Genomic DNA, 115,343 nt, shown 5'->3' with positions numbered 1-115,343 from the left:
TAAATGTGTTGCTACTGGTAACGCCTTTGCTATGGCTAGTTGGGGTCGGTACTTGGTCGGTTGCGATTGGAGGTAAGCAGAGCTTATACGAATGGAGTTTCCTGGGGGCTGTGCTGGCACCCATCGCGATGATCAGGTTGGAGTTAGAGACTACGCTGTGGCCATTCGTTTTGGGGATGGTCATCATGCCCGGAATGATGGCGCTTTGGTATTACGCAACAAAGACCATCAGAAGGTTGAGCTCGGCCCGGGACATTACGCTGTCGATATTTGCGGTGCTGTTTGTAACCGCAGTTCCCATTTTGGGATTAATCGGGATTCACCCGTCTACCATGCTCTTGCCCTCTTTCGCTTTCTTTGTGTACTTGCTGTTTGAGCTTATTCGGGTCGGAGTCATCTTCTATAAGCGCGGTAACAAACAGCGGGCAGCGCGGAATATTGCCGGTGCCCTGTTCCTCTTTTACTTGATGATGTTTGTAGTTGACGGGCCGACTCCTGCTCGAAATATCCTGTTTCATCGATTCCCTAAAGTGGGGTGGGATTCGGTGCCCGAAAAGCTCTTCGCCAGCGCTACTCTCTACATGCCCTATGGCGGTGTAAGGGCGCTTTCTTTCTACGGACTCGTACTTGTTCTTCTTATAGCTGCTCTGTTTGTTGCGTATCGGCGGCGCCGCTGGATTATGCTTGCCGGCTGGCTATCGCAGTGGCTTCTTGTGATTGGAACATTCTTCCCGATTCCCGGATTGAGCCGCATTACCAGCCTCTACTACAACTATCCAGACCGACCTAAGGCGGCGCTTGCTATTTTCGTAGTTCCGCTGTTCGCTCTTCTTGCGGACACGATTTGGAACAAGTTGGTGGCTACAAGAGGTGCCGGGGCAAACCGCTACAGGGGGGTGGCAGTAATGCTGTCCACGCTCCTAATGTATGCCTGGATAGCGCCAGCAATCGCGCAAAGCGGGCAGCAGGCTTTCCACCCAGACCGCGACAACGTTCGCTTTTTAGCAGATGAGGCCGAAATCGCGATGATTAAACGAGCGAAGGACACGCTTCCGCCAGGTGCTGTAGTCATGGGTGATCCCGCTGCCGGAGCGGCCTTGCTACAACCTTTATCTAACGTGAAAACAGTGTGGCCATACCCCAACAGTCCTGAAAACCGCGAAGACGTTCTTTTATTGCAAAATTTCAAAGACATCAAAGAAAACGCGCGTATCTGCGAAATTCTTGAAGAGCACAATATCGAGTATTTCTACGCGGATAAGCCATCCTTCTACAACGGGCAAGACACAGACATGATGCGTCCAGGGCTCTACGGAGTGCCCCTAAACTCGGGGTTCGAAAAAATCGACGAGGGGGGCAGCGCGGCGATTTACAAGATCAACTTCTGCTCATCGGCCGAGCGCCCCGACTACTACCCGTTCCAACGCACTGCTTCCACCTGCATCTTGCAAGGCACGCAGGGAGCTTGCGTCGAGTAGTCATTTTGTTATCGCAGCACCGAACTAGCTGACAGGCTCGGCTCCCTCAGTCAGATGCGCTTTAGGCTTACGTAACCGAGCTACCAGACCCGGAGTGCACAGCAGGAGGATAGCCAGAGCGGATATTCCGATTCCAGCTCTAAACAGTGGGGGAGTGAAACTGCAGTGTACCGTCGTTGAACCCGAAACGGTTGCGGATAGCAAACCAGCTCGACTCGACACCGGAATCGGCTTGCCATCAGCTGAGCAAGACCACCCATCAATCGCCGGGGTAGCCAAGACGAACTCGCCAGAAACCGGTTGCGTAAAAGTAGCCGTGACCTTTTCTGCCTGAATCACAAGGTCAGATGGGCGCGCAATTTTCTCTGTGCCGCGCAGGTACTCAGAAATATCGGCGCAACCAACAAACAGGTTTTGATCTAGTGTTCTGTCCGCTGTCATATGTAGCGTGAAACTCTGGGTGGCTTCCGTAGCCTGACCGATCTCGCCTAGCAGGCCGTTTGAAGAAGCAGTGACGCCGTTAGCTTGTTCAATTTGGTATCCCGTGGGAGCTTCGGAAATCCTCTCATAGCGATGTACTCCGGCAAATACCGTTGTGCCCGGCTGGCAAGAGGTGGAAAACAAGTAGGTTTCGCCCTTACGCAGTTGCGTTTCCTCTGCAAGTGTGGCGGCGTTCTTAACGCTGACTGGCTCGAAATGGTACAGATTTGGCGCGTTACTAAGAGAAGACCGGCTTTCATATTCCTCGGGCATTGAACCGCCGGTCGAGGTGAACTGGTCAGGATAGACCCGAGCCATCGGAAGTGTTGGTAGACCATCTTCGGATGCAACCGAAAGAACGCCCTTGAGGATGGAATCTTCCGGTAGCCATGAGAAACGTGCCCCGTTGCTCGTTACCATGCCCAAAGCGCCGACGGAGTCAGCATATTGAGACGTGACCGCTGTGGAATAATAGTCCGTTCCGGGGTAAATATAGCGGGCAGATAGGTTGTCGGTAGCGTGAAAATCTGTAAAGTCATCGTGTATCCAACCTAGCCGGTGGGTGGGCCACTCGTCGGCAGTAAGGCGCTCACTCAATTCGATACGTTGGGCTTCGACGTTAGTATTAATTATCTCGAATCGAGGAATGAGTTCCTTATCTACGAGAGTGCCGGTCCAAACATATTCAAAACTTACTGCTACCAAGAGTAGAGCTGTAGTCGCGCGTCCAATCAGCAGTGCCGTCTTGCGGATTGGATACCATCTGGTAACCAGAATGACGGCGAGCAAGGCGCAGAGCAAAAACACGTAGGCGGCCATGGTGGTGCGACCAGCAGTGGGGAAGCCAACCAGGTTCCAGCGCTTTAGTAGCAGTAATGCGATAGCCGGGCCGAGCAGTACAACGATGATAACTTGGCCCCAGTTCGGACCGTCCAGTTGCTTGCCTTTACCGAACCGGTTGTTACCGGTTTTTGATTCCCACGCTAAAGTAGCCGTCACTACCACCCAAGCGGTGATGACGAAAACCCAACGATATGGCGTACCGTGCGGGGTTTGGAACAGGTTCCAAACGATTTGTGCCTTCATATTCGTGAGAGACAAAAGCAGCACCGCGCTTGTGATCAGCCAGACTATTTTGAAGCGCCAAGTCAAATCTCGGGTGAAGAAGAAGGCGGCAAAGAGCGCTAACGCGACAAAACCTGTGTACAGCGGTGGCTCGTAGGTAATCGTAGTCGTAAACGGCAATGTTCGGATTCCGGCAACCGATTTGCCGAAAATAATGAGTCTTTCTACGGACTCATACCCTACGCCTTGGAACAGGGCATTAACAGTTGGTAAGAGGATAGGGGCAGTAATGGCCACACCCAGGACGCCAACTGCAACAAAGCGTGCCACATTTTTAAGCCCTTGTTTAAAACCATCCAATCCCAACGCCAAGGTGATGGAGAATAGACCCGCCACAATACTGGCCATAAAGGCCACGTAATAGTTTGCCCACCACACTAGAGCCACGGCGCCGCCGGCCAGGATCCACCTGGGTCTTGGTTTGCGCATTTCTAACGCGGCAAAAAAGAGTAGCGGAAGCCCATACGAGACGTCGAGCCACTGAGGAATGAACTGTCCCAGTTCAAACACCCAGCTAGAGCAGGCGTATCCGACGGAGATTATAAGCGGAAGGACGCCGCTGAAATCTGGCCGCAAATAATGTATTAAAAGTCGCATGAACCCAGCTGCTAGAGCAACTTTTAGCAAAATGCTGATAAGAAAGGCGGCAAGGATTTGATGGCGTGGAACCAGCAGAAGAACAAGAGGCGTTATTGGCCCGCCAAGATAGGTGGCGTAGTCCGGGATCGTAGAGACGCCTAATCCCAAGTTCCATGAGAAAGTCAGCCCCGAAAGCCCGCTACCTTGGAGGATCTGGTCTCTAAATCGCGAATAGAACGGCAGATATTGGGCCCCGAAATCGTGGACTCTGCCGCTGTACGTTCCGAAAGGATAGACCCCAACCTTTAGCCGTACAGCCAGGTGTACTAGCACCGCGCCAAGAGCGCTTGCGAGAAATAAGGAAACCTTGTGAGCCCTTGGGTTTGTTTTCCCCCGCATCATTGCACCTTGGATGAAGATTCTCGCAACACCTCGACTACGCGCTCGGCTGCGTGGCCGTCACCGTACGGGGCGATATCCGTATCGGCCGGACGCGGACGGGACGCGGCTGCAACTAGTTGCGCGCCAGCATCTACGAGCACATTCCAGCCAGCTTCAACAGTTTCCACCCATTCCGTTTGCGGGCGAACCGTGGTGCACGGTGTGCGTAGCAGGAACGCTTCCTTCTGCAACCCGCCCGAATCAGTAATTACGCCGCGAGCATGCATCGTGGAAGCAACCAGATCAGGGTAGGCCAGGGGAGCGTGAACCTTTAGGTTCCCGCGTTCAATAGTTAAACCGTGCTCCTTGGCTTTGGCTACCAGGCGAGGATGCGCCAAAATCACTACGGGGTGATCCACTTTGCCCAGTGAATCAAGCACCGCGTCCAACTGTTCCTTCGTGTCTGTGTTAGCGGGGCGGTGAATCGTAGCCAACGAATACTCACCCTCAGCAAAGCCAAACTCTTGCATAATCGGGCTCGGCTTGTTTGCCACCTTGACGCGGGTTTCTATCAGCACATCCGTCATTACATCGCCCACCACCACAGTGCGGTCAGCCAGCCCCTCTTCAGCAAGATGCTTGGCCCCAACCTCGGTAGGAGCAAGAAGCAGATCCGCAGCATGGTCGGTGAGTACGCGGTTGATTTCTTCTGGCATCTGTCGATTAAACGAGCGCAAACCGGCCTCAAGGTGAGCGATAGGGAAGTGAAGCTTCACTGCGGAGAGTGCGGCTGCAAGAGTGGAGTTAGTGTCGCCGTAGACCAGCACCCAATCGGGCTCATGCTTCAAAATCACTTCATCCATTGCAGCTAACATCGCGCCCGTCTGCACGCCGTGCGAGCCCGAACCAACCCCAAGGTGCTCATCGGGGGCCGGAATGTTCAACTCCTCAAAGAACACATCCGACAGCATTGGATCGTAGTGCTGACCGGTGTGAACAATGATGTGCTCTACCCCAGCGCGCTCACAGGCGTGAGCAATCGGAGCAAGTTTCACAAACTGCGGGCGCGCGCCCACCACAGACATGATTTTCATGCCCCAATCTTATACAAGCCGCGCCCCTATTCGGATTTGGCGGGCGCGCCTCACAAAGTTATGACAAGCAGGTTCACGAACTTATGAAAGCGGGCAAGCGCGCATTGCGACATCAAGCCGAACGAGGCGCAGTGTTAAACTTGGCAGTGATTTGATTCTTGAAAATCTTTGAAATGGAGAAGCGCATGCGTATCGCCGTAGTTGCCATGGGGAAGATCGGTTTGCCCCTGGCCGTACAGTTCGCAGATTCAGGCCATGAGGTAGTCGGCGTTGACGTGAACGAAACAACCGTTCAAATGATCAACGATGCCAAAGAGCCGTTCCCCGGCGAAGCACACTTGCAGGAAAAGCTTTCGCAGCTCGTTCCCGCGGGCAAGCTCCGTGCCACCACCGACTATTCTGACGCGATTCCTAACGCGGACGCGGTTGTGCTCGTAGTACCTCTCTTCGTCAACGACGAAACGTGGGAGCCTGACTTCGGCTGGATGGACGCCGCCACGAAGTCTTTAGCAGAAAACCTCACGCCCGGCACGCTTATTTCGTACGAAACCACACTGCCGGTGGGCACCACGCGTGGCCGCTGGAAGCCCATGATCGAAAAGATCTCTGGCCTTACCGAAGGCAAAGACTTCCACCTCGTGTTCTCCCCAGAACGAGTTCTTACCGGCCGCGTATTCTCTGACCTGCGCCGATACCCCAAGCTAGTTGGCGGACTCAGCGCAGAAGGCACCCAGAAGGCAATCGAGTTTTACGAATCCGTCCTCCAGTTCGATGAGCGCCCCGACCTGGATCGACCCAACGGCGTGTGGGACCTCGGCTCCGCCGAAGCCGCAGAAATGGCGAAACTAGCCGAAACCACCTACCGGGATGTAAACATCGGCCTCGCAAACCAATTCGCAGTATTTGCCGATCAGCAGGGCATTGACGTGCAGGCAGTCATCGACGCCTCCAACTCCCAGCCCTACTCCCACATTCACCGCCCCGGTATCGCCGTGGGTGGACACTGTATCCCCGTCTACCCGCGCCTGTACCTATCCACCGACCCGGACGCCTCCATTGTTCGCACCGCGCGCACTTTTAACGCTTCCATGCCGGAATACTCCGTCAAGCGCCTCGAGAGTGTACTCGGTGGCCTCGAAAATATGACCGTTGTTGTACTTGGCGCTTCCTACCGAGGAAAAGTCAAAGAAACCGCATTCTCCGGCGTATTCGCAACCGTCGACGAACTGCGCAAGCGCGGCGCCAAAGTGCTTGTTCACGATCCAATGTTCAGCGCGGAAGAACTCGCCGGTTTCGGTTGGGACGCCTACAAGATGGGTGAGCCCGTCGACGCCGCCATCGTGCAGGCAGACCACCCCGAGTATAAGACCATCACGCCAGCAGACCTGCCGGGCATCAAGGTACTATTTGACGGGCGTCGCGTAACCGACCCGCAACTATGGAAGGGCACGCCGCGCCTAGTAATCGGTGACGCTCAAGGCTAAAGCTTGATCACCGCCTGGATTCCAGCGCTAATCCCGGCCCTACTCACGGTTGCAGCACTGTGGGGGCCGGGATTAGCGGTAACTTCAGCCCTGCGCCCCGGCAAGTGGCGCGCCCTCGCATTCGCGCCCCTCGTCTCCGCAGGCATCATGGGACTAGCCGCCGTAGCCGGCCCCTTCATTTCTATGCCCTGGGGCTGGCCCCTATACCTTGGGGCCACAGTGGTTGCCGCCGCGCTCGCATATCTAATCGGATACCTAACCCGGCCTCGTGCCGGTTCGCGTTCGCCGCAGTCACCACAAACTACGCGCAAAATCCCCGCTAATCCCGCAATCTGGCCGGCCTTCGTGGGCATGCTCATCACGCTTCCCTTTACCGTTGGTGCTTTCATCAGCGGTATTGGCCGGCCCGAATATCCCACCCAAACCTGGGACGGCGTATTCCACCTGTCCGCAATCCGCTGGATCCTCCAAACTGGAAACGGCTCTGCCCTTAACCTCTCCGCCGTCGCCACCTCGCTAGACCAAGGGCACGCCGCTAGCGGCGGCTTCTATCCCGCAGGATTCCACGACCTCGTTGCACTCACCATGGTGGGGAACACCAACATCATCGTCGCCACCAACGCGGCAGTCATCGTCATCTCCACAATCCTCTGGCCGCTCGCGGTTGCCCAGCTCAGCTCCATATTCCTTCCCAAAGCCCCCGCTCTGCCCATCTTCACTGCGCTGTTGGCCGCCACTTTTTCTTCCTTCCCGGAACGGCCCGCATCCTACGGGGTGCTCTGGCCAACCGTTTACGCGTACGCCCTCGTACCTCTCATAGTCATCGCCCTTGCAGACTGGTTTGGACGCACCAACCAAAAACCCATGGCGCTTCGCACCTCCTTTATCGGCCTGCTTGGTGCTGCCGGCATCGCGCTCATTCACCCCACCGGAATCTTCGTAGCGCTCATTGCGATTGTCACCCTTGCAACAGACCTCATAATCCGCATGATTGCCCGCACATTAAAACTCACCACCGGTCAACTAATCACATTTGTTACAGCAGTGGTAGCGCTCGTAGGCGTCCTCTACCTCACAATGATTCACCCCGCGTGGCAAACCGTGACCAACTGGGCGCGAGAACCTATCGGAAGTTTCAAACGCGAATCATTCGGCGTCATTTTTGAATCGCAACTATCTTGGATGGGATACGGCGACGCCTACATCGACTGGGCACTCGGCATTCTCACCATCATCGGCATCATCGTGGCGCTAACCGTGCCGCACATGCGGTGGCTGGTATTTACCTACGGCATCGCCAGCTACCTGTTCGTTGCCTCCGCAGTGGTCAACATGCCCGGCTACGCCCTCGTTGGCCCCTGGTACTCCGACCCGGTGCGTCTGGGTGCCATCGTCCCCCTGTTCGGCGCCCCGCTCGCCGGTATCGGCACGTGGTTCATCTTCGACACCGCCTTGCGCATTGCCGGGCAAATCGGGCAAAAAACACCGGCCCGCGCCGGCCTTGTTGCCGTCATGATTGCCGGCCTGATCGTAGGCACAAACAACTTGGGCTACTACTCCGGATCCTCCCAACTCCACCTGAACTACGAGTTCAAAAACGAATCTGGCCTCAACGGGCTTGTCAGCCCCGAAGAACTTCACTTCATCCAAACGCTGCCCCAATACGTTCACGAGGGGGACACCATCGCTGGTGACCCGCGCACCGGCCTACCGCTCATCTACGCGCTCACTGGCCTTGACGTCCTCTACCGCCACGTTGAAGGCCAGTGGAGCGACGAATCCGTAGAAATCGGTAAGAACTTCGAACTAGCGGCCAACTCTGATCCGGCGGTTTGTGGCCTGCTGGAAAGTAACCACATCCGCTACTTCTACACCGACGACATCATCTACTGGCCCGAAAATCCTGTAGGCGCCAGATACGCCGGACTTGAAGCAGCCCACGACCTCGCTGAAAATTTCAAACTTATAGCCCACGCGGGCGCAAGCCGACTCTACGAAATCAATACGTGCGATAATGCCCAAAAGAACTAATCGGACTTGGATCAGCAAAGGAGAAAGGTGAAAACCACCAACCCCCGCGTCGTTGCGGTAGTAGTGGCGTGGAATCGCCAGGATCTGATGATCCAAACGTTAAACGGTCTTGCCTGCCAAACCACGGTGCCCCAGGCCGTAGTGGTTATCGACAACGCCTCCACCGATAACTCGCGTGCCATAGCCAAGGAACACGAGGTGGTGGACGAAGTTCTCACCATGCCTGAAAATCTTGGGGGTGCCGGGGGTTTCGCTGCGGGCATTGCGCGAGCCGTGAACCATTGGGATGCGGACCTAGTGTGGATAATGGATGACGACACGGTTCCCACCGAGACAGCTCTGGCCGGTCTGCTGGAGGCGCGTCGTAGATATCCGGGCCAGCCGGCTATCCTCGCCTCTAAAGCCATCTGGACCAACGGGCGAGAACACCCGATGAACCGGCCGCGTCCTCGTCCTCTCCTTGATCCGAAACTTGCGCGCCGAGCTGAAGAGATTGACACGATCCCGATTCGCACGGCCTCCTTCGTCTCAATCATGATTGACCGGCGTGCCATTGTAGAAGATGGGCTGCCAAAAGCTGACTACTTCCTTTGGAATGACGACTTCGAATACACCGCGAGGCTACTGCGCCACCGAGTTGGCCTGTACGTGCCCTACTCCGTGGTGGTGCACAAAACGAAGAAGTTTGGAGATTCTTCCGCCGACCCCGGCCCGCGCTTTGTAAACGAAGTGCGTAACAAGCTGTGGATGTACACGCGCTCGCGCGCGCTCAACCCGGTTGAAAAGGCGCTATATGGCGGTAAATCGGTGTTGCGCTGGGGCCTGACCGTGAAGAACTCCGCCGATCCGAAGGCACTACTTGGCTTTGCCGCAGAAGGCATAAAACAGGGGACGCGCCCGCCGCGCAGCACCGCCGAAGTCCTTGCCCACACGCCCGTCGCGAACGACGTCCAGATCGTTGAAGCAGACGCGCATCTAGCATTTGCAAACGAAAATGAGCCATTCACCGTGCTCACATCCGTTTACGCGGGGGATGACCCGCAACAGTTTGAGCGGGCACTAGTATCAATTACTCGTGAACAGCAGCTGAAACCCGATCAGGTGGTGCTCGTCCAAGACGGCCCCGTGCCTGACGCGTTGCAAGAGTCCATCGACAGGGCCACCGAAATTGCCGGCCAGCCCATCGACGTAGTGAGGTTAGCTGAAAACCAGGGGCTTGCCTGCGCCCTCGAAGCTGGGCTGAAAATTGCCAAACACGAAATCATTGCGCGCGCTGATGCCGACGACGTGTCCTTGCCGGATCGGTTCGCTAAGCAGCTCCCCCTCATGCGCGGACGCGACCTAATTGGATCAGCCATAGCTGAATTTGACCGTAATGAGAACCAGTGGGGCATGATTCGCGTCCTGCCCGCCAAACACCACGCCATTGCTAAGACCGCAAGATTTCGCGACCCGTTCAACCACCCAACCGTGGTGATGCGCAAAAGCGCTTTAGAGCGTGCCGGCGGCTACCAGCACCTAGACCGTATGGAAGACTACTGGTTGTTTGCCCGCATGATTGCGTCCGGCGCGCGCACTGCCAACATTAGGGAGCCCCTTGTTGCTTACCGCGTGGGGGCTGGAGCGTATGCGCGTAGGGGAGGAAAAGACCTGTTCCACTCCGAACTGGAACTGCAACGCAACCTTTTGCGCATAGGCTTTGTAACCCCCGCGCAATACGTGCGCAACGTGGTAATCCGTGCCGGCTACCGGCTCATTCCCACCCCCGCGCGAAAAGTCATATACCAGGGGGTTGGAACCCTCTCGTGGTTCCGACGCGGTTAGACTAAAAGAGCGTACCTACGCCAAGAAATAGGAGCTTGCCTTGAAATATGACGTTGTAGTTGTGGGATCTGGCCTCTTCGGCTTAACAATTGCGCGCCAATGCGCGGAAGAACGCGGCCTCAAAGTTGCGCTTTTGGAATGCCGGAATCACATTGGGGGCAACGCCTACTCTGAGGCGAACCCAGAAACCGGTATCGAAGTCCACAAGTATGGTGCGCACCTATTCCACACGTCCAACGAGCGCGTGTGGGAGTACGTCAACCGCTTCACCTCATTTACAAATTACGTTCACCACGTGAAAACTACCGTTGGCGGCGAGGTGTACTCGATGCCCGTAAACCTGGGCACAATCAACCAATTCTTCCGCGCTGCCTACACTCCCGATGAAGCGCGGGCACTAGTTAAAGAACAGTCCGCTGAAGTTGCCGACTCTGACGTTAAGGACTTCGAATCTAAGGGCATCTCCCTAGTGGGGCGCCCCCTGTTTGAAGCATTCTTCAAGGGCTATACGGCGAAACAGTGGCAGACCGATCCGAAGAAGCTACCAGCCTCCATCGTTTCGCGCCTGCCGGTACGCTACACATACAACGACAAATACTTCTCCGACACCTATGAAGGCCTGCCAACTGACGGATACGCCGCTTGGCTGGAACGGATGGCAGATCACGAACTCATTGACGTTTTCCTTGACACCGACTTCTTTGACAACTCCCACGAGTTGTCTAAAGACAAGGTGGTCGGTAAGGTTCCCGTCGTGTACACGGGCCCGCTGGATCGCTACTTCGATTACAGCGAAGGAGACCTCACCTGGCGCACCCTCGACTTCGAAATCGAAGTTGTAAACACGGGTGACTTCCAGGGAACTTCCGTCATGAACTACGGGGATGAGGACGTGCCTTACACGCGCATCCACGAATTCCGCCACTTCCACCCCGAGCGGGAAAAACAGTACCCGAGTGACAAAACCGTGATCGCCCGCGAATACTCGCGCTTTGCTGAGCGGGACGAAGAACCGTACTATCCGGTAAACACGGATGAGGATCGCGAGCGTCTGGCCCGCTACCGCGAGCTGATGGAAGGCGAAGACCGGGTGTTCTTCGGAGGCCGTCTAGGAACCTACAAGTACCTGGACATGCACATGGCTATAGCCTCTGCGCTTTCAATGTGGGACAACCAGCTTGCACCACTGTTTGACGGTGAAAACTAGGAGCCGTTTTGACCAATTCCACTGACGAGTTCGTAAGGCCGGGACGGTCACGGGGACTACTGGAAGTATTTGACAAGCGTTTCCTCGCCTCACTTCTGGTGCACAAGGAACTGCGGGTACGTTATCGCGGTTCTGTGCTGGGCATGCTGTGGAGCTACGCGAAACCGGCAGTCCAGTTCCTCGTGTTCTACCTGGCCATCGGCAAGTTCATGGGCATGGATCGCGCTATTGAGAACTACGTGATCTACATGTTCGCTGGCGTTGTTGCAATGAACTATTTCGCTGAGATCTTCAACAACGACACTCGTTCAGTGGTTTGGAACACCCCGCTAGTTAAGAAAATCTACTTGCCGCGCGAGCTTTTCCCAGTTGCATCAACGTGGGTTGCGTTTGTGCACTTCGTGCCGCAGCTGGTAATCCTCGCGGGCGGAGCCCTCATCTTTGGGTGGCGGCCCGGCCTCATGGAACTGGGATTATTCATTTACGTGTTCTTAGTTCTCACCATCTTCGGCCTGGGGGTGGGGCTACTGATGGGCGCCCTCAACGTGTTCTACCGTGACGCTGAGAACTTTGTGGAACTGATCCTCATGATTACCACGTGGGCATCGCCGGTGCTGTACAAGTGGGAGATGGTCTACAACTTCCTCGGCGATGGCTGGCTGTGGAAGCTGTACCAGTTGAACCCGCTGACCCCAGTTGTGGAAATGTTCCACATCGTGTTTTGGGAACCAACTAACCTGCAAGAGGTGGCCACGCGGCCTCCCGACATGTTTATGTGGGGCGCCATTGCGGGCGTATCCGCAGTTGTGACCTTGCTGCTTGGCGAATTTGTGTTTAGAAAACTCGACCCGCGTTTTGCGCAGGAGCTCTAATGGCTACGGAAAACGAAAATCGCACGCCGCGTCCCGTGGTGAAGGTCGAGAACGTTCGCAAAGAATTCATTATCCGTCGCACCCACACGCTCAAAGAAACCCTCGTCTGGTCAATGACGGGGCGGCGTTCCGAAATTTCAGAACGCTTCCGCGCCCTCGACGACGTATCTTTTACCGTGAACGAGGGCGACACGGTTGCGCTACTTGGCTACAACGGTTCGGGAAAATCCACCTGTTTGAAGTTGATTTCTGGTGTGTTGCGCGAAGACTCCGGATACGTGGGCGTGCGCGGCAAGGCTGCGGGCCTGATCGAGGTTGGCGCGGGCTTTCACCCGGATCTGACGGGGCGGGAAAACGTGTACCTGAACGGTGCGATCCTGGGCATGTCCAAGCAGGAAGTTGAAGAAGCATTCGACGAGATCGTGGCGTTCTCGGAAATCGAAAAGTTCATCGACACCGAAGTGAAGTTTTACTCTTCCGGCATGTTCTTGCGCCTGGCTTTCTCCGTTGCCGTGCACACCGACCCAGACATTTTCCTTGTCGACGAGATCCTCGCTGTTGGTGACGAACCGTTCCAACGTAAATGTCTGGCCCGCGTGCAAGAAATGAAGGCCGCCGGCACCACCCTCGTGATTGTTAGCCACGACCTCGACATGATCGCAGACATTTGCGACCGAGGCATACTGCTTGAAAAAGGCAAGATCGTTATCGATGGCACCGTGGACGAAGCGATTGAAAGGATGCGCAGTGAGCAAAAATAGTGAGCAGTTAGCAGCGCGGCTCGCCGATGTTTTCCCCGCATACAAGTTCACCGTCATGCTTAGCCGCGAAGGGGAGAACATTCTGGGCCGGCTCGATGACGCCTGGATTGAAAGCGCACTTCGCCCCCTGCTTTTGCTCCACGAACGGCTAGAGGTTGTTCTCAGCTGTCGAAATGTGGAACCCATGTCGAACCCGGCGGAGCTGCAAAAACCGTTTGAACATGTTTACGAGGATGGCGCTGAGGTTGGTGTCATCACCGCGCAAAGCCGAAACGATATTCCTCTTGAACGCGTAATGATGGCGATTCCCACCGCGGAGCTAGTGGGCAAACCCGCCAACTTTAAGATGGAACTCAACACTTCGAAGGCTGCCGCACTGGTTGCGAAAACCTACACGAAGGTCTACCACGCGGCGCCCCTCACCCTGGACGTGTATCGTCAATACCGCAACACGCACGGGCGCGGACGCAAGCCACAGATTCTGCCCGCCATGATGCGTGTGGGAGAAGCTGGAGGCGACCTCAACTCTAAAACCATGTGGATCGCCATGCACTGGGCAGAATCCGGGGGAGCAGAAGCTTGGGCGTGGGAGCAGGCCCGCATCGCGAAAGCAGCTGGTTTCAACCTGATCTTCACCTTCGACCGGTGTGCACCCCAACGCCAGCTCAACCTCGCCTCCTCAATGTCGCAGTTCATCTACCTGATCGACCAGGTAGTACCAAGGCGAAGCTGGCCGGCCCTCGTCACCGAAATCATGGCTACGCATAGGCCGGGCCGCATCCACATTCACCACTCGATCTTCGCCTACAGCATGATCCCGCTGGTGAAATCCCTCTACCCGGGCGTGCGCATTGAAGACAGCACGCACATTTTTGAGCATCGCGGCGGCGGCTTCGTATCAGCCTCCATCGGTGCGCGAGCATACGTGGACCTACACCACGTGATCTCCCCGCAACTGCAGCGCCTCTACCGTGAAGGCGGCGTTGACGCGGCGAAGGTCATCTACCGTCCGCTCACGTCGTTCACCTCAGACCAGGCCCAACCTCAACCGGTTGAGTTGCCCCAAAACCGGCCGCTTCGCCTCGGATTCCTCGGCCGCCTGTCGCCGCAAAAGAGGCCGGTGCTGTTCGTGGCGCTTGCCGCATACCTGAACAAACGCTATCCGGGCCAATTTGAGTTCACCATGCAAGGAGATGGCGAACTTGAAGAAATCGTGTCGCAACAAATCCGGCGCATGCGCCTCGGATCCGTCATTGAACGCCGCCCCTGGGGCCCAGTTACAGACTTTTTTGCTGACATCGACGTCCTCGTAATCACTTCTGAAAACGAGGGCCTCACCCTAACCACAATCGAGGCGGACGCGGCCGGCGTGCTCGTGGTATCCACAGACGTCGGGTCACAGCAGACAGTCATCGCTAAGGGAGCACTACTGCCGCGCGAACCTATCGCGTTCTTTAGAGCAGCGAAGCGGCTATTCCCACGCCTCACGGCAGACACCGAGTTTGTGCGCCGACTCGCCGCAGACCAGCGCAGTCGCCTCGACTACCTTCGTAGCCTAGAGTCGGCATCAACATTCTTTGAAAACCATTACGCGCAAATCATGGGGGAACTCAACGCGCAAGAAAGCAGGGAAGCGCAGTGAAAGTCGCAGCTGTAGTTGTTACGTTTAATCGCCGCAAACTGTTGGAAAAGACAATCGCCGGCCTGGAAGCTCAAACCCGTCCAGTTGACAAGATCCTCGTCATCAATAACGCCTCAACCGATGATACGCGCGATTACTTGCTGGGCCGGGAGTGGAAACGCCCTCACGCTGTCATCACGGCGGTTAACAATACGGGAGGCGCGGGCGGTTTCACCCTGGGGATCGAAGAAGCATACAAGCGTGATTTTGACGCGTTCTGGTTGATGGATGATGATACGGTTCCACAGCCCGAAGCCCTCGAAGAACTACTTTCCGGCGTTGCGGCCGCCACCAAACGACGCGGAGCCATGCCCTCATTCGCGTGTTCCAGCGTGCTGTGGACGGACGGCAGCATGTGCGAGATGAACTCGCCTGAAACCGTGTGGGACTGGATTCGCCCCCTCATTGATGGGGAAAAGTATGTGGATGTGAAGTCGTGTTCGTTCGTGTCCTGCCTCGTCACGCGCGAGGGAGTTGAGGAAGTTGGCCTGCCTTACCGCGAGTACTTCATTTGGTACGACGACGCCGAGTACACCACGCGCCTGTCAAAATTCCGGCCCGGCATCTACGTTCCCAGCTCAAAGGTTGATCACCTGCTGGCGGAGAACCTGGGCGTGAACTACGGACAAATCAACGAGTCGAACATTTGGAAATTCGAGTATGGCGTGCGCAACCAGGTATCGGCCGCATGGTCGCTACGCAACCCCGCCATGGTCGCCCAAATTGGGGAGAGCATGCTGAAACAAATGCGCGGCCAGCAGATACCGCTATCCCTCAAGCTTCGCCTTGTGAAGGCCGGTTTGAAAGGACTGGTGTTCCATCCGCGCAAGCGGACTGTAGCCGACATTTAGCGCGGAAACATGCGAGGGCGCAGGAAGACTAGACGAGGTTTTCCTGCGCCATTATTGCGTTAGTGTCTAGGCCAGGTTCAATCCAGATAGCGGGCCGCTGAACGCTCCACGCGTTCCAGATGAGCCCAATGTAGGGTTCGCCGTGTATCACCACCGGCTGGTTGCCGGCCTCGAGGGAGGCGCTGAGCTCGCCCTTTGGGAGCTGGGCGGGAAATGCCTCAGCGAACGCGAGCCCATCAGGTTGGCCGCCCACCTCCGCGATTGCGTCGCCAACGCCTTCCGGCAGATCTCCGCTCCACCCCAGCGCCATCATTCCCAGGTCCTGTAGCAACACGATCAGTCCTGGATCGTCAGCTGCGGCTGCGTCAGCCTCGGCCTCACTACTGGTTACGAAAATGTCGTAACTGGAAAGGTCGGGTTTGGCGGTGATGGATACACTACCGCCCGCAAACCCCGCGCCGGTAGCCCACACCAGGGTTCGCCAAGATGGGGGAAGCGCGAGGGCAACACCGGGTTGATCCCCGCCGAGCACCTCGTCAACGTAGTTCGCAGTTTTTGCAAGCCAGCGCGCCATGACTGGTCCAGTGAATTCGAGGCGTCCTGATTTTGCGTACCAAGTCAGTACGGCCGAGGGCGTGGATTCCATCCAGGTCAAAACTTTAGGCTCAAGCATGCCTTTAGATTCTCACAGGCTAAGCGCGATGTCATGCGCGAGTTGGCACCATATGAAGTGTCTCGGAATCTCGTACTAAGAAATGAGTGTGCTCAATATCAAATGAAAATTAGGGGCTGGGGGAGTGCAAAATTTCTCAAAGACTTTCTTTACACCATTCCATTTGACTATTGTGTATAACACGCGTGTAATTCATTAAGACGATATCTAAGTGAGGGGAAAACCGTGTGGAATATTCTCGGTGAGGGGCCGCTTTCATTTGACGAAAGCGCGTACCTTGATGATGGTCCTCTCGCTTGGCAAGAGCAGGCTCTTTGCGCACAGACGGATCCGGAAGCTTTCTTCCCAGAAAAGGGCGGCTCCACGAGAGAGGCAAAAGCGGTGTGCGCTTCTTGCGACGTGCGGGCCCAGTGCCTCGAATATGCCCTTGAAAATGACGAGCGCTTTGGAATTTGGGGTGGAATGTCGGAGCGCGAACGCCGCCGGCTCAAGCGCCGCGCAGTGTAAGGCTTCCTAAGTGGCTGACCAAAGCGTTGCAGCACTAATCGTTTCTGGCGCGAATTCGCCGTTTTTGCGCCGCACTCTTGACGCGGTTTTAGGCCAGTCCCGCATCCCGCAGCGCATTGTGATAGTACGCGTCGGGAAAGAAGCGTTCCCGCAGATTGACGGTATTGAGGTCATCGACGCGCCGCGCGCAAAGAACTTCGGTGATGCGATTCGCGAGGCGGTAGCTGCGGATCCTTCAATAATGCAGTCGCAGTGGCTGTGGACGCTGCATGACGATAGCGCGCCTTTTGCGGATGCGCTTGCACATCTTGTTGCCGAGGGCGTTCGCGGTTTAACTGTAGGGATTGTTGGGCCCAAACAGGTAGCGTGGTCTGACTCCACGCGTTTGCTTGAGGTAGGCGTGCGGGCGTCGCGTTCGGGGCGCCGCCTTGATTATTTGTTGCCCGGTGAGATTGACCAGGGCCAGCACGATTCAGACTCGGATGTCCTTGCGGTTGGTACGGCTGGCATGCTTATTCGTTCAGCGGTGTGGGAGCTAACCGACGGGCCAGATCCGGTACTTGGGCCTTTCGGTGATGGTCTTGAGCTGTGTCGGCGCACGCGCCAACTTGGATACCGTACAGTGGTGGCTCCCGGAGCAAAAGTGGCGCATGCTCGCGGAAGTTTTCGGGATGTGCGTGGGGGCGAGGAGGCGGACATCAACCGTTCGTTCGGCCTGCGCCGGGGAGCACAACTGTACAACGCGATGGTTGCAAACCCGCCGGTCTTGTTCGCGCTCATGCTGGTTTCGCTACCGTTTTGGTCGCTCGCACGCGCACTGATGCGCCTGTTTACTAAGCAAGGCGACCTTGCCTGGCAAGAACTGGTTGGCTTTGCCTGGGCGTTTAGTAAGATCCCTCAGGCGATGTCGGCGCGACGGCGCCTCGCGCGCACACGCAAGGTTCCCGCGAAAGCTTTGGCCGACCTCGAAGAATCAAACTTAAAGATCACCAAGGCCAAGCGCACGCTGGCTAAAAAAGAGCGCGAACCCAAACCTGTTGAAGTGCTTGAACCGGTGGCGGCAAGACTTCTTCGCGAACACAAGATTGCGGTAAACGTTGCTGGCGGAGCTGGAGCGTTGCTACTACTCGTTGCGCTTGTCTTCACCAGTAGCGGACTTACCGGCGGCATCACGGGTGGGGCGTGGGCTAATCTGCCAACCTCATTTACAAAGCTTTGGCATGAGGCGTGGGCTGGCTGGGTTGTTGGCGGAGCGGGAGCTGCGGGGCCAGGCGACCCGCTCCTTATGATTTGGGCGCTACTTGCCGCCCCGTTTGCCCTCGTTGGCGTAAGTCCCAAAACCCTGCTCGTGGGATTCTGGCTACTATCCCCCTTGGCCGCTTGGCTTGCGATGTTTTGGGCGGCAAGTACGCTCACGCACCGTCCGGTATGGAGGTTCGCCTTCGCAACCATATGGATTGCGCTTCCCACATTCTTGTTGGCTTGGTCTGATGGGCGCATGGCCGGCGTGATGGTGCATGTGGCTGTTCCTCTGGTGTTACTAGGGTGGATGCGCATGCTGAACCTGGGCGCCACCCTGCGGATTCGCGGCGCGGAAGATGGCGAGCTTGAAGTGCAAGATCGTACGCTAGCCACCAGCTACGCTGCGCTCGCATCGGCTGCCCTAGTGGTGGTGGTTGCCGCTGCTACTTGGACCGGCCTGGCGCTAGTGCTGTTCACGATCGTGCAGTTGGTGGTGCGGCCCCGCAAATGGAAACTCACGCTCCTCGCCGCAGTGCCGCCTTTGGCAATCATGTTGCCCACGTGGATCGCGGCCGCCCAGTTTGGAGGTTCGCGGGCACTGCGCTTCCTGCTTGCAGAATCGGGTCGCCCGCTCGCCTTCGACGCCGCCCCAACTTGGCTGAGTGTGCTCGGAATGCCCGAAAACATGGCGCTGGATCCGCGTAGCGCGGACGTGTGGCTGGCGCTTGCTCCCGGCGCCCTCTGCGTCCTTGGCGCAACGTTGGCGCTCCTGAACTTTTCTCGCCCCTGGTTTCGCACCCGCTTTTTCTACCTGACGGGCACGATCGCCTTTGTTATCGCGATCGTGGCTTCTCGTACGGTAATCGCCTTTGATGGGTCATTGGTCAGCGCGTGGCCGGGCCCGGCCCTTTCTATCGCGGGTATTTGTATGATCGCCGCTTGGGCGGGCCTGCTCCGACCCTTGGTGTTGCAAGAACGCCTCTACTCCTACCGTTCTCGCCGCCGCCTGGACGTTGCGACGAAACGCCGCCTGAAAGCCAAGGAACGCTCGCAACGCAACGTGCCCAAGAGCGCCGCTTCCAGCGAGGCGGAGGCCCAGATTGTCGAAGTTGATAGCGCACGCCCTGACGCTGAAACCGAACAAGACGAGTCTGAAAGCAAGCAAGGGGAGGAAGCGGCAGAAACTGCGGCACCAGCCCCAAAGCTGCGGGTGAGCGTTCTGGAGCGAATCATTTGGCCGCTCGCAACTGCGGGCCTGGTTTTGACGCTCGTGGTGGCGCTAAGTCCGATTGTGGTTTGGGCTGCGGGGATCACACCTGATGGGACGCGTCCGCGCGTGATCACTGGCGCCCCTGAATATGAGACGCCAGCCGCCGCACAGTACGCTCAAAACTACCCGCGCCGCGCCCGCTTCCTCGTGCTACATGTCAATGACGAGGGGGTGCGGGCCCAGCTTCGTCGCGGTGACGGCGTTGAACTCGGCGACTCCTCTGCCCGGTTCCGCCTCGAAAGTGCTATCAACATGCAGTATCTTCCCCCGGGTGAGGTCGCGCAGGCGCTGGCAAATGCGGATGAGGCGGATGCTGATTTTGCGCGTGCAGTAGCCGAGGTTCTCAACAACTCCGAGCCAACCGGTCTGCTGGGTTTTGCGGTGGATCAGATCGCGCTGTCGGGGGAAGGTACGTCCTACACGGCCGCGCAGACAGCCCTCGACTCCAACGAATCCCTAGAGCGAGCGGGCGAATCCGAAGCTGGACTGCTGTGGCGCGTCCGCCCCTCGGGCTTAGAGCCCGCCCGCATGTACATCGACGACTCCGGCAAAATCACGCCCGTCCCCTCTGGCCTCATTGGCGCATCCATTGACTTGTCAAAGTATGAATATGGCGAGGGGGCCACGCTGGTGCTGTCAGAACGTGCGGATGCCAACTGGCGCGCTACGGCTGGTGCAGAGCTTTTGGAGGCCGCGAACCACGGCTGGCAGCAGGCATTCAAACTGGACGGGGCGAAGGGCCTGGTCAAGGTTGCCTACCACGACGAATGGATGCCTCTTTGGTGGGGGCTTAGTGCTCTTTCGATTGTCAGCCTGCTGATTGCTGGCGTGCCGATCCGCAGAAGGAGGCGCCAGAATGAAGCATAAGTGGTCAGCCCGATCAGCTACTCGGGCAGGTGGTGCCGCGCTAACCGCCGCGCTCGCCGTGGCGGCGCTCGGCGTAGTTGCAACTGCCGAGTCCAGTATTGATTTCGGTCAGGACGTTGGCCGCCAGATATCCGAGGTAGTGACCCTACCTGACCAAACCTACGAGCTCGCATGCGCTACTGGTATCGAAACCGAGTTCGGCAACAAGACCCCCACCAAGGTGTCTGTGCAGGATATTCCGGGAGTAGAGCTAGCGCGGGCTGTAGATCTTGCAACTGGCAAAGAGATTACTGGGGCAAAGGGTGATGGCGGTATCGAGTTTGAGTCGAAAAACCCGATCGGCCTATCGGTGCACTCCACGGTAGAAACCAAGGCTCCCTCAGCCATTGTCGGCCAGGTTGATACCGAGGACGTGCGCGGCCTGGTATTGGATCAGTGTCAGACGGCCCGCAACGATTCTTGGCTTAACGTGGGCGCAACCACGGTTGGTGAGGCCGCTTTGCTCACGGTCATGAACCCGTCGAAGCAGGCGTCCGAGGTGACCTTGCACGGATGGTCGAGCACTGGCCCGGTCGAAGGTGAACCCACTTTCACTGTGCGCGCAGGATCAACCGAGACGGTGAACCTCGCCGCGTTCTTCCCCGATGAGGACCGCTTGGGACTCCGCGTGCAGGCGTCCGGCCCAGGAGTGGCCGCAACGATCCGCACCATTAGCACCGCTGGCCTCACTCCGCGCGGCCTCGACCATGTGACCGGGTCGGGAGGCGCTGCCAGAACCGCCCTCATCTCTGGAATCGTGAAGGGGATCGAAGAGCCGAAGCTACGTTTGCAAAACGTGGGCGAGGACGAAGCACAGGTCACGCTCAGTGTGCTCACGCAAAAGGGTAAGAAGTCGCTACCTGGCGGCGATGATGTCGTAATTGACCCCAGAGCAGTGTTCCAACTGAATCTCGACGGTATCGAGGATGATTATGCGAGCGTGCTCGTAGAATCGAGCGAGGTGCTCCTCGCTTCCGCATCCGGCTATATGAATGGGCAGAAGGATCAAGATGGAAAAGCGCTCGCTGACAGGGTCGTGTGGATGCCGGCGGAGGCGGCAGTGACCTTCCGCGAGTCTCTTCCTGCGGCGCCGGGTGTTTCCTACGCGCTCTACCTGTCCAATTCCGGTGATGAGGACGTGGCAGTGCGGGTGAACGGCAAGGAAACCACTCTCGTAGCAGGGCATACGATCAGCCAGGCCGTGACCGGATCAGACCTCAAGATTGATGCCGATGCGCCCGTGCATGCGTCCGTGAATGCGATTGCTGAGGTTGCCTCGGGCAATCTGATTTCTGCGCTTGCACTACAAGATTCCACTTCGGGAACACCTACGTTCCGTTTCGTGGCTCCTCGTTAAGGGCTGGGACGCCGCGCTGACGGTAATCGGGTTGCTATATCTCTTCGATGGGGCCGCCGTGGATTTCCTCCATGGAAAGCCCGCTGAGTGCCGACAGGTTTTCCACCAGCAGTCCGCGCACGAGGGCATGCAGCGGGGAGCCCATTTGTCGCACGGAAATGCGCCCGGCCCGCGCCTGAATGGGTAGGCGGTAGAGGACGAGGCGGGGCGCGAGGCGCGCAAGCCGGTTTTCGGCGAACGTGCGGCACAAGACAACGGAGTGGTGTTCCCACGATGCCGGGTTTGAGGCCGGAACTTCGTCGATACCAATCTCGATGCGTGCAAGTTCTGGGTGGCGCGCAGTTATTTCACTGACCTGCAGGGCCACGATTTGGTCAAAGGATTCGCGCCAGTTAGCTCGTGCAGGGATGCCGGGAACAAAGAGGGGCCCGCGACTTCCTCTTCCGTGCCGGTCACGGCGTCTTCTAGTTTGGCGCATGGGACTTACTTTACCCACGCTCCGCGTGGAGAGGTAGTGCAAGCGCTCTAGTTCTCCTATCCTTGGGATGTGAATGCGATGCGTGCGTGTAGTAAAACCACTTGTAATGAGCCTGCGGTGGCTACTTTGACCTACGACTATTCGGAGGCCACCGCGGTTTTGGGGCCGCTTTCGCCTTCGCGTGAGCCAGGAACCATGGAGCTTTGTGAAATGCACGCTAACAATTTCACGGCCCCGCGCGGCTGGCAGGTGATTCGCCTGGCCGCGAATTTTGAGCCCGCGCCACCCTCGCCGGATGATTTGATGGCGCTGGCAGATATTGTTCGCGAGGTGGGCAGCCGCCCCGCGCCGCGCAGAAGCCCCGCTTCGCAGCCTCCTGCGGTCAAGTCGGAGTCCATGCGCGTTAAGAACCGGCGTGCTAATTTCCGCGTGGTTGAGGGCGGAGTGGAAGATGGAGACGCATCACACTAACGCCGCTCCAGCCGCTAACGCGTGAAAAATTCGGGGCGTCGTGACAATATCGTTATATGAATGCGATCGTGTTAGTCGTGGACGACGATGTTGCCCTGGCAGAGATGATTGGCCTCGTTCTTTCTTCGGAGGGGTACGAGACCGCGTTTTGTCATGATGGCCAGACGGCTGTTGAGGTTTTCCACCAGGTGAAGCCGGATTTGGTTTTGCTGGATGTGATGCTACCGGGCAAGAACGGTATCCAGATTTGTAAGGAAATCCGGGCCGAGTCCGACGTACCCATCGTGATGCTAACCGCGCGTTCTGATACTACCGACGTGGTTGTTGGCTTGGAGGCGGGCGCGGACGATTACGTTCCGAAACCGTTTAAGCCAAAGGAGCTCGTGGCGCGAGTGAAGGCGCGTTTGCGAGGTCGGGAAGAGCATGTCGATGAGGTTTTGAAGATTGGTGATCTTGAGGTCGATGTGCCGGGCCACCAGGTTACTCGCGCGGGTATCCCGATTGCGTTGACGCCGCTTGAGTTTGATCTGCTTGTGGCTTTGGCAAGGGCGCCGTGGAAGGTTTTTTCGCGCGAGGAGCTACTCGAGGACGTGTGGGGTTACCGACATGCGGCGGACACGCGACTGGTGAATGTGCACGTGCAGCGTTTGCGGGCAAAGATTGAGCACGATCCGGAGCGTCCGGAGCTTATTGTTACCGTTCGGGGCGTGGGTTACCGCGCGGGTGGAACGCCGGCGTAACGGATGGAGGCGAGCGGCTCAAAGTTGGTGCGGGCGTTCCAAAATGCCCGCCCAATTCTCTTTATTCGCCAGTCTCTGTCGCTAAAAGTTGCAGTTGGCATGATGTTGCTCATGTTGACCCTGCTGTCTTTGCTGTTTGTGGCGGTGACGTTCCAGGTGCGCACGGAGGTGTTTGAGCAGCGGCGGGAGCAGATTCTAGATGATGCCACGGTTCGTTTAGCTCAGGCACAGTCCACGTTTGACCAGTCCACGGCCACAACTCCGGACCAGGTTCAAGATCTTGCGCATAAACTGATTTCTTCATTGCGCTCCTCCGCTACGGGGGCGGGCGCGGTCGGCACGATGCTACTTCGCGCTCCCAGTGCTTCAGCAACGTTTGCGATTAACGACCTCATTGATCGAAATGTGATTGATGCGCTCACGCCGCAGATGCGCCAAATGACGGCTGACGGTGGCGGCCCGTACTATCAGTCCGTTGAGATAGATAACGGCGTGGGCAAGCCCAGTCCGGGCATCATTGTGGGCGATATCGTAACGCTTCCGCTAGCCGGGGAGTACGAGCTGTACACCGTGTATTCGCTCAGTGACGATCAGGCAACTATTTCAATGCTCATGCGCACGCTCGTGATCGGCGCAGTTCCGGTGATTTTGCTGTTTGGCGCGGGCCTTATTTACATGATTTATCGTCTTCTGCGGCCGGTGCGGAGAACGGCGGAGGCGGCCACGCAGCTAGCTGACGGTGATTTGAGCGTGCGCGTGGACGCCGACGGTGTGGATGAGATGTCGCAGCTAGGGCGCGCGTTTAACAATATGGCATCCTCTCTGGCAAATAAGATCGCGGAATACGACGAGCTGTCAAAGCTGGAGCAACGTTTCGTGTCGGATGTTTCTCATGAGCTACGCACGCCTTTGACCACAATTCGTATGGCCGAAGAGATGCTGTACGACAGTCGTGACGAGTTTGACCCGATTTCTGCCCGGTCAGCGGAGTTGCTTCATCAGCAGGTGGACCGATTTGAGAAGATGCTGGCCGACCTGTTGGAGATTTCGCGGTACGATTCGAAGTCCGCTTCCCTCGAACTTGATGACGTGAATTTCGCGGAGCTAGCGCAAAAGGTAGTGGATGCGAACCGCGCGCTCGCGGAAAAGCTGGGCGTGCAGGTAGAGGTTATTCCTGGCGAAGGTAGGAATGTGGCCGAGGCGGATAGCCGCCGAATGGAGCGGGTGTTGCGCAATTTCTTGGTCAATGCGATTGAGCATGCTGAGGGCGGGCCAGTGCAGGTTGAGGTTGGTTCGGATCCGGATGCCACGTCGGTGCGGGTGCGTGACTATGGTGTTGGTTTGGATGACGAGACGCGCGCACACGTGTTCGAACGCTTTTATCGTGCGGATCCGGCGCGCACTCGAACAACCGGCGGCACCGGCTTGGGCTTGTCCATTGCGCACGAGGACGTGGCTTTGCATGGCGGCAAGATTGAGGTTTATGGGCAGCCGGGCCGGGGGGCGGCATTCATGGTAACGATTCCGCGCCGCCAGGGAGTTGAGATATCGCAAACTCCTTTGCAGCTGTGGGAGGAGTCATGAGGCGAAAGGCTTTATCTCTGGCCGTGGCTTGCGCGCTGGTGCTTGCGGGCTGTTCTTCGCTACCGTCTTCAGGGCCGGTTACGAGTTTTGAGCGGGATATTCCCGATGCGGAGTCGCTGGTTTTGAAGGGTTACGGCCCGGTTGCAGGGTCCGCTCCCGATATTTTGGTGCGCGATTTTTTGCGCGCTTCAGCGGCAGGATTGTCGGATGATTTTCAGGTGGCACGCTCGTATTTGACGGATCGAGCGAAAGCCGCGTGGCGTCCGGAGTCGCAGGTGCAGATCTATTCGGATGACCAAACTCCGCTTGTGACGGGAGATGGAAATACGGTGTCGGTCTCGGTGGGGGTTGGTGCCGTAGTGACTCCAGATGGCAGTTATGAGGGGCAGGCAACAGCGGCCAAGACGACGTTGGAATATAAGCTCACGTCTAATGCACAGGGGCAGTGGCGCATTGATGAGCTCCCCGATGGCGTGCTTTTGTCCCAGTCATCTTTCCATGCCGTTTACACGCAGGTTTCGGTGTACTTCCTCGCCCCTGACTATCGGGCGTTGGTACCGGATCGGCGGTGGTATCCGCTTCGCCGCCTCGAGTCGCATTTGATGCAGGCGCTCATCGAGGGGCCTTCCAGTGACATCGCTCCGGCTGTGGTTTCTGCGATTCCTGAAGGTGCGCGTTTACCTCTTCAACAGGTTTCTGTGACGGCCGGTACTGCGGATGTGGAACTGGAAGGGGAGTACCTGGTCAGCCCAGACCAGCAGGAGGCTTTGAAATGGCAGGTAACGTCGACGCTTGCCCAGGTGCCGGGCGTGACCGAGGTGCGGGTAAATAACAACGGGATGAGCTTGGACGACGTTGCGATCCCGCCCGGCCCCACGTGGGCAATGGATAAGCGCGTTGGTTTCAGCAAGGCCGGCCTTGTTCTGCGCGACAGGTCATTTACGACCGTGGTTGTTCCCGCTAGTGAGCAGCCCGGCGCGCATTCTGCTTCGGTCGGGCCCGTCGATTCAAGCCCGCTGGCGTTCATTAACGCAGATAAGCTCTTCGCTGTTCGCCCGGGTAGCAAGCCGGTGCAGATTTTGGCGGGCGAGGGGATTTCCCGCCCGTCGATAGACCGGCTGGATTGGATTTGGACGGTTGTGGGCAACGAGATTGTGGCTACGAATCCGACGGGCGATGACTCCGTAAGGATCGCGTCTCCTTGGCAGGACGGTCGCTCGTTGCAGAGTATTTCGATTTCTCCGGACGGGGCGCGCGCTTTGTTACGTCGCGATGATGATGGGTCTGGAAGCGTGTGGATGGCTGCGGTTAAGCGCAATGCGCAGGGCAAACCAGCCGGCATTGACGTGCCGCGACGGGTGGAGCTTGACGCCGCGACGGTGGTGGATATGTCGTGGGCGGGCAATACGTCGGCGTTGATTTTACAGCAGGCTAATGGGGCTGGAACGGTCACCATTTCGAGCCTTGGTTCCGTGCGCGAATCGCTTGACGCTCCGGCTGATGCGATTCGTATTTCCGGAGGGGCCACCCCGCAGGCGGTACTTCTGGATACGAAGAACGAGGTCGTTTATTCACGCTTTGGCGTATCGTGGCGCAACTCCACAACGGATCTCGTAGGAGAATCTTACCCGCATTAACCCGGTGTAAGTCTGGCTGGATCGAATGGGCGAGTTTTCCCCAGGAGTGCTATGGCTTGAGGTTTGCACATCCGCGTTAGAGCAATCGGTTACCGCCTTGTTGCCACGGTAGCATCACCCCGTGTTGGCTTTGCTAAATGAGTTAGTAAATGTCGTTGTCCCGGTTTCGTGCGCTGGTTGCGCCGCGTGGGATACGCCGCTTTGCCCCCGGTGTGCGGCGATAGCAAAACGTTGCGCCAGGGCCGGTCTCATCGAAAGCGAAATGCCGATGCGGTTAATCAGTCTTGGTGAGTATGAGGGTGCGCTACGCCGAATCATTCTCACCGCCAAGCACGATCGGGCAAACAATTTGCAAGGGTGGTTGCTGCAGGCAGGTGGATCGCTGGCCAAAGGATGGCTGACGCGTCGCACGGTGGTGGATGTTCCCCTTGCGGGCAGTCCCCTGCTAATCGTGCCGGTTCCGTCCCAGTGGACGAGGTGGTGGCGTGGCCTCATGGTTACGCCGCATATCGCTCGGGGCTTCGCCTCTCACCTTGAAGCCGAAGGGATTGACGTTATGGTTGCTCCGGTGCTGACTAAAGCCTGGGGATCAACGCAGGCTGGTAAGTCGGGCGCGCAACGGCGCGCCCGAAGTAACACTGTGAGCGCGCTGGTGGACTTGCGCGGGGCGCAGTGCATCCTCGTGGACGATGTGGTGACAACCGGAGCTACGATGCTGGCTTGCAGAAGAGCTGTGGAATACGCTGGAGGGCACTGTTTTGTGGGAGTATCCCTAGCGGATGTTCACAATTGCCGTCCGCTAAAGTGACGCTCATCACGAAGTTCGGGTAAGCTTAAATAATCAGGCAAAGCCTTTGCAAGGTTTTCGCCGCGAACGTCTGGTAGGGGGTGGTAACTAAACGCACGGCCAGGCGCGATGTGTGTCTGGCGAATCAGTTGGGATTTTTCCCTCATATTCCTGGAGGAACCATGGACATCACAGTTGTCGGACGCAATGCCGAAATCCACCCGAATTTCCGCGAGTATGTAGAAGAAAAAGTGTCAAAGGTGACGCTGTTCTACCCGCGCGCACAGCGTATTGACGTTGAGCTTACTCACGAGCCAAACCCGCGTCGAGCTGAGACCGCGGAGCGGATTGAACTTACAGTCTTTGGCAAGGGCCCAATCATTCGTGCGGAGGCATCGAGCTCGGATCGATATGCGGCAGTGGACATTGCAACCGCGAAACTGTTTGAACGCCTGCGTCGTGCCCGCGACCGTGCGAAGGATCATCGCAGGCGTTATAACGCTCCGATCGCACCGGAGCTCGGCGGAATTTATGAAGAGCCGGAGGCGGGCCAGGACGTGAAGGAGGAGCCGCCACACGATACGCTTCGTTCGGCTGAGGATCTGAAGATTGGCGAGCCCAGGGAGGAGCAGCTTGGGGATTCGCCGGTAATCGTTCGCCAAAAGCTCCACGAGGCTGAACCGATGACGGTTGATCAGGCTCTGTATCAGATGGAGCTGGTTGGCCACCCGTGGTTCTTGTTCATCGATCAAGAAACGTTGCAGCCGTGCGTGGTTTACCACCGTGAGGGCTGGACGTACGGTGTGATCCGTTTGAATACGAAGGTTGAAGCGGAATAGTTTTCCATGTGAGAAGGGCGGGGGCGAGTAGCCCTCGCCCTTTTCAATGCCGGGCGCGAGCAAGCGCGTAGTTTGTCCGGCATTGAAATAGTGGTGCGGTGATCATTTTCGTGTTCGAGCGGGTGCGGCGGCCCTGCCGCTGTCGGTCTACAATGGAAATCAACTGTGTAAGGACGACTTTTGGAGCACCGTGTCTATTATTGACAAGATCTTGAGGATGGGTGAGGGCCGAGCCCTTCGTAAGCTTGAAGCGATTGCGGATCAGGTTGATGCCCTCGAAGACGATTTTCGGAACCTCACCGATGAGGAGCTCAAGGCAAAGACGGATGAGTTTAAGCAACGCCTACAAGAGGGCGAAACGCTTGATGACTTGATGGTTGAGGCTTTTGCAACGGTTCGCGAGGCCGCTGATCGCGTGCTGGGGTTGCGCCCATTCCACGTGCAGCTGATTGGTGGCGCCGCGTTGCATAAGGGCAACATCGCGGAAATGAAAACTGGTGAAGGTAAGACGCTAGTTGCGACGTTGCCGGCTTACCTGCGCGCCTTGGATGGCAAGGGCGTGCACGTGGTGACGGTGAACGACTATTTGGCTTCCTACCAGTCGGAGCTGATGGGCCGCGTTTACCGCTTCCTTGGCCTGACGTGCGGCTGTATTTTGGTGGGGCAGACGCCCGATGAGCGTCGCAAGCAGTACAACTGTGACATCACGTACGGCACTAACAACGAGTTCGGTTTCGACTATCTGCGTGACAACATGGCGCAGGTGCCGGAAGACATGGTGCAGCGCGGTCATAACTATGTGATTGTCGATGAGGTTGACTCGATTTTGATTGACGAGGCGCGGACGCCACTCATCATTTCGGGCCCGGCGCAGGGCAATGCGGATGATTGGTACATGACGTTCGCACGCTTGGTGCGCCAGCTCGAACCTGAGGTTGATTACGAGGTTGATGAGAAGAAGCGCACTATCGGTATTCTTGAGCCGGGCATTGATAAAGTTGAGGATCAGCTCGGCATCGACAACCTGTACGACGCCGCACACACCCCTCTGATCGGCTACTTGAATAACGCGATCAAGGCCAAGGAGCTCTTCAAGCGCGATAAAGACTACATCGTGCAGGACGGCGAGGTGCTGATCGTTGATGAGCACACCGGCCGCGTGTTGCCGGGACGTCGCTATAACGAAGGTATGCACCAGGCGATCGAAGCTAAAGAGGGAGTGGAGATCAAAGCGGAGAACCAGACGCTAGCCACAATCACGTTGCAGAACTACTTCCGTCTTTACCCGGAAGGCTCGCGTGCTGGCATGACCGGTACGGCAGAGACCGAGGCGGCGGAGTTCGTATCTACTTACGGCATTGGTGTTGTGCCAATCCCGACTAACCGTCCGATGATCCGCAAGGATCAGCCAGATCTGATTTACCCCACTTTCGCGGGCAAGATGAATGCCGTCGTGGAGGACATTGCGGAGCGCCACAAGAAGGGCCAGCCTGTACTTGTTGGTACTACTTCGGTGGAAAAGTCAGAGTTGGTCTCCCAAATGTTGAAGGAACGCCGTATTCCACACGAGGTTTTGAACGCTAAACAACACGCGCGTGAGGCTGCGGTTGTGGCAATGGCGGGCCGTAAGGGCGCTGTTACAGTGGCTACGAACATGGCGGGCCGTGGTACGGACATCATGCTTGGCGGTAACGCGGAGCATATTGCACTTGCCCACATGGCTTCGGAGGGCTTGGATCCGCAGGAGGATGCGGACAAGTACAACGAGATGTGGCCAAAGGTGATGGAGTCCGCGAAAGAGGCCGTTGCGGCGGAGCACGATGAGGTTGTGGAGCTTGGCGGCCTGTACGTGCTGGGGACGGAAAGGCACGAGTCGCGCCGTATTGACAACCAGTTACGAGGCCGTTCTGGCCGTCAGGGTGACCCGGGCGAGTCGCGCTTCTACTTGTCGATGGAAGATGACTTGATGCGCCTGTTTAACGCGGGGCTTGCACAGCGCGTAATGGCTTCGGGTAGCTATCCAGAGGATTTGCCGATTGAGTCAAAGATGGTTTCAAAGTCTATCGCATCGGCGCAGGCCCAGGTTGAGGCGCGCAACTTTGAGATTCGTAAGAACGTCCTCAAGTATGACGATGTGATGACCGGCCAGCGCGAGTCTGTGTACGGTGAGCGTCGCCGCGTCCTTGAGGGCGAAGACATGAACCCGCAGATGAAGTTTTTCATGGAAGAGCTCGTGCGCCAGGTGGTGTCACAGTACGTGCCCTCAGATGATGAGCATGACTGGGATCTTGAGGGCCTGTATTCGACGTTGCACGAGTATTATCCGGTGGCGATTCGACCGCAGGAAATTGTAGATGCCGTAGGCGAAGCTTCAGGTGTTTCGGCTGAGGATTTCGTGTTTGAGTACGTGTCGGACATTCATAATGAGTACGACAAGATCTCTGAGAAGGTGGCTGTGAACCCGCTAGCTACGGCGCAGCTGGGGGAGGAGCCGATGCGGGCGTTGGAGCGCCGCGTTGTGCTTGCCTCAGTGGATAAACTGTGGCGCGAGCACCTGTACGAGATGGATTACCTGAAGGAAGGTATCGGCCTTCGCGCTATGGGGCAACGGGATCCGCTGGTTGAGTACGGGTCTGAGGGCGCGCAGATGTTCCAATCGATGATGGAACGGATTCGGGAGGAGGCGGTGAAGCTTGCTTTCTCGTTTGCCGGCCAGTTCGAGCTTGCATTGCAACAGCAGGAGGAGAAGCTTGATGCGGCGAGGGCTGCTGAGGTTGCCCGTCAGGCGAAGGTTTTGACTCAGCCTAAGAGTGACAATGTGATGGGCGATGTGGGTCGTTCTCACTTTGGAAAGATGCAAATGTCTGGTCCGGCTGGGGCAGGGGATGCTGATGGGATCCCAGACGAAGGTTCTGCTTTCCGCCCGGCAGGTCGCAGCAAGGCTCCTGTGGCGCGTGAAGGTGGGGCGCAACCTGCTATGAACCGCGCGCAGCGCAGGGCGCAAAAACGTAAGCGCCGCTAACCGCGTTGTAAGTATTACCCGCCACCTGTTTGCAGGTGGCGGGCGTTCTTTTACAGGATCTCTAGGGCGGTTGCTACCCATTGCCTCCTTCGTGCTTCTAGGCGGATGGCGACGGCTCTTGTCGTTTCCCCTTTAACCACTACGTGCGTGGTTTCTGCAATGGATTCGTTGACGAGGCACACCCGAGAAGACAGGGCTTTTGTTCTCGGTGAGCGTCCAGCTGGCCCATCTAGTCTGGCAGCGAGGGCAACTTTTCGTTCGATGGCCTCGTAGAGGTCGGGGCTCACGAAGCGCTCTAGTGCGCTGGGGTATTTTTGGCCGCTGAGCGTTTCGACGATTGCGAGTGCGAGGGCGCGGCTCCAGCTGCGCGCGTCAGGTAGCTGTTCTGCTCTGCCTACAACCTCGATGTCGGCCTGGGTTTTTGAATAGTCCCAAGAGGAATCGATTATTGCCCAGTGACGTCCTACAGGCGCGGGTTTAGGAAGAACTCCGTTCAGTGCTCTAACTGGATTGGGGGCGCGCTTGATTGTGATCTCGCGCGGGCGTTTCGCGGGGCTTTTGCCGCCCTCTAAAGTGCGTAGCTTGACCGGTTCGTAAACGGGTTCGAGGGTTGCGAGTGCTGTAGACATTAGAGGTCCTCCCCAGGCAAGGTCAGCGTCATTCCCGGATAAATCAGATCGGGATTACCGCCGATAACGGATTTGTTGAGGTTGTAGATTCGTTGCCACCCGACAGCGATTTTGGTTGGCTCACTGGTTTGCAGATGAATTGAGGCAATGCTCCATAGGGAGTCCCCAGCCCGCACGACATATTGAATATTTGTGGGATTTCCCGGATCGGGCTGCTCAACTGGCGCATCTTCGAGGCTGTCTGCTTGTGTTGAGACGCCGGTGGTCGAGGCAGTGGAAGCGTCCTTTGGGACGGGCTCAGGTGGGAAGGTAAGCTGCATCGTTTGGTTGGTGTCCGCCGGTGTTTCCGGTTGGGGAGTTGTCGATTGGGGAGCCGGTGAAGCCGGTGTGGATGGGGCAGATAGCGTGAGATCAGAAGGCACAGTCGTTTCAGAGGGGGCCGGCTCTTGGGTTGATACGGCTTGCCAGCCCAGGTTGTCTTGAATCGTTGCTGGCGCAGGTGCGAACGCTGCTGTGGTGGTCACTATGAGGGATGCAGATAGCGCAAGCGTTGCGACCCGCTTCTTAAGCAAAGATCGAACTAGAGGGCTGGAAGTGTTTACCACGAGTTCGAGCAGACGATTAACAGGTGTTCCGCGCTTGGCTAATGCGAGAAGGGTCTCGGCAAGCAGCAGGGAAGCGAGGCTCCATAGTGACAGAGCAGCGACCGTAAAACCTGCGACTGCGGTGAAAAGTGGAAGGGCCAGCGTATTAGGACTCAAAGAACTGTACAAGAGCGCATTCGCATCGGTGTGGAGTAGGCGCATCGTGCTCGCATTGTCGATCGCAATCGAGAGGGCGGCGAACGCGGTCACAGCAAATGCGGCGCCGCCGGCAAGAGCGATACCTGCGCTACCGCTTGAGTTTCGATTCAACCTTATTGTTTCCGATCCGTTTCAGTTCGTATTAGTTCATGTGGATTGATGTTCGCATGGGAGTGTGATGGGTGTCAATAGCATTTCGAAAAATGGTGGAAAACCCGTTGCCCAGCCTCGATGTGTTTCAATCAGGAGATGGATTTCGAACAGATAATTGCGGGTCTTGCCCAAGAGTTCGTTGGTGAACAGGTGGCGCAAAGTCGTGAAGAGGTGGCGGAGCTTGCCGAGGCTGAACTGGTTTCAGCAGGGCTGTCAGATAGGTTGCGAGCCGCAGAAAACCTTGAAGTTAGTGTTTTTTCTCCCTTCGGTGCCAGTGCAAAAGGGAGAGTGATTCGATCCAACCCAGCATGGGTACTGCTTGAAGATGGGGGAGTGCAAGAGCTCGTCTCTACTGCTTCAATCGCGGTTGTTGAAAGTCTTGCAAGAGTGGCGCCAGAGCCGAGTCTTATAGAAAAGCGTCTGGGGTTATCCGCGATATTGCGGCAAATTATGCGCCAGCGTCGGCGCGTGGCGGTGCAGGTTGGGGATACCTCACTAAGTGGCTTTATAGTTTCGGTCTACATGGATCACATTGATATAGGGCACGAGGCAGGCGTGTCATCGGTATCGCTCAGTCACCTGTTTAGCATCCGGCTGTTGCCCGGATTCTAGAGAATCTAGAGGTTTCGAGGGCCTACTTAGCGCCGGCCCAGCAGTCTAGATTTTGCCCGATTCGATGCGTTCGCGGGTGGCTGCATATTGGCGCTCTATGTAGCGTTCAAGCTCGGAGGCTTCGATCCGCCACGTTCGTTTTCCACCCACTTGAATGGCCGGTAGTTCGCCCGAAGATAAGAGGGCACGCGTTGCCGATTGAGAAAGGTTGAGGGTTTCGGCAACGTCTGCGATGGTTAAAAATCTTTGGCTCATGCCAGTATTGTCTCACTTCGTTGCGGTTGTGAACACTTCGCGCGAGAGATTGTGGAAAACGGATGCGTATTCGTCTCGCAAAGTGCTGTTGTTGGGCGTGATCTTCCTAATCGAGACGAAACTGTGGATATCTTCCCCAATGGGGGGAAATTCCTGCATCATTATTTCGTGTCAAAAGCATTACCAAGAGCGCGTCGCTCACACGTGTTTACCGATCCCCGGTTTCTGCTCGGAGTTGCCCTGATTGTAGTGTCCATCGTTGCCACTACCGCGATGGTGCAAAAAGCGCGTGGAGGAGAGAGCGTTTATCAGTTGAACGCCCCGATTGCGCAGGGCCAACCCATTGAAGCGTCGGCGCTTTCAATAGTGTCTGCTCGGACGGGATCAACAGCGTATTTAGAAGCCGGCGCTTTGCCGGAGGGGGCCGTGGCAACTCGCACTCTCAGTGCGGGCGAGTTGTTGCCACGTGATGCGGTTGCAAGCGCAGCCTCGTTGGAACGCAGGCAGGTGGTGATTAACGTTGCTACGCGCATCCCCTCGTCTGTGTCTGTCGGTTCTACGGTAGAGGTGTGGGCGGTGGATTCGCCGGATACGCCGTTAAGTAGTCAAACGGAGCCAAGGATGATCGCCTCCTCGGCCATAATCCTGTCGATTTCAGAGCCGGATACTACCCTCGTTAATCGCGCGTTAAGTGTTGAGATTTCGGTGCCCGAGGCGGACTTGGATACCGTGCTCGCGGCAGCGGGGTCTAAGAGCTCCCTGATTGTGGTTCCTGCGGGGTAGTGATGGCGGTCAAGGGAGTAATTGTTTGGCTCGACGAGCCATTCGAAACGGAACTTATCCGCGAGCTCAACGCGCAGTCTTCGAAGTTTTCGGTGCAACGTAGGTGCGCGGATTTAGCGGAAACGCGAGCTTGTGTGCGGGCCGGGCTCGGCTCGGTTGTAGTGGCCCAAGGTGGCGCTCCCGGGTTGGATCGCACTGTTGTGGACGAGTTTCATGAGGCCAGCGTTTTTGTGTTGCTGGTGGTTGATGATCCGATTACGGCCGTTTCCATTGGGGAGGATGCGCGCTGTGATGCATCCAGTGCCCAGTTTGTTGTGGATACCCTTACGATGGGTATTCAAAACTGGATGATGGGGCAAGACAGCCAGGTGCTCTCAGCTCCTCCGATGCCCCCGGATATGGCTGATTATCGAGGTCGTTTGATAGCTGTTTGGGGCACATCTGGCGCACCGGGCCGTTCCACAGTGGCATCAAATTTGGCTCATGCACTGGCTCTCGCGGGGCGTGAGGTAACGTTGGTTGATGCTGATGCGCACGCTCCCTCACTTGCCTTCATGCTTGGATTTGACGCGCCACAGTCGGGCCTTTTGGCGGCTTCAAACTTGCGTAATCAGGGGGAGCTAAGTCGACTGGCTTTAGACGATGAACGTTTGCTGGTAGATGAGCGTTTTCATCTGCTTTCGGGTCTTACTCGCGCTGATAAGTGGAGGATGCTACGCGCTGAGGTCGTTGCGGACGTGTTGCGCGAGCTTCGCAAGCTAGGCGATGTGGTTGTGGATTTGGCTGACGGTCTTGCTGATGATGATCCTTCGCAGCTAACTTTTGTGCCCACACCGCAGGACATCAACCGCACGATTTTAGAAGATGCCGATGTGGTTTTGGTTGTGGCTCGAGGCGATGCGGTTGGTTTGACGCGGCTTACTCACACTTTGTTTGAGGCTGAGGAGGCTGGGGTGCGTCCGGATGTTTTGGTGGTGAATCGGACTCGCGCTGCGGGTACGGGCGGTTCGGTAAGTCGCCCGATTGACACGGTGCTTGCTTCCGTGGCTCCCGTGACGCCGCGAGTGGTGATAGAGGATAGTACGGATGTGGATGAAGCCGTGCTTTCTGCGGTCACGGTTATGGCATCGGGAGAGTCCAAGTTCGCAGATGGGATAGGTCAGATTATTGATTTGATCGGCACCGGGGAAGAGGGCGTTCCCCTGCGAAAGCGCAGTAGGCACAAGTCGAAGCGGTCTGGGTTCAAGTTGTTTGGTCGCAAATAGTTTGCGCCTGTTTTAAACTCGTTTTATGCGCTGTTTCTTGCCTTTGGTGGCTTCTGAACTTTGTGGGGACCTTCCTGTTCGCGAGTTGGTGACTCCATCTACTGGGGCAACTTCGGCGGAGGAGCGGGAGTGGTTTGAGTATGAGGCCGCAGTGGCGGCTTCTTTGATTTCGCTGGAGCTCGTACGTGATTTGGAGGAGCCTACACAAAGGCGCATCGTGGTGGCCCTTGAGGGAGATCCGGTGTGGGAGAACGTGGAGGCTATCTTGGTAGATGGCCTTGAGGCCGAGCCACTCGTGCGCCGTGCGTGCGCGGCCAGAACGCAGGAGGAAGCGGACGAGGTGGTGGAAGAGCTCCTGGACGCTCTCTTAGAATGGTTTGACGTCAGTGAGCGCGTTCAACTGTGTCAAGCACTGAATTCGCACAACTAGCGTGCGCATTTAAGTCGCGTTTGCATCCATTGAGCTAGTTCCCGGCGTGGATGATGAGTGTGGATCCTTTCGGTTTTGCATGTTTGATTTCAATGCCGTCACTGATGCGTTGTTGCATTTCAGCTACGTGAGACACAACGCCAACGGTTCGCCCCGAATCGCGTAAGCGCTGCAGACCAATCATGACTTTATCTAGCGCGTCTTGGTCCAGCGAGCCAAATCCCTCGTCAATGAGCATGGATTTGAGGTCCAGGCCGCCAGCTTCAGACGAGATTACTTCCACCAGGCCAAGGGCAAGCGCGAGTGAGGAATAGAAGGTTTCGCCTCCAGATAGTGAAGCCGGGGAGCGCTCCATGTCTGTGTTGAGGTCAATGACTGCCAGGCCCAGGCCGGCTTGCTGACGGCGTTTGGAGGCGTCTAGGCTGACGCGGCGTAGCTGGTAGCGTCCGGTGGAGAACCTCTCCAAGTAGGGGTTGGCCGCCTCGAGTACGCGTTCAAATTGTCGCATTATGACCCAAGTGTCAAAGGGGATGGGGGTGCCATCTTCTAGCCGAGCTCCCTGCGCAAGCTCAGCGAGAAGTCGGATTGGTCCCGATTCCTTTTCCAGGGTCTGTAGGTTTTCTATCCCCGCTCTGAGTTTGCTCACTTGATTAACGTGTTGGGAGTAAGCGTTTTGTGCCAGAGCGCATGCATTGGCTGCTTCGTTGTGGCTGTGGCGAAGGCGGGCTAGGGTGCCGGATAGGGGCTTGGGGTATTGGGTGCGTACGAGCCCGGAGCTCAGGGTTTGGTCAATATCTAAAATGGCTTGGTGTTTGGCCAGGTTGTAGGCAGAAATTTGTTCTTCTAGTGCGCTGATCTTGTCCGGGGGTAGCAGCGCGGACGTGACTTCACTGGCGGAGTTGAAAGTACTGTTAGCGAGGGCGTCAGCCAGTATCCTAACCGCCTCGGCGTGGCGCTCACGGGCGTCCTCGAACGCGGTGATTGCCTTGATCACGCGGCGAATCTGGTCTTGCCTGATGGTGATCTTCTCGCGGCGTTCGGCTACAGATGTGAAGGATCCGCGCGCCTGTTCTACCAGTTGGGTAAGGCGCCGAATTTCCGCAGTCTTGTTTTCAACGTCTTTGGTATTCGCCGCAATTTTGGCTTGGTCGCTCGCAATTTGAGCTTTGTATTCTTCAACATGTTCGCGGGATTCAGCAAGATTTTTGCGCAGTTGGCTGGCGGTTTCTCCCGCATGTTTGGCAGCCGCAACTTGCGCGTCAATCTCGTCATACGTGATCTGCAGTGACGCGGTATCGGCGCCGGCTTTCTGATTGAGTTCTTTGATGGTTTCAACGGTGCGCTGGTGGCTCTGCCTGGTTGCCTCTAGGGCCGCATCAATTTGAGTGACGAGGGCTCGGGCTTCGTCAAGATCTTCGCGCAAAACGTCGGTGGGCGCGCCCTCGTACGGGTGCGGATGGGTGGTGGCCCCGCAAACGATGCATTCTTCTCCGTCTACGAGTTTCGCAGCAAGCTCGAGAGCAGAGTTGTTAATCCACTTTGCGGCAAGGTCTTGAGCCTGGGCGCGAGCTTGCTCCAGTTCTCGCGCTTTGTGTCCAATCTCTTCGGAGCTTTCAAGCAGACGTGTGCGTTCTTTGTCAGCGCTCTTGGATGCTTCTAACCGTAGCAAAAGCTCATTCTTTTGGTCGGCGAGGGCGCCGTATGTGAGTCCTTGTTGATCCAGCAACGCTATAGCGGTTTCAAGCTTTTGTTCAACCTCTAAGAATTCGTCAATTTTGGCGCGGTGGCCCGATGCTGACTGTTCCAGGTCACCGATAGTCGCGTGAAGCTGTTCAACTTGCGCGCATAGCTGTTCTAACTGCTCGATGTTCTGCTCGGTTTTTTCCAGTCGAGTTAGGTCGCGGGTGAGTTCCTCATCTCGCTCGCGAATTTCCTCCCAAGGCAGAGCATCCAGGGCTCCAAACGCGGTTTCACGCAGGTCTGCATCGGCCTCATCAATCACGTCAATGCGGGAACACGCGTCCGTTTTCGCCTGTTCGAGGGCGCTAATAGCGCGTTCTTGAGAAAGCAGATCCGCATTGAGAGCGAGTGCTGCGCGCGCGTGCTTTAGGTGGGCTTCGCGCTGATTGTGTTCGTCCGCAGTTTCCTCGAGAGCAGCGAGATGCTCGGTTGCGGCTTTCCAACGAAGTGTGGTTGCTTGAACTCTTTGACGTTCAGCTTCAGTAGCTTCCATTTCACGCACGTCTACAATGGCACGCTCCAGACGTTCTTCGGCCCGTGTTGCTTTGGCCTCGAGCTCGTTAGAAATAGTCAGAGCGTAACCAATCGCCTCTGCGTAGTCACCTAATCTGAGGGCCGCCCCGGCTTCTTCGCTGATCTGGGCGGCCTGGAAAGCCACGGCGTTGCGCTGCTCGTCAAACTCGGCTCGCGCCGCTTTGGACTGCAGACTTAAGGATTCACTGAAGCGGCGAAAGTGCTGTGTGCCAAAGATATCTTCGAGAACATCTTTGCGCTCTGCGGGGCTGGAGTGGATGAAGTCTGCGAACTTCCCCTGGGGTAAAACTACGGTTTGGAGGAATTGGTCTCGCCCCAGGCCAACGACGCGCGTGATCTCGGCGGTCACCGCGCTCGCCCGGGTTGCTACCTCTTCACCCGTTCCAGCGAACGGGTCTGTAGCAGGATTGTAGTTGGCGTCGAGTTTAACCAGCGTGGCACTCGCGGGCGTTGCGGTCTTGTTGCCCTCTTTGACGTAGGCTGGGCGCCTGGTGACTTCGAACGCGCCGTGTGAAGTTTCAAAACGCAATCGCACAAACGTATCGGTGTTGCGGCTGGCAAAGTTGGAACGCAAACGATCGCGCGTTGAGGTCTGCCCGCCCGCAACATCACCATAGAGGGCGAACGTGATGGCATCGATAATGGTTGATTTCCCCGATCCGGTTTGTCCGCGCAGGAGGTACAGGCCGGATGGTTCGAACCGGGTGAAGTCGATCTGGTGGTGTCCGGCGAAGGGGCCGAGGGCTTGAAACTCCAAGGTTAGCAGTCGCATTATTCCACCTCCTGCAAAACGGTTTCCCACGTTTGCGCAATAATGTCGCGCTCCTCGGGTAACACTTCGCGTCCCAGGGCGATCTCAAAGAACTCTTCGGCCAGCTCCTGCGGCGTTTTCTTCTCAATGACCGCTACCGATCCTTCGATTTGTGAGGCCGGAGGGGTGTGCCGAATCAAAAGGGCGTTTGGGTAACACGCTTTAATCCGCTCGTGAAGATGCTCGGGCCTGGTGAGGTCAGTAACCTCAACGTGGGCGAATCCGGTTTGTGCCCATCTGGGCACATCTCGCGTGAGCTCCGCAATGGTACCGCGAATCTGGTGCAGTGAATATGGTTGCGGTACGGGTACGGTTCGCAGGTCAATACCGCCGTTTTCAATCTCAAGGATAGTAGTGGACTTTAGGTCGCGTGCTTCTGAGAATGAAAAGGGTAGGGGAGAGCCGCTGTAGCGGATGATTGGCCCATCTGTATTTGCCTGCTGTGGCCGATGCAGGTGGCCGGCCGCAACGTAGGAGAGGCCGCGTGAACGCGGCTGATCCGCCCCCATTGTTCTAAACGTTGCGGGCGTAACTGACTGCGAGCCGCCGACGGAAATATCGCGCTCAGACTCACTGGTTTCAGATCCGGCCACGAATGCGTGAATCATCGCGATACCCATGCCTTCACGCTGAGCAAGGTCGGCGTCTACTCGCCGCAAGGCGGCCTCCATAACGGCTTGGTGGCTACGGGCAAGACTGGTGAGTACTCCCGCGTCATCAACCTCGTCGGAAAGGCTAACGCGCGCTATATCGGGCTCCAAGTAGGGCACGGGGTAGATGTTTGCTACCTCAGATCCACTTCGGATCACGATGGGGCTCCCAACGTCTGCTGCGCGTGAAACGATGCGTAGCCGCTGGGTGTACAGTCCCGATCCAAACCCGAGTCTGGCCGCAGAATCGTGATTACCCGGAATCATGATGACCTGAGTTAGCTCAATGAGGCGCTGCAATGCGTCTTCGAGCATGTTCATAGACGAGGTCGGGGCAATCGCGCGATCGTAGACATCCCCGGCAAGAAGCAGCGCATCGGGCTTTTCAAAGCGCACTAAATCGACCATATGGTCAAGAAACTGTGCCTGAAACCCCTCCAGCGACTGCTTGTGTAGCGTCTTGCCCAGGTGCCAATCTGCGGTGTGAATTAACTTCATGCCTACAGGTTAGCGAACGGTACGGACAAAAATTTTACCGCCCCTCTTCCCAAGCCAGGATTTGTAGCACTTCGTCGTGTAGCAGGCTGTTGGTTGCAACTCCGGTGCCACCCCATGGGCCGTCCTCGCCTAGCAAAGAGGTGAAGCGGCCTCCAGCCTCGGTAACGATGGGCACAAGAGCGGCCATGTCGTAGGTTTCTAGCTCCGGTTCCGCCGCAACATCACACACTCCTTCGGCCACCATCATGTAAGACCAAAAATCGCCGTAAGCGCGTGTTCGCCACATACGATCAGCTAGATCCAAGAAGTGATCTAACCTGCCGCGCTCTTTCCATCCCGATAGTGAAGAGTAGGAGAGCGACGCGTCCTCAAACCGGTTAATGGTAGACACGTGGATGCGCTGGCCGGCGCTCGTGTAATCGAACGCGCCTGGCTGGGGCAAATCGGCGCAATCACCATCGCCGTCGCAACAGCTCGAAGATTTCCGTAGCGCTTGCTGGACTCCCACGTAAGCGCCGAGGCCCTTGCCCGCCCACCAGCGTCTGCCAAGGGCTGGGGCGGACACCACGCCAACGGTTACCTCGCCGCCCTGGGCCAGGGCAATCAGCGTGGCCCACACGGGCACGCCGCGCAGGAAGTTCTTGGTGCCATCAATCGGGTCTATCACCCACTGTCGCGTAGAGCTTCCGGTAACTCCCATTTCTTCGCCAAAAATAGAGTCATTCGGACGATGGGTGGCCAGTAGCTCGCGAATCGCGGCCTCAGTAGAGCGATCGGCGTCGGTAACGGGAGATAGGTCTGCTTTGGTCGCTACCTTCAAATCATCCGATTGGAAGCGGTCCAGCGTTACCGCGTCTGCGCGATCGGCGAGGGCGTGTGCGAGCTTTAAATCTGCGGCCGTGGTCGCGCCTTGTCCACTGCTATGCAAAGTCTTTTCCATGTGTCCAAACTACCCTCGCGCGGGCGCGCGTGACCGGGTAATCCCGTAAGCTGAGCAAATGAAATCCAACGCGAAGTTCTTAATGATCACAACGCGCACTGAGCCGACGATTTTGACCTCCGAGGTCGAAATGCTGAGAAAACTTTCGAGCCTGGATGCGGGCCAGTTGGTTTGGCACCGGCTTGAGCAGAGCCCGCTCCCGCCGCTCAACCTCAATGAATGGGCCGGTGTGATCTTATGCGGCTCGCCCTTCGACTCGTTAGCGCCGATTGAGAAGAAGTCGGATGTGCAACTTCGGGTAGAGGCAGAACTTCAAGGCTTCATGGATCAATTAGTCGCTGCGGATTTCCCGTTCCTCGGCATCTGCTACGGTGTGGGCACCCTGCTTGGTCACCAGGGCGGCAAAATCTCAGAAAAGTACGGTGAATCTATTTCCGCGCCGGTAATTGAACTCACACAAACCGGCCGCGAAGATCCGATTACGCGTGGAATTCCACGCACATTCCGCGCCTACGTGGGGCATAAAGAGGCTTGTGAGGATCTGCCCGAATCCGCCACGCTACTGGCGCGCGGAGAGGCCTGCCCGATCCAGCTGTTCAAGGTGGGGAAAAACATGTACGGCACGCAGTTCCACCCCGAGCTCGATTGGCCGGCCCTCAAACTTCGCATCATCGGTTACGCCACGTCGGGCTACTACCAGCCGGGCGATCAGCAACACATCATTGACCAGTGCATAGACGCTGATGTTGCGCCCGCGCACAAGATCATTTCGAACTTTGTCGAAATGTATTCGCGCTAGTTCTCCCAGGGTTTTTCTTGCGCCACCTTCAGTGAGGCCAGGAGCCGGCGAACCGATTGTACGCGCATATCTCGAATCTCCCTGTCGTCGCCCCCATTTCGAACCCAGTCGTCGAGGGCACAGCCCGGTGAGTCCGCCCGGTGTTCGCACCCGCGCGGACATTCTTCGGTGACATCCCAAAGCTCGTCGAATGCCGCAACCACGGCATGTGGTTCAACGTGAGCGAGGCCAAATCCGCGCACACCCGGAGTATCAATAACCCAGCCGCCGCCCGGCATCGGTAGAGCCACGACGGAGGTGGAGGTGTGGCGTCCTCGCCCCGTCACTTCATTCACGTGCCCGGTAGCCCGATCCGCGTTTGGGACGATCGCGTTAATGAGCGTAGATTTGCCCACCCCGGAATGGCCAATGAGCACGGAGGTGTGCCCGGTCAGCCGGTTAATGACGTCCTGGTAACCGACGTGTGCGGGGTGGTCCGGCATCATCGAAACCGTATACGTCTCGATGCCCAGCGAGGCTGTGAACGTGGCAACATCATCGGGATCACCAAGGTCAGCTTTGGTCAGGCAGACAATGGGAGTCAGGCCCGCGTCGTAGGCGGCAACGAGGCAACGGTCAATGAAGCCGGGCCGCACGGGAGGATTGGTTTTTGCAACCACAATCACCATGATGTCGGCGTTGGCAACGATGGTACGCTCGCGGCCTTTTGACTCGGAATCCTCTGCTGAGCGCGTGAGCTCACTTTTGCGTTCGTTCACCTGCACGATGCGCGCCAGCGTGTCTTTGCCTCCCGTGAGGTCACCGGTTAGCTTGACGCTGTCTCCCACAACGATGCCGCCGCGTTCAATTTCGCGGGCTTTAACGGCGGTGATGCGCGTGCCATCCTCACTAATCACGTGGTAGCGGCCGCGGTCAACCGCAATTACGCGGCCCGTGGGGGCATCCTCGTAGCTGGGGCGCCGTTTGGTGCGCGGGCGCGAGCCTTTCCCGGGTCGTACTTTTACGCGTGGGTCGTCGGTTCCAATGTCTCGTCTAGACATTTAGCTCCAGCATTTTCGTCCATAGGTTTACAAAATCAGGCATGGTTTTCGCCACGGTTGCCACGTCATCAACGTAGATTTGTGGTGCGCGTAGACCGATGATAGCGCCAAACGTAGCCATTCGGTGATCAGCGTAGGAATGTAGAAAAACCGGTTCATCATGGTTTTCCAACCAGCCGTTTGTACCATCAATCTTGAGGTAATCCGCGCCCTCTTCAACATTCACACCCAGTTTGGCCAGTTCGGTGGCGATCGCTTTCAGCCGGTCGGTTTCGTGTCCGCGAAGGTGCCCGATTCCCGTGATCGTCGAGGGAGTGGTTGCAAACGCGCAGATTGCGGCAAGTGTAGGAACAAGTTCTCCAACCTGGGACATGTCGCCGTTAAACCCTTGAAGTTCCCCAGCGCGCAGGCACAGCGTGCCGTACACGGTGCCTTGCGGCACGAGGTTCACATCGGCACCCATCTGCCGCAAAATCGGTAACCACTCGTTGCCGGCCTGCGTGGTTTTGAGGGGCCAGTAGGGGATGCGCACGTGCCCGCCAGTAACTGCGGCCGCCGCCAGGAACGGGCCAGCGTTAGAAAGATCCGGCTCGATCACCGCGTCGCGCCCACTAATATCGCCGCGTTTAACCCGCAGCGTGCGCTCACCTGTCCAAGCAGCTTGAGCTCCGCGCAGCCGCAGTGCGGCAAGCGTCATTTCCACGTGTGGCCGCGACGGTAGTGCTCCATCTAGCTCAATCTCAATGAATTCCCTATCACTATCTAGCAGGGGGGCAACAAGCAAAAGCGCCGATAGATATTGGGAGGAGGCGGATGCATCCAAACTGATAGGACCGCGCACGCGCGCGGGGCCTTGCACGGTGAGAGGAAAGGTTTCGCTGCTCTCGTGTGTGATGATCACCCCGATGGAGCGCAACGCTTTGAGCAGGCCAGCCATCGGCCGGGCGTTGGCTTGGCTATCGGCGGTGAGGCGTACGGGCCGCGAACAGCGTGCGGCGAGCGCAGGGGTGAACCGCATGACGGTCCCCGCAAGCCCGCACTCAATGCTGATAGGAGTGGAACCAGAAACGCTTGGCATGGGCGCAATCGCCCAGTTATCCGCCCCGGTTTCCACTTGCGCGCCCAAGGAACGCAGCGCATCCACCATAAGACGCGTGTCCCGGGCACTAAGCGCCCCGCAAATAGTGGAAGGAGAAGACGCAATGGCCGACAGCACGAGTTCCCGGTTCGTTAGAGATTTCGAACCGGGAATCGTGACATCGCTATCAACAGGCTTGGTGGCCTGCGGCGTATGCCAAGGATTAGGCGTCAAATGCTTCCTTCGCGGCTTCCCACGTTTCGTTGCGCGCCCGGGTTAGAGCCAGCTGCTGTTCGCGCCAGTTCGCGAGTTGCCACGCCTTTGAAGGCTCTCCCTCGCGGTCAACCGTTGCGAGCATTAGGCCGCCCAGGGCGGCGCCGTAACGCTCCAAACCGCGCCGGTAACGCCCCCTCAGTTCATGATCTTTTGCGGTCCACACCGGATTTTGCACTAGTGCAATCGGCACGGCCGTGGCGGCCAGGACGGTTGCGCTGATGCGCGGAGCCTTACCCAGCGCAAAGCTGGTGCCAGCTAAAACCGTGACGGCGCCCAACGCGCGCGAAGCCATTTTCGCATCCGACGTGATTACTGGAGGGACACCCAGGCGCTCAAGATAAGGCGAAACTTTCTGGAACTGCTGGGCGTGTGCATCGGGGTCTTTCACCGCTGAAAGCCCGTCAATAACAAACGGCGCTGCGATTAGCGGCCTTGCAATCATCCGTAAAATTCTCATAGATCCATGTTACCTACATCTCAGCGTAAGTGGAGGTTGGAAGAAAAACGCGCGCTTCGTTGTTGCCTTAAATGATGGAGGTGCAAGTATGCTCGATGGTGATGGAGACAAAAGAACAGGTAAACGAGGCCGAACTTCGCGCGCGGTTCGAAGAAGAGGCACTACCTTTGCTAGATCAGCTGTACGGGGCGGCGTTTCGCATGACCGGTAACGAGGCAGACGCGCAAGATCTGGTGCAAGACACGTACGTGCGCGCATTCAGTTCGTTCAACACGTTCAAGCCGGGTACCAACTTGAAGGCGTGGATGTACCGCATCTTAAAGAACTCGTTCATAAACACCTACCGCAAGAACCAGCGCCGGCCCCAGCAAACCTCCGATGAGGGCGTGCAGGACTGGCAGTTGCTCGAGGCCGCAAGCCATCATCCGGTTGCGCTTGAATCTGCGGAGGCCGCCGCGCTCGACTCCCTGCCAGATGACACGGTTCGTGAAGCCCTCGAATCCCTCTCGGACACGTACCGCGAGGCCGTCCTCCTCGCCGATGTTGAAGGGTTTTCCTACAAGGAGATTGCAGAAATCATGGGCACCCCCGTTGGCACGGTAATGTCGCGCATCTACCGAGGTCGCGCACAGCTTCGAACCGCGCTCGCAGATTATGCAAAGCGCATGGGAATTGGGGTGAAGGAGGATCATGCTTAACCAAAACGATTGCGATCCTTGCGAGGAACTGAACTCCTTACTCTACGCGTATGCTGATGGCGCGTTGGAGGATGACATGACGTATCGTCTTTCAATGCACTTGGAAACTTGCGGTCACTGCGCGGATCGGGTGGATGCGGAAATGCATGTGCGGGAACTGATGCGTAAGTGTTTTGAGAGGCAAGCGCCCGCAGAGCTTCGTTCGCGAGTTGTTGCGAGCGTGCGCGTCACGCACATTACGCGGCAGTGGGACTAGTTTTAGGTTGATTTAGTCACGTTTGCGCAGTTTTCGCAGGTTTTGTGCCCGCGTGGCTGTTAAAACGTCGCGAATTGTGCGAAAATAGCAAAGCTGTTTAATGAAGTAGGTAGAGGAGTCGAAATGAGCAAGCGAGGCCGCAAGCGCAAGGCACGTCGCAAGAGCGCCGCTAACCACGGCAAGCGACCCAACTCTTAAGCAAAAGCTTCGAGGCTCCCGGATTTCCGGGAGCCTCTTTTTCTGTCTGGCTGTAGCAATCGTGGTGACTACGCCAGGGGGCTAGCTACTTTTGCGTGAAGTGTGACGTCGGTCCCCGGCTGGAGCAGGTCAGCGTTGTAGGCGTTTGTTGCAACGGATATCAATGCCCCATCCTCGCCGCTGACAATCGCGATCTCACCGGTTGGCAACAGCACGCGCCGCTGCACTTGGCCGTGGATGCCGTCAACTCCATGCCCCGATGCCACGCGGAAGTCGGAGGGGCGAACCACCAATGTATGCGCGTCTTCCGTAACGATGTTAGCGCCGGTTAGGCGCGTCAAGAATGCGGAAGTGGGGCGTTGTAGCACGTGGGTTTTGAACCCGTTTTCGCTGACCTGTCCCTCTTCTAGCGTGATGATTTGGTCGGCCATGAATGCGGCGTCGGTGAGGTCGTGAGTCACCATTACGGCGGTGGCGCCGGCCGCGCGAATACGCTCGCGAAGCACCAGGCGAAGGGGCCAAGCAACTTCAGAATCAACGGCGGCAAAAGGTTCATCCAACAGCACCAGGTCCGGGTTTACGGCAAGGGCTCGAGCGATAGCCACGCGCTGTGCTTGGCCTCCGGACAGTTCGCTGGGCAGGCGATCTTTCAGGTGCAGGCAGCCCACGGCTTCAAGCTCGGCAAGGGCGCGCTTGGTGGCGGCCTCAGAACTTAGGCCCTTGATTCGTGGCCCGAACGCCACATTTTGGCAGGCGGTGAGGTGGGGGAATAGGAGCGCCCGCTGTTCGAGCCACACAATGGTTGGGTCTGTGTCCAGGTTTAGGGTCCTACTGCCACTAGAGGGCACTAGAGTTCCGGCAATCAGTTCGATCGCAGTGGTTTTCCCCGAGCCGTTCGGGCCGACGATCGCCGTGATCGCGCCGCGCTTCAGCTGGGCATCTATGTGTACGTGTCGTTCGGCTACGCCCGCGTTGATTTCAATCCCCACAGGAGCGTTTTCCCACTGCTGTGCGGACATGTCCAGGTCGTTCAGTTCGCACATGGTTACCAACTGATTTTGACGCGCAGATTCGGGCTCCTTCCTGCGCGTAGCTTCGCGAGATTTTCGTGCAGATATCTTAGAAATAGCGCTAGTTATTGCGATTACAAGACCGGCAACTAGCAGTATTACGGTTGCGAGGGCAAGGGCGGTGGCGGTGTCGATCTCGCGTTGTAGATAGATCTCGAGGGGCAGAGTGCGGGTAACACCCTGCAGGGAGCCAGCAAAAGTGATGGTCGCGCCAAACTCTCCCAGGGCGCGCGCAAAGGTGAGCGCCGTGCCCGAAGCCATCGCTGGCACGGTGAGCGGAAGCGTGATCTCAAAGAATACGCGGGTTCGACTTGCCCCCAAATTGCTTGCCGCTTTTTCCAGGTCGCGCCCACGTGAACGTAATGCGCCTTCGAGTGAGATAACTAGGAACGGCATAGACACAAACACTTGTGCCATAACCACGGCGATAGTGCTGAAGCCGATCTCAATACCAAGTACCTGCAGGTAAGAGCCAATGAGGCCGCGCCGGCCAAATGTGACCAGCAGGGCAAGGCCGGCTACTACCGGCGGCACAACCATCGGTAGCGTGACCAGCAGGCGTAAGACGCTGCCCAAACTTGCGCGTGCTCCGTGGCTGGTGTGAGCAAGGACGTGCGCCAACGGGATGCCAAAAAGCAATGAAATGATAGTGGAGGCAAAGGTGGTTTTCAGGGATAGCCAAAGAGCGTCGCGTGCGGCTTCACCGGCCAGCAGGGAGGGGAGGTCAGCCCACTGTACCTGGGCGAACATGCCAATAAATGGCACCACCACGAAAACCAGCGCTATCGTTGCCGGAACTCCCAGCCAGGGGGCAGGGCCAGCCGCAATCTCGCGCCTGCTATTGGGGTGCTGTCTACTCAATATGCTCCACCTTTGCGCTCATTACCTATGCCTTACCAATCCGTCCCGGCACCTTGGGCTTACCTGGCCGGGTTAGCGGCGCTTGGTCCAATATGCCGGGACGGTTGTGTTAGTCAGATGTTCGCCAGATTACGGCCTGGCGAATCCGTACTGCTTCAGCAACTCCTGGCCCTCGTCAGAAAGCACAGCGTCAATAAACTTATGCGCGAGCTCGGGGGACTTGGAGTCCTTTACAACCGCGATAGGGTACTCGTTTACTCCCTTGGCATCGATGGGGATGATCTCCACATTGTCGCCGGCAGCGATCGCGTCGGTCATGTACACGAAGCCTGCATCGCCTTCGCCCGATTCGATCTTGCCGCGCACGTCGGTTACCTTCTGCTCTTCAGAAACCGGCGTGAGCTCGATTCCAGCCTCTTCAAGCACCTTGTTGGTCAGGTTACCGCAGGGTACTTCCGCATGGCACTTGATGACCTTTGCAGACTTCAAAGAGTCGTCAAGGCCCGTAACACCGCCCGGGTTTCCGGCCGGCACGATCAGCGTCAGCGTGTTCAAGGCGAACGGTTCGGGCGTGTCAACAAGGTCAGCGTCGGTTGCCTTATCCATGTTGCGCGTATCAGCGGAAGCAAACACGTCGGCCGGGGCGCCGTTCTTCAACTGATCCACGAGCGTGGAAGATCCCTCGAATGAGAAAGATACCTTGACTCCCTTATTTGCGGGTTCAAAAACTTCTTCCGCGATCTGTGGAAAAACCTTGTTCAGCGAGGCGGCAGCAAAAACGGTTAGCGCTTGCGACTCGGTTTGCGACTTGGCACCCTCCTTTTCTGCGGGAGCTGGAGAACCCGAACACGCGGCCAGCAGCATTGATGCGGCAGCGAGGGAGGCAAAAATCTTGGCTGTTTTCTTCATGTCTATCCTCATGTTGACTCTAGGGAAGGCTGATGGAGACGTTCGTGGACTTCACGCCGGCAACGGCGAGCGAGCCCACTTCGAGTTTCATCTCGCGCGCAGCCTCGGTGGATATAAGAGAAACGATTCGGAATGGGCCACAAATCATCTCGACGCGGGTCATTACCTTGTCGGAGGTGATGTCTGTGACGATGCCGGTCAGCTGGTTGCGGATGGAGTTTACCTCTGTGCCGTGCGTGGAACGCTCGTCTTTCGCCGTGATCTGGCGGATGTAGTTTACAAGGGACTTGCCGTCTATCAGAATGCGCCCATCGTCGCGCGTGCCTTTGATCGCGCCATCTTCTACCAGGCGGCGAACCGTGTCGGTGGATACGCCAAGGAGTGTAGCCACATTTGATACCCGTAAATCGTGCATATCTCGAACCATACAGTAGTAAATGCGGCGCCGCTACCGCAAGAGTGGCGCATTTGCGTTATAGGTTGGCATGATCTGCGAGGGGCCTGTAGTAGATATGGCCCAAGTAAGAGTGCGGTTTACAGCGGAATGTATTGTACGAGGTCTCCCTCGGCTACCTCGTCTACGTCTGCCGCAATCACCGCGAGGCCGGTCGCATGATGCAACGTGGCAATCAGGTGTGAGCCGGAGGCTTGGGCGTGCGTAGGATAAACCGTAATCCCGCTCGCGCTGAGCTGTGCGCGCACAGGGGCGTACTGGCGCCGGTTCTTGGCAGATTTGAAAGATGTGCCTGCCAGAGCGGGAACCGCTTGGAGTTTGCTTTCGGACCGGCCGCCCAGAAGAGCGATGATAGGGCGTACAAACAGTACAAACGACACGTAGACCGACACGGGGTTGCCGGGCAGACATATGACGGGCACGTCGCGACCGCTCACGTTTATGGTGCCGTGTCCTTGCGGTTTGCCTGGTTGCATGGCTACCTTTTGGAAGCTGAAGTCGTGATTCTTGCCAACAATTTTTACCGGGTCGAAAGCTCCGGCTGAAACCCCGCCCGAAGTGATGATTAGGTCCGCGCAACCCCCGGCTTCGTGAAGCATTTCTTCAAGATGCTCCGGCTCGTCGCCGCTACGACCCCGATACGTAACTTTCGCTCCCAAAGAGCGCGCTAAACCATCCAGCATGATCGAGTTCGAGTCGGGAATCTGACCGTGCGCCAGCGCGCTCCCCGGATCCTTAAGTTCGGATCCGGTCGAGATAATCGCAACGCGTGGCTTCGGGATTACGGGGAGTTTTCCATACCCCACCGAGGCCGCCGCAGCTAAAACCTGGGGAGTAACCGCGATTCCGGCCTGAAGAATAAGATCACCAACGGCAACGTTTTCGCCTGCTTGGCGCACGTTCGTGCCAGGTTGAACAGGGTTGAAGATGGTGACCTGGTCAGGCATTTGCACGGGCCCCGGCGCGATGTTGGTATCTTCAACTTTCACCACCGCGTCGGCGCCTTCAGGCAGGGCAGCGCCCGTCATGATGCGCGTAGCAAAGCCGGGTTTTGTCATGGCATTGGCGGTGGCTCCGGCCGCAACGTCTGCGAAAACGGGTAGCGTCACCCCAGCGTCTTTTGAAGCGCCCTGCACGTCAACCGCGCGCACCGCAAACCCGTCCATCGCAGAGTTCGTGAAGGGCGGCACGGCAACTCGAGCCTCGATGTTTGCTGCCAAAGTGGTGCCCAGGGTGCGTTCAAGGGGCTGTTCTTTAGCTGGAAGGGGGACGATGCCCGAGGTTACTTGCAAAGAGTAGTCTTCAACGCTGATCAAGGTTTCTCCTAAAAGTTGACGAGCCGAACTCCAGTTTCGCGCACATCTATAAGGGCCAGGCGACGCACGAGCACCCCGGGGATTCCACACACAATCTTAATGGCCTCCATGGCCATTAAGGATCCGGCAACTCCCACGAGGGGGCCAAGCACGCCTTGCGTTGCGGCCGTGGGAGTGGCCTGTGAATCTGGCAGCTGCGGGTACAGCTCGCGCAGGGTGGCGGTTTTCCCGCTTGGCTCCGCCGCGAGCGGGTGTGATACAAACGTGGTTACCACCGCCTGCATTCCCACCGCACTACCCCAAACCAAGGGCTGACCAGAGGCCTGGCAGTAATCGGCCAACAGGAACTTTGCTTCCATGTTGTCCGAGGCTTCGAGAACTACGTCTACGTCCCTAAAGATGAGCGCCACATTGTCTGCATCCACGCGCTGACCGACGGCCTCCACACTGATTTCGGGGTTTAGAGCGCGTAGCGTGCTGGCCGCAGATTCAGCTTTGTTACAACCTATGCGCGCGGCGTTGTGCAGGATCTGGCGTTGCAGGTTGGATTCCTCAACAGCGTCAAAATCCACCACTTTCAAGTAGCCGGCGCCCGCAGCCGCAAGATAGTAAAGGGCGGGCGATCCCAGGCCACCGGCCCCCAACACGCCGATGCGTGCATTTTGCAAAGCTGCCTGACCTGTCGCGCCAAAGTCTTTAACCAAAATGTTGCGCTCGTACCGTGAACCCATAGGTAAACCGTAAGCTAAAACCAGTGACGTGAAAAACGCTAGCGCGTCGAGGAGGCGTTGTGAATCTGAAAGCTTGCGTAATTACGGTTTCGGATCGCGCATCCCAGGGGGTGTATGAAGATCGCTCTGGCCCTGCCGCCGTGCAGATTCTGCGCGATGCCGGCTTCGACGTGAGCGCGCCCGTAGTGATTCCTGACTCGAAGGAAGAAATCCAGCGTTCGATTTGCGAGGCCGTGGCCGGCCGAGCCCGCCTCGTGCTAACCACGGGTGGCACCGGTGTTGGGCCGCGTGATTTCACTCCCGAGGCTACCGCGCCGCTGATTGACCGCGAGCTAACTCACCTCATGGGCGCGATCGTCGCGAAGGGTTTGCAGAGCACGCCCCACGCCCTGATTACGCGCGGCCTGGCTGGTTTAACAAAAGAGGGTGCTCTCGTGGTGAACGCGCCCGGCTCCACCGGTGGGGTGCGCGACGCGGCTGAGGTTGTGGTAACGGTTGCCTCCCACATCTTGGCACAGGTGGATGGGGAAGACCACTAGCGGTTACTCGCCGCGCACCCAGTTACCGGATCGGCCTCCAGACTTCGCGATGATCTTGCACTCCTCGATGGCGGCGGAGCGATCCACGCCTTTCACCATGTCGATGATCGCGAGGGCAGAAACGGTGACGGCCGTGAGTGCCTCCATCTCTACCCCCGTGCGGTCTGCGGTGCGAACGGTTGCCTTGATTGCCACGTGATCGTCTTGCAGGTCAAGTTCAACCGCTGCCCCGTGAACGCCGATGGTGTGCGCCAGCGGGAGCAGCTCGGGCACGCGTTTAGCAGCGGCAATTCCAGCGATGCGCGCAACTGCCAGCACGTCACCCTTGGGGACGGTGCCGTCGCGTAGCGCTTGCATAACCGCTGCGGATGCGCTGACTTTTCCAACTGCGGTTGCTTCGCGAACGGTTGGGGTTTTCGCGGTGACGTCAACCATGTAGGCCTCGCCCGCGTTGTTAAGGTGAGTGAACTTCATATCGCTTCTACTTTCTTTCAAAACCGGGCGGCAGCCAGGAGCCAAACGGATCTTGTGCAACGCGCCTGCAGGTGGGGCACAGTTCTTCGCCGTCGTTTGCAAAAAGTGATTGGCATTTGCGGCATTTCGCGGTTGGTACGCGGGCAACTTCTACGCGTTCCATTTCGGCTAAGGACAGCGCATCTGCGCGCCTTATGGCATGTTCGGGGCACAGTTCGATGCACCTACCGGTACCTTCACAGGTTGTGCGATCGTGTAGCAACACAGCGGTGGCGCTACCTTTTTCATTTTCCTTTTCGAGGGCGAGGGATTGGGTTGGACACGCGGATACGCACACTCCGCAGGCCGTGCAACCTGCGATTTTCAGGCGCGGAGTGATCGGTGCTCCCACAAACTCGTCCGCAACTCCCGGTTCGATCCCCAGGGCGGCGAGAGCGGCGCTGAGTTGTGCGCTCTGAGTGCCGGAAATATCCACGGGCAGGGAACTGTCCGAGCTGAGCCCAAACAGGGCTCTGCGTGAAACTGGAGCGGAGGTCGCCAGGACCTCTTGTGCGGGGCGGAACCGAGGCGGTTTACCCTGGTATTGGCTGATTCTGGGGCCAAGTAGGCGCTGCCATGTTTCGAATCGTTGCTTTGCCCGCTCGCGGTTTTCGCACTCGCACGCATCTACGTCAACGCTTAGTGACCGAGCGCCGCAAGCCAATATCTGCGGGGCGAGGGCTAGCAGAGTGTCCGCAATGCATCCGTCAACGCGAAGCGGCGTGGTGGACTTGGAGTAAGTGCGGGTGACAGAGGCACAGATCAGGGTTATGGCGGGTTCCTCATCGCTGATCCAGCTAAGTAGGCTCGCGTTCATGGGTGCCGCCTGATTCGCATTTGGGCCATGGTCACAAAGCTACTCGGCTGCATGGACGCCATCTGTTTCAACGAACGCGCTAACGCTGGCAATGAAACCGAGCGTGAACTCCGCAACCGCCTTATAGAGGGCGGTTTTGGCATGCTTTCGCACGTCCTCAACCACTTCACCCGCAAACCGATCTAGGTGGTCAACTAAGAAATCGCGCATTGCCGTGCGGATCTCCTGCGCGTCCTCGCCCGCAGCCAGCTGCTCGGCGGCGCGTCCCGCCAGGTCGCTAAGAAACGCAATTTCAAGGCCAATATGGTCATCTGGTTCACGGTTGAAGTTGGGGGCGCGAAGCCCGAACTTGGCGTAGGCGGCGCGCACAGCAAAAGTTTCTTCTTCAAAAACGAGTCCCTCTTCGGACGTGCGTACGGATTCGTACGGTTGTGCGAGGGCTCGGCCAGCCCCAACGAACAGGTAGAGGTGGTCGCGTTTGAGCTCCTCTTGGCTTTCGGGGCGTGAGCTGAGCAAAGTGCGCACGCCTTGAACGGAATCAGGGTCGGTGAGGGGCCAATCGTGCAACATTTCAGCCGAATACATTGCTTCGCGTAGTTCATCGCCGGGAGCATTTAAATAAAGCTGGGATAGTGCTTTGCCAGCCGCCGAGATGCGTTCGACCTGTTCCACAGCGGAAACGTTCATGCCTACTTTTCCTCACGTTTAGATGCAATGTTTTCTCACCCTAGTTTATCGAACCCTGCTTGCTAGAGCCGGTGATACTTCGGAGAGCGGCTTTCGCCTGGGCCGGCTTAGAATTACCTTGTTATCGTGTTGAAAGAGCATGTAGTTCACTGAGATTTGGGAGGTTCTATGGAACACAGAGATGATCCGCAGAAGATGGAACAAATGCGTGAGTGGTTAACGCGCGCCGCGCAGACGATCGAAGTGGATAAGGATGTCGCGTTGGACCTAGAGCCGGATTTGCTGAAGCTGGCGCAGATGACCGCGCACCACACTTCGCGTCCAGGCACTCCACTCACCGCTTTTCTAGTAGGTCTGGCTACGGGCCAGGTGGGTGGTGATAATGACGCCATGGTTGCAACTGCGCGCGCAAAGATCGCCTCTTTGATCGCGGATATTGAGCAAAACTTTGTGGAGGATTCTAAGTGAGCGGTGGCCGCGTTGTTCGCGTTGAGATTAGTCCGGAACCATTTAACGAGGCCGAAGTTGTAGCCGCCACCACGGACGACAAAGCAGGCGCAGTTATCACGTTTAACGGTGTGGTTCGTAACCATGACCAGGGTAGGGACGTGGAGTCAATCGAGTATTCCTCGCATGAGATAGCGTCAACGGTCTTGCATGAGATTGCTGAGGAGATTGCCGGCCGCGACGGTGTGCATGCTGTGTCCGCGGTTCACCGCGTTGGGAATGTTCGAGTGGGGGAGACTGCGATGGTGGTTGTTGTTGCGGCCTCGCACCGGTCAATGGCGTTCAGTGCCACCAGTGATTTTGTAGATGAGATTAAGGCTCGCGTCCCGGTTTGGAAGAAACAGAATTTTCCAGATGGCACCCACGAGTGGACAGGCATAGCTGACATCTAAAGCTGACGTTGATGCAGATATCAGTTTGAGGGCCACAAACGAAGTGTTTGTGGCCCTCAAATGTATGTCCTTACCGGCTTATATTCCTATCCTGTTCATCTCTCCGTAGAAGAGGAACCTCGCGATGATTTCGCTGATAGTCACGAGGGCAAAGCTGGTGAGGGTGAGGGCTAGCAGTGGCTTATGCTGGCTGCCCTCGAGGTTCTTGTGGGTGGTTAAGGTCAGGTAGAGGCCAATGATGCCCGCGCCGATGATAAGCAGGACGAGGCGAATGGCGTACCAGGTTGGCGACGGATCAACGTCGGCAGGGTTGGGGCCGGCCGGTTTAGCAGCGGCGTAGGTTCCAACCACTAGTTGGAGCGCAAGCATCGCGATGGTGGTGATTGCGATCCAATTAGTTGCCTGATTGGTCAAGCTGATGGTTTCGCGTTGAGTTTGGATATCTGCGCGTGTTTGTGCCGGCTGGTTCTCGGTCTTGTTAGCCCCGGTTAGGGCGTGGTCCAGTTTGGGCCATTTGGTTGACACGATTGGCCAGGCGCTGAAAGCCAGGGCGATCGCAAGACTACCGGTGAGGGCGGCGCTGATGTAGAAGGTGGCGGGGGTGGTCCAGTGGTTCCATGCAGGAACGGTTGGAAGCATGTACACGTGGGCCATTACCCAGATGAACCCCAGGCCCCAGATGGCGGTGAAGATAGCTAGTGCGTTACGGATTTTTGCGTTGAACCAGCCAAACCAGGTGGCAGCTGCAAAGATGAATCCAAGTACGGCAAAGCCAGCGCCAAACAGGATTTCACGTGCCAGCCACGAAGTGGCGACGTGACGGATCGCGTTGGGCGCATTCAGGGGATTGCCAAGGTGGAACATGGAAGCAAGCAATGCTAGAACCATGACCGGTCCGATTGCGTAGAGGGCAGGCTTGGCCAAGCGGTCTACGGTCTTGGATGAGTACTTGGTTTGCGCGAATAGGTTTACTAGGCCTAGCGTGACAAAAGCTCCTACCGCCATTTGCGCAAGAATGGTGAAAGCCGTTAATGGCCATTCATGAACGTTCACTTTCTAGACCTCTTCTCGGTTAGCGATCTCACCAGATGGATTGTTCCATGGTTGAGCGTCGCGGTGGGGTGTAACTACTAGGTGCGGGTTGGTAATAGATGGGTCTGGCAGCGGCGCTACAGCTTGGATGTCACCATACTTTTCGCGTAGCTCATCTATTGGACCCCAGTCCAATGCGCGGGAGGGGCAAGCATCTACACACGCCGGGTTTTGGCCTGTAGCGCGGTAGTCAGAACACAGATCACATTTGGTCATGTAACCCAGGTCAGCGTTGAACTGCGGGGCCGAGTAAGGACATGCCCACTCACAGTAACGACACCCAACACACTTGCCTGGATCAACAGTTACCACCCCGTCCGCATCCTGGCTCATCGCGGTGGTAGGACATACCTGCACGCAGATCGGGTTTTCGCAGTGGTTACAAGAGATGGAAGTGTAATAAGAGAACACGTTCGGGGTGAAGGTGTCCCCGTCTTGTTGCCAAGACCCTCCCGTGTACTCAACCACGCGTCGCCAGTTCACACCAAGAGGCGTATCATGCTTATCCTTACATGCAATCTGGCAGGCCTTGCACCCGTTGCAAGCGGTCTGATCAAAATAAAATCCAAGTTTTGCAGCCACAATAAACCTCCTAAGCCTTCTCTACTTGAACGAGAATGGTGTGCTGAGCATTACCCTTTGCCAGTGGGGAGGGGTGCCATGATGTGAGCGTGTTTACGGAACCTCCAACGTCAAGGCCAGATTTATCTGGGTTATACCACGCTCCTTGCGGAACGGATACGACGCCGGGAGCAATGCGGCTGGTAACTCGCGCCTTGATGCGGATGCGTCCGCGATCATTTCGGATGATGACAACATCATCGTTCTTGATGCCACGTTTCATCGCGTCTAGCGTATTAATCCACGCGATTTGTGGGTGAGCATCATCGCGGAGCCAATCGACGTTACCGTAGGAGGAGTGCGTGCGTCCCTTGTAGTGGTGACCAATGCACTGCAACGGATAATCCTTATTGGTACGAGCCTCGACCGCGCCTTCCCACGTGTCTACATGTTCAGGTAGAGCGGTGAGCTTGTCTCCGGCCATCCCCTCGGGGAACTCCCACGTCTTCGCCATATCAGCAAGCTGCGAAGAATAAATCTCAATCTTCCCCGAGGGCGTCTCCAACGCATTCGCCACCGGATCCTCACGGAAGTCGGCGAGTGGGATCACCGATTCGCCCTTCTTCTTCCAGATCCCCATTTGCTTGAGCTGGTCGTAGGAGGGCAGTTCGGGGATTTCCTTGCGGCTACTTTCGATGGTGTGTTCACACCATTCTTCCTGGGTGCGGCCTTCTGTGAACTGGTCTTCCACACCAAAGCGGCGCGCCAGCTCGGAGCACACCCAGTAGATCGACTTGCAGTCGAACAGAGGCTCGATGGCTTTAGACGCGAGGATCGTATAGCCCATGTCTCCGGAGGAGCCTTCTTGTATAACGTCCTCTTGCTCCGCTGTTGATAGGTCCGGGAGGACGTAGTCAGCGTAGCGAGCGGACACGGTCATCTGGATATCAGATACCACAATCAGTTCGCACTTCGAATCGTCGCGCAAGAGCTCAGCTGTGCGGTTGATGTCGCCGTGCTGGTTGGTGAGGGCGTTGCCGGCGTACTGCCAGATCATCTTGATTGGAACGTCGAGTTTATCCTTGCCCCGCACGCCGTCACGGGTCGCGGTCATTTCCGCGCCACGCTCAACCGCGTCGGTCCAGGAGTAGACAGAAATGGATGTCTTCACCGGGTTTTCAGTGGAGTTGAACGGGTAGACCATTGGCAGACCGTAGGAGGCTTCGCGGCCACCCGTGCCGCCGCCGGGTATGCCAATCTGTCCGAGTATAGCCGCCAGGGTAAACACTGCGCGCGCTTGGTTCTCGCCGTTGGCATGGCGCTGCGGGCCCCACCCCTGCGAGATGGCTACCGGCTTCATGGTTCCCATCTCGCGCGCGAGGCGCCGAATCACACTGGCTGGGACGCCGGTGATTTCAGAAGCCCACTCGGGGGTCTTCTCAATCCCGTCCTCTCCCTTGCCCTCAATGTAGGAACGATAGGAGGCATTCTTTGGAGCCCCCTCGGGCATATGATCCTCATCAAAACCGATCGTGTATTTGTCCAAGAACGCTTGGTCATGCAAGTTCTCGGAGATGAGGACGTGTGTGATACCCGCAATGAGGGCCGCGTCGGTTCCGGGGCGAAGAGCAATCCATTCGTCGGCCAGGCCGATCGCAGTGTCGGAGTATCGCGGATCAATGACGATCGTTCTCACGTCATGGTCTTTGCGTGTCTTCTGAGTGACAAACAGTTCGCCACCGCCGGACATGCGGGTTTCGAGCGGGTTATTACCGAACATGACCTGTAGCTTGGAGTTCTTTGCATCATCCAAGGAGTTCGTAGCTACCCAGCCGCCGTAGTGGAATGGGTATGCGGAGGTGATCTGAGCGGTGGAGTAGTCCGAGTAGTGATTGAGGTAGCCGCCGAGCAGGTTCATGAGGCGGGCGAACGGCGTCTGTGCTGGCGGCCAGGAGCGTGCAACCGTCCCGCCGAGTGTGCCCGTGCCGTAGTTGAGGTAGATCGACTCGTTTCCGTACTCGCTGAGGAGTTCTTTCATCTTGTCGGCAATCTCATCGAGTGCCTGCTCCCAAGAAATTTCTTCCCACTCGCCGTCGCCGCGCTTGGTGCCTTCCTTGCGCTTCAACGGAGTCTTCAACCGATCCGGGTTGTAAATGCGGTGGCGGATGGAACGGCCGCGTACGCACGCGCGGATCTGTTGCGTGCCTATTTCGTTATCACCGGTATCTTCGGGAAGAACGCGGATGATCTGGCCTTCCTTGACCTGGAGCTTCAGCGGGCACCTCGAACCGCAGTTCACGGTGCATGCGGACCAGAAGGTTTCTGCATCCTCCACGCCCTCAACAGCGAAGGCCCTGTTGGCTTCGCCAACGCCCGGCTTACCGGAGAACACGGCGGGGGATGCGGCTAGCGCGGTCGCGGTTCCGGCGACGGCGCTCCATTTTAAGAATGAACGGCGAGAGGGACCTTGTGTACCCTCTCGTGGTTTTACGTCGGCCAAGGACACGTCTGCCTCCTCAAGTATGTGGCTTTTACTAAATGCTATGGGAATGCAGTTCGGTGTGACCTGGATCGCCTTGTTTACGGGGGAAAGCCGCGTTTTCCATTTTTGCATATAGGAAACTGTGTTGAAATTAAAAACGGTTGCGTTAATAAACTATTTCAGAGCTGCGCAGGAGACAGCTTCAAATCGGTCTTGCAGGGGCTTTACGCGAACAAAAACGGCGTTACTCGGAGTTCGAGTAACGCCTGTCAATGTTGCATCTGCTTATCCACCCGCGAACGGGGGAAGCACGTCAAGCGTGTCGATCGATGCGGCAGAATCGGCGGGAAGAACCTTCTTACCATCAGCTAGCAGAAGTGACCTGGAGATCACCTTTTCGAGTACGACGTTGCCCTCGCTAACCTGCCTGAGCAGGTCGGCAACCGTTGGTGCGGATCCGACGCTTACGGATGAAGCTCCGGCGGCTTCGGCTGCGCCGGCAAAGAAACGGATCGTAGCCACTATCCACCAATCCTCGACATTGTGCGTTCCGGCGGTTGAAAATCGGGACGGCCCATGCCGTGCCCAGCCAGTTTTTCAGCGGTGGCTCCCATCCAGATTGTCGCCAGCTCTTCATCGCTGGCTCCAGACCTTAGTGGGGTTCGCAAGTCTGCTTCTTCGGTTGCAAATAGGCAGGTGCGAATTTGTCCGTCAGACGTGAGACGTGTGCGGTCACAGTCATCGCAGAATGGATTCGTCACCGATGCGATCACGCCCACGTCTCCAGCGGGGTGATTAGAGCTCGCCGCCACGTTCCAAAGCTCTGCCGGCGCTGATCCGCGTGGTTTTGCAGACGGTGATAGTTCAAACTTTGTTGCAAGCCGCTCTAAAATGTCGGCCTGAGTCAGTAGCTGGTCGCGCTTCCACGAATGAGCGGGGCCAAGTGGCATGTGCTCGATGAAACGCAGGTGATACCCGTGGCCAAGACAGTAAGCCAGCAGATCAACGATGTCCTCTTCATTAATTCCCTTCATAGCGACGGCATTGATTTTGATTGGGCTCATACCCGCAGCGTCTGCTGCTTCAATGCCGCGCAGGGCGTCAGCTAGGCGGTCACGCCTCGCGATAGTCGCGTAGCGCTGCCGGTTCAGAGAATCAAGTGAGATATTCGCCCGTGACACACCCGCTTCGGCGAGTGCTTCGGCGCGTTTGTCCAGGCCGAGGCCGTTCGAGGTGATCGAAATTTGCGGCGACTTGCCCAGGTGGGTGGTCATGGCTTTGGTCTGCGAAACGATTTGTTCAAGGGAGCGGCGAAGTAGTGGCTCCCCGCCGGTGAAGCGCACCTGTTCAATACCAAGCATTTCAATGCCGATACGTATTAGCCGCAGGATTTCCTCGTCGCTCAAAGTATGTTCCGTTGGAAGCCACTCTAGGCCTTCGGCGGGCATGCAGTATTCGCAGCGCAGGTTGCATCGGTCCGTCAAAGAGACACGCAGATCGCGAGCAACGCGACCAAACCTGTCACTTAAGACCCCGAACTGCTTATTTGCCTGCATGTCTCTCACGAATCTTTACACGGAAAATCAGATTAACCGATTCTAAGCACGAGGCGGGAGGCCTATCCACTCGAACCAGTTGTTGTGCAACACAATCCAAGCCAGCAGCCCGTAACCCGCCTGGTTTGGCAGACCGGTTTGAGACATCGCGATGTCGTCGTGCCACTGGTCGTGCGTCAGGAGGGGCGAGAACGTGTCTACAAACGGGATAGACCTGCGCTCAGCAACTTCACGGCAAGCTCGCACAACTTCAGATAGTTGGCGCGAGTCGGAGGTTTGCAGCGGGGGAGGGCCCACAATCATTACCTTGATGCCCATCTGCGTGGCAAGATCCACCATGTTTGCAAGATTGAGGCGGGTGCGGGGCGTGGAAAGCCCGGTCTCCACGTCTTGCTTACCAACGGCGATAATGAGGCGATTGTCGGCGCCGTCTTTGAATCGCGGCATGCATTCGCTTTCCCAGCGCTGTGACATTTCGGTAGTAGATTCGCCCGGCATGGCCAAGGCAAACACGTGCATGGTTTCTGGAATGTTGGTGCGTGCGAGCACTCGTCCAATCCAGCCGAGGGCACGAGGATCACCCGTTCCGGCCACGAGTTCGTCGCCGATCACACAAAGCCTGATGTCGTTCACAATCGTCTCCTTCAGCCCCTCACAATACACGCAAAGCGGGGCCGGCTAATGCCAGCCCCGCTTTGCACGGGTTTAGTGTTCGAATGCGCCGTCCATCAAAATCTCATGCTGGTACTTGTGTAGCGCCATAGTGCCAGCTGCCGGAGAGGCGGCCGCTGGGCGGGACACTACTTTGACCTTGCGGTCGATCTGGGGGAACAGGTTGAGCGCCAGGAACGGCCAAGCACCCTGGTTTTGCGGCTCGTCTTGCACCCACGCCAGTTCGGCATCGCCAAATGGTGCAATCGCTGCTTTCAACTCCTCGAGTGGAAGCGGGTAGTACTGCTCCACACGTACGATCGCGGTATTGTTGTCGCCACGATGTTGGCGTTCCTTCACGAGGTCGTAGTAGACGCGGCCCGAGCACATAATCACACGATTAACTGCCGGCGCGTTGGCGGTGATTGCCTCGTTGGCTTCACCAATAACGGGCTGGAAGTGGCCGGAGGTGAAATCCTCAACTTCGGAAGACGCGGCGGACAGGCGCAACAACTGCTTGGGCGTAAACACGATAAGAGGCTTACGCGGGCGCTTGTACGCCTGCGTGCGGAGCAGGTGGAAGTAGTTCGCCGGAGTGGAGGGCTGGGCGATCCACATGTTGTCTTCCGCCGCTAGCTGGAGGTAGCGCTCAATGCGTGCGGAGGAGTGGTCCGGCCCCTGGCCTTCGTATCCGTGGGGCAAAAGTAGCGTCACGGAGGAACGCTGATCCCACTTTTGTTCCGCGGATGAAATGAACTCATCAACCACGGTCTGTGCACCGTTTGCAAAGTCACCAAACTGGGCTTCCCACAGGACTAGTGCGTCGGGGCGTTCCAACGAGTAGCCGTACTCGAATGCCATCGGCGCGTATTCAGAAAGCGTCGAGTCGTGGATGTCGAGTTTGGGCTGCTCATCCACCAGGAAGTTCAGCGGGGTCCACTCGCGGCCATCATTGTGATCGTGAAGGACGGCGTGGCGCTGAACGAAGGTGGCGCGGCGCGCGTCCTGACCAGACATGCGCACGGGGGTGCCTTCCATTAGCAGTGAGCCGAAGGCGATCAACTCGCCAAAGCCCCAGTCGATCTTGCCTTCGCGCGACATCTTGTGGCGCTTTTCCAGTAGCTTTGCAAGTTTCGGATGCGGCGTGAAGCCTTGCGGGATGGCGAGGTGAGCATCGCCGATGCGTTCAACAACTTCGCGCGGTACGGGAGATTCCCAACCGATCATCATGCCTTCGCCGGCGCGTTGCGCCTCGGGGCGCTCCAGACCGGCAACGGCTTCGTCTGTAACCGGCGTTGTTTCTGCGCTCCTCGTTTCTTCCAGGATCTCGTCCAGCAGCTCGTTGTATTCGGCCAGTGCCTTATCGGCCTCTTCCTCGCTAATGTCGCCACGGCCGATGAGATCCTTGGTGTAGCGGTCGCGTGTGGTGAGTGTGCGGTCGATCAAAGAGTACATGACCGGCTGCGTCATTGACGGGTCATCACCCTCGTTGTGTCCGCGACGGCGGTAGGTAACGAGATCAATGATGACGTCCTTGTTGAACTTCTGGCGGAACTCGAAAGCAAGTTTGGCAACGCGCACAACCATTTCCGGATCGTCGCCGTTTACGTGGAAGATCGGGATCTGCAGGCCCTTGGCCATATCGGTTGCATACTTTGTGGAGCGCGCAACCGTGTTTGGCGTGGTGAAGCCAATCTGGTTGTTGATAATCACGTGCATGGTGCCGCCGTTGCGATAGGCGGGTACCTGGCTCATGTTTAGTGTCTCGTAAACCACGCCCTGACCGGCAAATGCCGCGTCGCCGTGGATTAGGATCGGCAGGATCGGCCAGCCCGGCTCGTTCAACTTGTCGTGCTTCGCGCGCGCAACACCTTGGAGCACGCCGTCCGCGGCCTCGAGGTGAGATGGGTTCGCGGCAAGATAAACCTTTGTTGCCGCGCCATCTTCGGCAGTGAAAATGCCTTCGGTTCCAAGGTGATACTTAACATCGCCGGAGCCGAGGACGGAGCGGGGATCCTGGTTGCCTTCGAACTCAGAGAAGATCTGGCCGTAGGACTTACCGGCAATGTTAGCCAGCACGTTCAGACGGCCACGGTGCGCCATTGCGATGGCAACCTCAGCGATGCCATCGTGAGCTGCCACCCAAAGCACTCGGTCGAGGAGGGGAATCAGCGATTCGGAGCCTTCCAGAGAGAATCGCTTCTGACCGATGTATTTGGTCTGCAAGAAGTGCTCAAATGCCTCGGCCTTATTTAGCATCGTCATGATGTGGCGCTGAGTTTCAAGCGAGGGCTTTTCCCAAGGCTTTTCCACGTGCTCTTGGATCCACTCGCGCTGCGCCGGATCAACCATGTGCATGTATTCGATACCGGTGGTGCGAGTGTAAGTGTCGCGAAGCTGTTCCAGGATTTCGCGGAGCGTCATGTGGTCGCGGCCGCCAAAGCCGCCGGTTGGGAAGGAACGGTCAAGGTCCCAAACGTTCAGGCCGTACGTCGATAAGTTGAGGTCGGGATGGCGGCGAACCTTGTAATCCAGCGGGTCGGTGTTAGCGGCGAGGTGACCAGCAACGCGGTAGGCGTGAATCAGCTCAACAATGCGTGCGGGCTTGCCCTTCTCACGCTCTTCGTTGTACTCCTTGTCGCGCTCCCAACGGTAAGGAACGTAGGGAACCTGCATAGAGTCAAACACGCGGTCGTAGAAGCCATCTTGACCAGCAATCTTGCGCGACACGATGCGTAGCAACTCTCCGGAAGCCGCGCCCTGGATGATGCGGTGGTCGTAGGTGGAGGTCATCGTCATGATCTTGCCAACGCCCATCTTCGCTAGGCGCTGCGGTGAAGCGCCCGCCCACTCGGCGGGGTAGTCCGTTGCACCCACACCAATGATTGAGCCCTGTCCCTTCATGAGGCGAGGAACCGAATGCGTGGTGCCGATCGTCCCCGGGTTTGTGAGTGTTACGGTGCCACCCTGGAAGTCAGCGGCGCCGAGCTTGCCTTCGCGCGCCCGCTTCACAATGTCTTCGTAGGCGGCAACGAACTCGGCAAACGTTAGCGTGTCAGCCTCTTTTATGACGGGCACCATGAGCATACGGTTTCCGTCTTTCAAAGGAATGTCGATCGCAAGACCAAAGCCCACATGTGCGAGGTGTTCAACGGCGGGTTTGCCCTTTTCATCGAACGTGTAGCGAACGTTCATTGATGGCATCTCTACCAGGGCTTCAACGAGTGCGTAGCCGATGAGGTGGGTGAAAGAGACCTTGCCGCCGCGAGTGCGGGCGAGGTGACCATTGATTACTGCGCGGTTCTCAATCAAAAGTTTGGCTGGAATCTGCCGGGCCGACGTTGCGGTGGGAACCTCGAGAGAACTCTCCATATTTTTCGCAACGGCGCGGAACGCTCCCTTTAGTGTTTCGATCTCGTCCTCTTCGCGCGCCTCACTGTTTAGTTTTGAAGCGGCACGTGACCTGGTAAGGCGGGTGTAGGGCGACGTTGCCTCAGCGACCTTTGATTTAGGGATGGGAGGGAGGTCAGCGCGCGTCTCGTCGATGGCATTTGGGTTGAAACGCGACGCGGACGCGGCGATCGGAGCAGAGACATCTACGGGAGCAGAATCTGCGGAAATTCTCGATGGATCATTGGGCGCAGGCGGGGCCGGCGGGCGGGGGGCTGCTTGAATCGGGCCGGGTGTGTATTCTGTCATCGCTCCTGTTTCCTTGGGCTCGCACTGTTGTCAACGATTCCAGTTGATCGCTTCGATGGTGATCGGGCGCTACAACTTCAATCAGTTTAAGACGAATAATCCCCGTTTTCTCTTGATATGGAGAGATTTTACGGTTATTTGCCCAACTGATAATCACCTATGGTTTAGACCTTAAAAGTCGAAGGGAATTCAAGGCCTGTAAGGGGGTGAGTAGGGGAGGACACCGGGGTAAATGAGGCTCTCAACACCTATTTGAGCGAGTGCTTGAAAATCCGGTTAAGCTGGGATGGATGCATAAAGATGAACCTCCGCGAAGTTTTTGGCCGGTGATGAGCCGGTGATATATGACGTCCTCATGCTCCTATTTGGAGTTGTTCTCACGCTGGGCACCGCGATTTTCGTTGCCGCCGAGTTTTCATACGTCGCCCTTGACGTTGCGTCGGTGGAGCGACGCGCCAACGAAGGTGACAAAAAAGCTAAACAGGTTGTCAAAGCGTTGCGTATCTTGTCCACCCAGCTTTCTGGTGCGCAGGTGGGAATTACGCTAACCACGATTCTGCTTGGTTACACCACGCAGGTCTCCTTGCTGAATCTGTTCACCAAGATGTTTGCAAGTTTTGGGCTTGCCCTCACACTTTCCACCACTATCGCGGTGGTGCTGTCGGTTATCTTCATTAACGCGTTTTCGATGCTGTTTGGCGAGCTGGTCCCAAAGAACATGGCTCTTGCTGACCCGTTGCACACCGCGGGGCTCGTGACACCGATACAGGCGGCGTTCACAAAGGTGTTGCATCCTCTAATTAAGGTTCTGAACGATACTGCTAACGCGGTGTTGCACGCCATGGGGATCACGCCGATGGAGGAGATCTCGTCCGCGCGCTCAGCGTCCGAGCTTGCCGCACTGGTGCGCCACTCCGCGCAAGAGGGCACGCTGGATACCTCAACCGCGACGCTGCTCACCAAGTCGATTGGTATTGGTGAGTTAACCGCGATTGACGTGATGACGGATCGCGGACGCATGGTGTACCTAAGTGAGTCGGCTTCAGCAGCGGACGTTGTTGAACTTGCGCGCACCACGGGCCACTCGCGCTTCCCGATCGTAGGCGATGATTCGGACGATATTGTCGCTTTCGTCTCGCTGCGCCGCGCGATCGCGGTGCCTTGGGATAAGCGAAGCGAGGTGTCGGTGCTGTCTTCCTCCCTCACTTCTGAAGTGCTGCGCGTGCCAGAAACGCTTGCGCTGGCTCCGCTACTACTTATGCTTCGCGCAGAAGGCCTGCAAATCGCCGTAGTTGTGGACGAATACGGCGGTACGTCGGGAATTGTCACGTTGGAAGACGTCGTGGAAGAAATCGTTGGCGAGGTAGCCGACGAACACGACCGCCGCCGCCACGGTATTCGCCGCCAAAACGATGGTGCATGGAAGGTGCCCGGCACCCTTCGCCCCGATGAACTGCTGGAGCGTACCGGCATTTTTGTTCCCGAGGATGGCCCATACGAAACCCTCGGCGGGTTCATGATGCTTAAGCTTGGCCGCATCGGCGAGGTCCATGACAGGGTGCAGGTTGAAAACACGACGCTGGAAATCTTGCGCATGGATGGGCGCCGCATCGATCAGATCCTGGTTCGCGTCACGGAACCGGAACAGTCGAATGAGGAGGAGGGGGATACAAAATGAGTATCACCGCCGGTCTTCTAATCACGCTGTTCTTGTTGCTCCTTAACGCATTTTTTGTGGCTGCCGAGTTCGCGGTGACTTCTTCGCGCCGAGCGCAAATCGAGCCGCTCGCAGATGAGGGTAAACGCGGCGCGAAGACGGCGCTGTATGCGATTGAAAACGTTTCGCTAATGCTGTCGATCTCCCAGCTGGGCATCACGATCGCATCGACCTCTTTGGGTGCGGTTGCAGAGCCTGCGATCGCAAGACTTGTCGAGCGCCCTTTGCAAGCCGTGGGGCTTCCAGCTGCATCCGCGCATGCGGTTGCGTTTATTTTGGCCTTACTGCTGGTACTGTACCTACACGTGGTCTTTGGGGAGATGGTGCCGAAGAACATGTCGGTTTCGGCCCCTGATAAGGCGCTACTGATTCTCGCGCCTCCACTGGTTGCGATCGGGCACGTGTTCCGTCCAATCGTTGTGGGGCTGGATCACATGGCGAACTGGTTCGTCCGCCTATTTGGTTTGGAGCCGCGCCACGAAGTTGCCGCTTCTTTCACGGCTGAAGAGGTTGCGTCCATTGTTGAGCTATCCCAGCAGGAAGGCACGCTTCATGACGAGATCGGCCTGCTGAGTGGCACGCTTGAATTTTCAGAGGAGCGCGCTGGTGACGTGATGGTGCCAGTAGAAGAACTGGTGAGCGTGCCGCGCGACGTGACGCCCGCCCAGCTGGAGCGCGAGGTAGCAAAGACTGGTTTTTCGCGCTATCCGGTGGTGGATGAAAACGGTTTGCCAATCTACTACATTCATTTGAAGGACGTCTTGTTCGCGGGCCCGGATCAGCGTGATCTGCCACTGGATGAGTGGCGTTTTCGCGAGATGCCGGTCGTTCAAGCCAGTGACGAGGTGGAGGATACGCTACGCATCATGCAACGCTCGGGCACGCACTTGGCGGAAGTGGTGAAGGACGGCCTAACGGTTGGCGTTCTCTTTTTGGAGGACGTTATCGAGGAACTGGTCGGAGAGGTTCGTGACTCCTTGCAACGCGAGGATATTTTCATTGAGCGTAATTTGGATATGTGAGCCGATCATGGATCTTTGCAACTCGTGCCCCGATTTGAAAACGCGAACGTGAATCTGTGCACAGGTGTTTCAAACGGGTTGATCCGTGCGGCTTGGCGTTATAAGTTCGTTACGTATCCGCCGCGTGACTTTGTGTAAGTCATTCTCTTTTGCGCAATTTTGGAAGGGAATAGTTATTTTGCCTGCAAATGGTTCTTCAAATGGCTCGTCTTTCCCTACGCGTCGTGAGCTACGTGAGCAAACAGGCAAGCCGCGCAATCCAAAGATTAGTAGGCCTAGTTGGTTAAGCCTTTTGAAGGGCGGTCTTGTTGCCGTAGTTGCGGCAGCGACGGTTGCTGTTCCGATCACCGGATTTGTGGGGCCGGAAACTTCGATTGCGCTACCTTCAAAAATGATAGCTTCCCCGGCCACACAGTCTTCGTGGGCGAAGAACACGGACGTCGTTGTTTCGGAGGCAGAGGGGTTGCGTCAGGTTGCTGGTGCAGCCTCGCGGGCGAAGTTACGCACTCCACTGGAGATTTCGCAGTGTTTGGAAGGCATGCCGGCTAACGGAAACCGCTCGGTTTCAGAGTCCGCCCCCATTGTTTGGCCGCTGCTTGAGGGAACTTTCAATATCGCATCCCCATTTGGCTATAGGTTCCACCCGGTTCTGGGTTATTCCAAGTTGCATGAGGGTCTCGATTTGGCCGGTCCGATTGGTACCCCGATTTTTGCTGCATCCGATGGGGTGGTGCAGGCTTCGGAGCCGATGGCGGGCTATGGGTACTGGATTCTCATTAAACACACCAAGCCGGGCGGCGAGGTGTTTTACACCGGTTATGCGCACATGTTTGCCGAGGACGTTTTGGTGAAAGCCGGGGATCAGGTGCACGCCGGTCAGCGGATCGCTTCGGTGGGAAATACGGGTACATCTACCGGCCCGCACTTGCACTTCGAGGTGCACGATAAAGACGATCAGCTAGTGGATCCGATGGTGTGGTTGCAGGAGAACAACGCGCGCCAGCCGGGCCAGGGTTGCGACTAGTCCATGTATGACATTCCGCGTAGGGGAGCCCCGCTGGTTGTAGCTCACCGAGGTGGAGCTAACTTGGCTCCGGAGAACTCTTGGGAAGCGTTCGAAAATTGCGACAGGCTCGGTTTTCACTTTGTGGAAACGGACGCTCATTTGACGGCTGACGGCCAGGTGGTGTTAATTCACGATCCGATGCTAGATCGCGTCTCGAATGGTTCTGGTCTCGTGTCTGCTCATACCTTTGACGAGCTAAAAGATGTGACTATTAACGGCTCTGCGCGCGGCCCGGTTTTGCTCGCGGATGTTTTGCGAACTTTTCCTCATTTGAAGCTCAACATTGATGCAAAAGAAGAGGACGTTTGGCTCCCAATGATTGAGGTCATCCGCGCTCATGGAGCGATGGGCAGAGTATGTTTAGCCTCATTTGATTCGGCTCGTCTGCAGCGTATTCGGCAGGCGGCACCGGAAATCAATACTTCACTGGGACAACTGGAAGTTGCGCGCTTGTTCCTCGCTGCACAAACGCGCACGCGCAGCCTGGTGTCGCGGCAGAACTGGCGGCGTCGCGGAGTGGTGGCCGCGCAGATACCGCTAAAGGTTGGCCCGCTGCGTTTGGCTACTAAGCGCTTTGTCAGTTTTGCACACTCTCTTGGCGTCGCGGTGCACGTGTGGACGCTGAATGAGCCGGAGGAGATCGTGCAGGCACTAGATGCTGGCGTTGATGCGATTATTTCGGACGATCCGGTTCTGGTTCGTGAGATTATTCGCGCCCGCAAATCCATGTGAGTTCGCGTCTGCGTTTACCGGTTTCTTAACCTCCCTGGTACGATTACAACGGCATTTGAGATAGCCAGGCCCCGATAGCTCAGCGGATAGAGCGTCTGCCTCCGGAGCAGAAGGTCGCAGGTTCGAGTCCTGTTCGGGGCGCTTTTCGTTTTGTGGTGTGAACGGGTAAAGGCCCTTTTGATGGGTCATATTTTGCTTTCCAACTATGCTTTACGGCTTCGTGTAATAATTAGGTAAACAATCTTTCTTTGGAGGTCGCAATGCGCGTGCATATCGCAGCTGATCATGCTGGATTTGGGCTTCGGAACTACCTGATTGAAATGTTGAAGGAGGCGGGCCACGACGTCGTTGACCATGGTGCAACGCAGTACGATGCCCTCGATGCATACCCAACGATGTGTATTCCATGTGGCGAGGCCGTGGCGGCTGAACCGGGTTCACTTGGCATCGTGATCGGTGGTAGCGGCAACGGCGAACAGATGGCGGCGAACCTCGTGAAGGGTGTTCGCGCCGCACTGGTGTGGAATGAGGCCACCGCGGTGTTGGCTCGCGAGCACAATGATGCGAATGTGATCGCGATTGGTGCCCGTCAGCACACGATGGAGGAGGCCGCTCACTTTGTGAACGTGTTCCTTGCCACGCAGTTCTCGGGCGATTCTCGTCATGCTTACCGGATTGGTTTGATGAGCGAGTACGAGAAGAACCACTGATATAAGGCGCTCGAGGGCAGGCCCAGGCGCGGGCCTGCCCTTTTGCATGCCTTGACTTCGGGTGGCTTTGTTCGCTCGGTGGGCTCTGGTTACGCGGGGCGGGGGTTTGCCTTTAAGATTGGGGGCGTGACTCCTAAAGATTTAGAAAAGCTTATCCATGAGGTTCTGACCGGCTCTGTGAGCGACGGTGCAATTCGTTTGGACGCCGAGGACATCCCCCAGGATGTGACGGTGGAGCGTCCGCGGAACCGCGAGCACGGTGATTGGGCAACGAACATTGCGATGCGTCTGGCGAAGAAGGCGGGGATGAATCCGCGTGAGTTCGCGCAGATCATTGCGGATCGTTTGGTATCGGAGGCCGGTATTGCACAGGCTGAGGTAGCGGGCCCGGGCTTTATTAACGTCCGTTTGGATGCGGCGTCGGCCGGCGAGCTTGCACGCACGATTTTGGAGGCGGGCGAGGATTACGGCCGTAACGAGTCGCAGGCGGGTAAGCATGTGAATCTGGAATATGTGTCGGCTAACCCCACCGGACCCATTCATCTTGGTGGCGCACGTTGGGCGGCGGTTGGCGATTCAATGGCACGCCTATTGAAGGCAGCTGGGGCGGACGTCACTCGCGAGTACTATTTCAATGATCACGGCGCGCAGATTGATCGTTTTGCCCGCTCGCTGTATGCGCGCGCAAAAGGAGAGCCGGCGCCCGAGGATGGTTACGGCGGCCAGTATATTGAGGACATCGCGAAGCAGGTGATCGCTGACTCACTTGCAGCCGGGGAGCCAAATCCGCTTGAGCTTAGTGAAAGCGAGGCCGTGGAGGCGTTCCGTGCTCGGGGCGTGGAGCTTATGTTCACCGAGATTAAGGTGAAGCTAAAGGAGTTTCGGTCTGAGTTTGACGTGTTCTTCCACGAGGATTCCTTGCATGAGTCGGGCGCGGTGGATGAGGCGATTCGGATTTTGCGCGAGCGCGGCCACATCTTTGAAGAAGATGGCGCGCTGTGGCTTCGCACCACCGACTTCGGTGATGATAAAGACCGCGTGTTGGTCAAGTCTGATGGCGACGCAGCGTATTTTGCAGGTGATCTGGCTTACTACTTGGATAAGAGGGCGCGCGGGGCTGATAAGGCCGTGTATCTGCTGGGCGCGGATCACCACGGTTACATTGGCCGCATGATGGCGATGTGTGCGGCGTTTGGCGACGTTCCGCATAAGAACCTAGAGATTTTGATCGGTCAGATGGTTAACCTGGTTCGTTCGGGCAAGCCGGTGCGCATGTCGAAGCGGGCGGGCACGATCGTCACGCTGGATGATCTGCTGGATGCGGTTGGCGTGGATGCGGCTCGTTATTCGCTTACTCGCGCGTCGATGGATCAAAACCTAGACATCGATCTTGACCTGCTGTCGCAGAACACGAATGACAACCCAGTTTACTATGTGCAGTACGCGCATGCCCGTACGGCTAACGTGGCGCGCAATGCGGAGGAACACGGTGTAACTCGTAGCGCTGAGTTTGATCCGGCCGCACTTTCGCACCCAGCTGACGGACAGCTTTTGGGTGTACTCGCGCAGTACCCAACGGTGGTTGCGCAGGCAGCGGAGTTTTTGGAGCCACATCGCGTAGCACGCTACCTCGAAAGCCTTGCGGGGGCTTACCACACTTGGTACGCACAGTGCCGCGTGACGCCGCGTGCGAACGAAGAGGTTGATGCGGGCCACGTGGCTCGCCGCTGGTTGAACGATGCGGTAGCGCAGGTTCTACGAAACGGCTTAGACCTACTTGGGGTGTCCGCCCCAGAGCGCATGTAGGAGACTGTAGGGATGAGCCACGACCTCGAAAATCTCTTGGCGCCGCGCCCAAGCGAGCGGCCCGATCTCTGGCCGTGGAGTGCAAGGCACGATGGAACTGAGCTTTCGCTTGGTAAAGTCAGTGCTTCGCAGCTGGTGGAATCATACGGTTCGCCGTTGTATGTGCTGGACGAAGCCGACCTGCATGGCCGCGCGAACGTGTGGGCAACGGTTATGGCCGAAGAATTCTGGGACGGCTACGGCATGGGCGGAGGCTCGGCGTACTACGCGGCAAAGGCCTTGATGAGCGGGCGCGTGATTGAACTGGTCACTAGCGCCGGCATGGGCGTGGATACGGCGAGCTTGGGTGAACTCACGCTCGCGCTTCGTGCGGGAGCGGATCCTGATTTGGTGGGGTTGCACGGCAACAACAAGTCGGATGAAGAACTACGTTTGGCGATCAACGCTGGAACCCGTGGCATTGCGCGAATTGTGGTTGATTCAATAGGCGAGGTGGAGCGGGTTACTCGCATTGCCAGCGAGTTGGGCCGCCGCGCCCGAGTGATGATACGCGTGACTACGGGCGTACATGCCGGTGGTCATGAGTTCATTGCCACCGCGCATGAAGACCAAAAGTTTGGTTTGTCGTTGGCGTCAGGCACGGCTCTGGAGGCTGCCCGCAAGATTGCGGCGCATGAATCGCTTGAGTTCATGGGATTGCACGCCCATATTGGCTCCCAGATCCGGGACCTCGAGGCGTTCGCCGAGTCCGCCTCACGCCTGCTGTCCCTGGCCAAGCAGTTGGCTGATGAGGGTGTGGTTTGCCACGAACTTGATTTGGGTGGCGGCTACGCGATCACGTACACGGGAGCGGATCCGCAGCCCCTCGCGCCAAAGGAAATCGCTCGCACGCTCGCGGGCGCTATACGCGAGGCGTGCGAGAAGTTTGATCTTAAAGTGCCGCACGTATCAGTGGAGCCGGGGCGGTCGGTAATCGGTCCAACTGTGGTGACGCTGTACCGGGTGGGCACAGTTAAAGATGTACCGATTGAGGGCGGCTCGCGCCTGTACGTGTCGGTTGATGGGGGTATGTCGGACAACATCCGTCCCGCCCTGTACGACGCGAAGTACACGGCCCTGCTGGCCAACCGAGAGTCGGATGCGCCGCTGCGTTTGGCTCGCGTGGTGGGTAAGCATTGCGAGTCTGGTGACATCGTGGTTTCTGACGTGGCGTTACCGGGCGACATCCACGAGGGTGATGTGCTTGCTGTTCCCGCAACGGGCGCTTACGGTCATTCGATGTCGTCGAACTACAACATGCTTACGCGCCCGGGCACGCTCGGCGTAGGCATGGGGGAGCCACATTGGCTGATTTATCCGGAAAAGCTAGAGGATTTGTTTGCGCGCGACGCCGCGCTAAACGCCGCTGAACTCGGGGAGGAAAAGTGAGTAGCGTTCAAAAGATTGCCGTTCTAGGTGCGGGCACGGTTGGTTCGCAGGTGATTCGTCTGATTGAGGAGCATCAGGCGGATCTGGCTGCGCGGGCGGGAGCGCGTTTGCAGGTTGAGTCGGTGCTGGTGCGCGATGTGAACGCGAAGCGCGATTTTGAGGTTGATCCCGCTCTGCTTACCACAAATGCGAATGAAGCGATCGATGGCGCCGACATCGTGATCGAGCTGATTGGCGGTATTGAACCTGCATTCACGTTCGTGAAGCGCGCGCTTGGCAATGGTTCAACGGTGATTACTGGCAATAAGGCTTTGCTGGCCCAGCACGGCGCACAGCTTTATGAGCTGGCGGAACAAAACGATACGGATCTTTATTACGAGGCCGCCGTGGCCGGCGCAATTCCGATTGTGTACGGTTTGCGCGAGTCGATCGCGGGTGACCGGGTGAATCGACTGGTTGGCATTGTGAATGGCACTACTAACTTCATTCTCGATCAGATGACCACAACGGGCGCGACGTATGAGGATGCGCTGAAGAAGGCGCAGGAGCTCGGCTTTGCCGAGGCCGACCCTACGGCAGACGTTGAGGGACTAGATGCGGCCGCGAAGTGCGCGATTATGGCTTCGCTCGCGTTCCACACCCGCGTTTCGATGGCAGACGTAACGGCGCAGGGCATTAGTAGCATCACGGCGGAGGACATCGCCCAGGCTGCGAAGTCAGACATGGTTATTAAACTCATCGCGGTGGCGGAGCGTTCTAATGCGGAGGGGAAAGAGGGAATCACCGCAGCGGTTTATCCTGCTTTGATCCCGGTTTCGCACCCGCTGGCTACGGTTGCTGGTGCTTTTAATGCGATTCTATTGGACAACGAGTCGGCTGGCCGCCTAATGTTTTACGGCCAGGGAGCTGGCGGCACCCCCACGGCGTCGGCAGTGCTGTCTGACTTGGTGGCGGGCGCTTCGCATCGCGTTTTGGGTGGTCACGCGCCGCGCGAGTCGCGGTACGCAAAGCTGCCGATTTTGAGCCCTGGTATTGCATCTTCGCGCTTCCAGGTTTCCCTCCTTGTGGCAGATAAGCCGGGCGTGCTTGCTGAAGTTGCAGGCGTATTTGGGCAAAGCGGCATTTCGCTGATCACCGTTTCACAAGAGATGGCGAAGCCGGGGGAGGCCACGCGTGTAACTTTGTCTACCAGCGCCACGTCCGGTAAGAGCATGGACGGTGTCCTCGCGAAGTTGCGCGATCTGCCTGTGGTGGTTGAGGTGGCGTCGGTATTTCGGATTGAGGGTGAGGCCTGATGCGCCTCACGAATGATTTTGTTCGGGTGAAGGTGCCGGCAACTTCGGCAAACCTGGGCCCGGGTTTTGACCACGCGGGGCTGGCACTTGGCATTTTCGACGAGGTCGAGATGCACGCTGTTGTGGGCGAAACATTCGTGCAGGTGATGGGCCATGGCGCCGGAAAGGTGCCCGAGGGTGAGGACAACTTGATTGTTCGCTCGGTGCGCAAGGGGCTTGAATACCTGGATATGCCGCAGGTTGGTTTGCGGATGGTGGCGCGCAATCGGATTCCGCATGGTGCGGGCATGGGATCGTCGGCCGCAGCTGCGGTGGCGGGGCTGATGTTGGCGCGTGGCCTCGTGGGAGAACAGTCGTTGTCTTTGGACGAGGTGTTCCAGCTTGCCACGGATATTGAGGGCCACCCGGATAATGCTGCCCCAGCGGTGTTTGGTGGCGTCACGTTCTCGTGGATGGACAAGAGTGCGAAGACTGTTGTGCGACCGCCGCGAGAGGATCTTGGCGCGTGGGTTTTGACACCTAAGTTTGAGGTTTCAACCAAGCAGGCGCGCGCGGCCCTACCGCAGCAAGTTCCGTTGGAAGATGCGACGTTTAATCTTTCGCGGGCGTCGTTGCTGGCTTTGATTCTTTCGGGTCAGGCACCTTTGGAGTATCTGATGGATGCAACCGAGGATCGCTTGCACCAGGCTCAGCGCGCCCAGGCTATGCCTTCAACCTATGATTTGGTGCAGTATTTGCGAGGTCAGGGCTTACCTGCCGTGGTTTCGGGCGCGGGCCCGTCTGTGCTCGTGTTTGGAACGCTTGATCCGCAGCTTGTGGAAGAGGCGAGGGCAGCCGGTTGGTCGGTGAAGAATCCCGGTATTACAGCGGTCGGTGCGTCAATGGAGGCTTCGCGCGAGGGTGGGGAGAGCCCGGTAGAGCGCTTCTAGGCCACGCGGGCAGTGTATATTTTCAAAACGCGTGTTTTGCTGGTAGCATTAAGGGCGACTCATTGAGTCGCTGCTAACACCTGTTAGCTATCTAAATCTTCCATCTTGCGTTTAACGCCGGGAAGAATGCATTCTCATCCTTTTGATGTCTCTTTCTTCCTGTGTTTCACGATGGAACGCTCCTGCTTCAACAGCAGTCTTTCATGGCTTTTGGCCGGTAAAAGTAAGGAAATTCGTTGAGCGAAAACCCAACTACTAAAAAGCGTCCACTGTCGCAGATGCGTCTTGCCGAATTGCGCGAAGTTGCCATTGAAATGGGACTTCAAGACACGGAGAAGATGCGTAAGGCCGAGCTTCTCGCGGCGATTCGAGGTGCGCAGGGCGCAAAACCACAGGCGGATTCGAAACCGCAGGCGGAGCCTCAGCCGCAGACTAAATCCGCGCAGAACCGTGGGGAAGAAAAGCGCGAAGAGTCGACTTCTGCTTCCAAGAGCGAGCCGGCCAGTAAGACCGACTCGTCGGAGCCTCGACGTAGGCGCCGTCGCGCGGAGAGCAATGGGGGAACTCCAGCGGCCATCCAGTTGGATGTGAAGGCAGAACTGGGCGAGCCCCAGGATTCGCACAACGGTGCTAGTGCTACAAGCCTGCTTGATGAGATCAAACTTCCTTCGGCGGACGATGCGCACCAAGATGATGGTTCCGATAGTGAAGATGGCTCGAATCGCAAACGAAACAAACGCAATAATCGGGACAACAACCGCGACAATAACCGCAATAACAATCGAGAGCATCACCGCGATGACAAGGATCGTGATGATCGCGGTCGCAGGCGTCGCGGTCGGGATCGCACGAAGCGTCGCCGCGATGACGAAGAGCCACAATTGCAAGAAGACGACGTATTGATTCCGGTTGCGGGCATCCTGGACGTGCAGAACAATCACGCGTTTGTGCGCACTTCCGGCTACTTGCCTGGCCCGAATGACGTATACGTGACCCTGGGTAACGTGCGGCGCTGGAACCTGCGTCCAGGTGACGCAATTGTTGGTTCTATTCGTCAGCCGCGTCAAAACGAGCGGCAGCGCCAGAAGTACAACGCCCTTGTTGCGGTTGATTCGATCAATGGTATTTCAGTTGAACAGGCCGGGGAACGCCCCGAGTTTTCAAAGCTCACCCCGCTGTACCCGGATGAACATCTACGCCTTGAAACCACGCCGAAGGCAATCACGCCGCGCATCATTGATCTCGTAGCCCCGATTGGTAAGGGACAGCGTGGCCTCATCGTTTCGCCGCCTAAGGCCGGTAAGACGATCATCATGCAGCAGATGGCCAACGCGATTTCACAGAACAACCCGGACGTGCACCTCATGGTTGTCCTCGTTGATGAGCGTCCGGAAGAGGTCACGGACATGCGCCGTACGGTTAAGGGCGAGGTGATTGCCTCAACGTTTGACCGTCCGGCCTCGGATCATACGATTGTTGCGGAGCTCGCGATTGAGCGCGCCAAGCGCCTGGTTGAGCTGGGCCACGACGTGGTTGTGCTTCTTGATTCGATCACGCGTCTGGGCCGAGCCTACAACTTGGCGGCACCGGCTTCTGGCCGCATCCTGTCCGGTGGTGTGGATGCTTCGGCACTGTACCCGCCAAAGAAGTTCTTTGGCGCTGCGCGCAACGTCGAAGAGGGTGGTTCGCTAACGATCATCGCTTCGGCTCTTGTAGAGACGGGTTCGAAGATGGATGAGGTTATCTTTGAAGAGTTTAAGGGCACGGGCAATATGGAACTGCGCCTGTCGCGCCAGCTGTCTGAGCGTCGCATCTACCCGGCAGTTGATGTCAATGCTTCGGGTACGAGGCGCGAAGAGATGCTGTTTAAGAAGGAAGAGCTTGCAATCATGTGGCGTCTGCGCCGCGTGCTGGGCCAGCTCGACCAGCAGCAGGCGCTTGAGCTTATGCTTGACAAGTTGAAGGACACGCAAAACAACGCGGAGTTCCTAATGGCGATCGCGAAGACAACGCCAAAAGATTAATGGAGAGCCGGCCGGAAATAGTGATCTATTGTACGGCCGGCCACCTGGCAATTAGCGTCTAAACCTGGCAAACTAAACGGCGGTTCCGGTTCACCAGCGAATTAAGCGTCTGGACCCGGCATCCTCGAATTCCTTAAGGAGAAAACCATGAAGCAGGGTGTACATCCCGATTACAAGGCAGTGCACGTGACGTGCACTTGCGGCAACGAGTTTGATACGGCATCGACTCTGGGCGAAGACGAGCTTCGCGTTGATGTTTGCTCGAACTGCCACCCGTTCTACACCGGCAAGCAGAAGATTCTTGATACCGGTGGTCGCGTGGCTCGCTTCGAGGCTCGCTACGGCAAGCGTAAGCGCTAGGTATTCTTTGGCGGCGCCGCGCCCAGGTTTGGGGCGTGGCGCCGCTACTGTATTTTGGACGTAGGGAGCCGCAAAGTCGGCTAGGTTAATGAAAAGCGAGGACCAAGTGGGTCAAGATTACAGCCACGAGTTGCAGGCGGTTGAGCCGTTGCTTCAGGAATATCGGGAAGTTGAGCTTCAACTTGCTGACCCTCAGGTGCTTGGCGATAGGGTGCGTTCGCGCAAGCTGGCGAAGCGCTTTTCAGAGCTTGGCGCGGTGAAAGCGGTTGCGGACCGTTTCACGCAAGCACTGGGAGATTTTGAGGCGGCGCAGGAGATGGCGGAGCTTGATGAGGAGTTCGCGGCTGAGTTGCCGGCTATGGAGCAGGCGCTTCAGAAGGCTCATGACAAGCTGGTACGCACGCTGGTTCCACGCGATCCGTCTGATGCTGATGATGTGATTTTGGAAGTGAAGGCCGGCGAGGGCGGCGAAGAGTCTGCGCTGTTCGCAGCTGATCTTGCCCGCATGTACACGCGCTACGCGGAGACAAAGGATTGGAAGGTCAAGGAGCTGTCCTCCACGCCTACGGGTCTTGGCGGTTTGAAGGAAATCTCGCTGTCTATTGCTTCGAAAGGTAACGTGGCGCCGGAGGATGGCGTGTGGGCGAACTTGAAGTTTGAAGGTGGCGTGCACCGCGTGCAGCGCGTGCCGGTTACCGAGTCGCAGGGGCGCGTACACACTTCCGCTGCGGGCGTAATTGTGGTTCCCGAGGTCGAGGATGATGAAGAAGAGATCGAAATTGATCAAAACGATCTTCGCATCGACGTGTACCGCTCGTCGGGTCCGGGTGGCCAGTCGGTGAATACGACGGACTCCGCAGTTCGTATTACGCACATTCCGTCGGGCATCGTGGTGTCGATGCAGAACGAGAAGTCGCAGATCCAAAACCGTGAGGCCGCTATGCGCGTATTGAAGGCGCGCTTGATTCAAAAGCAGCGGGAGGAGCGCGAGGCGGAAGAGGCTGCAGTGCGTCAGTCGCAGGTGCGTTCGATGGACCGCTCCGAGCGCATTCGCACCTACAACTTCCCGGAGAACCGGATTGCGGATCACCGCACGGGTTACAAGGCGTATAACTTGTCGAACGTGCTGGATGGCGACTTGGGCCCGGTGATTGAATCTGCCATCGTTATGGATGAGCAGGAGCGCATGGACGCGGCAGGCCAGTCGAAAGAGTAGCCGTGGATCCGCTGACGTTGTTTCGCGAGGGGATACAAACCCTCGCGCAAGCGGGTGTTGAGAGCGCGCAGGCCGATGCGCGCGCGATTTTCGAGACCGTGCTTGGGGCGCCTATTTACATGTGGCCGCGCGAGATCGAGCCGGACGATGCACGGGAAATAGAGGCGCTGATTGCGCGCCGGGCGTCTCGTGAACCGTTGCAACACGTGTTGGGGAAAATGTGGTTTTACGGCCTTGAGCTTGAAGCCGGTCCCGGCGTGTTTTGTGTGCGGCCCGAAACAGAGGTTCTGGCGAAGTGGGCAATTGACGCGATTGCGGGCGAGGCCGCCGTGGTACTGGATGCGTGTACCGGTTCGGGGGCACTCGCACTGGCGATTGCGGCGAATACTCCGGCGAGCGTGGTTGCGCTGGAAAAGTCGCAGGCGGCTTGCGTGGCGGCGCACGCAAATGCGCAGGCCCTCGGGCTAGAGATGCAGGTGGTACAGGGCGACGCGCTGGTGTTTAACCCACAGTGGGAGGCCAACTTCGATCTGGTGATATCTAATCCTCCCTATGTGCCGCCCAGGCAGTTGGCGCCCGAACTCGATTTTGATCCGCCCGAGGCCCTGTGGGGCGGGGGCGATGATGGCCTGGATTTTGTGCGCAGTCTAGTTCCTGTGATCTACCAGTATTTGAAACCGGGCGGATGCTTCGGCATGGAACATGATGACACGCAGGGTAAAGCCGCCTTTGAAATCGCGAGAAACGCCGGGTTTGTGCACGTGCGCACGCTCGCAGATTTGAATGAGCGCCCCCGGTTTGTTGTAGCGCAAAAACCGTTAGGTGAATGTAGATAATGGAAAGCATGAAAGTGGATGCGCGCGCGGGTATTTCGCAGTCTGATGCGCAGGCCGTAAAGAAGATTGTCGAGACCGGTGGCTTGCTGGTGCTACCCACGGACACGGTGTATGGCATTGGGGCAGACCCGTATTCAACTAGCGCGGTAAATGCAGTTCTAGCTGCGAAGGGGAGGGGGCGGCAGATGCCTCCTCCGGTACTCATTTCAGATACGCAGGACGCCGCGAGGGTAAGTTCGGAGTTGAACGAGGCCGCACACCGCCTGATCGAGGCGTTTTGGCCGGGCGCTCTGACGCTGATTGTGAAGGCCGAAGAAGGGATCCGCTTCGATCTGGGCGATATTAAAGACACGATTGCGATCCGCATGCCTAACCACGAGGCGACGTTAGAAGTTTTGCGCGCGGTGGGCCCTCTGGCAGTTACTTCTGCGAACCTGACCGGACAGCCTGCCGCAACAAGCGTCGAAGAGGCAATAAAATATTTTGGTGAGGGCGTTGATTGCTACATCGATTCTGGGCCGACTCCGGGCCCGGTGCCTTCCACGATTATCGACGTTACCGACGACGTTCCGGTTCTCCTGCGAACCGGCATGATTTCGGTCGCGGACATCGAGGCAGCCTGCGGTCAGAAAGTGCGAATTAATCAGTGAAGCTCTACATTCTAGTGATGGTGCTAGCGGCGGGAATCACGTTTGTGATGACCGCGATCATGCGACGCTTGTCGCTAGAATGGCGTGTGCTTACGCCCGTGCGTGAGAGGGACGTGCACACTGTGCCAACGCCTCGCCTCGGCGGGGTGGGGATGGCATTAGGGTTCATTATCGCCATGCTCTTTGCCTCGCGGCTCGATTACTTCAACCCGGTGTTCCAAACGGGCACCCCCTGGGCGGTGATGATTGGCGTGCTAGCTATCGCATTGCTTGGCCTCGTGGATGATATTTGGGACCTGGACTGGCTGGCGAAGCTGGCGGGCCAGATCCTGGTTGCTGTTTTCATGGCCTACTTTGGCGTGCAGCTGATTTCATTCCCCATCTTCGGCATTACTATTGGCTCTTCCAACCTGTCACTGTTCGTCACTATCTTCATGTTTGTCGCGATAATGAACGCAGTGAACTTTGTGGATGGTCTGGACGGACTCGCCGCCGGGGTGGTGGGCATTGGCGCGTTTTCTTTCTTCGTGTATTCCTACATGCTTACCCGCGTTACCGGGGCGCTGACCTACGCTACGACATCGTCGCTGATAGTTGCGGTCCTGGTGGGGATATGCGTTGGTTTCCTGCCGCATAACTTCCACCCCGCATCTATCTTTATGGGTGATTCTGGTGCTCTCACGCTGGGCACTATTGTCGCGGCTGCGGGCATTATTGTGACGGGTCAGATTGATCCGAGTGTGCTGGGCACAGAGCAGGTTATTACCGGTTTGCTCCCTATAGTTCTGCCCCTGCTGGTGATAGTCATCCCACTGGTAGACATGACTCTGGCGGTTTTCCGGCGTTTACGGGCGGGTAAATCACCGTTCCAGGCTGATCGAATGCACTTGCATCACCGCTTACTCAACCTGGGACACAGTCAGGTGGGGGTCGTGATGATCATGTACCTGTGGACGGCTGTGATTACGTTTTCTGCGGTCGCTCTTATCGTGTTTAGCCCCAAACAGGTTGCTGCCGTGGCGATTCCTGCAGTGATAGCTAGTATTGTGTTTACCGTCCGATTCTTGCCGGGCTTGCGGCAGAAGATGCAAAGGAAGTGACGCGAATGTCTCCACCGCTCGTACCTACCGATGCGCTTCGCGCCGCAGTTTCAAAGACTGTGAAAAATGTGTTGAAGGTCTCCGTGATTATCGCGGTTCTGGCGGGCGTGGTTGCGTATATTTTCGCCGGCTCCTTGGCGGGCCTTTCGGGTCTCATCGGGGGAGTGGTAGGGATTCTTCTTGCCCTGGTCACCTGGTTCACCATGGCGCTGGCGATGAAAAATCTGGATTCGCAGGCAGCTCTGATGGTGGGTGATTACCTTTTCAAGGTCGTTGTGGTGATTGTAACCGTGCTGATTGTGAAGAATCTGACGGGGCTTGACCACACGGCGCTGGGCCTTGCCCTCATCCTTTCGGTGATCGCGCAGGCGGGTGCGCAAACGTGGACGTTAGCAAGCTCTAAAGTCCCAACCATAGATCTGCCTAAGGAAGAAAAAGAATAGTAAAATCTGCGTTCGGTCCCGAGTAATCCTGATACCATTATCTAGGTTTTGCCATTAGGCGAGCTCAAACCGTATACAGTATGGGGTATATTCCTCGTGTACGGTGCAGGGCCGTAACACTTCGACCAGGGGGTGCATCCTGTTCTCCGCAACAGTGTCGTCCACTTTGACAATGCTTAGTCAAGGACCAGTTTCAGCGATGCCGGGAATTGGGGACTTCTTCCCTCCAGCCTTTGCCTTTGAGGGCACGATCTTTGAAATGAACCGTTTGGTTCTCGTCCGTCTTATTGCCACGGTGCTTTTGGTGCTCGTGTTTTCGATTGGGGCGTCGCGGGCAAAGCTGGTTCCCTCTAAGGGACAGTCGATTCTCGAGGGTCTGATTGTGTTCATTCGCGATAAGGTCGCGATTGAGACTTTGGGAGAAAAGAACGGCCGCAAGTACGCGCCAATCCTTACGGTGATTTTCCTCGGTGTTCTGTTCATGAACATTACGGGCGTGATTCCGGGATTGAACATTGCGGCTTCGTCCGTTGTGGCTGTGCCGCTTGGTTTCGCACTGATTTCGTACGTGGTGTTTGTGGGGGCGGGAATCAAGCACCTGGGTGCGGGGCAGTTTTTCAAGAATCAGCTTTTCCCGCCGGGCGTGCCCTGGCCGCTGTACATTCTGCTTACACCCATTGAGTTCCTCTCAACGTTCATCATTCGTCCGGCAACGCTTACCATTCGTTTGCTGGCAAACATGCTGGCGGGGCACTTGATGCTTGCTCTGACGTTCTTTGGAACTCACTTCCTGTTTTTCGAGGCTGCGGGCGCGGTGAAGGGCGTTGGCGTCCTAACTTTCGCGGGCGCGATTGGTATTACCTTGTTCGAAATTTTCGTGGCCGGCTTGCAGGCGTTCATTTTTTCGATCCTGACGGCCGTTTACATTAAGACTTCAATTGAGACCCATTAGGCAGTAAGCCACTAACAGACTCCTTGGCGCAAAAGCGCCTTGGCAACATAGAGAAGGAAAGCAAACATGACTGGTTCGATCGCAGCAGTAGGCTACGGTATCGCAACGCTTGGTCCGGGTATTGGCCTTGGCTACATGATTGGCAAGACGCAGGAAGCTACCGCCCGCCAGCCGGAGGTCGCATCCAAGCTCTCAACGAACATGTACATTGGTCTAGCTCTTATTGAGGCGCTGGGCCTCATCGGCCTCGTTCCGGGATTGATCTTCTAGTATGACGTTCCTACCCGCAACAGCTCAGGCGGCAGAAGAGCCCAACATTTTGTTGCCGCCGCTATACGACATCGTATGGCAGCTGATTGTGTTGATCATCATCGGACTTGTTCTTTACAAGTACGCACTCCCTAAGTTCAACGCGATCCTAGATGAGCGTGCACAAAAGATTGAAGAAGGGCTGAACGCAGCTGATCGTGCGAAGGAAGCCGAGGCGCTGGCAAAGCGTGAGGCTGAAGAGCTGATCCAGGTTGCGAATGCTGATGCAGGTCGTATCCGCTCCGACGCTAGTGAAGACGCTAAGTCGATTGTGGCGGCAGCGCGCAAGGAGGCCGAGACGGAGGCTGAACGCATCCTGGCTAACACGCAGCGGCAGATTCAGGCGGAGCGCCAGGCGGCGGAAATCTCGCTCAAGTCTGAGATCGGGATTCTTGCCACCGAACTTGCAGAGAAGATTGTTGGCGAGCACCTGAAGGATAACGAGCTTACGGCTCGTATTGTTGACAGGTTCCTTGACGATCTCGAATCTGAAACTACAGTACAGGAGTCTTAAATGCGTGCAGCGAGTGAGAACAGCTACCAGGCTGGACTCAGGGTGCTAACTGATGCCTTGCGCTCGGACGCTGATGCGATGGCGGTTGCCGAAAATCTTTACGGTATTTCGGACCTATTGCGTGAATCAGGGCGCGTGGCACACGCGCTAACCGATCCGGGTAGAACCGAGGCGGACAAGCGCCAGCTTGCACATGATCTTCTGGCCAACGGAGTTGAGCCCCAAACTATCGAGATCATGCAGACTCTGGCCAGCAACCGCTGGTCGAGCTACCGTGATCTTGAGGTTGCGGCGGAGCAGCTCGGTAATGAAGCGGTGTTTAGCGCAGCTGAAGATGCCGGCCAGTTGAAGCAGGTTGAAGAAGAACTATTCGCGGTGCATAACTTCCTTGCGGATAATCGCGAGTTTCGCATCAACCTGTCTGATCTGGGGGTTGGTTCTGCTCATGACCGCGCTCATTTCGCGGCCCGGTTCTTTGGGGACGCGCTCACCCCGTACTCGTCGCGGCTTTTGCGACGTCAGGTTCGTCTCTCAATTCATGGCAGGTTGTTGTCATTGATCCGCGAAATCACGCACCAGGCGGCTTCTCGTCGCGGTTGTTTGTTCGCTACGGTCACATCGGCATCCCCGCTATCTCAAATCCAGATCGAGCGTCTGCAAAAGATTCTCGAGGCTAGGTATCAAAGCGCCGTTGCGGTTAATACCGAAGTGGATCCGTCACTACTTGGCGGTCTTCACATAGAGGTAGATGGCGACGGTATTAATGCAACAGTGAAATCCAACTTGGCTAAAGCTAAACGAGAGTTGGTGCGCTGAACCCTATGTTTTTAACATTTCTAAACGGTAAGGAAAAGCTCAATGGCTGAACTTTCTATCCGGCCCGAACAAATCCGGGCGGCTCTGGACAGCTTCGTAGAATCCTACGAGCCGTCGGAATCCGCTGTGGAGGAAATCGGCCACGTCACCCTAGCTGCTGACGGTATTGCACACGTCGAAGGCTTACCTGGCGTTATGGCCAATGAGCTCCTCCGCTTTGAAGATGGAACTCTTGGACTCGCGTCCAACCTTGATATTCGTGAGATTGGCGTGATCATTCTCGGCGATTACACGAACATTGAGGAGGGCCAGCAGGTTCGCCGCACCGGCGAGGTCCTGTCGGTTCCGGTAGGTGATGGCTACCTCGGTCGCGTGGTGGACCCGCTGGGTAACCCGATTGACGGCCTGGGGGAGATCACCGATTTCGAGGGTATTCGTGCGCTGGAGCTCCAGGCTCCCGGTGTGATGATGCGTAAGTCGGTGCACGAACCGTTAGAAACCGGTCTTAAGGCCATTGACTCGATGATTCCGATTGGTCGCGGTCAGCGCCAGCTGATCATTGGCGACCGCCAGACGGGTAAGACGCAGATCGCTCTTGACGCGATCATGAATCAGCGCGCCAACTGGGAGTCGGGTGATCCGAAGAAGCAGGTTCGTTGCATTTACGTGGCTATTGGCCAGAAGGGTTCAACGGTCGCAGCTGTTCGCGGCGCTCTCGAAGAGGCTGGCGCGATGGAGTACACGACGATCGTGGCCTCCCCAGCATCTGACCCGGCAGGCTTTAAGTATTTGGCTCCGTACACGGGCTCGGCAATTGGCCAGCACTGGATGTACGACGGCAAGCACGTCCTTATCGTTTTTGACGATCTTTCGAAGCAGGCGGAAGCATACCGCGCGGTATCGCTCCTTCTCCGTCGTCCACCGGGCCGTGAAGCGTACCCCGGTGACGTCTTCTACTTGCATTCGCGCCTCCTTGAGCGTTGCGCGAAGCTTTCCGATGAGCTTGGTGGCGGCTCTATGACGGGCCTGCCAATCATTGAGACGAAGGCAAACGACGTTTCCGCTTACATTCCAACGAACGTTATTTCGATTACGGACGGCCAGATCTTCCTGCAGTCCGACCTCTTCAACGCTAACCAGCGTCCGGCAGTTGACGTTGGTATTTCTGTGTCGCGTGTTGGTGGCGACGCACAGATTAAGGCAATGAAGAAGGTTTCGGGTACCCTCAAGATCACGCTTGCACAATACCGTGCGATGGCAGCTTTCGCGATGTTCGCCTCGGACCTGGATGCAGCCACGAGGGCACAGCTAACTCGTGGTGAGCGCCTCATGGAGTTGCTCAAGCAGTCGCAGGCTAACCCATATCCGATTGAGGATCAGGTGGCTTCGATCTGGATGGGCACCAACGGCTACTTGGATGACATTCCGGTTGCTGATGTTGCTCGCTTTGAGCGGGGCCTGTTGGACTACCTGCGTTCACGCACCGGTGTTTTACAGACCATCAAGGAGACGGGACTGCTGGAGGACGACACTCTGGCAGCGCTGAAGGAAGGCGTTGAGGCCTACCACAGTTCATTTATTTCCGCAGAGGGGTTGGCGCCTGAAGATGTGGATGGCGAGGCGGAAGCTGAGCGCACGCAAGAGCAGATCGTTCGCGGTAAGAAGGCCTGATCAATGGCAGGTCTAAGAGAGATTAAACAGCGCATAGCTTCAACGGAAAAGCTGAAGAAGGTTTTTCACGCGATGGAGCTTATCGCTGCTTCTCGAATCGGTGCGGCGCGTGCTAAGGCGACACAGGCGGGGCCTTATGAGAAGGCTCTGACGCAGGCTGTTGCCGCTGTAGCAATCCACGGGGGAATGGATCACCCGCTCACGCATCAGCGTGAGGACACGAACCGGGTGGCGGTTCTAGCGGTGACGTCGGACCGGGGCATGGCGGGCGCTTACTCCGCAACGATTCTTCGCGAAACTGAGAAGCTTTTCGAGGAGCTTCGTGAGCAGGGCAAGGAGCCTGTGCTCTACACGGCTGGTAGGCGTGCGGGTTCGTACTTCCGTTTCCGCAGTATTGACGCCGCGAAAGCATGGGAGGGCGAGTCTGATGCTCCGTCAGAGGAAATCATTCACTCCATTGGTAAGGAACTTCTGAAGGCCTTCTTGGAGGAGGATCCGAAGAAGGGTGTTTCTGAGGTATACCTCGTATTCACCAGGTTTAAGAACATGGTGACGCAGGTTCCCGAGGTTCGGCAGATGCTTCCGCTAACGGTTGTGGACACGCCGCAGGGCGATGAGGAGCGAGAGAAGGAACTCGGGTTTGAGGATCATCCTGAGTTAGCTTTCCCCGAGTACGAGTTTGAACCGAGTGAGGAAGCCGTGTTGGACGCGCTGTTGCCTCTCTACGTTGAGAACCGTATTCGCAACGCGCTACTTCAGGCTGCTGCTTCGGAGCTTGCGTCTCGCCAACGCGCGATGCACACCGCTACCGACAATGCGGAAGACCTCATCACAGATTACACTCGCTTGGCGAATTCGGCCCGTCAGGCGGAGATCACGCAAGAAATCAGCGAGATAGTTTCCGGTGCCGACGCTCTATCGAACGGCTGAGGCAGGGACAAGGAATAAACATGACTGCAGAATCTATTAACACTACGGGCGTTGGGCGCATCGCCCGCGTGATTGGCCCGGTTGTGGACGTTGAGTTCCCACCGGATCAGATGCCCGCAATGTACAACGCGCTTGAGGTGGATGTTGACCTGTCTTCGACTGGTGAAGGCGGGCAGAAGTTCACGATGACGCTGGAAGTTGCCCAGTTCATTGGCGACAACCTCATTCGCGCCATCGCATTGAAGCCCACCGACGGCTTGGTTCGTGGCGCGAAGGTTCACGACACGGGCGGTCCGATCTCTGTTCCGGTTGGTGACGTGACCCGAGGTAAGGTGTTCAACGTTGTTGGCGAGTGCTTGAACTACCCGGCCGATCAGGTCGAGGTGAAGGAACGCTGGCCGATCCACCGCCAGCCTCCGGCATTTGATCAGCTTGAGCCAAAGACCAAGATGTTCGAGACGGGCATCAAGGTTATTGACCTTCTCACCCCGTACGTGCAGGGCGGTAAGATTGGCCTGTTCGGTGGTGCGGGCGTTGGTAAGACCGTTCTGATTCAAGAAATGATTCAGCGCGTGGCGCAAGACCACGGCGGCGTGTCGGTGTTCGCCGGTGTGGGTGAGCGCACCCGTGAAGGTAACGACCTGATTCACGAGATGGACGAGGCGGGTGTGTTTGATAAGACCGCACTTGTCTTCGGACAGATGGATGAGCCGCCGGGCACGCGTCTGCGCATTGCTCTGACAGGTCTGACGATGGCGGAGTACTTCCGCGACGTGCAGAACCAGGACGTGCTGCTGTTCATCGATAACATCTTCCGTTTCACGCAGGCAGGCTCGGAGGTTTCCACGCTTCTTGGCCGTATGCCTTCAGCAGTGGGCTATCAGCCGAACCTCGCTGATGAAATGGGTCAGCTTCAGGAGCGTATTACCTCTGCGGGTGGTAACTCGATTACCTCATTGCAGGCCATTTACGTTCCGGCGGATGACTACACGGATCCGGCTCCGGCAACCACGTTCGCGCACTTGGATGCAACCACTGAGCTTTCGCGTGATATTGCGTCACGCGGCCTCTACCCGGCTGTGGATCCACTAGCGTCCACCTCGCGCATTCTTGACCCGGCCTACGTTGGTCAGGAGCACTACGACGTGGCTACGCAGGTACAGCAGATTCTGCAGAAGAACAAGGAACTGCAAGACATCATTGCGATCCTTGGTGTGGATGAGCTTTCGGAGCAGGATAAGGTTACGGTTGCTCGCGCGCGCCGTATTGAGCAGTTCCTGTCCCAAAACACCTACATGGCTGAGAAGTTTACTGGTGTTGAGGGTTCCACTGTTCCGCTTGACGAAACGATTGAGGCTTTCAAGCGCATCGTTGAGGGTAAGTATGACCACATCCCCGAGCAGGCGTTCTTCAACATCGGTGGTATCGATGATCTTGAGCGCGCTTGGGCAAAGCTGCAGAAGGCGTAAGTAGATGGCGAAGTCTAAGATGCTCCAAGTCGAGGTGGTGAGCCGCACGGAAAAGCTCTGGCATGGTCTGGCTTCTTCCGTGGTGGTGCCATCTGTTGAAGGTGACCTGGGCGTGTTGGTTGGCCGCGCTCCGCTTCTTGCAGTGTTGCGTCCTGGTTCGGTTGCAATTGAAACCGAGTCTGAAGGACGTAAGATTGTGGAAGTATCGGGCGGCTTCGCCTCGGTTGACTCCGACTTCGTGACGATTGTTGTCGAAGAGGGCAACTTCGCGCAGTAGGATTTGAAAACAGAAGGAGGGCAATCATGAATGTTCTAGGCGGCATCTTGGTTGCCCTCCTTATTGCTTTGCTTGCGCTCGCTTTAATCGCTTTGTTGGTGTTGGTGATTCGGGTGCGCCGCATTGGGCGCATCGTGGGCACGTTTGAGTGCTGGTACCGGCCAGACGCGTCTGCGGGCTGGATTTCTGGCATGGCTCGTTTTGGACAGCGGGATTTACAGTGGTTTCGCCTAGTTGGTTTCCTTGTTGGACCGCAGTTACGAATGCCGCGCGAGGGACTGAACGTGTCTGCTCCGATTCACCGGCAGGAGGGCGTGGTTGAGGTAATCCTCACGTACGGTGACAGTGTTCGCCATCTGGCCATGCGGGAAGAGTGGTACAACGGCCTCATTTCGTGGATTGAGTCCGGCCCGCCACGGCCGCGGGAGGAGTACTAGAGTACTGATGTAGCGCACCGAAGGGTGCGCTTTTTTGTGCCTGCAGCTGGAGACGCTGTTAGGGTAGGTGGGTGCGAATTGTTATTGCTGAGTGTGCTGTTGATTATTCTGGCCGCCTAGATGCGCATTTGCCGATGGCTAAGCGCGTGCTCATGTTTAAAGGTGATGGTTCCGTACTGGTTCATTCGGATGGGGGATCATATAAGCCGCTCAACTGGATGACGGCGCCTTGTAACTTCCGCGTGCAGGAGCCAACGAGCACCGAGGTCGAGGCCGGTGTGAGCGAAGTCTGGGTGGTGGAAGCTACGAAGACGGATGACACGCTGGTGATCCGCGTGGGCGAGGTGTTTTTGGATCACGAGGAACATTTGGGGATTGATCCGGGCCTGACGAAGGACGGGGTGGAGGCGCACTTACAGGAGCTATTGGCAGATCAGCCGGAGATTTTGGGGAAGGGCTGGTGGACGGTTCGCCGTGAGTGCCCAACGGCTATCGGGCCGGTGGATATCTTAGTACGCACCAATGAGGGTGATCCGGTCGCAGTGGAAATCAAACGTCGCGGCGGTATTGATGGGGTGGAGCAGCTGACCCGCTACTTGGAGCTACTTTCGCGCGACCCACTCTTAAAGGGGATTACCGGCATTTTTGCCGCGCAGGAGATCACTCGTCAGGCTCGTACGCTTGCTGAAGACCGGGGGATCAGGTGCGTCATCCTCGACTACGATGCGATGCGGGGAATGGATGATGCTGAATCGCGACTTTTCTGACTAATAGCTCGTCAGACAAGTGATGTGTTATTAAACTGGGAGTGCTTAGTTTTCTGGTTTTGAACATATGCAAAGGAGCGCTTGAAAATGAGCGAGCCTCGGGTTTTGCGCGGGCGAGTGGTCACCGAATCGGAAGTTATTGCTGATGGCGCGATAGTTTTTGACGAGGTCATTTTGAAATGCGGCGCCGCATCGAAGGTTTTGTGCGAGGGCGAGGCCGCGCGCGCGGAGCGGATTGACGGCTATATTCTGCCTGGCTTGGTGGATGTGCACTGCCACGGTGGTGGAGGTGAGTCGTTCCCGAATGCGCAGACTGAGGAGCAGGCGATGGTTGCGGTGATGGAGCACCGCAGGCATGGCACAACTTCACTCGTAGCGTCGGGGGTAACAGCAGCTGCGGATGTACTCCGTTCGCGTGCGGTTACGCTGGCTAACTTGTGCGAGAAGGATGAGTTGGCAGGTATTCATTTTGAGGGCCCGTTCGTTTCGGTTGAGCGCAAGGGCGCGCAGGATCCTACTTACATTATTGAGCCGGACGTGGAGCTCACCAAAGAACTCATTGAGCTTTCCCGAGGGTACTGCGTGACGATGACGCTGGCGCCGGAAAAGAGGGGCGCGTTCGGTGAGGGCTCTGTCGCGGAGGCACTAATCGAGGGCGGAGCACTACCCTCGTGGGGCCACACGGACGCGGGCCCACAGGCGGTTCGGGAGGCTCTGGAATACTCGCGGATGAAGCTCGCTCAGGTGGCACCGCGTTCGCCGAAGGCTACCGCTACGCACTTGTTTAACGGGATGAGGCCGATTCATCATCGTGATCCGGGCCCGGTTCCGGAGTTTATTTCTGATGCGGCGCGCGATGGTGCAATTTTGGAGCTGATTGGCGACGGTGTGCATTTGGCCCCCGATATGGTGCGCGCGGTGTATGAGACGCTTGGGCGAGAGTGCCTGGTACTGGTAACGGATGCGATGGCTGCCGCCGGCATGCCCGATGGTTCCTACCAGCTGGGCCCGCAGGCAGTGACCGTGCAGGATGGCGTTGCTCGTCTCAGCGGTGGTGACGCGATCGCGGGAGGCACATCGCACCTGCTTGACCAGGTTCGCCTTCTCACGCAGGGCGGTTATGTGCCAGTGGTGGACGCAGTTTACATGGCGTCCGTTCAAGGTGCGAAGATCCTGGGGGATAAGACGATCGGTTGTTTGCGTGAGGGCATGAAGGCTGACGTGGTGGTTGTCAGTGATAGCCTGGAGCCGATTACCGTGTATCGTCGCGGTCTGGCAGTGTAACGCGTGGGTAAAGTCGCCCTGGCTTTTGCCGGGGCACTTTACTTTTGAAGGAGGTTTTATGGCTCGTCGCAGCGGTAAGCGTCCGTATAATCAGCCGCATCGTCCGCTCAACATGGATAGGTTGGCGTCGATGCCACGTCAGGTGGAGCGTAGTTCGGGCACGTTCAGTGTTCAGCGTTTGTCTCGCGCGTCAAAAGAATACACGTGTCCGGGCTGTCACCGGCCGATTACCGTTGGATCTGCGCACGTGGTTGTGTGGCGCGAAGAGGGCGCATTTGGCCTTGATGTTGGCGTTGATGCGCGCCGCCACTGGCACCCGCACTGTTGGGATAGTGGGGTTTCTAACTTCTACTAGAGGCAAACAATTTGTTTGGTGCCCGGCAAAAGCGCCGGGCACCAAACAAATTCAGAGTGATTTCGTTATTGGCTTGCCACCAGCGGTCTACTCTTTGTCCGTGTCATCAAAGAGGACGGGGGAGCCAGCGTCCGCGTCTTCTTCGGATTCGGCCAGCCCGGCAATGTTGCGAGCAGCGGAGGATCCAAGCAAGCCGCGCATTTCGTCGAGGTATGCGGCAACGGATTCGCGTTGACGGGTGAGCTTTTCAACCGTGCGTTGCGCGGCGGCACGCTCGCTGAGAGCTTCTTGACGCACGGTTTCACGCAGCTGTTCAGCTTCGGCCTCGGCGGCGGCAATGATAGCTTCCGCGCTACGGCGGGCATCTTCTTGCCGGCGGCGCACAACGGCGTCGGTGTCGGTAAGCAGGCGCTCGGCGCGCTCTAGTGTTTCTGCCAGATGCTTTTCGGCCTCATTCACCTGGGTGCGCGCGGCGGTTACCATCGCGGTGGTTTCTTCCCGCGCCTGTTCGTGTGCAGCCGCGTCGGCCTCTCGTGCGCTGGCGCGCTGGTCGGCAATTTCTTGCTCGGCTTCTTGGCGCGAAAGGCTGGCTTTTGCTTTCGCGTCGTCAAGGAAGGCACGGGCCTCGCGCGTAACCTTGTCGGCTTCATCTCGCGCGGCGGTGAGGGCGGCTGCAGCGGCGGTACGCGCAGATTCGAGAGTCTGTTTGGCTTCCGCGTTGGCATTTTCGCGCACCGCCTGGGCGTCAGCACCCGCGTCGGCACGCATCTGAGCGGTTTCCTGTTCGCAGGCAACACGCATTTCCACGGTGTCTTTTTGCGCGCGGGCACGCATGACCTCAACCTCGCGTTCTACACCACCGCGCGCGTCGTTGACGTAAGTGTTGGTTTCGGACCGCAGGGCCGCGGAGTCTCGTTGGGCGGATGCAACCATCTCATCGGCGCGGTGTTGCGCGTTGGTGAGGAGGGTTTCCGCTTCGGTCTGGGCGCGCGATACGCGTTCGGCGGCTTCGCGGCGAGCCTCGGAGAGGAGGGCTTCAGCTTCGGCTTGTGCCCGAGAGGAAAGACGTTGGGTTTCGGTGCGGGTGCGTTCCATGAGGGCGTCGGACTCTGCTTGCGCCTTCGTGGTCACTGCCAGTGCTTGCTCTTCAGCGGAGCGCAGAAGCTGTTCAACGCGCGCACCGATCCCGGAGAATGAGGCACGTTCTTGCTCCTCTAAACGGCTACGGGAGTCTTCGAGGTCACTTTCGAGGCTCTTGGCCCGGTTCTCCGCAACCTCGGCACGCCTGCGCGCCTCAGATAGCGCGGTCATCAGAGTCTGCAGTTGTTCATCAACTTGAACGCGGTCGTAGCCTCGCATGACAACTGGAAAATCTGTCTGCTCTTCGCTCACGAAATCTCCTCGAAATAAAAGTGCCCCAAAAAATCACACTGTTACTAGTGTAAATCAAACGAGGCGGTGAGCGTGAACGGTGGCCGTATGGGAAATACCCTATATTTCGTGGTTTTGGTCGCTACTTCACCATCTAAATGGTCTGGCGCCGCGATTGCCCCTAATCTGGAAGGTAAGTACGTCCATTTACGCGGAGGATAAGTGGTGAACACACCAACTAAAAGGCAGGGCATTCCGATTGCGCTGGCGGTGCTCGGCCTAATAATGGTGATTGCTGGTTTGCTGTTTGCAACAGTGTTGCGTCCGGATCCGACGGTCACCGCGCAGGCGGAGCGTCCCGACACGCCTTACGAGACTACGGTTGCAGGCCTGCTCGGGCTGGTTGACACCAAGGTGACGGTCCACGCGGAGGCGCCCGGCCAGCCGATCGTGTTGGCGCTTGGACGTGATGCTGATGCGCATGCGTGGATTGGCGAGCTTCCAAATACGCAGCTGACGGGATTGTCGTCGTGGAAGGCTATTGCTTCCACTAAGCACAACGGGGAGATGCCCGAGGCTGATCCAGAAGAGTTCTTAGCTGACCAGTTCGACAAGACTCTGGCGCAGTCAGACATGTGGTTGGACGTAAAGACGGGCAAGAACTCGTTGTCGTGGGATATCACGACGGATGGTTCTGGCGTGGTGCTCCTAGCGGCCACTAACGGTGTGGATCCAGCTCCCAAGATTTCTTTGACGTGGCAGCGCGACACTTCTTCCGCGTGGATCATTGCGCTCACAGTCATTGGCATAATCCTGTTGTTGCTTGGTCTGGTGCCTTACCTAGCGCTCCAAAGGAGGCGTAAGGAGGATGCGCGTAGCGAAGAGACTCGTGTGCGTAGGCGGCACACTTTGCAAAAGTTCAGCGGTTTGAAGTCGCCGTTCGGCAAGGATGCCACGTCGAAGTCTGAACAGGTTAGTGAGAAGGGGGAGGACGCCGCCTCGGATACGCAAAAGAGCGCGAAGGAAGAAGCGCGTCAGCAACGCGTTTCAATGCTTGAGCGCCAGGCGCGTCCAGCCACTGAGGAGCGCACAGAGATCACAACCACAATCGGCGGTAAAACTCACGTGCTTCCATCCCGGCGCGCGATGCGTGAGGCACGCGCTCGCGGTGAAGCCGAGGTATCGCTGGGCGGGCAGACCTTCGCCACGGGTCTCATCCCGGTCATTCCGCGACCAGACGATGCTGAAGCTGAAAAGAAGGGAGAGGGCAAATGAGGAAAACGCTACCTGCAGCGCTGATGATTTTAGCGTTGGCCACTACGGGGTTGTCAGCGTGTTCAAACGAGGTTCCCCAACTTCCTTCTACCGGAACTAGCCCGAGTGAGTCGGAGCAGCCGAACTTGGACGAAGTGCAAGTATCGACGCTCATTTCTGAGGTTGAGGAAGCCTTGGTTGCCGGCGATGAGGCGCTGGATGAAAGCATGTTGCAACCGCGCGTGAAGGACCCCGCGTTGGCTATGCGCGCGGCGATGTACCGGCTGACAAAGGCGCGCCAAGATACGGTTGCGGGGCTTGATATGGATGAGACAGCAGCCACGGTTACCCAGTCACACACTTGGCCACGCGCAATAATTGCGCCGACGAAGGCCACGGAAGACGAGTTGCCGCAGATCGGGTTTATTACCCAAGACAATCCCCGCGATGATTACAAGCTGACCAGTTGGGTGCGTATGTTCCCGGGTGAGTCACTGCAAACCATTGCGGTTTCCGAGGGCTCCCCGGTGGTGGCTGCTGATGCGGATGGTTTTGTGTTGTCACCCCAGGAGGCGCTGACTGAGTGGACGGCGCGGCTTGACGACAAGGCAAATCAGCCGGATCTGTTTGCTGATGATGAGTTCGCCAAGGCTTATAAGGAACAGTTGAAGCTGAACGATTCATTGGGGGAGAACGGCAAGGTAACGATTGCTGCGACGCCTGCTGAAAAGCCACTAACGGCGGTTGCTCTGGTTGACGGTTCGGCACTCGTGGCGGGCAACATCTCGTTTACGGTGACGTACGAGCGTGTGAAAGAGAACGCGAAGATCAAGCTTGGTGGTGCCATTGCGGATCTGATGGAAGATCCCCAGGTTCATGACAAGCCTGTGGAGGTTACATACCTTGCTTCGGTGGCCCTGATTTTGCCGCCTAAGGGTTCGAGTGAGTTGATTCATGCGATTGGTGCTGAGCGGGTTCTCGGTTCGTATCGCGTTGTTGAGTAGTTTGGTGAGTGAAAGAGGTTTGTGATGTCCGGTGAGTCTATGCCTGCCGATACTTGTGGTGCAGTTTCGTTGGAGGGGGCGGCGCCCGGTTCTACACCTGCGGCTACTCCGGCTTCTTCTGACGCGGGCCTTAACGGCCCGATTATTCGGGACGTGGACGAGGCGGGTTTGCAAGAGCTCGTTGACTTGTCGCAGACCCTACCGGTTGTAATCGACTTCTGGGCGGATTGGTGCCAGCCGTGCAAACAGCTGACTCCAATTTTGGAGGATGTGATCCGCGAACTCGATGGTCGGGTGGTGCTCGCAAAGATCGACACCGAGGCCAACCAGCAATTATCGCAAATGTTCGGTGTGCAGTCTATCCCTACGGTGGTGGCGCTGATTGGTGGCCGTCCGGTGCCGCTGTTCCAGGGCGCGCAGCCTAAGGATCAGATTGTCGCCGTCTTTAATGAGCTACTCAAGGTTGCCGCTAATGCTGGCTTGACGGGTCGCATGGTTGACGGTTCCACCGGGCCAAAAACGAATCCTCTGCATGAGGCCGCGATGGCGGCTGAGGATGCGGGGGATCTGGAGGGCGCCATTGAGCAGTGGGGAAAGGTTTTAGCGCAGGCGCCTAAGGATCAGGTAGCCAAGGAGTCGATTGCGCGTTTGCAGCTGGCGAAGCGGGTGCGCGCAGAATCTGACGGGTCGGAGCTTTCGCGCGCGGATGCCGCGTTTGTGGAGGGCAACGTGGAGGCCGCGTTTGATACGTTGCTTGATGTGATTGCCCGCTCGAAGGGCAGTGATGATGAGGCGTTCGAGGCCGCGCAGGAGCGTTTGCTTCAGATGTTCACGGTTTTGGGGGCCGACCCGCGAGTGAAGGCGGCCCGCGCTCGTCTGTCAAGCTTGCTGTTCTAACGGCAGGGCTATTGATAACGAAAGTGGTGGTGGGAACGATTTGGAACTGTTCCCACCACCACTATTATTGTTTGCGCTTAGTCACGCACTGGGCGGAGCCAAACGGCGCCTAGTGGCGGCACGCGTAGCTCAACCGAGGCGGGACGTCCGTTCCAGGGAACATCCTCGGCAATGATTGGGCCCATGTTACAAACGCCAGAGCCGCCGTAGATTTCAGCGTCGGTGTTTAGCACTTCTTCCCACCTGCCGGAGAAGGGCAGGCCTACCCGGTAGCCCTCATGGGGGTTGCCAGCGAAGTTAGAGATGCACACCAAAATGTCGGTGTCTCCGGCTTCGTCCTTGCCCTTGCGGATGAAGGAGATGACGTTGTGGTCAGCGTCGCCAGCTTCGATCCACTCGTAGCCCGTGTAGTTGTCGTCCCACAGGGCGGGGGAGTTCTTGTAAATGTTGTTCAAGCGGGCAACGAGGCGGTTCACGCCGCGGTGGCCCGGGTCATCCATGAGCCACCAGTCAAGCGAGTACGCTTCTGACCATTCGGATTCTTGGCCGAAATCTTGACCCATGAACAGCAGTTGCTTGCCGGGATGCGACCACTGGTAGGCCAGCAGGGAGCGCAGGCCGGCCAGGCGGCGCCACTTGTCGCCGGGCATCTTCGAAATGAGGGAGCCCTTGCCGTGCACAACTTCGTCGTGTGAGAGCGGCAGGACGTAGTTTTCAGAGAATGCGTAGACGAGGGAGAACGTGAGTTCCCCATGATGCCAGCGGCGGTTTACTGGGTCTTCCTGCATGTAGCGCAGCGTGTCGTTCATCCAGCCCATGTTCCATTTGAGGCCAAAGCCGAGGCCACCACCAGAGGTGGGGGCGGTAACGCCGGGCCACGCGGTGGATTCCTCAGCGATCATGACGATGCCGGGGTTGCGCCGGTAGGCGGTGGCGTTGGCCTCTTGGATGAATTCGATGGCTTCGAGGTGTTCGCGGCCGCCGTACTGGTTGGGGCGCCATTCACCATCGTTTCGCGAGTAGTCGAGGTATAGCATGGACGCTACAGCGTCTACGCGAAGTCCGTCGATGTGGAACTCTTCGAGCCAGTACAGGGCGTTGGCCACCAGGAAGTTGCGCACTTCGCGGCGTCCAAAGTTGAACACGAGCGTGCCCCAGTCGGGGTGTTCGCCACGCATTGGGTCTGGGTCTTCGTACAGGGCAGTGCCATCGAACCTGGCGAGTGCCCAGCTGTCCTTGGGGAAGTGAGCGGGCACCCAGTCGAGGATAACGCCGATGCCGGCCTGGTGCAGTTTGTCTACGAGGTAGCGGAAATCATCTGGAGTTCCAAACCGGGAGGTTGGCGCATAGTAGGAGGTCACCTGGTAGCCCCACGATCCTCCGAATGGGTGTTCTGCAACGGGCATGAACTCAACATGCGTGTACCCCATGCGCTTCAGGTAGGGCACTAGCTCGTCAGCGAGGCTACGGTATCCCAGGCCTTGACGCCACGAGCCGATGTGGACTTCGTACACGGACATGGGGCTGGTGTGCGGGTCTTTCGCAGCCCGAGCTTCCATCCATTCATTGTCAGCCCATTCGTGGAACTTGTCGGTGACAACAGAGGCGGTTGCAGGCGGAATTTCGGTGGCGCGAGCCATTGGGTCTGCCTTTTGCATCCAGTTGCCGTCGGGGCCGCAGATCTCGAACTTGTAGCGAGCACCAACCTCAACGCCGGGAACAAAGAGTTCCCAAACACCTGAGGCTCCCAGCGTGCGCATTGCGCTACCAGTGCCATCCCAGTAGTTGAAGTCACCAACTACGCGCACGGCGCGAGCGTTGGGTGCCCAGACGGTGAACGATACGCCGTGCACTTCGCCGAGCTCGCTGTAGAAGGTGCGAACGTGTGCACCAAGGGCCTCCCAGAGGTTTTCGTGGCGGCCCTCTCCAATGAGGTACAGGTCCATTTCGCCGATGGTGGGCAAGAACCGGTAGGGATCGTCAGAGTCAACGACTTGGTCCCCATAGGTGACGCGCAGGCGGTAGTCGGGAACAGTGTAGAAGGGTAAGACTGCTGTCCAGATGCCATCCTGTTCGTGGGTGGCTTCGTACTCACCGGTTTTGGTGACAACGGTAACGGAATCCGCGAGGTGGCGGACCGTGCGGATGGTTACCACGCCATCGTGGATGTGGCCGCCGAGCACCGAATGGGGTGAGTGATGGGTTGCATTAGCAACTGCTGAAAGGGTTACTGGATCTACGGGGTAAGGTGTCGCGTTCATATTTGCAATTCTTCCATGCTTGTGGCCAGTTTTTGCGCTTATGGGGCTGACCTATTTTGCAAGTCGAGCGAGCGCATTCTCAGGTATCCAGATCCAGTCGGGCCGCATCCGGTACTCATACACGGCTTCGTAGGCAGCTTTTTCGATCTCTAGCACGGCGCTGAGTTCGCTCTCAGTTTCGCCCAGGCCTCCGCCGTTGGTGTAACCGTCGATGAAGGCTTCGCGTGCGGCATGTAGCCAGGCCTGATCCGCCCCTCCCTTCGCGGCGGCGTAGTCAAAGGACCTGAGCATTCCGGCTACGTCACGTAGTGCAAAGTCGGGTTCGCGGCGTTCTTCCAGCGGGCGTAGCGGTTCACCTTCGAAGTCAAGGATCACCCACCCGTCCTCGCCAAGCAGAGTTTGGCCCAGGTGGTAGTCGCCGTGAATGCGGATCATGGGCGGCAGGTTCTCAATACCCCCGATGCGCTCTATTTTGGTTTCGAGAGGTTCAATGAGGTCACTTTCGCGAAGGCGTGGAACTTCGGCCACGGCAGCGCTGAGATTTACCCGCAGGCGTTCCTTCAGTTGATCAGACGGTGCGGATGCGAACTCGCCAAAGGCTTTTGCCATGTGTTCGTGGAGTCCGGCAGTTACGGTGCCAAGTTCGCGCGCCAGGGGGGCAGGATCTTCATTTTTACCTGCTAGTTCAACGAAGAGTTCAAATCCGTCGCGCCCGTTTTTAACTAGCGAACCGGCAAAGCCTAGTACTACGTCGCCGCGCAGTCCCTCCAGTTGAAACTCTTCTTCAAGGTAGGCGATGGGCTTTGGTACGTGCGTCCAGCCCAGTTTGGCAAGTTCTACCGTAACTTCCACTTCGGGATGCAACCCGGGGTGGAGAACACGAAGTAGTTTCAGCACGCAGGCGAATGGGCCACCAAAACGCACGGAGGTGTTGGATTGTTCTCCGGTGAGCACAAACGCCCTTGCCGCTTCTTCTAGTAGACTCGCTAGAGCCTCATCGCCTCGCTGTGGCTCAATGGGGCTGAGAGTGCCGTTTGCGTGGGCTTTGCGTAGCCACGCCCGCAGAAACGCGGGGGAGTATGCTCCGTCAACCAGGTAGGCTCCCTGCAGCTCGGTGATGAGGCCAAAGTCGGGTTTAGTCGCGGTGTAGGCAAGCGGTATAGAAATGAAAGTTTCGCCCACTTGGACGATGGAAATCCACACCGGCTCAAGCGCTTCGTCACTTCCGCTAGCCGCAGGGTCGGCTGAGTAGCTGGAGAGGTCAATGTTGGCTACCAGGCGAACGGAATCGCCGGTGTTGCCGGGAAACCAGCGTTGCTTGTACAGCCAGGTGTCGATTTGGTCTAGTAGGTTAACGGCGGCTGGCCATGAAGCGCCCATGGTTACTCCTCTTCGTCTTCTTCATTTAGGAATGTGGCTTCGAGCCAGTAAAAACCGTGACGTCCAAGCGTGATGTCAATGGTTTCATCTTCACGCACGTCGGGGAATCGGTTTCCGGAGGCTGTGTCGTATAGGCGCCATCCGCCCATGCCAGGTAGTTGGATGGTGGCCGAGCGCGAAGTGGTGGAAAGGTTGTTTACGCACAGCACGGTTTGGCGTTCGTCGCGACGCAGGTATGCGAGGACCGCGTCATCTGACGTGGATAGTAGCGTGAGGGATCCAATGCCGAACACGGGGTAGCGTTTGCGCACTTCCAGCATGCCGCGTAGCCAGTTGAGCATTGAGGTGGGGCGGGAGCGGTGCTCCGACACATTGATGGCGGCCGGTGCGTACGGGCCGTCTTCGATGAGGGGCAGGTAGAACGTATTTGGGTTGCCCTTAGAGAAGCCAGCACCGGGAGTGGAATCCCACTGCATGGGCGTGCGCACGCCGTCGCGATCTTTGAGCCAGATGTTGTCTCCCATTCCGATCTCGTCACCGTAGTAGAGGAACGGGGAGCCGGGGAATGAAAGGAGCATGGCGTGGGCCAGTTCAACTTCGCGCCTGGAGCCGCGCAGTAGCGGGGCGAGGCGGCGACGGATACCCACGTTGGCGCGCATGCGTGGTTCGGGTGCGTACCAGCCGTACATGGCTTGGCGCTCTTCGTCGGTAACCATTTCGAGGGTGAGCTCGTCATGGTTGCGCAAGAACGTTCCCCACTGGCCGCCCTTGGGTAGGGGCGGGGTTGCGGCGAAGGCTTCGCGCACTCCCTTGGAGGTTTCTTCGCGTAGTGCAGCGAATATCTTGGGCATGATTGGAAAGTGGAAACACACGTGGCATTCGGGCCTTGAATCGGATCCGAAGTATGCAACTACCTCGTGCGGGGGTTGGTTGGCTTCCGCAATGAGAACAGTGCCGGGGTATTCCTCGTCAACCATGTCGCGTAGCTCGGCAATGAAATCGTGGGTGCGCGGCAGGTTCTCGCAGTTGGTGCCGTCTTCTTCGTACAGGTAGGGGATGGCGTCTAGGCGGAAGCCATCCACACCCGTGTCTGCCCAAAACCGGATTGTGTTCTTGATGGCTTCGCGCACGGCCGGGTTTTCGAAGTTCAGGTCGGGCTGGTGGCTGAAGAAGCGGTGCCAAAAGTATTGCCCGCGAACTTCGTCGTAAGTCCAGTTGGAGTCTTCAGTGTCGATGAAGATGATGCGCGCGTCAAGGTATTCAGCGGGGCGGTCACGCCATACGTAGAAGTCTGCGTACGGGCCGGCTGGGTCGTGCCGGGAGGCTTGGAACCAGGGATGGGCGCAGGACGTGTGGTTCATGACCATGTCGATCACCACGCGGATATGGCGCTTATGAGCCTCTTCCATAAGCGTGCGGAAGTCATCCATCGTGCCGTAGCGAGGATCGACGTTGGTGTAATCCGAGATATCGTATCCGCCGTCGCCCATGGGGGAGGGGTAGAACGGGGGAATCCAGATAGCGTCGATGCCCAGCCATGCCAAGTAATCTAGTTTCTCCGTCAGGCCTTTAAAGTCGCCCGTACCGTCGTTGTTGGCGTCAAAGAACGAGTGGGTGAGCACTTCGTAGAACACGGCGGTGCGATACCAGTGCGGATCCTCAGCGGGGGTGGGTAGCGTGGCGACAACTCGTTCTTCGGGAACTTCGCGCGTAGTGGCGTCGTCGCCATCCCGAGGAATCAGAGGGATAGCGCCGGTGGGCGCGTTGTCTCGCGGAGATAGGGTCATGGCTATCCTTTTGGCTATTTTTATACGTTGGGGGCGCGAAAAACCGCGCCCCCGAGGTGTTTAGTTGTTGGAGGGACGCACGGCCAGCACATGCGCGGTACGAATTGAGGGTTCGAGTCGAACGTAGTTGTGTTCACCCCACTGGTATTCAACACCATCGAGTTCGTCTACCACGTTCAATACGGGGCCGTTGGGCCCGTAGTTGATAGTGGCCCCAAGTTTTGACAGGTCAATGTCTACGGATCCTTCAACGGTGTTGTGTGGATCGAGGTTTACAACGACAATGACGGTGTCTTCCTCACCGCTGGGGCTGAACTTTGCGGGTACGTGCTTAGAGAAGCAGACCAGCCGGTCATCCGATGTCTCATGCACTTGAATGCGGTGCAACTGCTGGAGGGCAGGGTGACGTTTGCGGGCGCTGTTCAGCAGGGTAAGTAGGTTTTCGAGGCCGTACTTGTTTGCATCTTCCCAGTCGCGGGGGCGGTACTCGTACTTCTCATTGTCGATCTGCTCTTCAAAGCCGGGACGCTGCACGTTTTCCACAAACTCATATCCGGAGTAGATGCCCCACGATGGTGAGGCCGTGGCAGCAAGAACTGCGCGCAGGGCAAAGATCGCGGCTCCTCCGGTAGTCATCTGCGGGGTGAGAATGTCATGCGTGGTGGGCCAGAAGTTCGGGCGCATCACGTGAGCGGTGTCCTTGGAGACCTCTTCGAAGTATTCGAGGAGCTCCTGCTTAGTGGTTCGCCACGTGAAGTATGTGTAGGACTGGTGGTAGCCGATAGCGCCAAGCGTACGCATCATGGCGGGCCTCGTGAACGCCTCGGCAAGGAAGATAACTTCGGGATGCTTCTCGTTAAATTCGGCGAGGAAGCGTTGCCAGAAGCTCAGCGGCTTGGTGTGCGGGTTGTCCACGCGGAACAGGGTCACCCCGTGGTCGATCCACTTTTGCACAACGTCGCGAACCGCCCGGTAGATGCCTTCTGGATCGTTGTCGAAGTTCAGTGGGTAAATGTCCTGGTACTTCTTAGGCGGGTTCTCCGCGTAGGCGATGGAGCCGTCTGCGCGTTCACTGAACCACTCGGGGTGTTCCGTAACCCACGGGTGGTCGGGCGAGCATTGCAGGGCGAGGTCAAGAGCTACCTCCATGCCGTGCTCGCGGGCCTTGGCAACAAAATTATCGAAGTCTTCAAACGTGCCCAGGTCGGGGTGGATGGCGTCGTGCCCGCCTTCTGATGCGCCGATACCGTAGGGCGAACCCGGATCCATCGGGCCGGCTTCGAGGGTGTTGTTGCGTCCCTTGCGGAAGGTGGTGCCGATCGGGTGGATGGGAGTTAGATAGATGACGCTAAAGCCCATGTTCGCAATGCGGGGGAGCTGTTCGGCTGCCCCGGCCAGCGTGCCGGACACCCAGTCGCCCTTTTCATTGCGGTGGGCGCCGTAGGAGCGCGGGAAGATCTCGTACCAGGAGGAGAACAGCGCTGCCTTGCGGTCTACCTTCAGCGGATAGGTGCGGGTTCGCGTCCACAGTTCCCGTAGGGGAAAGTGGCGAAATACGTTACGCACGGCGGAAGAAAGACCTGCGGACAGGCGGGTTTGCGCAGAAGCGCTATCATCGCGTAGTAGCTTTGCTGCTTCGAGGAGTACCGCCTGGCCGGCCTTGTCCGGTCCCTTTTGCTTGCGGCTGCCCTTGGGGCGGGGGCGCCCTTCGGCGGCGCGTTCCATTAGGCGGGCGCCCTCTTCAAGCATGAGTTCAACGTCCGTGTCGGCTGCGATCTTGATAGCGGCGTCGTGCGCCCAGGTGGTGTAGGGATCAGACCAGGTGTCGATGCGGAACTTCCACTCGCCGGGACGGTCGGGCATGAGCCATGCTTCGTAGCGGTCGAGGCCCGGAGCAATGTCATGCATGTAGGCACGCATGTGCTCATCGCCTTTGGGGTCGATCAAAATGGCCTCAACACCGAGCGCCTCATGTCCTTCACGGAATACGGTTGCGCGCACGGGGAATGACTCGCCTTCCGTCGCCTTTGCGGGCCAAAGTCCCTGTTCTATTACGGGGAACACCTCGGTTGCAGGAATACGCGTGATCCGTGCTCGAGGGGGAACTGGATTCTTCATTGTCGAAGTGGTGTTCTTCGCTTTGACTGCTGGCATCGGTCCGGCTCCTTAGACTCGTCGAAGGCTGGGAAAAGTTTTAGTAGTACTTCATATTCATAGCGGTTAAAACGTCGCTGAGGGTCTCGTTTGCAACTTCATTTGCGCGTTCGTTGCCTTTGCGCAGGACCTCAAGCAGGTAGTCCTCGTTTTCAACTAGTTCAGCGCGACGCGCCCTAATGGGGGCGAGCATGGTGTTGAGGTCTTCGGTTACGCGGGCTTTGAGGGCGCCGCCACCACCGTCTCCGATCTGCTCGGCAATCGCTTCGGGGCTTTCCCCACATGCCATGGATGCCATGAGCAGAAGGTTGGAAACTTCGGGGCGCTTGACCGGGTCGTAGGTAATGACGCGGTCAGCGTCAGTTTTTGCCCGCTTGAGGCGCTTCGCTGTTTCGTCGGCACTCATTCGTAGCTCAATGGTGTTGCCACGAGACTTGGACATTTTCTCGCCGTCAAGGCCAAGAACGTGCGAAGCGTTGGACAGTAGCGCTTCGGGGCGCCTGAAGACGGGCTTGTCTTTATCTGCCCTGCCGTAGCGGCGATCAAAGCGGTTGGCAATCACGCGCGCCTGCTCGAGGTGGGGCAATTGGTCTTGCCCCACCGGAACGATGTTTGCCCGGCAGAAAAGAATATCTGCGGCCTGGTGGACGGGGTAGGTGAGGAGAAGACCGGACATGGCGCGCCCATCGGTGGCGTCAAGTTCAGCTTTGACGGTAGGGTTGCGGTGCAGTTCAGACTCGGTCACCAAAGACAGGAACGGGAGCATCAGCTGGTTCAACGCTGGTACAGCGGAGTGCGTGAAGATTGTTGCACTCTCCGGATTCATTCCGGCCGCAATGTAGTCGGTGAGTAGCGACAGTACGCGTTCGCGCAACGGGCCCACCCCGTCGCGGTCGGTAATCACCTGGTAGTCAGCAATTAGCTGCCAAGTTTCGATACCGCGTTGCTGCTGCTCGACACGGTTCTTAATCGTTCCGAAGTAGTGCCCCAGGTGCAGGTGTCCGGTTGGACGGTCACCTGTCAACATGCGGAACCGGCTAGGATCCTTGTCGATCTCTTTTTCAAGTTCGGCAGAACGCTCCACAGCGCGGGCCAAAGACGCGGAATCTGTACTCTTACTTAAGGTTTCTTCAGCTTTGTTGCTCACGCGCCTCATCCTATCGCACTACTCGGATAGATAAATCTGGAGGGATTGTGGCTCGATGTGTGCTGCGGAACCGGGCTTCACAACGTCGCATCCACTGTGGTCAGTAGCGCTTATAACCCCGCCCTCGTCCGGATTAGTCCAGGATGAATCAAACACGAGACGGTAGTTACGTCCGCGCCCCTGGGCAAGCTTGACCGTCTTTGAGTTCAGTGTCGCATTGAAAATGACGAGCATATCACTGTCGTTGTAGGGAGCGCCCGAACGCAACATCTGGAGGGTGCGGTGCTTAACCTTGTGCCAATCTTCGCACTTAAACTTACGATCGTCAGCCGTGTGCCAAGATAGGTCAGCGATTTCATCCCCGCACCTCACGTCACCGGAGGCAAACGAGTCAGGTCGCATAACCGGGTGATTGCTGCGTAGGGCGATCAAGTAGCGTATTGATTCGAGCAGGTCATGCTGCCACGAGTCCATGTCCCAGTTCACCCAGGAAATGCCGTTGTCTTGGCAGTACGCGTTGTTATTGCCATGCTGCGTGCGCCCAATCTCGTCACCGGCTGTGATCATCGGCGTGCCGGCAGAAATGAGGAGCGTGGCCATGAGGTTACGCATGGAGCGCTCGCGGGCGTAGAACACAGAGTCGAGCAGGCCCAGTGGGGTGTCTTGCTCCGTGTCGGAGGGACGCGGCATGCGGTTCATATGACCTTCAACCCCGTGGTTCCACGAGAGGTTTTGGGACGTGCCGTCCATGTTGCCTTCGCCGTTTTCGAAGTTATTCTTGTGGTTGTAGGCGGTGAGATCAGCCAGGGTGAAGCCGTCGTGAGCGGTGATGAAGTTAACCGAGGAGCGCACGGGACGCAACCGGCCCAGCGTTGCGCCGAAGAGGTCAGCGGAGCCGGAGATACGCGTTGCAAGCTCGTTGGGGCCTTGGCTTTGGCGGCCAGCCTCAAGGTGGGCAAAGTCAGCCAGCCAGAACGAGCGGATCGTGTCGCGGTAGCGGTCATTCCATTCGGACCAGGGCAGGGGGAAGTTACCAGTTTGCCAGCCTCCCGGGCCGATGTCCCACGGCTCGGCAATGATTTTTTGTTTGTTGAGGACGGGGTCGGAGGCAAGAGCCATGAAGAACGGGTGATCCGAGGCAAAACCGTGCGTGTGCCGGCCGAGAGTGGGGGCAAGGTCAAAGCGAAACCCGTCAACGCCTACTTCTTCGGACCAGTATCGCAGCGAGTCGAGGGTGTGTTGGATGACGAGGGATTCGTCAAAGTTCACTGTATTGCCACAGCCCGTGTCGTCAATCATCTGCACCGGGCGTTCGTTGGTGTGTCGGTAGTACAGGTCTTGCCCAAAACCGCGCCAAGATATCATTTGGCCGGGCAGGCCGCCCTCGCACGTGTGGTTGTAGACCACGTCCAAGAGCACTTCGATGCCATGTTCGTGCAGAATCGAGACCATGCCACGCACTTCGTCCAGTACGGCCTGGGCGCCGAGCTGGCGGGCTTGCTTTGTGGCGTAGCGAGGTTCGGGGGAGAAGTAGGACAGGGTGGAGTAGCCCCAGTAGTTAGTTAAACCTCTGCCTTGGAGGAAGGGTTCGTGCCAGGAGGCGTGGATGGGAAGCAACTCCACTGCGGTGACCCCGAGTGCTTTCAGGTGTGCGATTGCGGCGGGGTGGGCTAGGCCAGCGTAGGTGCCGCGTAGCTCAGCGGGGACGGCTTGCATGAGTTTGGTAAAGCCTTTGACGTGGAGCTCGTAGATGACAGATTCGTTCCACGGGGTACGCGGTTTGGCAGATACCGCGAATTCGTTGGTTTGGACAACGATGGAGCGAGCCATGTATGAGGCGGAGTCGGTTTTCGATTGTTTGTACGGGGCAGTAGACGGCAACAAGTCGTCGTCTACTTCGTGTGCATGGATGGCGGGGCTGAGCACCACCTCGCCCTCAATTCCTTTGCCGTAGGGGTCTAGCAAAAGCTTGTTTGGGTTGAACGTGGAGCCGCCTTCTGGGTCCCACTTGCCATCAACGCGATATCCGTAAATGGTGCCTACGCCGGCGCCGGGTAGATGGGCGGACCAGATGCCACCTTCGTGGGGCGTCATTTTGTAGCGGGTTTCTTTGCTTTGACGGGAGGCGTTAGCAAAAATGCACAGTTCAACGTTTTTCGCATCGGGCGCGGCTACTGCGAAGTCCACGCCGCCTGACACGGGTGTGGCTCCGAGAATAGTGGGGTGCTGCGTGGAGGGTGCGAGGTCGCCCCTGCAACCACAATTTTCTCGGGCTGCGTGCGTTTTGTGCTGTGGCATTGTGATTCCACGTCTCCTTGTTAGTGGCACATGACTTGGGTGTCACTGATTTCGTATATCCGCACAGATGATACCCGCTCGGGCGCAAGCCCGCTCTTTTGGAGTGTTTGCAGGCCCTTAACGTTGCTCACAAGTGCATTTTGGATACGGCAACGTAGGGAAAATTGTGGCACTGTATTGGGTATGAGGATTTTGGTCAGTATTAAGCATGTCCCTGATGTCATGTCTGAGCGCCGGATCGAGAATGGGCGTTTGGTTCGTGGCGAGGATGACACTCTAAATGAGCTTGATGAGAATGCGATTGAGGCGGCCGTAGCAGCTGTTGAGGAGTTTGGCGGCGAGGTCATTGCTGTAACGATGGGCCCGCAGGACGCTGAGGATTCGGCGATGCTTGCTTTGCAAAAGGGCGCGGATCGCGCGATTGTTGTGACGGATGATCGTTTGGCTGGTTCAGATGTGATCGGTACCGCGCAGGTGCTTTCGGCAGTGGCGCGCAAGCTCGCGCAAGAGGAGCCGATCGACCTCTTCATTACGGGTATGGCCAGTTTGGACGGTATGACGTCGATGGTTCCGGCGGCTGTGGCTGCTGGGTTGGGATGGCCTTATATTTCGCTGGCGTCGGAGCTTTCGATTACTGAGGACGCGGTGCAGGCCTTGCGCCACGCGGATGGATTTACGGACACGTTGCGCTGTGCTTTCCCGGCCGTGGTTTCGGTGACAGACCAGGTGAATGAGCCTCGGTTCCCGAATTTCAAGGACATGCGCGCAGCGCGCAAGAAGCCGTTAGACGTGTGGTCGCTTGACGATCTTTTGGACGTTGCTGATCCGAACGAGATGGTAATCGGAAAGCAGGGTGCGGGCACGATGGTGCTGGAGGCTAGTGAGCAGTCCGAGCGCGCCGGCGGTGAAGTTGTTTCTGGTGTTGGCGGCGGCGTAAAGCTGGCTGAGTACATTGAGAAGGTGTTGAAGTAGTGGAGAAGATTTCAGCTCCGATCTTGGTGATCACGGATCACACGGGGAATGTTGATGATGGTTTTGTGCTGACGGAGCCATCCAAGCAGTTGCTCACGCTAGCGGGTTCGCTCACTACCGGTCGGATTGACGCTATTGCACTCAATCCGGCTCCGCAGGTATCCGAGCTTGCCAAATACGGCGTGTCGCGAGTGTTTACCCCTGATTTAGAAGGGTTGTCACCGCGGGTCGCGGCTGTTGTGGCGGATGCGGCATTCGAGGTGGCTCGCCAGGAGGCGCAGTACGCTGCGGTGCTTAACGTTTCGAATTATCGCGGCCGGGAAGTGGCTGCGGGTCTCGCGGTTCGCTTGGGTTCAGGCGCGGTTGTAGACGTGACGTCTTGCGTTGTTGCCGATGGTCAGTTTGAGGCGCAAAAGAGCGTTCTTGCGGGCACGTGGTCCACGAAGTTTAAAGTTACGCGTGGAACCCCCGTAATCGGTTTGCGTCCCTCTGCGGTGGAGGCCAAGGAAGTAGGTGAGCCTACCGAGCCTGAAATTGTTCCCATAAAGGTCAGCTACTCTCAACCCGCTGTTGGCGTTGAGGTTATTGAATCGATTGAGGAGGGCGGCCAGGGCCGCGTGTCTTTGACGGAAGCGCCGGTTGTAGTGTGCGGCGGGCGCGGCACCGATGGTAATTTTTCGCTGGTGGATGAGCTCGCTAACGCACTTGGTGGCGCCGTGGGTTCGACGCGCGTGGCGGCCGATGAGGGGTGGATTGATCGATCCACTCAGATCGGTCAAACGGGTGTGAGTGTGGCACCGAACTTGTACATCGGTCTGGGCGTGTCAGGAGCGGTACACCACGCGTGTGGAATTCAGGCCTCGCGCCACATTGTGGCAGTTTGTGATGATCCGGACGCACCGATTTTTGAGATCGTAGATTTTGGTGTTGTGGGCGATATTAATGAGGTTGTTCCCGAGGCGCTTGCCGCGCTGAGGCAGAAGGGTCTGTAGGCGCGGATGAAGGTTATTGCAGCACTTTCTGGCGGGGTTGATTCAGCTGTTGCTGCCGCGCGCGCGGTGGAGGCGGGATACGACGTCACCGGCGTACACATGGCATTGAAAACCGAGGGCGTTAGCTGTGCGGGTTCGCGCGGATGCGCAAACCCGCAAGATCGCGCGGATGCAGCAAGGACATGCGAGTTGCTGGGCATCCCGTTCGAGGTTTGGGATCTGGCTGACGAGTTCGAAGAGAACGTGATTTCAGATTTCGTGGAGCAGTATCGCATTGGCCGCACTCCTAATCCGTGCGTGCGCTGTAATGAGTTCGTGAAGTTCCGCGAGCTGACGGTGCGTGCCCATCACAGGGGTTTTGACGCGGTTGTGACGGGCCATTATGCGCGCGCAGAAAAACACGGTGATCACTACGAGCTGCTACGTGCGCGGGACGTGTCAAAGGATCAGTCTTACGTTCTTGCAGTGATGGGGGAAGAAGAGATATCGCGCGTTATTTTCCCGTTAGGGGATATGCCGTCGAAGGCGGCAGTGAGGGCGGAAGCAGACCAGTGTGGCCTCGAGGTGTCCAACAAGCCCGACTCGTTCGATATCTGTTTCATTCCCGACGGCGATACGCAGGGCTTTTTGCGCCGTCGCCTGGGTGAATCTGCGGGCGAGATCGTGGATACGGACGGCAATGTGCTGGGCGAGCACCGTGGCTACTTTGAGTACACGGTGGGACAGCGTAAGGGGCTTGGTATTGACCGACCGGCTGTGGATGGGCGACCTCGCTACGTTTTGCGAACGCGCCCGGATGCGAATCAGGTTGTGGTGGGCCCCTCTGAGTTGCTTAGCGTTGACGTTGTAATCACTACCGATTTGACGTGGGATGCTAGCGACGATGAGGGTGATGTGCGTACAACGGTAGCTCAGCCCCTCGGCACCGATGATGACGAGTGTCTGTATGCGCAAATGCGCGCCCATGGCCGTCCCACCCCAATCAAGCAGTTGGAGCGTTTTGAGGGAGGCCTGCGGGTGGCGCTGGCGGAGTCGGTGCGTGGCATAGCACCGGGGCAGACCCTGGTACTTTACCGGGGTAATCGCGTGTTAGCGCAGTCGATTATTGAGGGTACACAGCGGTTGGATAGGGCCGCTCCTGCCGCAAGTTAAGGCCTGCCTCGCCCGGGAAATAGCGTGCTTTCAGGGATGTAGCGGCAAGAGCGCGATGCGGGGCGGAGATCACGCCTTCTTGATTTGACGAGGTTAGCCTCGCGCCTGGTATGCTTTTTCCTGTTGCCCGAGTGGCGGAATTGGTAGACGCGCCAGATTTAGGTTCTGGTGTCCTAGCGACGTGGGGGTTCAAGTCCCTTCTCGGGCACGTTTTGGCCTCGGCTTTGAGTCGAGGCTTTTCGCTTCCCTGACAACGTATAACCGGGTAGCCGGCCAACCATGTAGCCTGTGTGGGTAGTTGCTTTTGGGGACGGGGGTTTTCATGGAGCGCGTTATTTTCAAGCCGGAAGATGAGACGTCTTTAGATACCTACAAGCTCACTATGAGCCTGATCGTGCCGCGTCCCATCGCGTGGGTGGCGACGTTTAACGAGGACGGTTCGGTAAACCTCGCCCCGTATGCCCTGTTTTCTGTGGTTTGTACGGATCCAATGATGCTCCAGTTCACTTCGCGCGCTCCGAAGGATTCCTATCGCAACGCTAAGCGAGAGGGGGCCTTTACCGTACATATTGCTGGTGTGGATCAGCAGCCGCAGGTTGCCGTGACGTCCAAGGAGTTTCCCGCTGGGGTGTCCGAGGCAGACGCGGTGGGCATGACGTGGAAGAAGGCTCCGAACGTGAATGCGCCAATGCTGGACGACGCGCGCGTTGCGATTGAGTGCGAGGTGCACTCATTTGTGGAAGTGGAAACGGCGATCCTCACTGTCGGCAAGGTGAAGGCGATCCATACGGATAGCCAAATTATGGCCGAGGACGGCTTAGTTGATTTCGCGAAGTTAAACCCGCTGTCTAAGCTGGGCCGGGCCCAGTGGGGCCGTACTGAAGATTTCGTATAGCGACCGGTTCTTGCTTTCAACGCGCCGGTGGCGCCGGCTTTGGGCACAATGGAAGCATGACACGTTTTGAGGTGGGCCAGGTGGCCCCAGATTTTGAACTTGATTCCACGGCAGGCAAGATCAGCCTGTACGACCAGTTAGAGAAGTCAGCGAAGGGCGTGGTCGTTTACTTTTATCCGCGCGCTTCCACGCCGGGTTGCACCACGCAAGCGTGCGATTTTCGCGATAGTCTGGCTTCTTTGAAGTCTTGCGGCTATACGGTGATTGGTGTAAGCCCAGATAGAATACCGGCGTTGGAGAAGTTCCGCGACAACCAGGGCCTGAACTTCCCGCTCGCTTCGGATCCTGATAAGAGTGTCATGGAGCCGTGGGGTGCTTTTGGAGAGAAGAAGAACTACGGCAAGCTTGTGCGCGGCGTTATTCGTTCCACGGTGGTGATTGGCAAGGATAAGAAGGTTACGCACGCGATGTATAACGTGCGAGCAAAGGGTCACGTGGCTCGCCTGCGCAGCGAACTTGGTTGTGAGTAGCGGCGTAAAGGTTGCCCGTTGCAGTGATTTATTGTTGTCGAGGCTGTGGCTGGCCCGGGTCTGTTTAGCGATGCTTGCGGGCCAGCTGCTCGGCAACCCGCACGGCGTTGTTCACATCGCGGCCCTGCTGTAGCCAGGTGGCGGGCGAGAGGCCCTCTAGGTCGGGGTGTGCAGAAATGAACCAGCGGCCAATCTCAACCGTGCTGATGATCCCGTCGAGGCGCCCGAGAACCTCGGGCAGGCCGTTCACGATTTGAAAGTTAGAAGTGATTTGCCAAGTGGGGTACATCCACGAGCCATTTCCTTCGCGGACGCCAAAAATGCGGCATTCTTTGACTGCTTTGTTTACCGCTTGGCGGGAGATTCCCATCCAGTCCACGAGGTCTGCGGTGGAGCATACTGGCCCGACTACATCGGTGATAGATTTGCAAGCGCCGGTAAGAGATTTTACGAGGCGAGTGACCTGTTGAATGACGTCGTCGCTAATGTGGGTTTTCTTTCGCGAGGCCAGCTGTGTGCGAACGGCATGAATGAGGCGTTCTTCATCAGATGTTAAACGGCGCACCATCGTTGCTCTCAATGAAAGATGTGGATGTTAATGGGTATATGTAAAGTGCGCCGTGAGGGAATCGAACCCCCAACCCGCTGGTTAAGAGCCAGCTGCTCTGCCAATTGAGCTAACGGCGCATGTTGTCAAGAACGCTCTTGAATGCAACTTGAAAATAATAACACTGCCAAAGTTGAAAACACAAACCTGCAAAGTGCGATCTTAGGAACACTTTTCAACGAGAAACCATGCAAAATAGTTCAAAATATGGGCTCGAAAGATTCATAGAATAAGACGAAGCGGTTAGGTTTGGTGGCTTTGAAGGGGTTATTTTATGCCCGTTAAGTTGGATATAATCACTTAGTCGTTAGTGTTTTCTGCGATGAGTTGAAGGGAAGCTGTGTTGAGGCAGGGTGAAAACAGGTTAGAAACAGCAACTACAACTTTTATGGGACTTAACTGGGATTCCGGTGAAAAGTTCTGGTGGCGAGGATTCGATTCGGAAAAGATTGCCACTGTTCTTGCTGTCTTGGCCTTTGTTTTTATTACTGCCGTGTGGGGCTCTACGTTCTTCCTGATAAAGGATCTTGTGAGCGCTGTTCCGCCGCTGGATTTTCTTGGAACGCGTTTCGTTATTGCCGCAGTTGTGGTATTGGCGGTGCGATATCGTGCCTTAAAAAAGGTCTCGAAGGATCTGTGGGGCAAGGGGATGTTGCTCGGAGCGATATTTATGCTGGGCCAGTTGTTCCAAGCGGTTGGCCTGCAGTACACGGACGCCTCGGTGTCTGGATTTATTACCGGCATGTATGTGGTTCTTACTCCCATCGTTTTGATGCTGATGTTTGGGGTTCAGATTTCTCGGGCAACCTGGGTGTGCATTGCGATCGCCACGGGTGGTTTGATGGTGCTCACTCTGGATGGTTTAGCGGTTGGCTTTGGCGAGCTTCTGACGTTGCTCGGCGCTCTCATGTTTACGCTCCATATCGTGGTGTTAGGGCACTGGACCAGTAAGGAAAACGCGCTAGATCTTACGGTGATACAGCTGGTTAGTATGGGCGGCCTCGGGTTCCTATTTGCTTTGCCTGGCGGTGTTACTTTGCCTTCTACTGCGGGTCAGTGGGCCTCACTGCTTTATATGGCGTTTGTGGCAAGCTTGCTTGCGTTGTTCTTGCAAACCTGGGCGCAGGCACATATAAATCCGGCTTCAACGGCGATCATCTTTACGTTGGAACCGTTGTTCGCCGCAATCTTCGCGGTGGCATTTGGTGGCGAGAGTGTAACCTTTAGGTTGGTCTTCGGTGGGACCTTGATCGTGGCGGCCATGGTTGGAGCTGAACTTTTGCCTGTGCGTATTCAGCGCAGACGCGAGGCCGCGCTGGTAGCGGCATAGCTCAGGTTTTAAGACGCACACGCCGGCTCTTGTGTAAGGGCCAACAAGGCTTGCGTCGTATGTGGCTACGTGGGCAATAAAAAACCCGACCAGAGTCGGGGAAATTTGGTGCGCCGTGAGGGAATCGAACCCCCAACCCGCTGGTTAAGAGCCAGCTGCTCTGCCAATTGAGCTAACGGCGCCTGCAGGTAAAAACCTTACGCGTTTCTTGGCAAGACTGCAAAATCGTCCAATGCGGTTTTAGACACACCTGTAGTTTGGTACAAAAGAGGCGGGGGGAAGCACTCGGTCTCGTAGTATTTGATGGTCGATGTAAGGAACACACGTGGATAAAGCGGTTGCAAAAGATTCCATTCCGGTTGGCTTTATAAATACTGTTGTGGTCGTTTTGGGCGCGGCCATGGGGTTGCTGGCCTCTCTTGGGCTACTTGAAACAGAACTTAACCATTTGCGAAACCCCGATAGCGCGCTGGGGTGTGACCTGAATTCGCTGATCAGTTGCGGCAGTTCCCTCATGTCGGCGCAGGCCCACCTGCTTACCATTCCCAACTCCGCTCTCGGAATCGCGGCTTTTGGCGCGCTTGCCACAGTTGGTGTGTTGATGTTGCTTGGCACTCGCCTGAGCAAACCAGCGGCAGTGTTGCTGGGATTAGGATCGGTCGGAGGCCTTACATTTGTGGGCTTCTTCCTGTACCAGTCCGCCACAAGCTTTTTTGCGCTGTGCCCGTACTGCATGGTGGTGTGGTCGGCAACAATCGTCGTGAGCGCGATCCTCATTCCTGCTGCCATGACCGCATTTGAGGGCACGCGCGCGACGGGTAAAACCATGCTGCGCTACTCGTGGGCAACCATCGTATGCTTGCACCTAGTGGTGTTTATCGTCGTGCTGTTTACAATGACCGAACAGATCGGAGGCCTCCTGTGACCGGCAAACGTGAGCTGTCAACCGTTAGGGAAGACTACCTGCGAGCCGTTTACTCGGTGCAGGAGTGGGGCGATCAGGGCGTTAGCGTAACCGAACTCGCAACGATTATGGAGGTCGTGCCTTCCACCGCCTCAGAAAACGTGCGCAAACTGAGGGACGCAGGCCTGCT

At 57.3% G+C, this 115,343-nt stretch carries 105 protein-coding genes and 4 tRNA genes (2 of these 109 cut by a window edge); 71 read left to right on the top strand and 38 right to left on the bottom strand.

The window, feature by feature from the left end; translation table 11 throughout:
- Positions 1–1,478, top strand: the 3' portion of a protein-coding gene (locus tag HMPREF9238_RS02870; protein ID WP_016443938.1) for a DUF6541 family protein. 559 nt of this gene lie to the left of the window's left edge; only the last 1,478 of its 2,037 coding nucleotides appear in the window; its start codon lies off the left edge, out of view; it ends in the stop codon at positions 1,476–1,478.
- A 24-nt stretch (positions 1,479–1,502) separates the two neighbouring features.
- On the opposite strand, the gene HMPREF9238_RS02865 is transcribed toward HMPREF9238_RS02870, so the two are convergent.
- Both HMPREF9238_RS02865 and wecB read right to left on the bottom strand, forming a co-directional pair.
- Positions 1,503–4,061, bottom strand: coding sequence for a YfhO family protein (locus HMPREF9238_RS02865; protein WP_016443937.1), 2,559 nt, complete (start codon positions 4,059–4,061; stop codon positions 1,503–1,505).
- Positions 4,061–5,137 carry a non-hydrolyzing UDP-N-acetylglucosamine 2-epimerase gene (gene wecB, locus HMPREF9238_RS02860; RefSeq protein ID WP_040316454.1) on the bottom strand — a complete coding sequence of 359 codons (1,077 nt, stop codon included), beginning with the start codon at positions 5,135–5,137 and terminating at the stop codon, positions 4,061–4,063. The genes HMPREF9238_RS02865 and wecB overlap by 1 nt, the downstream gene beginning before the upstream one ends.
- Positions 5,138–5,322: 185 nt before the next feature.
- On the opposite strand from wecB, the gene HMPREF9238_RS02855 reads away from it, so the two are divergent.
- From HMPREF9238_RS02855 to HMPREF9238_RS02820, 8 genes are read left to right on the top strand one after another with little or no spacing between them, the layout of a single operon-like run.
- A complete protein-coding gene (locus HMPREF9238_RS02855; RefSeq protein ID WP_016443935.1) occupies positions 5,323–6,621 on the top strand; it encodes a nucleotide sugar dehydrogenase in 1,299 nt (432 codons plus the stop codon).
- Positions 6,622–6,624: 3 nt separating this feature from the next.
- Positions 6,625–8,652 carry a DUF6541 family protein gene (locus HMPREF9238_RS02850; protein WP_016443934.1) on the top strand — a complete coding sequence of 676 codons (2,028 nt, stop codon included), beginning with the start codon at positions 6,625–6,627 and terminating at the stop codon, positions 8,650–8,652.
- A 27-nt stretch (positions 8,653–8,679) separates the two neighbouring features.
- Positions 8,680–10,476, top strand: coding sequence for a glycosyltransferase (locus HMPREF9238_RS02845; protein ID WP_016443933.1), 1,797 nt, complete (start codon positions 8,680–8,682; stop codon positions 10,474–10,476).
- 40 nt (positions 10,477–10,516) lie between these two features.
- Complete coding sequence (gene glf, locus HMPREF9238_RS02840; RefSeq protein WP_016443932.1) at positions 10,517–11,683, top strand: UDP-galactopyranose mutase; 1,167 nt, start codon at positions 10,517–10,519, stop codon at positions 11,681–11,683.
- An 8-nt stretch (positions 11,684–11,691) separates the two neighbouring features.
- Positions 11,692–12,555: an ABC transporter permease gene (locus HMPREF9238_RS02835; RefSeq protein WP_016443931.1), complete on the top strand. Its 864-nt coding sequence runs from the start codon at positions 11,692–11,694 to the stop codon at positions 12,553–12,555.
- Positions 12,555–13,316, top strand: a complete 762-nt coding sequence (locus HMPREF9238_RS02830) for an ABC transporter ATP-binding protein (protein WP_016443930.1) — start codon at positions 12,555–12,557, stop codon at positions 13,314–13,316. The genes HMPREF9238_RS02835 and HMPREF9238_RS02830 overlap by 1 nt, the downstream gene beginning before the upstream one ends.
- Positions 13,303–14,958 carry a glycosyltransferase gene (locus HMPREF9238_RS02825; protein WP_016443929.1) on the top strand — a complete coding sequence of 552 codons (1,656 nt, stop codon included), beginning with the start codon at positions 13,303–13,305 and terminating at the stop codon, positions 14,956–14,958. The genes HMPREF9238_RS02830 and HMPREF9238_RS02825 overlap by 14 nt, the downstream gene beginning before the upstream one ends.
- Positions 14,955–15,848: a glycosyltransferase family 2 protein gene (locus HMPREF9238_RS02820; RefSeq protein WP_016443928.1), complete on the top strand. Its 894-nt coding sequence runs from the start codon at positions 14,955–14,957 to the stop codon at positions 15,846–15,848. Before HMPREF9238_RS02825 ends, HMPREF9238_RS02820 begins: the two co-directional genes overlap by 4 nt.
- A gap of 28 nt (positions 15,849–15,876) precedes the next feature.
- On the opposite strand, the gene HMPREF9238_RS02815 is transcribed toward HMPREF9238_RS02820, so the two are convergent.
- On the bottom strand, positions 15,877–16,521 hold the full coding sequence (locus tag HMPREF9238_RS02815; protein ID WP_016443927.1) for a TIGR03089 family protein: 645 nt from the start codon (positions 16,519–16,521) through the stop codon (positions 15,877–15,879).
- A 225-nt stretch (positions 16,522–16,746) separates the two neighbouring features.
- Here HMPREF9238_RS02815 and HMPREF9238_RS02810 point away from each other — a divergent pair, with 225 nt between their 5' ends.
- Genes HMPREF9238_RS02810 through HMPREF9238_RS02800 form a run of 3 tightly spaced genes read left to right on the top strand, consistent with a single transcriptional unit; the run spans position 16,747 to position 21,803 of the window.
- The gene (locus HMPREF9238_RS02810) at positions 16,747–17,028 is read left to right on the top strand and encodes a WhiB family transcriptional regulator (RefSeq protein ID WP_016443926.1); all 282 of its coding nucleotides are present in this window, start codon (positions 16,747–16,749) and stop codon (positions 17,026–17,028) included.
- A gap of 10 nt (positions 17,029–17,038) precedes the next feature.
- Entirely contained in the window at positions 17,039–20,407 is a 3,369-nt protein-coding gene (locus tag HMPREF9238_RS02805; protein WP_016443925.1) for a glycosyltransferase, read from the top strand.
- Complete coding sequence (locus HMPREF9238_RS02800; RefSeq protein WP_016443924.1) at positions 20,397–21,803, top strand: DUF5719 family protein; 1,407 nt, start codon at positions 20,397–20,399, stop codon at positions 21,801–21,803. Before HMPREF9238_RS02805 ends, HMPREF9238_RS02800 begins: the two co-directional genes overlap by 11 nt.
- A 34-nt stretch (positions 21,804–21,837) precedes the next feature.
- Here the strand turns inward: HMPREF9238_RS02800 and HMPREF9238_RS02795 are convergent, their stop codons facing one another.
- The gene (locus HMPREF9238_RS02795; protein WP_232217588.1) at positions 21,838–22,299 is read right to left on the bottom strand and encodes a metallopeptidase family protein; all 462 of its coding nucleotides are present in this window, start codon (positions 22,297–22,299) and stop codon (positions 21,838–21,840) included.
- Positions 22,300–22,359: 60 nt separating this feature from the next.
- On the opposite strand from HMPREF9238_RS02795, the gene HMPREF9238_RS02790 reads away from it, so the two are divergent.
- The 7 genes from HMPREF9238_RS02790 to secA all read left to right on the top strand — a co-directional run bounded on the left by HMPREF9238_RS02790 (position 22,360) and on the right by secA (position 31,361).
- A complete protein-coding gene (locus tag HMPREF9238_RS02790; RefSeq protein ID WP_016443922.1) occupies positions 22,360–22,752 on the top strand; it encodes a DUF3499 domain-containing protein in 393 nt (130 codons plus the stop codon).
- A gap of 56 nt (positions 22,753–22,808) precedes the next feature.
- A complete protein-coding gene (gene mtrA, locus HMPREF9238_RS02785) occupies positions 22,809–23,492 on the top strand; it encodes an MtrAB system response regulator MtrA (RefSeq protein ID WP_016443921.1) in 684 nt (227 codons plus the stop codon).
- Positions 23,493–23,495: 3 nt separating this feature from the next.
- Entirely contained in the window at positions 23,496–25,076 is a 1,581-nt protein-coding gene (gene mtrB / locus HMPREF9238_RS02780) for an MtrAB system histidine kinase MtrB (RefSeq protein WP_016443920.1), read from the top strand.
- Entirely contained in the window at positions 25,073–26,713 is a 1,641-nt protein-coding gene (locus HMPREF9238_RS02775; protein ID WP_016443919.1) for an LpqB family beta-propeller domain-containing protein, read from the top strand. The genes mtrB and HMPREF9238_RS02775 overlap by 4 nt, the downstream gene beginning before the upstream one ends.
- Before the next feature lie 268 nt (positions 26,714–26,981).
- The gene (locus HMPREF9238_RS08555; protein ID WP_198009460.1) at positions 26,982–27,521 is read left to right on the top strand and encodes a ComF family protein; all 540 of its coding nucleotides are present in this window, start codon (positions 26,982–26,984) and stop codon (positions 27,519–27,521) included.
- A gap of 161 nt (positions 27,522–27,682) precedes the next feature.
- A complete protein-coding gene (gene hpf, locus HMPREF9238_RS02765; RefSeq protein ID WP_016443917.1) occupies positions 27,683–28,339 on the top strand; it encodes a ribosome hibernation-promoting factor, HPF/YfiA family in 657 nt (218 codons plus the stop codon).
- Positions 28,340–28,529: 190 nt separating this feature from the next.
- On the top strand, positions 28,530–31,361 hold the full coding sequence (gene secA, locus HMPREF9238_RS02760; protein ID WP_016443916.1) for a preprotein translocase subunit SecA: 2,832 nt from the start codon (positions 28,530–28,532) through the stop codon (positions 31,359–31,361).
- Positions 31,362–31,411: 50 nt separating this feature from the next.
- Here secA and HMPREF9238_RS02755 read toward each other — a convergent pair whose 3' ends face one another.
- Both HMPREF9238_RS02755 and HMPREF9238_RS02750 read right to left on the bottom strand, forming a co-directional pair.
- On the bottom strand, positions 31,412–31,990 hold the full coding sequence (locus HMPREF9238_RS02755; RefSeq protein ID WP_016443915.1) for an Rv3235 family protein: 579 nt from the start codon (positions 31,988–31,990) through the stop codon (positions 31,412–31,414).
- Positions 31,990–32,904 (bottom strand): LysM peptidoglycan-binding domain-containing protein, encoded by a 915-nt coding sequence (locus tag HMPREF9238_RS02750; protein WP_016443914.1) that lies wholly within the window; start codon positions 32,902–32,904, stop codon positions 31,990–31,992. Before HMPREF9238_RS02750 ends, HMPREF9238_RS02755 begins: the two co-directional genes overlap by 1 nt.
- A 120-nt stretch (positions 32,905–33,024) precedes the next feature.
- Here HMPREF9238_RS02750 and HMPREF9238_RS02745 point away from each other — a divergent pair, with 120 nt between their 5' ends.
- Positions 33,025–33,558 (top strand): hypothetical protein, encoded by a 534-nt coding sequence (locus HMPREF9238_RS02745; protein WP_016443913.1) that lies wholly within the window; start codon positions 33,025–33,027, stop codon positions 33,556–33,558.
- A 45-nt stretch (positions 33,559–33,603) separates the two neighbouring features.
- On the opposite strand, the gene HMPREF9238_RS02740 is transcribed toward HMPREF9238_RS02745, so the two are convergent.
- Entirely contained in the window at positions 33,604–33,813 is a 210-nt protein-coding gene (locus tag HMPREF9238_RS02740; RefSeq protein WP_016443912.1) for a helix-turn-helix domain-containing protein, read from the bottom strand.
- A gap of 168 nt (positions 33,814–33,981) precedes the next feature.
- Between HMPREF9238_RS02740 and HMPREF9238_RS02735 the strand changes: the two genes are divergently transcribed.
- Genes HMPREF9238_RS02735 through HMPREF9238_RS02725 form a run of 3 tightly spaced genes read left to right on the top strand, consistent with a single transcriptional unit; the run spans position 33,982 to position 36,291 of the window.
- Positions 33,982–34,596: a hypothetical protein gene (locus HMPREF9238_RS02735; protein WP_156824374.1), complete on the top strand. Its 615-nt coding sequence runs from the start codon at positions 33,982–33,984 to the stop codon at positions 34,594–34,596.
- A 2-nt stretch (positions 34,597–34,598) separates the two neighbouring features.
- A complete protein-coding gene (locus tag HMPREF9238_RS02730) occupies positions 34,599–35,861 on the top strand; it encodes a CpaE/TadZ family protein (protein WP_040316453.1) in 1,263 nt (420 codons plus the stop codon).
- 25 nt (positions 35,862–35,886) lie between these two features.
- The gene (locus HMPREF9238_RS02725; protein ID WP_016443909.1) at positions 35,887–36,291 is read left to right on the top strand and encodes a DUF6912 family protein; all 405 of its coding nucleotides are present in this window, start codon (positions 35,887–35,889) and stop codon (positions 36,289–36,291) included.
- A 34-nt stretch (positions 36,292–36,325) separates the two neighbouring features.
- Here the strand turns inward: HMPREF9238_RS02725 and HMPREF9238_RS02720 are convergent, their stop codons facing one another.
- Genes HMPREF9238_RS02720 through HMPREF9238_RS02710 form a run of 3 tightly spaced genes read right to left on the bottom strand, consistent with a single transcriptional unit; the run spans position 36,326 to position 41,464 of the window.
- Complete coding sequence (locus HMPREF9238_RS02720) at positions 36,326–39,337, bottom strand: AAA family ATPase (RefSeq protein WP_016443908.1); 3,012 nt, start codon at positions 39,335–39,337, stop codon at positions 36,326–36,328.
- On the bottom strand, positions 39,337–40,524 hold the full coding sequence (locus tag HMPREF9238_RS02715) for an exonuclease SbcCD subunit D (protein ID WP_016443907.1): 1,188 nt from the start codon (positions 40,522–40,524) through the stop codon (positions 39,337–39,339). Before HMPREF9238_RS02715 ends, HMPREF9238_RS02720 begins: the two co-directional genes overlap by 1 nt.
- Before the next feature lie 34 nt (positions 40,525–40,558).
- Positions 40,559–41,464, bottom strand: coding sequence for an inositol monophosphatase family protein (locus HMPREF9238_RS02710; protein WP_016443906.1), 906 nt, complete (start codon positions 41,462–41,464; stop codon positions 40,559–40,561).
- A gap of 58 nt (positions 41,465–41,522) precedes the next feature.
- On the opposite strand from HMPREF9238_RS02710, the gene HMPREF9238_RS02705 reads away from it, so the two are divergent.
- The gene (locus tag HMPREF9238_RS02705) at positions 41,523–42,263 is read left to right on the top strand and encodes a glutamine amidotransferase (RefSeq protein ID WP_016443905.1); all 741 of its coding nucleotides are present in this window, start codon (positions 41,523–41,525) and stop codon (positions 42,261–42,263) included.
- On the opposite strand, the gene rsgA is transcribed toward HMPREF9238_RS02705, so the two are convergent.
- Genes rsgA through HMPREF9238_RS02690 form a run of 3 tightly spaced genes read right to left on the bottom strand, consistent with a single transcriptional unit; the run spans position 42,260 to position 45,114 of the window.
- Positions 42,260–43,303 carry a ribosome small subunit-dependent GTPase A gene (rsgA, locus tag HMPREF9238_RS02700; protein ID WP_016443904.1) on the bottom strand — a complete coding sequence of 348 codons (1,044 nt, stop codon included), beginning with the start codon at positions 43,301–43,303 and terminating at the stop codon, positions 42,260–42,262. The two genes, HMPREF9238_RS02705 and rsgA, sit on opposite strands and share 4 nt — an antisense overlap.
- Complete coding sequence (gene aroA / locus HMPREF9238_RS02695; RefSeq protein ID WP_016443903.1) at positions 43,296–44,615, bottom strand: 3-phosphoshikimate 1-carboxyvinyltransferase; 1,320 nt, start codon at positions 44,613–44,615, stop codon at positions 43,296–43,298. The genes rsgA and aroA overlap by 8 nt, the downstream gene beginning before the upstream one ends.
- Entirely contained in the window at positions 44,605–45,114 is a 510-nt protein-coding gene (locus HMPREF9238_RS02690) for a DoxX family membrane protein (RefSeq protein WP_040316452.1), read from the bottom strand. The genes aroA and HMPREF9238_RS02690 overlap by 11 nt, the downstream gene beginning before the upstream one ends.
- A gap of 95 nt (positions 45,115–45,209) precedes the next feature.
- Here HMPREF9238_RS02690 and HMPREF9238_RS02685 point away from each other — a divergent pair, with 95 nt between their 5' ends.
- The 3 genes from HMPREF9238_RS02685 (at position 45,210) to HMPREF9238_RS09205 (ending at position 46,266) form a co-directional block, all read left to right on the top strand.
- On the top strand, positions 45,210–45,812 hold the full coding sequence (locus HMPREF9238_RS02685; RefSeq protein WP_016443901.1) for a sigma-70 family RNA polymerase sigma factor: 603 nt from the start codon (positions 45,210–45,212) through the stop codon (positions 45,810–45,812).
- Positions 45,805–46,068: a mycothiol system anti-sigma-R factor gene (gene rsrA, locus HMPREF9238_RS02680; protein ID WP_016443900.1), complete on the top strand. Its 264-nt coding sequence runs from the start codon at positions 45,805–45,807 to the stop codon at positions 46,066–46,068. Before HMPREF9238_RS02685 ends, rsrA begins: the two co-directional genes overlap by 8 nt.
- A gap of 123 nt (positions 46,069–46,191) precedes the next feature.
- Entirely contained in the window at positions 46,192–46,266 is a 75-nt protein-coding gene (locus tag HMPREF9238_RS09205; protein WP_434056926.1) for a 50S ribosomal protein bL37, read from the top strand.
- Positions 46,267–46,334: 68 nt separating this feature from the next.
- On the opposite strand, the gene HMPREF9238_RS02675 is transcribed toward HMPREF9238_RS09205, so the two are convergent.
- The 5 genes from HMPREF9238_RS02675 to HMPREF9238_RS02655 all read right to left on the bottom strand — a co-directional run bounded on the left by HMPREF9238_RS02675 (position 46,335) and on the right by HMPREF9238_RS02655 (position 51,607).
- Positions 46,335–48,197 (bottom strand): ABC transporter permease, encoded by a 1,863-nt coding sequence (locus HMPREF9238_RS02675; protein ID WP_016443899.1) that lies wholly within the window; start codon positions 48,195–48,197, stop codon positions 46,335–46,337.
- Between the two features lie 129 nt (positions 48,198–48,326).
- Positions 48,327–49,106 carry a molybdate ABC transporter substrate-binding protein gene (gene modA, locus HMPREF9238_RS02670; RefSeq protein WP_016443898.1) on the bottom strand — a complete coding sequence of 260 codons (780 nt, stop codon included), beginning with the start codon at positions 49,104–49,106 and terminating at the stop codon, positions 48,327–48,329.
- A 19-nt stretch (positions 49,107–49,125) separates the two neighbouring features.
- Positions 49,126–49,521, bottom strand: coding sequence for a TOBE domain-containing protein (locus HMPREF9238_RS02665; protein WP_016443897.1), 396 nt, complete (start codon positions 49,519–49,521; stop codon positions 49,126–49,128).
- 119 nt (positions 49,522–49,640) lie between these two features.
- On the bottom strand, positions 49,641–50,876 hold the full coding sequence (locus tag HMPREF9238_RS02660; RefSeq protein WP_016443896.1) for a molybdopterin molybdotransferase MoeA: 1,236 nt from the start codon (positions 50,874–50,876) through the stop codon (positions 49,641–49,643).
- 8 nt (positions 50,877–50,884) lie between these two features.
- A complete protein-coding gene (locus tag HMPREF9238_RS02655; RefSeq protein ID WP_016443895.1) occupies positions 50,885–51,607 on the bottom strand; it encodes a HesA/MoeB/ThiF family protein in 723 nt (240 codons plus the stop codon).
- A 59-nt stretch (positions 51,608–51,666) separates the two neighbouring features.
- Between HMPREF9238_RS02655 and HMPREF9238_RS02650 the strand changes: the two genes are divergently transcribed.
- Positions 51,667–52,146: a MogA/MoaB family molybdenum cofactor biosynthesis protein gene (locus tag HMPREF9238_RS02650; RefSeq protein ID WP_016443894.1), complete on the top strand. Its 480-nt coding sequence runs from the start codon at positions 51,667–51,669 to the stop codon at positions 52,144–52,146.
- A gap of 3 nt (positions 52,147–52,149) precedes the next feature.
- Here the strand turns inward: HMPREF9238_RS02650 and moaC are convergent, their stop codons facing one another.
- Genes moaC through HMPREF9238_RS02635 form a run of 3 tightly spaced genes read right to left on the bottom strand, consistent with a single transcriptional unit; the run spans position 52,150 to position 54,163 of the window.
- Positions 52,150–52,620 (bottom strand): cyclic pyranopterin monophosphate synthase MoaC, encoded by a 471-nt coding sequence (moaC, locus tag HMPREF9238_RS02645; protein ID WP_016443893.1) that lies wholly within the window; start codon positions 52,618–52,620, stop codon positions 52,150–52,152.
- A gap of 7 nt (positions 52,621–52,627) precedes the next feature.
- Positions 52,628–53,476, bottom strand: a complete 849-nt coding sequence (locus tag HMPREF9238_RS02640; protein ID WP_016443892.1) for a 4Fe-4S dicluster domain-containing protein — start codon at positions 53,474–53,476, stop codon at positions 52,628–52,630.
- 39 nt (positions 53,477–53,515) lie between these two features.
- The gene (locus HMPREF9238_RS02635) at positions 53,516–54,163 is read right to left on the bottom strand and encodes a TorD/DmsD family molecular chaperone (protein ID WP_016443891.1); all 648 of its coding nucleotides are present in this window, start codon (positions 54,161–54,163) and stop codon (positions 53,516–53,518) included.
- A 168-nt stretch (positions 54,164–54,331) separates the two neighbouring features.
- Here HMPREF9238_RS02635 and HMPREF9238_RS02630 point away from each other — a divergent pair, with 168 nt between their 5' ends.
- Together HMPREF9238_RS02630 and HMPREF9238_RS02625 are read left to right on the top strand one after the other, a co-directional pair.
- Positions 54,332–54,631: a DUF6457 domain-containing protein gene (locus HMPREF9238_RS02630; RefSeq protein ID WP_016443890.1), complete on the top strand. Its 300-nt coding sequence runs from the start codon at positions 54,332–54,334 to the stop codon at positions 54,629–54,631.
- A complete protein-coding gene (locus tag HMPREF9238_RS02625) occupies positions 54,628–55,062 on the top strand; it encodes a molybdenum cofactor biosynthesis protein MoaE (protein ID WP_016443889.1) in 435 nt (144 codons plus the stop codon). Before HMPREF9238_RS02630 ends, HMPREF9238_RS02625 begins: the two co-directional genes overlap by 4 nt.
- Positions 55,063–55,140: 78 nt before the next feature.
- On the opposite strand, the gene HMPREF9238_RS02620 is transcribed toward HMPREF9238_RS02625, so the two are convergent.
- From HMPREF9238_RS02620 to HMPREF9238_RS02595, 7 genes are all read right to left on the bottom strand, one after another.
- The gene (locus HMPREF9238_RS02620) at positions 55,141–56,115 is read right to left on the bottom strand and encodes a dimethyl sulfoxide reductase anchor subunit family protein (RefSeq protein ID WP_016443888.1); all 975 of its coding nucleotides are present in this window, start codon (positions 56,113–56,115) and stop codon (positions 55,141–55,143) included.
- Between the two features lie 3 nt (positions 56,116–56,118).
- Positions 56,119–56,736: a DMSO/selenate family reductase complex B subunit gene (locus tag HMPREF9238_RS08750; RefSeq protein WP_016443887.1), complete on the bottom strand. Its 618-nt coding sequence runs from the start codon at positions 56,734–56,736 to the stop codon at positions 56,119–56,121.
- Positions 56,737–56,746: 10 nt separating this feature from the next.
- On the bottom strand, positions 56,747–59,221 hold the full coding sequence (locus HMPREF9238_RS02615) for a DMSO/selenate family reductase complex A subunit (protein ID WP_016443886.1): 2,475 nt from the start codon (positions 59,219–59,221) through the stop codon (positions 56,747–56,749).
- 261 nt (positions 59,222–59,482) lie between these two features.
- The gene (locus tag HMPREF9238_RS02610) at positions 59,483–59,719 is read right to left on the bottom strand and encodes a MoaD/ThiS family protein (protein WP_016443885.1); all 237 of its coding nucleotides are present in this window, start codon (positions 59,717–59,719) and stop codon (positions 59,483–59,485) included.
- Positions 59,719–60,753, bottom strand: coding sequence for a GTP 3',8-cyclase MoaA (gene moaA, locus HMPREF9238_RS02605; protein ID WP_016443884.1), 1,035 nt, complete (start codon positions 60,751–60,753; stop codon positions 59,719–59,721). Before moaA ends, HMPREF9238_RS02610 begins: the two co-directional genes overlap by 1 nt.
- A 42-nt stretch (positions 60,754–60,795) precedes the next feature.
- Complete coding sequence (locus tag HMPREF9238_RS02600) at positions 60,796–61,377, bottom strand: GDSL-type esterase/lipase family protein (RefSeq protein ID WP_040316646.1); 582 nt, start codon at positions 61,375–61,377, stop codon at positions 60,796–60,798.
- An 81-nt stretch (positions 61,378–61,458) separates the two neighbouring features.
- Positions 61,459–65,103 carry a multifunctional oxoglutarate decarboxylase/oxoglutarate dehydrogenase thiamine pyrophosphate-binding subunit/dihydrolipoyllysine-residue succinyltransferase subunit gene (locus HMPREF9238_RS02595; protein ID WP_016443882.1) on the bottom strand — a complete coding sequence of 1,215 codons (3,645 nt, stop codon included), beginning with the start codon at positions 65,101–65,103 and terminating at the stop codon, positions 61,459–61,461.
- Between the two features lie 340 nt (positions 65,104–65,443).
- Between HMPREF9238_RS02595 and HMPREF9238_RS02590 the strand changes: the two genes are divergently transcribed.
- From HMPREF9238_RS02590 to HMPREF9238_RS02450, 29 genes are all read left to right on the top strand, one after another.
- A complete protein-coding gene (locus tag HMPREF9238_RS02590) occupies positions 65,444–66,781 on the top strand; it encodes a hemolysin family protein (protein ID WP_156824431.1) in 1,338 nt (445 codons plus the stop codon).
- Positions 66,778–67,842 carry a hemolysin family protein gene (locus tag HMPREF9238_RS02585; protein WP_016443880.1) on the top strand — a complete coding sequence of 355 codons (1,065 nt, stop codon included), beginning with the start codon at positions 66,778–66,780 and terminating at the stop codon, positions 67,840–67,842. Before HMPREF9238_RS02590 ends, HMPREF9238_RS02585 begins: the two co-directional genes overlap by 4 nt.
- 292 nt (positions 67,843–68,134) lie before the next feature.
- On the top strand, positions 68,135–68,866 hold the full coding sequence (locus HMPREF9238_RS02580) for a M23 family metallopeptidase (RefSeq protein ID WP_051109760.1): 732 nt from the start codon (positions 68,135–68,137) through the stop codon (positions 68,864–68,866).
- 3 nt (positions 68,867–68,869) lie between these two features.
- Positions 68,870–69,640, top strand: coding sequence for a glycerophosphodiester phosphodiesterase family protein (locus HMPREF9238_RS02575; RefSeq protein WP_016443878.1), 771 nt, complete (start codon positions 68,870–68,872; stop codon positions 69,638–69,640).
- A 68-nt stretch (positions 69,641–69,708) separates the two neighbouring features.
- Positions 69,709–69,781 (top strand) — tRNA-Arg (locus HMPREF9238_RS02570).
- Between the two features lie 119 nt (positions 69,782–69,900).
- A complete protein-coding gene (locus HMPREF9238_RS02565) occupies positions 69,901–70,350 on the top strand; it encodes a ribose-5-phosphate isomerase (RefSeq protein WP_016443877.1) in 450 nt (149 codons plus the stop codon).
- 126 nt (positions 70,351–70,476) lie between these two features.
- Complete coding sequence (gene argS, locus HMPREF9238_RS02560) at positions 70,477–72,156, top strand: arginine--tRNA ligase (protein ID WP_040316643.1); 1,680 nt, start codon at positions 70,477–70,479, stop codon at positions 72,154–72,156.
- 12 nt (positions 72,157–72,168) lie between these two features.
- A complete protein-coding gene (lysA, locus tag HMPREF9238_RS02555; RefSeq protein ID WP_016443875.1) occupies positions 72,169–73,584 on the top strand; it encodes a diaminopimelate decarboxylase in 1,416 nt (471 codons plus the stop codon).
- Positions 73,581–74,879, top strand: a complete 1,299-nt coding sequence (locus HMPREF9238_RS02550; RefSeq protein WP_016443874.1) for a homoserine dehydrogenase — start codon at positions 73,581–73,583, stop codon at positions 74,877–74,879. Before lysA ends, HMPREF9238_RS02550 begins: the two co-directional genes overlap by 4 nt.
- On the top strand, positions 74,879–75,808 hold the full coding sequence (gene thrB, locus HMPREF9238_RS02545) for a homoserine kinase (protein WP_016443873.1): 930 nt from the start codon (positions 74,879–74,881) through the stop codon (positions 75,806–75,808). Before HMPREF9238_RS02550 ends, thrB begins: the two co-directional genes overlap by 1 nt.
- Positions 75,809–76,086: 278 nt before the next feature.
- Entirely contained in the window at positions 76,087–77,832 is a 1,746-nt protein-coding gene (gene rho / locus HMPREF9238_RS02540) for a transcription termination factor Rho (RefSeq protein ID WP_040316641.1), read from the top strand.
- A gap of 147 nt (positions 77,833–77,979) precedes the next feature.
- Positions 77,980–78,192 (top strand): 50S ribosomal protein L31, encoded by a 213-nt coding sequence (rpmE, locus tag HMPREF9238_RS02535; RefSeq protein WP_016443871.1) that lies wholly within the window; start codon positions 77,980–77,982, stop codon positions 78,190–78,192.
- Between the two features lie 88 nt (positions 78,193–78,280).
- Positions 78,281–79,408 carry a peptide chain release factor 1 gene (gene prfA / locus HMPREF9238_RS02530; protein WP_051109759.1) on the top strand — a complete coding sequence of 376 codons (1,128 nt, stop codon included), beginning with the start codon at positions 78,281–78,283 and terminating at the stop codon, positions 79,406–79,408.
- A gap of 2 nt (positions 79,409–79,410) precedes the next feature.
- Positions 79,411–80,244, top strand: coding sequence for a peptide chain release factor N(5)-glutamine methyltransferase (prmC, locus tag HMPREF9238_RS02525; RefSeq protein WP_016443869.1), 834 nt, complete (start codon positions 79,411–79,413; stop codon positions 80,242–80,244).
- Positions 80,244–80,894, top strand: a complete 651-nt coding sequence (locus tag HMPREF9238_RS02520) for an L-threonylcarbamoyladenylate synthase (protein WP_016443868.1) — start codon at positions 80,244–80,246, stop codon at positions 80,892–80,894. Before prmC ends, HMPREF9238_RS02520 begins: the two co-directional genes overlap by 1 nt.
- Complete coding sequence (locus HMPREF9238_RS02515) at positions 80,891–81,994, top strand: MraY family glycosyltransferase (protein WP_016443867.1); 1,104 nt, start codon at positions 80,891–80,893, stop codon at positions 81,992–81,994. The genes HMPREF9238_RS02520 and HMPREF9238_RS02515 overlap by 4 nt, the downstream gene beginning before the upstream one ends.
- Positions 81,995–81,999: 5 nt before the next feature.
- Positions 82,000–82,437 (top strand): Cg1360 family ATP-synthase-associated protein, encoded by a 438-nt coding sequence (locus HMPREF9238_RS02510; protein ID WP_016443866.1) that lies wholly within the window; start codon positions 82,000–82,002, stop codon positions 82,435–82,437.
- Positions 82,438–82,636: 199 nt separating this feature from the next.
- Positions 82,637–83,389, top strand: a complete 753-nt coding sequence (gene atpB, locus HMPREF9238_RS02505) for a F0F1 ATP synthase subunit A (RefSeq protein ID WP_016443865.1) — start codon at positions 82,637–82,639, stop codon at positions 83,387–83,389.
- Between the two features lie 66 nt (positions 83,390–83,455).
- Complete coding sequence (gene atpE, locus HMPREF9238_RS02500) at positions 83,456–83,659, top strand: ATP synthase F0 subunit C (protein ID WP_016443864.1); 204 nt, start codon at positions 83,456–83,458, stop codon at positions 83,657–83,659.
- 1 nt (position 83,660) lies between these two features.
- Entirely contained in the window at positions 83,661–84,212 is a 552-nt protein-coding gene (locus HMPREF9238_RS02495; protein ID WP_016443863.1) for a F0F1 ATP synthase subunit B, read from the top strand.
- Positions 84,213–85,028: a F0F1 ATP synthase subunit delta gene (locus HMPREF9238_RS02490; RefSeq protein WP_016443862.1), complete on the top strand. Its 816-nt coding sequence runs from the start codon at positions 84,213–84,215 to the stop codon at positions 85,026–85,028.
- 42 nt (positions 85,029–85,070) lie between these two features.
- Positions 85,071–86,699 carry a F0F1 ATP synthase subunit alpha gene (gene atpA / locus HMPREF9238_RS02485; protein WP_016443861.1) on the top strand — a complete coding sequence of 543 codons (1,629 nt, stop codon included), beginning with the start codon at positions 85,071–85,073 and terminating at the stop codon, positions 86,697–86,699.
- A 3-nt stretch (positions 86,700–86,702) separates the two neighbouring features.
- On the top strand, positions 86,703–87,629 hold the full coding sequence (locus HMPREF9238_RS02480) for a F0F1 ATP synthase subunit gamma (RefSeq protein ID WP_016443860.1): 927 nt from the start codon (positions 86,703–86,705) through the stop codon (positions 87,627–87,629).
- Between the two features lie 20 nt (positions 87,630–87,649).
- The gene (atpD, locus tag HMPREF9238_RS02475) at positions 87,650–89,098 is read left to right on the top strand and encodes a F0F1 ATP synthase subunit beta (protein ID WP_016443859.1); all 1,449 of its coding nucleotides are present in this window, start codon (positions 87,650–87,652) and stop codon (positions 89,096–89,098) included.
- Between the two features lie 4 nt (positions 89,099–89,102).
- The gene (locus HMPREF9238_RS02470; RefSeq protein WP_016443858.1) at positions 89,103–89,375 is read left to right on the top strand and encodes a F0F1 ATP synthase subunit epsilon; all 273 of its coding nucleotides are present in this window, start codon (positions 89,103–89,105) and stop codon (positions 89,373–89,375) included.
- Between the two features lie 26 nt (positions 89,376–89,401).
- Positions 89,402–89,812, top strand: coding sequence for a DUF2550 family protein (locus HMPREF9238_RS02465; RefSeq protein WP_016443857.1), 411 nt, complete (start codon positions 89,402–89,404; stop codon positions 89,810–89,812).
- 71 nt (positions 89,813–89,883) lie between these two features.
- Complete coding sequence (gene nucS / locus HMPREF9238_RS02460) at positions 89,884–90,579, top strand: endonuclease NucS (RefSeq protein ID WP_016443856.1); 696 nt, start codon at positions 89,884–89,886, stop codon at positions 90,577–90,579.
- A gap of 87 nt (positions 90,580–90,666) precedes the next feature.
- Complete coding sequence (locus tag HMPREF9238_RS02455; protein ID WP_016443855.1) at positions 90,667–91,863, top strand: N-acetylglucosamine-6-phosphate deacetylase; 1,197 nt, start codon at positions 90,667–90,669, stop codon at positions 91,861–91,863.
- 58 nt (positions 91,864–91,921) lie between these two features.
- A complete protein-coding gene (locus HMPREF9238_RS02450) occupies positions 91,922–92,218 on the top strand; it encodes an Rv1322 family protein (protein ID WP_016443854.1) in 297 nt (98 codons plus the stop codon).
- Positions 92,219–92,305: 87 nt separating this feature from the next.
- On the opposite strand, the gene HMPREF9238_RS02445 is transcribed toward HMPREF9238_RS02450, so the two are convergent.
- The gene (locus HMPREF9238_RS02445; RefSeq protein WP_016443853.1) at positions 92,306–93,610 is read right to left on the bottom strand and encodes a coiled-coil domain-containing protein; all 1,305 of its coding nucleotides are present in this window, start codon (positions 93,608–93,610) and stop codon (positions 92,306–92,308) included.
- A gap of 204 nt (positions 93,611–93,814) precedes the next feature.
- On the opposite strand from HMPREF9238_RS02445, the gene HMPREF9238_RS02440 reads away from it, so the two are divergent.
- The 3 genes from HMPREF9238_RS02440 to HMPREF9238_RS02430 are packed head-to-tail and all read left to right on the top strand — an operon-like array spanning position 93,815 to position 96,744.
- Complete coding sequence (locus tag HMPREF9238_RS02440; RefSeq protein WP_156824369.1) at positions 93,815–94,864, top strand: hypothetical protein; 1,050 nt, start codon at positions 93,815–93,817, stop codon at positions 94,862–94,864.
- Positions 94,861–95,847, top strand: a complete 987-nt coding sequence (locus tag HMPREF9238_RS02435; protein ID WP_016443851.1) for a hypothetical protein — start codon at positions 94,861–94,863, stop codon at positions 95,845–95,847. The genes HMPREF9238_RS02440 and HMPREF9238_RS02435 overlap by 4 nt, the downstream gene beginning before the upstream one ends.
- A 24-nt stretch (positions 95,848–95,871) precedes the next feature.
- The gene (locus HMPREF9238_RS02430) at positions 95,872–96,744 is read left to right on the top strand and encodes a tetratricopeptide repeat protein (RefSeq protein ID WP_016443850.1); all 873 of its coding nucleotides are present in this window, start codon (positions 95,872–95,874) and stop codon (positions 96,742–96,744) included.
- Between the two features lie 77 nt (positions 96,745–96,821).
- Here HMPREF9238_RS02430 and glgB read toward each other — a convergent pair whose 3' ends face one another.
- The 6 genes from glgB to glgX form a co-directional block, all read right to left on the bottom strand.
- A complete protein-coding gene (gene glgB, locus HMPREF9238_RS02425; protein ID WP_016443849.1) occupies positions 96,822–99,005 on the bottom strand; it encodes a 1,4-alpha-glucan branching protein GlgB in 2,184 nt (727 codons plus the stop codon).
- A gap of 51 nt (positions 99,006–99,056) precedes the next feature.
- The gene (locus HMPREF9238_RS02420; protein WP_016443848.1) at positions 99,057–100,385 is read right to left on the bottom strand and encodes a phosphotransferase; all 1,329 of its coding nucleotides are present in this window, start codon (positions 100,383–100,385) and stop codon (positions 99,057–99,059) included.
- Between the two features lie 2 nt (positions 100,386–100,387).
- Complete coding sequence (gene treS, locus HMPREF9238_RS02415) at positions 100,388–102,172, bottom strand: maltose alpha-D-glucosyltransferase (RefSeq protein WP_016443847.1); 1,785 nt, start codon at positions 102,170–102,172, stop codon at positions 100,388–100,390.
- Between the two features lie 60 nt (positions 102,173–102,232).
- The gene (locus HMPREF9238_RS02410; protein ID WP_040316635.1) at positions 102,233–104,290 is read right to left on the bottom strand and encodes an alpha-1,4-glucan--maltose-1-phosphate maltosyltransferase; all 2,058 of its coding nucleotides are present in this window, start codon (positions 104,288–104,290) and stop codon (positions 102,233–102,235) included.
- A 76-nt stretch (positions 104,291–104,366) separates the two neighbouring features.
- Entirely contained in the window at positions 104,367–105,482 is a 1,116-nt protein-coding gene (trpS, locus tag HMPREF9238_RS02405) for a tryptophan--tRNA ligase (protein ID WP_040316451.1), read from the bottom strand.
- A gap of 9 nt (positions 105,483–105,491) precedes the next feature.
- Positions 105,492–107,771 (bottom strand): glycogen debranching protein GlgX, encoded by a 2,280-nt coding sequence (gene glgX / locus HMPREF9238_RS02400; protein ID WP_016443844.1) that lies wholly within the window; start codon positions 107,769–107,771, stop codon positions 105,492–105,494.
- A 183-nt stretch (positions 107,772–107,954) separates the two neighbouring features.
- On the opposite strand from glgX, the gene HMPREF9238_RS02395 reads away from it, so the two are divergent.
- The 6 genes from HMPREF9238_RS02395 (at position 107,955) to HMPREF9238_RS02370 (ending at position 112,312) form a co-directional block, all read left to right on the top strand.
- A complete protein-coding gene (locus tag HMPREF9238_RS02395; protein ID WP_040316450.1) occupies positions 107,955–108,743 on the top strand; it encodes an electron transfer flavoprotein subunit beta/FixA family protein in 789 nt (262 codons plus the stop codon).
- Positions 108,743–109,735 carry an electron transfer flavoprotein subunit alpha/FixB family protein gene (locus HMPREF9238_RS02390; RefSeq protein ID WP_016443842.1) on the top strand — a complete coding sequence of 331 codons (993 nt, stop codon included), beginning with the start codon at positions 108,743–108,745 and terminating at the stop codon, positions 109,733–109,735. The genes HMPREF9238_RS02395 and HMPREF9238_RS02390 overlap by 1 nt, the downstream gene beginning before the upstream one ends.
- 6 nt (positions 109,736–109,741) lie before the next feature.
- A complete protein-coding gene (gene mnmA, locus HMPREF9238_RS02385) occupies positions 109,742–110,887 on the top strand; it encodes a tRNA 2-thiouridine(34) synthase MnmA (protein ID WP_016443841.1) in 1,146 nt (381 codons plus the stop codon).
- A gap of 125 nt (positions 110,888–111,012) precedes the next feature.
- Positions 111,013–111,095: transfer RNA gene (locus HMPREF9238_RS02380), tRNA-Leu, on the top strand.
- Positions 111,096–111,209: 114 nt separating this feature from the next.
- On the top strand, positions 111,210–111,782 hold the full coding sequence (locus HMPREF9238_RS02375) for a flavin reductase family protein (protein ID WP_016443840.1): 573 nt from the start codon (positions 111,210–111,212) through the stop codon (positions 111,780–111,782).
- Positions 111,783–111,838: 56 nt separating this feature from the next.
- On the top strand, positions 111,839–112,312 hold the full coding sequence (locus tag HMPREF9238_RS02370) for a peroxiredoxin (protein WP_040316449.1): 474 nt from the start codon (positions 111,839–111,841) through the stop codon (positions 112,310–112,312).
- A 64-nt stretch (positions 112,313–112,376) separates the two neighbouring features.
- Here HMPREF9238_RS02370 and HMPREF9238_RS02365 read toward each other — a convergent pair whose 3' ends face one another.
- Together HMPREF9238_RS02365 and HMPREF9238_RS02360 are read right to left on the bottom strand one after the other, a co-directional pair.
- Positions 112,377–112,880 (bottom strand): hypothetical protein, encoded by a 504-nt coding sequence (locus tag HMPREF9238_RS02365; protein WP_016443838.1) that lies wholly within the window; start codon positions 112,878–112,880, stop codon positions 112,377–112,379.
- Between the two features lie 46 nt (positions 112,881–112,926).
- Positions 112,927–112,999 (bottom strand) — tRNA-Lys (locus tag HMPREF9238_RS02360).
- Between the two features lie 308 nt (positions 113,000–113,307).
- Here HMPREF9238_RS02360 and HMPREF9238_RS02355 point away from each other — a divergent pair.
- On the top strand, positions 113,308–114,249 hold the full coding sequence (locus HMPREF9238_RS02355) for a DMT family transporter (protein ID WP_156824368.1): 942 nt from the start codon (positions 113,308–113,310) through the stop codon (positions 114,247–114,249).
- Positions 114,250–114,355: 106 nt separating this feature from the next.
- Here HMPREF9238_RS02355 and HMPREF9238_RS02350 read toward each other — a convergent pair.
- A tRNA-Lys gene (locus HMPREF9238_RS02350) sits at positions 114,356–114,431 on the bottom strand.
- 143 nt (positions 114,432–114,574) lie between these two features.
- Here HMPREF9238_RS02350 and HMPREF9238_RS02345 point away from each other — a divergent pair.
- Complete coding sequence (locus tag HMPREF9238_RS02345; protein ID WP_016443836.1) at positions 114,575–115,174, top strand: vitamin K epoxide reductase family protein; 600 nt, start codon at positions 114,575–114,577, stop codon at positions 115,172–115,174.
- On the top strand, positions 115,171–115,343 hold the 5' end (the start) of the coding sequence (locus HMPREF9238_RS02340) for a metal-dependent transcriptional regulator (protein WP_016443835.1). The gene runs 514 nt beyond the window's last position; the window shows 173 of its 687 coding nt (coding positions 1–173); the start codon lies at positions 115,171–115,173; its stop codon lies off the right edge, out of view. The genes HMPREF9238_RS02345 and HMPREF9238_RS02340 overlap by 4 nt, the downstream gene beginning before the upstream one ends.

It is taken from the genome of Gleimia europaea ACS-120-V-Col10b, from assembly GCF_000411155.1.
Lineage (GTDB): Bacteria > Actinomycetota > Actinomycetes > Actinomycetales > Actinomycetaceae > Gleimia > Gleimia europaea_B.
Note: the sequence above shows the minus strand (reverse complement) of the source record. Positions and strands in the feature narration are given on the sequence as shown.

Bases quoted from the DNA above. Each gene is read 5' to 3' on its own strand.
- HMPREF9238_RS02635 (WP_016443891.1), bottom strand. From the start codon at position 54,163: ATGAACGTTTCCGCTGTGGAACAGGTCGAACGCATCTCGGCGGCTGGC.
- HMPREF9238_RS08555 (WP_198009460.1), top strand. From the start codon at position 26,982: ATGCGGTTAATCAGTCTTGGTGAGTATGAGGGTGCGCTACGCCGAATC.
- HMPREF9238_RS02730 (WP_040316453.1), top strand. From the start codon at position 34,599: ATGGCGGTCAAGGGAGTAATTGTTTGGCTCGACGAGCCATTCGAAACG.
- HMPREF9238_RS02365 (WP_016443838.1), bottom strand. From the start codon at position 112,880: ATGGTGCGCCGTTTAACATCTGATGAAGAACGCCTCATTCATGCCGTT.
- HMPREF9238_RS02370 (WP_040316449.1), top strand. From the start codon at position 111,839: ATGACACGTTTTGAGGTGGGCCAGGTGGCCCCAGATTTTGAACTTGAT.
- HMPREF9238_RS02665 (WP_016443897.1), bottom strand. From the start codon at position 49,521: ATGCACGATTTACGGGTATCAAATGTGGCTACACTCCTTGGCGTATCC.
- modA (WP_016443898.1), bottom strand. From the start codon at position 49,106: ATGAAGAAAACAGCCAAGATTTTTGCCTCCCTCGCTGCCGCATCAATG.
- HMPREF9238_RS02800 (WP_016443924.1), top strand. From the start codon at position 20,397: ATGAAGCATAAGTGGTCAGCCCGATCAGCTACTCGGGCAGGTGGTGCC.
- trpS (WP_040316451.1), bottom strand. From the start codon at position 105,482: ATGAGGCGCGTGAGCAACAAAGCTGAAGAAACCTTAAGTAAGAGTACA.
- HMPREF9238_RS02715 (WP_016443907.1), bottom strand. From the start codon at position 40,524: ATGAAGTTAATTCACACCGCAGATTGGCACCTGGGCAAGACGCTACAC.
- HMPREF9238_RS02395 (WP_040316450.1), top strand. From the start codon at position 107,955: ATGAGGATTTTGGTCAGTATTAAGCATGTCCCTGATGTCATGTCTGAG.
- HMPREF9238_RS02465 (WP_016443857.1), top strand. From the start codon at position 89,402: ATGAATGTTCTAGGCGGCATCTTGGTTGCCCTCCTTATTGCTTTGCTT.
- glgX (WP_016443844.1), bottom strand. From the start codon at position 107,771: ATGCCACAGCACAAAACGCACGCAGCCCGAGAAAATTGTGGTTGCAGG.
- HMPREF9238_RS02685 (WP_016443901.1), top strand. From the start codon at position 45,210: ATGGTGATGGAGACAAAAGAACAGGTAAACGAGGCCGAACTTCGCGCG.
- HMPREF9238_RS02490 (WP_016443862.1), top strand. From the start codon at position 84,213: ATGCGTGCAGCGAGTGAGAACAGCTACCAGGCTGGACTCAGGGTGCTA.
- HMPREF9238_RS02375 (WP_016443840.1), top strand. From the start codon at position 111,210: ATGGAGCGCGTTATTTTCAAGCCGGAAGATGAGACGTCTTTAGATACC.
- mnmA (WP_016443841.1), top strand. From the start codon at position 109,742: ATGAAGGTTATTGCAGCACTTTCTGGCGGGGTTGATTCAGCTGTTGCT.
- HMPREF9238_RS02565 (WP_016443877.1), top strand. From the start codon at position 69,901: ATGCGCGTGCATATCGCAGCTGATCATGCTGGATTTGGGCTTCGGAAC.
- HMPREF9238_RS02655 (WP_016443895.1), bottom strand. From the start codon at position 51,607: ATGGGTTCACGGTACGAGCGCAACATTTTGGTTAAAGACTTTGGCGCG.
- atpA (WP_016443861.1), top strand. From the start codon at position 85,071: ATGGCTGAACTTTCTATCCGGCCCGAACAAATCCGGGCGGCTCTGGAC.
- rpmE (WP_016443871.1), top strand. From the start codon at position 77,980: ATGAAGCAGGGTGTACATCCCGATTACAAGGCAGTGCACGTGACGTGC.
- HMPREF9238_RS02720 (WP_016443908.1), bottom strand. From the start codon at position 39,337: ATGCGACTGCTAACCTTGGAGTTTCAAGCCCTCGGCCCCTTCGCCGGA.
- HMPREF9238_RS02355 (WP_156824368.1), top strand. From the start codon at position 113,308: ATGGGACTTAACTGGGATTCCGGTGAAAAGTTCTGGTGGCGAGGATTC.
- rho (WP_040316641.1), top strand. From the start codon at position 76,087: ATGCGTCTTGCCGAATTGCGCGAAGTTGCCATTGAAATGGGACTTCAA.
- HMPREF9238_RS02725 (WP_016443909.1), top strand. From the start codon at position 35,887: ATGCGCTGTTTCTTGCCTTTGGTGGCTTCTGAACTTTGTGGGGACCTT.
- HMPREF9238_RS02420 (WP_016443848.1), bottom strand. From the start codon at position 100,385: ATGGGCGCTTCATGGCCAGCCGCCGTTAACCTACTAGACCAAATCGAC.
- HMPREF9238_RS02745 (WP_016443913.1), top strand. From the start codon at position 33,025: ATGTGTTTCAATCAGGAGATGGATTTCGAACAGATAATTGCGGGTCTT.
- glgB (WP_016443849.1), bottom strand. From the start codon at position 99,005: ATGAACGCGACACCTTACCCCGTAGATCCAGTAACCCTTTCAGCAGTT.
- HMPREF9238_RS02705 (WP_016443905.1), top strand. From the start codon at position 41,523: ATGAAATCCAACGCGAAGTTCTTAATGATCACAACGCGCACTGAGCCG.
- HMPREF9238_RS02520 (WP_016443868.1), top strand. From the start codon at position 80,244: ATGGAAAGCATGAAAGTGGATGCGCGCGCGGGTATTTCGCAGTCTGAT.
- HMPREF9238_RS02510 (WP_016443866.1), top strand. From the start codon at position 82,000: ATGTCTCCACCGCTCGTACCTACCGATGCGCTTCGCGCCGCAGTTTCA.
- HMPREF9238_RS02595 (WP_016443882.1), bottom strand. From the start codon at position 65,103: ATGACAGAATACACACCCGGCCCGATTCAAGCAGCCCCCCGCCCGCCG.
- prfA (WP_051109759.1), top strand. From the start codon at position 78,281: ATGAAAAGCGAGGACCAAGTGGGTCAAGATTACAGCCACGAGTTGCAG.
- HMPREF9238_RS02775 (WP_016443919.1), top strand. From the start codon at position 25,073: ATGAGGCGAAAGGCTTTATCTCTGGCCGTGGCTTGCGCGCTGGTGCTT.
- atpD (WP_016443859.1), top strand. From the start codon at position 87,650: ATGACTGCAGAATCTATTAACACTACGGGCGTTGGGCGCATCGCCCGC.
- atpE (WP_016443864.1), top strand. From the start codon at position 83,456: ATGACTGGTTCGATCGCAGCAGTAGGCTACGGTATCGCAACGCTTGGT.
- HMPREF9238_RS02470 (WP_016443858.1), top strand. From the start codon at position 89,103: ATGGCGAAGTCTAAGATGCTCCAAGTCGAGGTGGTGAGCCGCACGGAA.
- HMPREF9238_RS02830 (WP_016443930.1), top strand. From the start codon at position 12,555: ATGGCTACGGAAAACGAAAATCGCACGCCGCGTCCCGTGGTGAAGGTC.
- rsrA (WP_016443900.1), top strand. From the start codon at position 45,805: ATGCTTAACCAAAACGATTGCGATCCTTGCGAGGAACTGAACTCCTTA.
- mtrB (WP_016443920.1), top strand. From the start codon at position 23,496: ATGGAGGCGAGCGGCTCAAAGTTGGTGCGGGCGTTCCAAAATGCCCGC.
- HMPREF9238_RS02430 (WP_016443850.1), top strand. From the start codon at position 95,872: ATGTCCGGTGAGTCTATGCCTGCCGATACTTGTGGTGCAGTTTCGTTG.
- HMPREF9238_RS02480 (WP_016443860.1), top strand. From the start codon at position 86,703: ATGGCAGGTCTAAGAGAGATTAAACAGCGCATAGCTTCAACGGAAAAG.
- HMPREF9238_RS02790 (WP_016443922.1), top strand. From the start codon at position 22,360: ATGCGTGCGTGTAGTAAAACCACTTGTAATGAGCCTGCGGTGGCTACT.
- lysA (WP_016443875.1), top strand. From the start codon at position 72,169: ATGAGCCACGACCTCGAAAATCTCTTGGCGCCGCGCCCAAGCGAGCGG.
- moaC (WP_016443893.1), bottom strand. From the start codon at position 52,620: ATGAAGTTCACTCACCTTAACAACGCGGGCGAGGCCTACATGGTTGAC.
- HMPREF9238_RS02585 (WP_016443880.1), top strand. From the start codon at position 66,778: ATGAGTATCACCGCCGGTCTTCTAATCACGCTGTTCTTGTTGCTCCTT.
- HMPREF9238_RS02495 (WP_016443863.1), top strand. From the start codon at position 83,661: ATGACGTTCCTACCCGCAACAGCTCAGGCGGCAGAAGAGCCCAACATT.
- HMPREF9238_RS02865 (WP_016443937.1), bottom strand. From the start codon at position 4,061: ATGCGGGGGAAAACAAACCCAAGGGCTCACAAGGTTTCCTTATTTCTC.
- HMPREF9238_RS02710 (WP_016443906.1), bottom strand. From the start codon at position 41,464: ATGGAAAAGACTTTGCATAGCAGTGGACAAGGCGCGACCACGGCCGCA.
- HMPREF9238_RS02450 (WP_016443854.1), top strand. From the start codon at position 91,922: ATGGCTCGTCGCAGCGGTAAGCGTCCGTATAATCAGCCGCATCGTCCG.
- HMPREF9238_RS02435 (WP_016443851.1), top strand. From the start codon at position 94,861: ATGAGGAAAACGCTACCTGCAGCGCTGATGATTTTAGCGTTGGCCACT.
- HMPREF9238_RS02855 (WP_016443935.1), top strand. From the start codon at position 5,323: ATGCGTATCGCCGTAGTTGCCATGGGGAAGATCGGTTTGCCCCTGGCC.
- wecB (WP_040316454.1), bottom strand. From the start codon at position 5,137: ATGAAAATCATGTCTGTGGTGGGCGCGCGCCCGCAGTTTGTGAAACTT.
- HMPREF9238_RS02740 (WP_016443912.1), bottom strand. From the start codon at position 33,813: ATGAGCCAAAGATTTTTAACCATCGCAGACGTTGCCGAAACCCTCAAC.
- HMPREF9238_RS02410 (WP_040316635.1), bottom strand. From the start codon at position 104,290: ATGAAGAATCCAGTTCCCCCTCGAGCACGGATCACGCGTATTCCTGCA.
- HMPREF9238_RS02690 (WP_040316452.1), bottom strand. From the start codon at position 45,114: ATGAGAATTTTACGGATGATTGCAAGGCCGCTAATCGCAGCGCCGTTT.
- atpB (WP_016443865.1), top strand. From the start codon at position 82,637: ATGCCGGGAATTGGGGACTTCTTCCCTCCAGCCTTTGCCTTTGAGGGC.
- thrB (WP_016443873.1), top strand. From the start codon at position 74,879: ATGCGCCTCACGAATGATTTTGTTCGGGTGAAGGTGCCGGCAACTTCG.
- HMPREF9238_RS02575 (WP_016443878.1), top strand. From the start codon at position 68,870: ATGTATGACATTCCGCGTAGGGGAGCCCCGCTGGTTGTAGCTCACCGA.
- rsgA (WP_016443904.1), bottom strand. From the start codon at position 43,303: ATGTCTAGACGAGACATTGGAACCGACGACCCACGCGTAAAAGTACGA.
- treS (WP_016443847.1), bottom strand. From the start codon at position 102,172: ATGACCCTATCTCCGCGAGACAACGCGCCCACCGGCGCTATCCCTCTG.
- HMPREF9238_RS02755 (WP_016443915.1), bottom strand. From the start codon at position 31,990: ATGTCTACAGCACTCGCAACCCTCGAACCCGTTTACGAACCGGTCAAG.
- hpf (WP_016443917.1), top strand. From the start codon at position 27,683: ATGGACATCACAGTTGTCGGACGCAATGCCGAAATCCACCCGAATTTC.
- HMPREF9238_RS02630 (WP_016443890.1), top strand. From the start codon at position 54,332: ATGGAACACAGAGATGATCCGCAGAAGATGGAACAAATGCGTGAGTGG.
- moaA (WP_016443884.1), bottom strand. From the start codon at position 60,753: ATGCAGGCAAATAAGCAGTTCGGGGTCTTAAGTGACAGGTTTGGTCGC.
- HMPREF9238_RS02640 (WP_016443892.1), bottom strand. From the start codon at position 53,476: ATGAACGCGAGCCTACTTAGCTGGATCAGCGATGAGGAACCCGCCATA.
- mtrA (WP_016443921.1), top strand. From the start codon at position 22,809: ATGAATGCGATCGTGTTAGTCGTGGACGACGATGTTGCCCTGGCAGAG.
- HMPREF9238_RS02815 (WP_016443927.1), bottom strand. From the start codon at position 16,521: ATGCTTGAGCCTAAAGTTTTGACCTGGATGGAATCCACGCCCTCGGCC.
- HMPREF9238_RS02455 (WP_016443855.1), top strand. From the start codon at position 90,667: ATGAGCGAGCCTCGGGTTTTGCGCGGGCGAGTGGTCACCGAATCGGAA.